This is a genomic window from Klebsiella sp. YJ (assembly GCF_002108615.1).
Taxonomy (GTDB): Bacteria; Pseudomonadota; Gammaproteobacteria; order Enterobacterales; family Enterobacteriaceae; genus Klebsiella; species Klebsiella planticola.
The window spans coordinates 229642-344984 of sequence record NZ_MTEG01000004.1; the positions used below are offsets into that span (position 1 = coordinate 229642).

The following is a 115343-nucleotide window of genomic DNA, read 5'->3' on the forward strand; positions in this document are numbered from 1 at the left end:
CATGGCCATAGCACTGGCCGAACAGGTAGGTGTTGTTCCCCAGGCGTTCAACCACTTCACACTGAAACTCCACTACCGTACCGCTGCGAACGTCGGTCGACAGGTGTTCCGGGCGAATCCCCAGCGTCACCGCGTCACCGGGTTGCAGCGGCGAGGTGGTGATATTCAGCGTCAGGCTATGCTGCTGCGCCATCTGTACGGTGAGCTGACCCGGCTGCCAGGCGCTGACCGTGGCGGGCAGGAAGTTCATTTTCGGAGAGCCGATAAAACCGGCGACGAACCGGTTGACCGGGTTGTAGTACAGTGACATCGGCGATCCCATCTGCTCGACTTTCCCGTAGTTCATCACCACGATTTTATCGGCCAGGGTCATCGCTTCCACCTGATCGTGGGTGACATACACCATGGTGGTTTTCAGCTCATGGTGCAGTTTGGCGATGTGCAGACGCATCTCGACGCGCAGCTCCGCATCCAGGTTCGAGAGCGGCTCATCAAACATAAACACCCGCGGGTTACGAACGATGGCGCGGCCGATTGCCACACGCTGACGCTGGCCGCCGGAGAGCTGTTTCGGTTTGCGGTCCAGCAGATGGGTCAGCTGTAGCGTTTTGGCGACCATTTCGACCTGACGACGAATTTCGTCCTTCGGCACTTTATTGACCTTCAGGCCATAGCCCATATTTTCCGCCACCGTCATGTGCGGATAGAGCGCATAGGACTGGAAAACCATGGCCACGCCGCGATGGGCGGGCACCACATCATTCATCACCTCATCGCCGATCAGCACCTCGCCATCGCTGACCTCCTCAAGTCCGGCAATCATCCGCAGCAGGGTCGATTTCCCGCAGCCGGATGGCCCGACAAAGACCGCAAATTCACCGTCTTCGATATCAAGATTGACCTGGTGCAGCGTCACGGTAGTACCAAACCGTTTGGTGACATTCCTCAGTCGTATATTGGACATCAACATTCCCCGGGGTTAGTAATCGTTATTTGCCGTTGGGATTAGGGTTGCAGCGGTTTTTTGTATTACGTGTAACAACCAGGCTCAACAATGCTCAACAGCGCTGAAATCATGGAATGACTATAACTTCCCGTATTTTTGAGCCCTACATCGATGTTTCATTTCTGCAATCACGATCACACAACTGGTAGTCTGGTGTAGTTTTATACGCCTTCAAAGCGTAGCGTATAACAAATCAGGAAAAACTGGATTTAGCGTTGTAAGTCGCCATTTATCAGTTGATTCATACACAGTGATAAATGAAGTTATCAAATAAAAACCAATAAATTGTTATACCTTCACATGAGGTTGATAATGAAAAAGAACATCCTTGCTGCACTTATCCTCACGACTCTGGCTGCCGGGCAGCTTGTCAGCCTGCAGGTCCACGCCGCCGGTCAGCTGAACGTCTGGGAAGACATCAAAAAATCCGACGGGATTAAAGCGGCGATCGGCGATTTTGAAAAACAGTACGACGTTAAGGTCAACGTGCAGGAGATGCCCTATGCACAACAGCTGGAAAAGCTGCGCCTTGATGGCCCTGCCGGCATTGGCCCGGATGTGCTGGTGATCCCCAATGACCAGCTCGGGGGAGCGGTAGTGCAGGGGCTGCTGTCGCCGCTGACGCTGGATCGGGCGAAGCAGGAGGTATTCACCCCGGCGTCAATTAATGCCTTCCGGATGGATAACGTGCTGTATGGCGTGCCGAAAGCGGTGGAAACCCTGGTGCTGATTTACAACAAAGCGCTGATCGACAAACCGCTGGATAGCCTGCAGGCGTGGTTCGACTATTCGAAAGCGCAGCGGGCGGAGAACAAATATGGCCTGCTGGCCAAGTTCGATCAGATCTATTACAGCTGGGGCGCGATTGGTCCGATGGGCGGCTATATCTTCGGCAAAAACGAGAAGGGCGGTTTTAATCCGCAGGACGTCGGTTTGAATAAACCCGGCGCGGTCGAAGCCGTTACCTTCCTGAAAAAATTCTATAGCGACAAGGTCTTCCCGGCGGGGATCCTCGGAGATAACGGGCTGAATGCCATCGATTCGTTATTCACGGAGAAGAAAGCGGCGGCGGTGATCAACGGTCCATGGGCGTTCCAGCCGTACGAAGCGGCGGGGATTAACTACGGCGTCGCGCCGCTGCCGATGCTGCCAGACGGCAAACCGATGAGCTCGTTCCTTGGCGTAAAAGGTTACGTGGTGTCGACCTGGAGCAAAGACAAAGCGCTGGCGCAGCAGTTTATTGAGTTTATCAACCAGCCTCAGTACGTGAAGGCGCGCTATGTGGCAACCGGCGAGATCCCGGCGCTGAAAGCCATGATTGACGATCCGCTTATCAAGAATGACGAGAAAGCCAGCGCGGTGGCGGTGCAATCCGCTCGCGCCACGGCGATGCCGGGGATCCCGGAAATGGGCGAAGTGTGGGGGCCGGCGAACGCGGCGCTGGAGCTCAGCCTGACCGGCAAACAGCCGCCGCAGGCGGCGCTCGATAATGCAGAGAAACAGATCAAGATGCAGATCGAGGCTATGCAGGCCAGCAACCAGTAATCGCGATGTCCGTCATTGTAAGGTAACAGGCGCGTTGGCCGCTGACCTGTTACCCGGATTATCAGGGCATAGATGTAAAAAAGCGGGAGGAGGACCTCCCGTTTTCAGAAGGAGTGGTGTGTGATTATCAATCCCAGCGAAAATATTGCCGAGTCGCGCGGCGCAGGTCGTCATGCGTGGTGCGGCCTGCTGCTGGCTGTCGTGCCGGGTTTTGGCCAGTTTTATCATCGCCAGTGGCTGAAGGGGCTTGTCTTCCTGGTTCTGCTGAGCAGTTTCATGGGCGTTTTTTATGACTTCCTGCAAGAAGGACTGTGGGGGCTCTACACCCTGGGTGAGGAAGTCCCGCGGGATAACTCCATTTTCCTGTTGGCGGAAGGGATCATCAGCGTGCTGATCGTCGCTTTTGGCCTGCTCATTTACTCTCTTTCGCTGCGCGATGCCTGGGTTAACGGCAAAAAGCGCGATGAAGGCGTGGCGCTGAACAGCGTGCGCAAACAGTATCAGATGCTGTTGAACCAGGGGTTTCCCTATCTGATGATCAGCCCCGGCTTTATTCTGCTGGTGTTCGTCGTCATCTTCCCGATTCTCTTTGGCTTTGCCATCGCGTTCACCAACTACAACCTCTACCACACGCCGCCGGCGAAGCTGGTGGATTGGGTGGGTTTTAAAAACTTTATCAATATTTTCACGCTCTCTATCTGGCGCTCGACCTTCTTTGACGTGCTGCAGTGGACGGTGGTGTGGACGCTGCTGGCGACGACCCTGCAATGCACCGTCGGTGTGCTGCTGGCAATCCTGGTGAACCAGAAAGATCTGCGCTTTAAACCGATGATTCGCACCATTTTTATCCTGCCGTGGGCGGTTCCGGGCTTTGTCACTATCCTGGTGTTTGCGGGGATGTTTAACGACTCGTTTGGGGTGATCAACAACGCGATTCTGTCGTTCTTCGGCATTGGCCCGAAGGCGTGGCTGACCGATCCGTTCTGGACGAAAACTGCGCTGATCATGATGCAAACCTGGCTGGGCTTCCCGTTTGTCTTCGCCATGACCACCGGCGTGCTGCAGGCGATTCCTGACGACCTTTATGAAGCCGCGACTATGGACGGAGCCAGCGCGTTTACCCGCCTGCGGACCATTACGCTGCCGCTGGTGCTGTACTCGATCGCGCCGATCATTATCACCCAGTACACCTTCAACTTTAACAACTTCAACATCATTTACCTGTTCAACAACGGCGGGCCAGCGGTCGCCGGTTCGAATGCCGGCGGGACGGATATTCTGGTGTCGTGGATCTACAAACTGACGATGTCGTCTTCGCAATATGCCATTGCGGCGACCATTACTATCCTGCTGTCGATTTTTGTCGTCGGCCTGGCACTGTGGCAGTTCCGCGCCACCAAATCCTTCAAAAACGACGACATGGCGTAAGGGAAGCAACATGGCTAAATCACCCAGTATTAAACGCGAAAAGTGGATTCGCCTGTCACTCACCTGGCTGATTGTTATCCTGGTCTCGGTGGTGATTATCTATCCGCTGGTCTGGACCGTCGGCGCGTCGCTGAATGCCGGAAACAGCCTGCTCAGCACCTCGATTATTCCGGAGAACCTGTCATTCCAGCACTATGCCGACTTGTTCAACGGCAATGTGAACTACCTGACCTGGTACTGGAACTCGATGAAAATCAGCTTCATGACCATGGTGCTGACCTTAATCAGCGTCAGTTTTTCCGCCTACGCCTTTTCCCGCTTTCGCTTTAAAGGGCGGCAGAACGGGCTGATGTTGTTCCTGCTGTTGCAGATGATCCCGCAGTTTTCTGCGCTGATTGCGATCTTCGTACTCTCGCAGCTGCTGGGGCTGATCAACAGCCATCTGGCGCTGGTGCTGATCTACGTTGGCGGCATGATCCCGATGAATACCTGGCTGATGAAGGGCTATCTCGACGCGATCCCGAAAGATCTGGATGAGTCGGCAAGAATGGACGGCGCCAGCAGCTTCCGTATCTTCTTCGAGATAATCATGCCGCTGTCAAAACCGATTCTCGCGGTGGTGGCGCTGTTTTCATTTACCGGTCCGCTGGGCGATTTTATTTTGTCGAGCACCATCCTGCGTACGCCGGACAAATACACGCTGCCGATCGGCCTGTACAACCTGGTCGCGCAAAAAATGGGCGCCAGCTACACCACCTACGCGGCAGGCGCGGTGCTGATTGCCGTTCCGGTCGCGATTCTCTACCTGGCATTACAAAAATACTTTGTTTCCGGCCTGACCTCTGGCAGTACAAAAGGATAACCCCATGAAAAGATTAACACCCGCGTTGCTTGCTGTTTGTCTGGCATGCAGTTTTTCCCCTTCTGCTCTGGCTGCCGAGGCGCTGCAAACGCGCGCATTTCGCGCGATGCCTGCGGATTTTATTAAAGGCGCAGATATCTCCACGCTGCTGGATGCGGAAAAGCACGGGGCAAAGTTTTATAACCACAACAACCAGCTGCAGGATCCGATCGCCATTTTGAAAGCCGATGGCGTGAACTATGTCCGCCTGCGCCTGTGGGTTGACCCGAAAGATGCGCAGGGTCAGGGCTACGGCGGCGGTGATAACGATCTGGCGGCAACGCTGGCGCTGGCGAAGCGGGCAAAAGCGCAGGGCATGAAGCTACTGCTGGATTTCCACTACAGCGATTTCTGGACTGATCCGGGTAAACAATTCAAGCCGAAGGCCTGGGAAAAAATGGATTATCCGCAGCTGAAAACGACTATCCACGACTACACCCGTGACACCATCGCCCGCTTTAAGCAGGAAGGCGTTCTGCCGGATATGGTGCAGATTGGCAATGAGATCAACGGGGGCATGCTGTGGCCGGAAGGCAAAAGCTGGGGGCAGGGCGGCGGCGAATTTGACCGTCTGGCGGGTCTGCTGAATGCGGCCATCGACGGCCTGAAAGAGAATCTGAAGAATGGCGAACAGGTGAAAATCATGCTTCATCTGGCTGAAGGTACGAAGAACGATACCTTCCGCTGGTGGTTTGATGAAATCAGCAAGCGCAACGTACCGTACGACATCATCGGCCTGTCGATGTACACCTACTGGAACGGCCCGATCGGTGCGTTGAAAGCGAATATGGATGATATCAGCCGGCGCTATAACAAAGATGTGATAGTCGTGGAGGCCGCCTATGCCTATACCCTGGAAAATTGCGATAGCGCAGAAAACAGTTTCCAGGCCAAAGAAGAAAAAGAGGGCGGTTATCCGGCCACGGTACAGGGACAATATAATTATATTCACGATTTAATGCAGGCCGTTGCCGATGTTCCCGACCAGCGCGGGAAAGGTATTTTTTATTGGGAGCCGACCTGGATTGCCGTGCCGGGAAATACCTGGGCCACGCCAGCGGGCATGAAATATATCCACGATGAATGGAAACAGGGTAATGCCCGGGAAAATCAGGCGTTGTTTGATTGCCAGGGGAAAGTATTACCTTCAGCGAAAGTCTTTAATTAATCGTTAAGTTTTACACTTCAGGATGTTTATTATGAATAAATTTGCGCCTTTGAGTCCGAAGGTCAATGCATTATTGCATGGCGCTGACTATAACCCGGAGCAGTGGGAGAATTATCCCGGTATTATCGATCAAGATATTGCCATGATGCAGCAGGCTAAATGCAATGTCATGTCGGTGGGGATTTTCAGCTGGGCCAAACTTGAACCTCAGGAAGGCGTATTTGAATTTGGCTGGCTGGACAGCATTCTGGATAAGCTGTTTGCCGCCGGTATTCACGTGTTTCTGGCTACGCCAAGCGGCGCGCGCCCGGCCTGGCTGTCGCAGGCCTATCCGCAGGTGCTGCGGGTGGGACGCGACCGGGTACCGGCGCTGCACGGCGGACGGCATAACCACTGTATGACGTCACCGGTTTATCGGGAGAAGGTTTTTAAAATCAACAGCCTGCTTGCGGAACGCTACGCACAGCATCCGGCGGTGCTCGGCTGGCATATTTCCAATGAATATGGCGGAGATTGCCATTGTGAACGCTGTCAGGCGCGGTTTCGCGACTGGCTGAGAGCGCGCTACCAGACGCTGGAAAACCTCAATCACGCCTGGTGGAGCACCTTCTGGAGCCACACCTACAGCGACTGGTCGCAGATTGAATCACCGGCACCGCAGGGGGAAGTGTCCATTCACGGGCTGAATCTCGACTGGCGTCGCTTCAACACGGCGCAGGTCACCGACTTCTGCCGCCATGAGATTGCCCCGCTGAAGGCGGCGAATGCTGACCTGCCGGTGACAACCAACTTCATGGAGTATTTCTACGATTACGACTACTGGCAGCTGGCGCAGGCGCTGGATTTCATCTCCTGGGATAGCTATCCGATGTGGCATCGCGACAAAGATGAAACCACGCTGGCCTGCTATACCGCGATGTACCATGACATGATGCGCAGCCTGAAAGGCGGCAAGCCGTTTGTGTTGATGGAATCAACGCCGAGCGCCACCAACTGGCAGCCGACCAGTAAATTGAAAAAGCCGGGGATGCATATTCTCTCCTCAATGCAGGCTGTCGCCCACGGCGCAGACTCAGTTCAGTATTTCCAGTGGCGTAAGAGCCGTGGCTCGGTGGAGAAATTCCACGGTGCGGTCATTGACCACGTCGGTCATCTGGATACCCGCGTCGGCCGCGAAGTGAGCCGGCTGGGTGAGATGCTCAGTCGCCTGCCTGGCGTGGTTGGCTGTCGTACCGATGCCAAAGTGGCAATTATCTTTGACCAGCAAAACCGCTGGGCGCTGGATGATGCGCAGGGCCCGCGTAATCTCGGTATGGAGTATGAAAATACCGTTAATGAACATTACCGGCCATTCTGGGAGCAGGGTATTGCGGTCGATATCATCGATGCCGATGGTGACCTGAGCGCCTACCAGCTGGTTATCGCCCCGATGCTGTATATGGTTCGCGACGGCTTTGCCGGGCGCGCCGAAGCGTTTGTCGCCGGCGGAGGCCATCTGGTGACTACCTACTGGACGGGAATCGTTAATGAGTCCGATCTTTGTCATCTTGGCGGTTTCCCGGGGCCTCTGCGCAACCTGCTGGGCATTTGGGCGGAGGAGATTGATTGTCTGAATGACGGCGAGCGCAATCTGGTTCAGGGGCTGGCAGGCAATGAAGGCGGGTTACAGGGGCCGTATCAGGTACGCCATCTGTGCGAGCTGATTCATGCCGAAAGCGCCCGACCGCTGGCAACCTATCGTGATGATTTCTACGCCGGCCGCCCGGCGGTTACGGTGAATCATTTTGGCAAGGGGAAGGCATGGCATGTCGCCTCACGCAACGACCTGGCTTTCCAGCGCGATCTCTTCGCGGTCATCAGCCGGGAGCTGGCCTTACCGCGGGCGATAGAGAGTGAGCTTCCGCCGGGCGTGGTCGCCACGGCACGCACCGACGGCGAAACGACCTATGTTTTCTTGCAGAACTACAGCGCGCAGCAGCACAGCGTAAACCTGCCGCAGGGTTATCAGGACAGTCTATCCGGCGCGGCCATTAGCGCGCCGTTGACCTTAACGGCGTGGGACTGCCGTATTCTCAGTCGTAAAGCCTAATCACTGCGTTATCTGAGCCTGCTCCTGCGAGCAGGCTTTTTTTTACCTTGATATTATCAGGAGTGCATGATGGTCAGTTTAAAATCCTTTCTGTATTATTTCGCCCAGCCTCGCCAACCGGTGCCGTTAAGTGATGTTGAAAAGCAACAGCTACAGGATCTCATTCAGGCGTTTGGTGGGGAGGGGAATATTGTTAATGTCGACGCCTGTATTACGCGTTTGCGGGTCACGGTTAATAATCTGGCGATTGTCGATTCTCAGGCGCTACAGCAGCAAGGGGCGCTGGGAGTAATTATTCTCGGGCAACAGGTTCACGCTATTTTCGGCAAGCAGTCTGACACCCTGCGTCAACTATTAGATGAGCATTTTACTAGCCGGAAATAAAAGTAATAAATAAAAAGGGATAACTCCATATAGAGTTATCCCGAAAACAAGACAAAGACAACAATGGCAATAATCATTACCGGAGGGTAATTACGACCTTACAGCTGGAGATAAAACACGTTCAGATAACAAAAATACTTTTACCACCAGGCTTCGACCTGAACACCGAAGTTCCATGTATTGCTGGCGGTTTGATCTTCAAACGGTTTGCCATTCTCGGAATCATTGAGATAGGAGGCAAAAATACGTAATTCCGGGCGTGACATAAAGTCCGGGCCATCGGCCAGACCCAGCGCAATGGTGTATTTCTCGCCGGCCTGTTTGTAGTCGGTATTGTTCTTATAGCTGTCTTTCTGGTAGAAACCGCCGACTTCGCCAATCAAACGGACATACTCGGTGAACTGATACTGTCCGCGTGCGACCAGAGAGAGTAAGCGCGTTTTGTTGGTATAGTCGGTGATGTCGTCGGCGGAGCCCCAGGTCAGCACATGGTTAATCGAGAATTTGTCGGTAATCGGAATCAGACCGGTGTTGATCACGCGATAGCCGGTGGCATCGTTGACATAGTTCCACATGTCGTACCAACCGCCGCCCTGGGAGACCATGTTCTGCGCCAGCCCTTTATTTGCATACTGCAGAACCAACTTGTTGTAGCCGCCCAGCATATCCTGGCTGATTTCACCGGTCAGCATCACGCCGTTATCGGCATCGTACAGCCCACCGTAGCTATCCTGTTTTTTGGTGGTGTTAGGCATTGCGTAGTCGATACCAAATTCGGTCCAGGCGCCGGACCACGGTTTCCAGCCCGCATAGCGCAGATCGACATAGTTGATATTGACGTTGCTGTCGCCATCGACGCGGTAATCGACGTCGTTTGCGTCACCGCGGATCCAGGCAAGTGAAACGGCGCCTGGGCCTAAGCTATAGTTTTCGATCCCGGCGCCGGAACCGGAGATGTTCCAGTATTTGGTATCAATGATGTGCAGATCGTGGCGCTGGTAGTAGCGCTTGCCGCCCCAAATTACCGCGTTAGGATCGCCGGGGATCAGGCCCTTAATTTGCAGGTTCAGCTGACGCAGGCCAAACTGCGCGTCGTCATTGAGGGTGGTTTCGTTATCGTTAGAACCGTCAGAGACCATGCTGACCATGCTATCGAGATAGAAGCTGACGTCATCCTTCTTATACACCTCAGAACCCAACTCCAGCTCGCCATAGGTATCGGATTCGTTACCCAGACGACCAATTTTGTTTTTTTGCCATTCGGCCAGACTGCCATCCCCGGAGACCCCAACCCCGGCACGCATATAACCATGAAAATCAATTCCAGGAACAGAGGCGGAAGCCGCGAGCACGGATGGTGAAATCAGCGCGGCGGCCAACGCAACAGAGACTGTGCGCAGCGTAGTGTTCATGTCTATCCTCTTATTGTTTTGTATTACGTTCACATTAACGATGTAATGAAATGCCTAAACGTAATTTCAGGCAATTTAATGATCGTGATAGTGTGATTAACTGCAAATAAAATGGCGCAATTTGTTACGGTTAGTGAGTCCATTCACAATTTGATGTATTGTGAGCGTAATACTTTTATTGTCATTTTTTAGCATGGTAACGTTGCAGGGCGCGTTTTTTTAAATGGCCCCTGTTACAATCCAGGGATAACAACATAAGGAACCGGACCATGAAGTCGAAAAGCGCAACCTTAGAAGATGTCGCGCGTCATGCAGGCGTCTCCTATCAGACCGTGTCCAGGGTGCTCAATAAATCTGCTAATGTATCCGAGGCCACGCGTCGTAAGGTGGAGAAATCCATTGAGCTGTTGCGGTATGTCCCTAACCGCCTGGCTCAACAGCTGGTGGGCAAGCAAAGTCGGACCGTCGGTCTGGTGACGATTTCACTGTCGTTGCACGCGCCTTCTCAGGTCGCCGCAGCGGTAAAACGCTATGCGAATGTGGAAGGTTATCAGGTGTTAATTTCTATGATTGATGAGAGCGTCAATCAAAGTATTCAGGAATCCATCAATGAGCTGAAGTCCCAGCTGGTTGATAAGGTGATCATCAACGTGCCTCTGGAGACCGAACAGGCCCAGAAAATCGCGGCTGACAACGATGATATCGTTTGTCTCTTTCTCGATGTCGATCCCTACAGCTCCGTGTTTAACGTTTCGTTTAATCCGGCTGACGGCACCCGCGCGAGCGTCAAATATCTGTATGAAATGGGCCATCGGGAGATTGCGCTGCTGGCCGGGCCGGAAAGCTCCGTCTCGGCAAAATTGCGCCTGAAGAGCTGGATAGAGACGCTGGCAGGGTACGGGCTACAGCCGGTGACGGTGATTCGCGGTAACTGGGACGCGCAGAGCGGCTATGCGGGCGCGCTGCAGATGCTGCGTGAGACGCCGAAATTTACGGCGGTGCTGGTGGGGAATGACCAGATGGCGCTGGGGGTACTGAGCGCGTTTCACCAGCATCAGGTGCCGATTCCCGGTGAGAAGTCGGTAATTGGCTACGATGATACGTATGAAAGCTCATTCTTCTACCCGGCGCTGACGACCGTGTCGCTGGATCTGGATTTACAGGGGAAAGAGGCCGTACGCCGTATTCTTGATAGCGGCGATAGCGAAACCTCGCATACCTCTTCAATCCTGCCAGCCCGGCTGGTAGTGCGTCATTCCACCGGGCCAAAAACGGAGCAGGGGAAAGACCTACAGGCCATTGCAGAACAGCTGCGTGCGCTTGCTCATCAACTGAATCCTTAATCTCTCACGGGCGGTTTGCGCCGCTCGATTTTTCATCCCCGAGCTTCTCATGGTTGATCTTTGTCTTTTTGCGGCGTAACCTTATTGTTATGTTATAACATATCTATTGAGGTTATCATGAAAGACAATATCCATCCGCATTATCGTACCGTTGTGTTCCATGACACCAGCGTGAATGAATATTTTAAAGTGGGCTCGACAATCAAGACCGAGCGCGTGATTGAACTGGATGGGGTGACCTATCCTTATGTCACCCTCGATGTGTCGTCCAAATCGCACCCGTATTACACCGGTAAGCAGAAAGCCCTCAACAGCGAAGGCAGCACTGCACGTTTCCGCCAGCGCTTCGGCGGCTTTATTGATGCTAAAAGGAACTAAGAATGCAGGTACTCAACTCGTTGCGCAGTGCGAAACAGCGCCACCCTGACTGTCAGATTGTGAAACGCAAAGGGCGGCTGTACGTTATCTGCAAAAGCAATCCTCGCTTTAAAGCCGTACAGGGACGCAAGAAGAGACGCTAAACTGCCGATGCGCGGAAGCTCTCCAGCGTGGCACGCTGCTGACCATCGGGGCTAAAGTTCCCGGTGGCCAGCCATCGCTGCATCGCCTTATCAATCAGCGGCCACTCGCTGTCGATTATCGAAAACCAGTCGGTATCGCGGTTGTGGCCCTTTATTACTAACGCCTGACGAAACCGCCCCTCAAAATGAAATCCCAATCGTTGCGCCGCCCGGCGCGAAGGTTCGTTCAGGCTATTACATTTCCACTCATAGCGGCGATAGCCGAGCGTGTCGAAGACATAGCGCATGAGAAGCCACTGGGCTTCCGTCGCCATTGCGGTCCGACTGAGCAGCGGCGAGAAGTGCACGTGTCCGACTTCGATCACGCCATTTTGGGCATCGATACGCATCAGCGCCAGGGAGCCGACGGGCTGTTGGGTCCGTTCATCCACTACGGCGAAATGGAGAGGATCGCTGAGCTTTTCCACGCTGGCTATCCAGGCGCTGAACGTCTCCACGCAGCTGTCCGGTTCGCGCAATAACCACGTCCAGCTCCGGGTATCCGGGGCCAGCTGATGTGCGGCAAAGAGCGCGCTGGCGTGAGCGGAAGTCAGTGGCTCCAGGCGGCAGTCACGTCCCTGTAGAATTTGACGTTGCGGAAACGGGCGCGGCTGCCAGTCGGGCAGCGCCTGGCCAACGGGTTGTCCGAACGAATTATGTTGATGCATGGAGGCTCCTTATCTGGGGGGAATGCAGTGAGACTAAAGTTTTACTGGTTCCATAAAAAGAGCCATCAGGGTATGTTTTGATGGTGCCACGAGGAGCCGCGATGAATATTCCTGATGATGCCTTCTTCACACTACTGGACCACACCTTGTCCCGGCGAGGTCATGAAACCCTTCAGCGCACGCTGTATCGCGCGCTGCGCGAGGCGATTTTGCAAGGGGCGCTGGCAGGCGGTAGCCGGCTGCCGGGTTCACGAGCTATCGCCACGCGGCTCAATCTGTCGCGTAATACGATCAACGGGGCGCTGGAGCAGCTGGCCATGGAAGGCTACCTGCAGCGCAGTCGTCAGGGAACGCATGTGGCGACGCTGATCGCCTCCGGTGAGCGAGAGGGGCTACCGCTGACCATTGCGCTGCCGGAGCGGCTGCTCGCACTACCTCCCGGCACCCGTCGCGATTCGCCGACGCTGGCATTCACTCCCGGCACGCCGGCGATTAACTATTTTCCTTTACCGCTCTGGCGGCGGCTGCTCGACAAGGTGCTGCGTGATGAGGGCAACGCGCTGCTGGGTTACGGAGAGGCGGCGGGAGAACTCGCGCTGCGGGAAGCGATTGTCCGCCATCTGGCGTTATCTCGCGGGATCCGCTGCGACGCCCGGCAAATCGTGATCACCGAAGGCGCGCTCGAAGGGGTCAACCTGTGTACCCATCTGCTGAGCGTGGCGGGTGACACCGCATGGGTTGAAGAGCCAGGATATCCCGGCGCGAAGAGCGTATTTATGAAAGCCGGGTTACAGATAAAAGGGATGCCGGTTGACGGTGAAGGGATGCGTCCGGACTTGGACAATAACTCGCCGCCACGGCTGATTTTTACCTCTCCTTCGCATCAGTATCCCTGTGGCGCGGTGATGAGCGCAGGCAGGCGTCTGGCGCTGCTGGAATATGCCCGCCAGCATGATGCATGGATCGTTGAAGATGATTACGACAGCGAGTTTCGCTACAGCGGTGAACCTGTTCCGGCCATGTCAGGGATGATGAAGCAGGCGCCGGTGGTCTATATCGGCACTTTCAGCAAGACGCTGTTTCCGGCGCTGCGCATTGGTTTCGTGGTGATGCCTCCCGCCCTGGCGCAAGCCGCTCAGGGATTCGTGGGATCGCTGCTGCGCGGGGGGCACCGGACTGAGCAGCGAGCGCTGGCGTTGTTTATCGAAGAGGGGCATTACGCGCGTCATCTGGCGGCGATGCGGCGTTTGTATTGCCGGCGGCAGCAGCAGCTCCACGAGGTGCTGGCGGCGGAGCTGACGCAACCTTTTGCTATTCTCGGTGGCGAGGGCGGACTGCACCTGACGGTGGCCATTGACGGGATAGACGATGGGGCGGTGGTGGAGCAGGCGCGACAGTATCAACAAGCACCGGCGGCATTAAGCCGCTTTTACCTTGATACACGACGCGCGCGAAGCGGGCTGGTGCTGGGATATGGCAATACGTCCGCTTCGCATTTTGGCCCTGCGGTGCGGACGTTGAATCGTCTTATTGAGCGGTATCGACGCGGGTGAGGCTGAAGATATCGTAGAACGAGAGTTCACCTTTGGTCGCCACCATTTTTTGTAGCTGGGTTTTCTGCTCGCCGGCCACGCGGGGGGACTGCATAATGCGCTCGATCAGCTGCGGAGGGACGTATCGCGTGTTGTACCACTCCCCGTTGTAGCAAACGCGAAAATCCAGGACATCGATATCTTCGTAGCGGTAGCGCGGGTAGACGTCAAAAAAGAAGAAGCCGTTTAACAGGGCGAACAGAACCACCAGTAGCCAAACCGAATCGGCCAGCGTTTCCGATGTCAGCATGACCACGAACGTCGCCAGGAACGCGGCGTACATTGCTACGAACAGCCACGGATGATTGCGAATAAAACTGATACTAAAGCGCGGACGGTTGTCGCGCTTCTCTTTCACATTGAGCTCATCAATCGTGTTGGTCAGCAGTTGCTGTATTTCTGTCATCTTGGTCCCCGAATTCTGCTAAGGCTCAGCCTGAAGGCTATTTTATGTTGCGGGAATCTCTCGGGAAAGTAACAGATCAGTTGCAGAAAAGCATAACAGTTACGCTTTTTCCGCTGTCAGCATCTTAATGATTTGTGCCGGGTTGCCACCGACCACAGCATTGGCCGGAACATCTTTCACGACTACGGCACCGGATGCAATGACGGCATTATCGCCGATCGTTAGCCCGGGATTAATGACCGCCCGACCGCCAATCCACACATTGTGGCCGATAGTAACGGGTTTACCGTATTCTTTGCCGCTGTTGCGTTCGGCGGCATCTAATGGATGTGTGGCGGTATAGATATGGACGCCGGGCGCCAGCATGCAATTATCACCGATGTGAATCGGACAGACATCAAGCATCACGCAATCAAAGTTTGCGTAGAAATTGGTGCCGAGGAAAATATTGTAACCATAATCACAGCGGAAAGTGGGTTCAATATAAGCATCGCTTGCCCGGCCAAACAGTTCCGTCAGACATATTTTCCGCCATTCGCGCTCGTCCGGAGCCGAATGGTTATAGCGATGCAGCAATTGCCTGGCGCGCAGGCGGTCTGCCCGTAGCGTGGCATCACCGGCCTGATACAGTTCACCGGCGATCATTTTACGTTTCTCTTCACTCATGATGCTTTCCTGATTAAGGTAGGTAGGCGTCACAGTATAAAAAAGAAACCGGTTTCACGAGCGCACTTTGGTGACTTATGCGAGTAATATCACAATTATACCCAAGGCAGGGGAGGACCCGGTTAACCGTCTGACTGACAGGTGAAATGAATTAGCGAATGAACTTCCACACCGATGTCGGGATTTTGTCGTAGAGTTTATTCATGGTCAATTCAGCAAGACGGTGATCGGCCGCTGAGTAAAATACAGCCAGTTCGTTATCTGAAAGTTCATATTTGTTTTTTTCAATTACGCGTTCCAGCGTATCAATTGTCTGACAGCGACGTAAGCGCATCAAATAGTCTGTTTTGGTTAATGGTTCACCAGACATAACTTCACCTTTTGATTGTAATAATACTAACAAGAAAGACTTGCCGGATTTTCCCGGCTGGCGTTGACAAAACATCGGAATAACCGATTTCCCGATTTGCGCCATTTCTGTAGATCGGCCGTGTTAATGCCATAACTGCTGAACAACATAAAAGTGTCATCCAGGTATTCGTCCAGCTGAGCGATCAGTTTATTATCCTCAGCATACTTAATTTTATAATTAAGCGCGAACGTGGCTATGTGTTCGATCAATTCATTAAGTTGAAGATTGATAGCCGACGTCGGGTCATTCACCCACCCGTGGTTACTCTCTTCCAGGTTTGCAAGGCAGTCATGATACAGGGTTTCGCAAAGAAATCGAAGCTGCGCGATATCATGTCTTTTTGGCGAGTATTCGTCCATAACGCATCCCCTTTTTAGTGGTTTAAACGACGACTAACAAGCACCGTTGTGGGATGAACACGACTAACAGACCTGACACATACATTGTAATCCTGTTGTTTTAACTATAATCCACTCTCAAAAAGATTTCACCGTGCTATTACGAAAAATTACAATTATCGCCGTTAATTTATCTTAAAAATATCTGAACTTATTATGCCAGGGCAATCAATGTGGTGACTCTACGAAAGCAAAGCTTATGGATCATTGATTTAGCATGCTCTTTTCTATGGCACCAGATCTCAAACCCGGATAACACCAGGGTTAAGAATATTCTTAGTTAAGATAAGGGTAAACCGGGAAAAGAATAATCTGATAAAAACAAAGTAAAAGCTTATCGCCAGAAATTGTATATCAGGATGCAAAGTAAACCGTAGCAATGCGTGCGTTTCAATATACGCTATCCGGAAAATTTCCTCAACGAATCCTGAAGCGGGCAGGGGCGCAGACGAAAAAAAGGGCCGCTAACGCGGCCCTCAGTGGAGAGATTAATGATGCTCAGTCGGATGGCTGTGCTCAATGTCTTCCGATTTCTTGCCGAAGCGGCGGCGAACCACCACAAAGAAGACCGGAACAAAGAAGATAGCCAGAACCGTTGCCGTCACCATCCCGCCCATGACGCCGGTACCTACGGCGTTCTGCGCGCCGGAACCTGCGCCGGAACTAATGACCAGCGGCATAACCCCGAGGATAAACGCCAGTGAGGTCATCAGGATTGGACGCAGACGCATACGTACTGCTTCCAGGGTCGCTTCAATCAGACCCTTGCCCTCTTTATCCATCAGGTCTTTGGCGAATTCTACGATAAGTATCGCGTTCTTCGCCGACAGGCCGATGGTGGTCAGCAGGCCGACCTGGAAGTAAACGTCGTTCGTCAGACCACGGAACGTTGCCGCCAGCAGTGCGCCGATAACCCCCAGTGGGACAACCAGCATAACGGAGAACGGTATCGACCAACTTTCATACAGCGCCGCCAGACACAGGAATACCACGATCAGCGAGATGGCATACAGCGCTGGCGCCTGGTTACCGGACAGACGTTCCTGATAGGACATACCGGTCCAGTCATAGCCAATCCCTGTGGGCAGTTTTTTGGCCAGCTCTTCCATCATCGTCATCGCTTCACCAGTACTTCTGCCCGGAGCCGCCTGACCGAGGATCTCCATCGACGGCAGACCGTTATAGCGTTCCAGACGCGGCGAACCATACTCCCAGTGTGAGGTGGAGAAGGCTGAGAACGGCACCATCTGTCCATCGCTACCGCGAACATACCAGTTGCCAATATCTTCCGGCAGCATACGGTATTTCGCTTCGGACATGACGTAGACTTTCTTCACGCGACCGCGGTCGATGAAGTCATTGACGTAGCTACCGCCCCAGGCTGCGCCCAGCGTGGTATTGATGTCGCTGATAGAAACGCCTAACGCCTGCGCTTTCTCCTGGTCGATATCCACCTTGAACTGCGGCGTATCTTCCAGGCCGTTCGGACGAACGCCGACCAGCAGGTCAGGGTGCTTCGCCACTTCACCAAACAGCTGGTTACGTGCCTGCGTCAGTTTTTCATGACCCAGACCGCCCTGGTCGATCAGCTGGAAGTCAAAGCCGGTTGCGGTACCCAGTTCGACGATAGCCGGCAGGTTAAAGGCGAAGACCATCGCATCTTTAATCTGCGAGAAACGGGCCATCGCACGACCGGTAATCGCTTCAACCTTGTTCTCGCTGCCCGGACGTTCGCTCCAGTCTTTCAGAGAAACGAATGCAATACCGGTGTTCTGACCACGACCCGCGAAGCCAAAGCCGTTAACGGCGAACACGGATTCGACGTTGGCTTTCTCTTTGGTGAGGTAGTAGTCCGTCATCTCATCCAGCACTTTCTGCGTACGTTCCTGGGTAGCACCGGCAGGAAGCTGCGCCATGCTCAGGAATACGCCCTGATCTTCATCGGGCAGGAACGAGCTCGGCAGACGGACAAACAGCCAGGCCATTCCGACGACGATGATCAGATACAACACCAGGTAACGACCAGTACTACGCAGAATGTTACCTACGCTATCGGTGTAATGGTGCGTGCTCTTATCGAACATGCGGTTAAACCAGCCAAAGAAGCCTTTGTGCTCGCCATGACCGCCTTTAGCGATAGGTTTCAGCATCGTGGCGCACAGCGCCGGGGTCAGGATTAATGCAACCAGCACCGACAGCGCCATCGCCGAAACGATGGTGATGGAGAACTGACGATAAATCGCACCCGTTGAACCCCCGAAGAAGGCCATCGGGATAAATACCGCAGAAAGCACCATCGCGATACCGACCAGTGCGCCCTGAATCTGACCCATGGATTTACGGGTCGCTTCCTTCGGCGGCAGACCTTCTTCCGCCATGACACGCTCGACGTTTTCCACCACCACGATGGCGTCATCGACGAGCAGGCCTATCGCCAGCACCATACCAAACATGGTCAAGGTGTTTATCGAGAAGCCAAAAATGGCAAGGATGGCGAATGTACCCAGCAAGACTACCGGTACCGCGATGGTTGGAATCAACGTGGCGCGGAAGTTCTGCAGGAACAAGTACATCACCAGGAAGACCAGGATGATCGCTTCGACCAGCGTTTTAACCACTTCATGAATCGAGATTTTCACGAACGGCGTGGTGTCATACGGGTAAACAATCTTCAGGCCTGACGGGAAGTATGGCTCCATTTTCGCCAGCTCGGCGCGAATGGCGTTAGCCGTATCCAGGGCGTTGGCGCCGGTTGCCAGTTTGATACCCAGACCGGAAGCCGGCTGGTTATTAAACTTCGCGACGATGTCATAGTTTTCACCGCCAAGCTCAACTTTCGCCACGTCACGCAGACGAACCTGCGAACCGTCCTGGTTCACTTTCAGCAGAATATTGCTGAATTCGTCAGCGGATTTCAGACGGGTCTGCGCGATGATAGAGGCGTTCAGCTGCTGGCCTTTCACCGGCGGCGTACCGCCTAACTGACCGGCTGCTACCTGGGCGTTCTGAGCTTTAATCGCGCTGATCACATCGACCGGCGTCAGCTGGTAGTTGTTCAGTTTGTTCGGATCCATCCAGATACGCATCGCGTACTGGGAACCAAACAGCTGAACGTCACCCACGCCGGACGTACGGCTGATCGCATCTTTCATGTTGGCGCCAACGTAGTCGGAGATATCCTCCTGCGTCATGGTGCCGTTGGTGTTGATAACGCCGACAACCATCAGGAAGCTGCTGGAGGATTTCTCCACGCTCACGCCCTGTTGCTGTACTTCCTGCGGCAGCAGCGGCATGGCGAGCTGCAGTTTGTTCTGCACCTGTACCTGCGCGATGTCCGCATCCGTACCAGACTGGAAGGTCAGGGTAATCTGTACCGTACCGGTTGAGTCACTGTTGGAGGACATGTACATCAGGTTATCGATACCGTTCATGTTCTGTTCGATAACCTGCGTCACGGTATCCTGCACCGTTTTTGCATCAGCGCCAGGGTAGGTTGCGGTGATCGAGACCGCCGGTGGCGCAATCGTTGGATATTGCGCGACAGGCAGCTTCAGGATCGACAATCCCCCGGCAAGCATGATGATTATGGCGATCACCCATGCGAATATGGGGCGATCGATAAAGAAATTAGGCATGTCTTAACGGCTCCTGTTTAAGTTAAGACTTGGTTTGTTCTGACTGAGCGTTGCTGGCAACTTGCTGTTGATCGTCAGAGGCTACTTCCTGCGCTTTAACCTGCACGCCTGGTTTGACTTTTTGTAGTCCGGAGACAATTACGCGATCGCCGGATTTCACTCCGCTGGTGACCAGCCACTTATCACCAATCGCCTGCGTTGCCGTGACCTGACGAACTTCGACCTTATCGCCTTCACCGACAACCATCACGCTGGCATCACCACGCGGCGTGCGGGTTACGCCCTGCTGTGGAACCAGCAGTGCATCCGGGTTAGTCCCTTCCTGCAGACGCGCGCGGACGAACATCCCAGGTAACAGGGTGTGATCCGGGTTCGGGAAGATGGCGCGTAAAGTGATAGAGCCGGTGGTCTGGTCAACGGTGACATCAGAGAATTCCAGCGTACCGCCCTGCGGATACTTCAGCCCATCGTTGGTAACCAGTTCGACTTTGGCTTTGCCGTTTTCTTGTTTCAGCGTTCCGTTTGCCAGCTCTTGTTTCAGACGCAGGAAATCGTTACTCGACTGGGTCACATCAACATAGATAGGGTCCAGCTGCTGAACGGTTGCCAGCGCAGTAGCCTGACCATTCTGCACCAGTGCACCTTCGGTCACGGCGGATTTACCAATTCGCCCGCTGATAGGTGAAGTCACTTTGGTATAAGCCAGGTTAATACGCGCCGTTTCCACAGCGGCTTTCGCGGCCACAACCGCAGCGTTGCTCTGCTGCGCGTCGGCGACGGCAGTATCATAATCCTGTTGACTGATGTATTTGGTGCCGAGCAGTTTCTGATAACGTTTAACCGTCAGCTGCGCGATATTAGCCGCTGCCTGTGCTTTGGCTAAGTCGCCTTTTGCGCTTTCATAGCTGGCCTGGTAAGTTGCCGGATCGATCTGATAAAGGGACACGCCAGCCTGGATGTCACTACCTTCCGTAAAGTTACGTTTCAGAATAATGCCACTTACCTGAGGACGGACTTCTGCAACACGGTAGGCGCTGGTGCGGCCCGGTAGCTCAGTGGTGATTTGCAGAGGTGCGGATTTGAGCGTCACAATACCGACTTCCGGCATATGCTGGGCTCCTTGCTGAGCCGGTTTGTCGTCACATCCTGTTAGCGCTAAGCTGCCTGAGAGCATCAGAACGACCGCCAGAGGCGTTAACCCTCTGTTTTTGTTCATATGTAAACCTCGAGTGTCCAATTTCAAATTGTTCAGTGGCTCAAACGACCACAAACCCACTACTGTGTTTCTATTATGGTCATGCTATGGTACATACATTCATAAATGTATGTAAACGCAACCTCTATAAACTCATCGACCTATGGCACGAAAAACCAAACAACAGGCACTTGAAACCCGGCAACACATTCTGGATGTTGCTCTGCGTTTGTTTTCGCAGCAAGGCGTATCATCTACCTCGTTGGCAGCAATTGCAAAAGCTGCCGGGGTAACGAGGGGGGCTATCTACTGGCATTTCAAGAATAAATCAGATTTATTTAATGAAATATGGGTGTTGTCGGACGCAAGTATTAGCGATCTTGAAGTTGAGTATCGGGCAAAATTCCCCAACGATCCACTGTCAGTTGTCAGGGAGATCTTAGTTCATATTCTTGAAGCCACGGTGACAGAAGAGCGGCGGCGGCTAATGATGGAAATTATCTTCCATAAATGTGAGTTTGTCGGTGAGATGGCGGTGGTTCAGAAAGCGCAGCGCAGCTTATGTCTTGAGAGCTACGAACGTATTGAACACACGCTAAAGGAGTGCATTGCGGCCAACATGCTGCCGGCCAATTTGTTAACCCGCCGGGCGGCGGTTTTAATGCGCAGCTATCTCTCCGGTCTGATGGAAAACTGGCTCTTTGCGCCGGATTCATTCGATCTTGAAAAAGAAGCGCGCGACTATGTTGCCATTCTTCTCGAAATGTATCAGTTTTGCCCTACGCTCCGGGCGCCCTCAGAGGTCAGGAATTAACGCTCCCGGTAAAATAAAAAAGGTGAGTGTTTGCTGATAGTCGCGGCTATTCGTGCGATGGCAGAAGTGCTATTCTGCGGTCTGCGACGACCCCCGGTATTCTCCGGCTATTGCAACCACTCATGTTAACACTATGCTGCATACTATCCGTTGGCGAAATGCCACTTCCGCTTTTGTAATTGTACTGTTGTTATTTATCGGCTGTCTCAGCGTGAATCAAGCTCTGGCTGCCGATGTCCCTGACCGATCTGATATTCAGAATCAACTTAATACGCTAAATAAGCAAAAGGAACTGACGCCACAGGACAAGCTGGTTCAGCAAGACCTGGTGCAGACCCTTGAAGCACTCGATAAAATCGAGCGGATTAAGTCGGAAACGACTCAGCTGCGGCAACAGGTTGAGCAGGCGCCAGCCAAGATGCGTCAGGCGGTCGATAGCCTGAACGCGTTAAGCGAGGTGTCTGATGATGAGGCGACGCGGAAAACGCTCAGCACGCTCTCTTTGCGGCAGCTGGAATCTCGTCTCTCCCAGACGCTGGACGATCTGCAAACCGCGCAAAACGATCTGGCGACCTACAACAGCCAACTGGTCTCCCTGCAAACCCAGCCGGAACGCGTGCAAAATGCGATGTATGCGGCTTCCCAGCAGCTACAGCAGATACGCAACCGCCTGAACGGCACCACCACCACGGGTGACGAAGCCCTGCGTCCGAGCCAGCAGAGCCTGCTGCTGGCGCAGCAGGCTCTGCTTAACGCGCAAATTGAGCAGCAGCGCAAGAGCCTCGAAGGCAACACCGTGTTGCAGGATACGCTGCAAAAGCAACGTGATTACGTCAGCGCCAACAGCAATCGTCTCGAACATCAGCTGCAGCTGCTGCAGGAAGCGGTTAACAGCAAGCGCCTGACGCTAACCGAAAAAACCGCTCAGGAAGCGGTCACGCCGGATGAGACGGCGCGTATCCAGTCCAACCCGTTGGTCAAACAAGAGCTGGATATTAACCATCAGCTGAGTCAGAAGCTGATTGCGGCGACCGAGAACGGCAATCAGCTGGTGCAGCGCAATATCAAAGTGAAAAACTGGCTCGATCGGGCGCTGCAATCTGAACGTGATATCAAAGAGCAGATTTCAGTCCTCAAAGGGAGCCTGTTACTGTCACGCATCCTTTACCAGCAGCAGCAGACGTTACCGTCGGCGGACGAGCTGGAGGATATGACCAACCGTATTGCCGATCTGCGTCTTGAACAGTTTGAGGTCAACCAGCAACGTGATGCGCTGTTCCAGAGCGATGCGTTCGTCGCCAAACTGGAAGAAGGTCACAGCAATGAAGTGACCCCTGACGTCCATAATGCCCTGCTGGACGTCGTGGATATGCGCCGCGAACTGCTCGACCAGTTTAACAAGCAGCTCGGCAATCAGCTGATGATGGCGATTAACCTGCAGATCAACCAGCAGCAGTTAATGAGCGTCTCAAGCAACCTGAAAGCCATCCTGACCCAGCAGATTTTCTGGGTGAATAGCAACAAACCGATGGACTGGGACTGGATTAAATCCTTCCCGGAAGCGTTGAAAGGGCAGTTTAAGGCGATGAAAATCACCGTAAACTGGGAGAAAGCGTGGCCGGCGGTGTTTGTTGCCTTCCTTGCCGGTCTGCCGCTGCTGCTGATTGCGGGCCTGATTCGCTGGCGCCTGCAGTGGTTACGTAATTACCAGACCCGGCTGGCTTCGCAGGTCGGCCAGTTGCGTAACGACACGCAGCTCCATACGCCCAAAGCGATTCTGATTGACCTGATCCGCGCACTGCCCGTCGTGCTGCTGATTCTGGCGGTAGGGCTGATTCTGCTGACGATGCAGCTGAACATCAGCGAACTGCTGTGGGCATACAGTAAAAAACTGGCGCTGTTCTGGCTGGTGTTTGGTCTGTGCTGGAAGGTGCTGGAAAAAGACGGTGTGGCGGTAAGCCACTTTAATATGCCACCGCAGCTGACCAGCCACTGGCGTCGGCAAATTGTGCGCGTCAGCCTGGCGCTGCTGCCGCTGAATTTCTGGTCGGTAGTCTCTGAACTGTCGCCGCTGAATCTGATGGATGACGTGCTGGGGCAGTTCGTTATCTTCCTCAATCTGCTGCTGATCGCGGTTCTGGTGTGGCCGATGTGTCGCGAGAGCTGGCGTGATAAAGAGTCGCACAGCCTGCGTCTTCTCACCGTCACCGTTCTCTCGATTGTGCCTGTCGCGCTGATGGTACTGACGGCCACCGGCTACTTCTATACCACCCTGCGTCTGGCCGGTCGCTGGATTGAAACCGTCTACCTGGTGATGCTGTGGAATCTGCTGTACCAGACCGTTTTGCGCGGCCTGAGCGTTGCCGCACGACGTATCGCCTGGCGGCGTGCGCTGGCCCGTCGCCAGCATATGGTCAAAGAGGGGGCTGAAGGGGCTGAACCGCAGGAAGAGCCGACAATTGCGCTGGAGCAGGTCAACCAACAAACGTTGCGTATTACCATGCTGGTGATGGTCGCCTTGTTTGGCGTTGTGTTCTGGGCGATTTGGTCCGATCTCATCACCGTATTCGCCTATCTCGACAGTATTACCTTGTGGCACTACAACGGCACCGAAGCAGGAGCCAGCGTGGTGAGAAGCGTGACGATGGGAAGCCTGCTGTTTGCGATCGTCGCGTCCATGGTCGCCTGGGCGTTGATCCGCAACCTACCGGGTCTGCTGGAAGTACTGATCCTCTCTCGGCTCAATATGCGCCAGGGGACCTCCTACGCCATTACCTCGATCCTCAACTACGCGATTATCGCCATCGGTGCGATGACGGTATTTGGCGCGCTGGGCGTCTCGTGGGACAAGCTGCAGTGGCTGGCGGCCGCGTTGTCGGTTGGTCTGGGCTTTGGTTTACAGGAGATTTTCGGTAACTTCGTTTCCGGCCTGATTATCCTCTTCGAACGCCCGGTGCGCATCGGCGATACGGTGACGATCGGCACCTTCTCCGGTACCGTCAGCAAGATCCGCATTCGCGCCACGACCATTACCGACTTTGACCGTAAAGAGGTGATCATCCCGAACAAAGCGTTTGTGACCGAGCGTTTGATCAACTGGTCGCTGTCCGATACCGTAACCCGTGTGGTGATCCGCATCGGCGTGGCGTACGGCTCCGATCTGGATAAGGTCAAGGAAGTTCTGCTGCAGGCGGCACATGAGCATCCGAAAGTGATGCAGGAGCCTGCGCCATCGGTCTTCTTTACCACCTTCGGCGCCAGCACGTTGGATCATGAGCTGCGTTTATATGTGCGCGAACTGCGCGATCGCAGCTATACCGTCGATGAACTGAACCGCGCGATCGACCGCCTGTGCCGTGAAAACGACATCAACATCGCCTTCAACCAGTTGGAAGTCCATCTGCGTAACGAAAAAGGGGATGAAGTGACGGAGCTCAAGCGTGAGGTCAAAGGAGACGATCCGTCTCCGGCTATCGGGTAAGACTCAGCGGGGGCGGCCAGTGCGCCGCCCCGTTTCTGACGCGCTGTCGGTTAGCGTTTATCCGCTTCACCTGACGTCTGCCCGGTGCGATTGAGTTTGTTTTCATAGTCACGTTTAATGATCTCCAGCGCCCCCAGCACGGTTTGCGCTGACACCTGGTTCTCTTCCAGCAGCATAATCAAATCAACGGCCAGCTTGACCTCATCCGGGGCGTTTTCCAGCGACATAGTGACTCCTTCTTAGCGTGTTAAGCGTGCCAGCACGCCTTCTATTTTTTCCAGCGCATCGCGACAGCGTGCTAAACGCGCGGCGCAGGCATCGACCTCTTTCGCCAACCGCTGCTGCTCCTCAAGCGTCGTCGCCTGCGCCAGCTGACGCTGGCGATCGTTACGCATCGCCAGCAGTCGTCGTTCGTACTCCTGATGTTGAAGCCGCCGCCGCTGCCAGCGGTTTATTCCGGACGAGGCGCTGTCCCAGCTACGCAGTGGCCAGGTTGCCGCCTCCCGGCTGAGGGCGGCAACTTGCGCCACCAGCCGCTCCGCCAGCCAGGCGACCTGCGGAAGCTGCTGCTGCTCAACGGCCTGCCGCAGTTCAGTAAAGTGCTGCTGCGCCTCCTCGAGACAGTCCTGCATCAGCGTGCTGCGAGTACGGAACAGCTGGCGATCGAAGCGGGCGCTGAGCGTAGCATGATGCGCCAGCGGCGCAACCTGCGCGGCCAGTTGGGCCAACTGATTTTCCAGCGTGTGTAAAAGCCGGGCTGTTTTCAAATAACTCCTCCCTACGCTGATAGACAACTGTGCTACAGTAGCCATATCTGCTTGATAACGATTCGCATTATGCCACGTATCATTTTAATCATCATAGGCTGGCTGGCGGTAGCGCTGGGGACGCTGGGCGTCTTTTTGCCTTTATTGCCGACCACCCCGTTTATTTTGCTGGCGGCCTGGTGTTTTGCCCGCTCTTCACCGCGTTTTCACCACTGGCTGCTGTATCGTTCCTGGTTCGGCGGTTATCTTCGTCACTGGCAGCAATATCGTGCGATGCCGCCTGGTGCCAAGCCGCGGGCGATTGTGATGATTGTGCTGACCTTCGCCGTGTCGCTGTGGCTGGTTAAGCTTACGTGGGTTCGCATCATGCTGCTGGTGATTCTGGCCTGCCTGTTGATATTTATGTGGCGTATTCCGGTTGTTGACGCGACGCAACAAAAGCACTGATGCACCATAATGAGTGTTGCAATTGTCGCTTACAGACAGTAAATTCGAGCGTTTTCGAGCGCGGGCACGCCTGGTCAAAGGTTAATCAAATGTTTCTTTGACCCGTTTGGCCTGCCCGTGAGTAACACCGTTTTTATCAGGCATAAACTTATGACCGCAACTGCACAGCAGCTTGAATATCTAAAGAACAGCATCCAAAGCATTCAGGACTATCCGAAACCGGGTATTCTTTTCCGCGATGTCACCAGCATGCTCGAAGACCCGAAAGCCTATGCGTTGTGCATTGAGCTGCTGGCCGAGCGTTATAAAAACGCCGGCATAACTAAAGTGGTGGGCACCGAGGCGCGTGGTTTCCTGTTTGGCGCTCCGGTGGCGCTGGCGCTGGGCGTGGGTTTTGTGCCGGTACGTAAACCGCGCAAGCTGCCGCGTGAAACCATTGCGGAGAGCTACGAGCTGGAATACGGTACCGATCAGCTGGAAATTCACGTCGATGCGATCACCGCAGGCGATAAAGTTCTCGTCGTTGACGATCTGCTGGCGACCGGCGGCACCATCGATGCAACCGTGAAGCTGATTCGCCGTCTGGGCGGCGAAGTGCACGACGCCGCCTTTGTGATCAATCTGTTTGATCTGGGCGGCGAGCAGCGCCTGGAAAAACTGGGAATCAACTGCTATAGCCTGGTCCCGTTCCCGGGTCACTAAGCAAATCCCGCCACATAGCCTCGCTGATTGAGCGGGGCTGTGATAGCATGACCCCCTCGTGATTTCACCTTCCAGCGTTTCAGAGCCAGCCCATGAGTTATCAGGTCTTAGCCCGTAAATGGCGCCCACAAACCTTTGCTGACGTCGTCGGCCAGGAACATGTGCTGACCGCACTGGCGAACGGCTTATCGTTAGGGCGCATTCATCACGCTTATCTCTTTTCCGGCACCCGCGGCGTGGGGAAAACCTCCATCGCGCGTTTGCTCGCAAAAGGGTTGAACTGTGAAACCGGTATTACCGCCACGCCGTGCGGCGTGTGTGATAACTGCCGCGAAATAGAGCAGGGGCGCTTTGTCGATCTGATTGAGATTGACGCCGCTTCCCGTACCAAAGTCGAAGACACCCGCGACCTGCTGGACAACGTCCAGTATGCGCCGGCCCGTGGCCGCTTTAAGGTCTATCTGATCGATGAAGTCCACATGCTGTCGCGCCACAGCTTCAACGCGTTGTTAAAAACGCTGGAGGAGCCGCCTGCGCACGTCAAATTCCTGCTGGCGACCACCGATCCGCAGAAGCTGCCGGTGACGATCCTATCGCGCTGTCTGCAGTTCCATCTTAAGGCGCTGGATGTCGAACAGATCCGCCATCAGCTTGAGCATATTCTCGGCGAAGAGCAGATTACCTTTGAGTCCCGCGCGCTGCAGCTGCTGTCGCGCGCGGCGGACGGCAGCCTGCGCGATGCCTTAAGCCTGACCGATCAGGCGATTGCCAGCGGCGATGGTCGTCTGACGGCGGAGTCGGTCAGTACCATGCTCGGCACGCTCGACGACGATCAGGCGCTGTCATTGATTGAGGCGCTGGTGGCGGCCGATGGCGAACGCGTCATGGCGGGCGTTAACGAAGCGGCCTCCCGCGGCGTTGAGTGGGAAGCGCTGCTGGTTGAAATGCAGAGTCTGCTGCACCGGATTGCGATGGTCCAGCTCTCTCCTTCGGCGCTGGGCGCCGATATGGCCGCGGTGGAGCTGCGTATGCGTGAACTCGCGCGCACCGTGCCGCCCACCGATATACAATTGTACTATCAGACGCTCCTGATTGGCCGCAAAGAGCTGCCGTATGCGCCGGATCGGCGCATGGGGGTGGAAATGACGCTGCTGCGTGCGCTGGCATTCCATCCGCAAGCGCCGCTGCCGGAACCGGAGGTGAAGCCGCTACCGGCAACGCTGGCCGCGCCTGTGCAGGCGGCGCCGGTATCTGCTCCGCCGGTACAGCCGCCGCCGCAGAATCTACCGCAAACCACCAGTCAGGTTCTGGCAGCACGCAGCCAGCTGCAGCGTAGCCAGGGAGCACCCACCCCAAAAAAGAGTGAACCGGCAGCCGCATCCCGCGCGCGGCCGGTGAATAACGCTGCGCTGGAGCGACTGAGTTCAATAACCGAGCGCGTGCAGGCTCGTCCGGCCGTTGCTGCGGTGCAGGAAAAGGCTCCGGCCAAAAAAGAAGCCTATCGCTGGAAAGCGACGACAATTGTCGAAACGGTGAAAGAAGAGGTCGCGACGCCGAAGGCGCTGAAGAAAGCGCTGGAGCATGAAAAAACGCCGGAGCTGGCGGCAAAACTGGCGCTGGAAGCGGTCGAACGCGACGGCTGGGCGGCAGAGGTTAATCAGCTGGCGGTGCCGAAGCTGGTCGAGCAGGTGGCGCTGAATGCGTGGAAAGAGCAGGACGGTAATCGTATCTGTCTGCATCTGCGTCCGAGCCAGCGGCATCTCAATTCCGCCGGCGCGCAGCAAAAGTTGGCCGAAGCGCTCGGCGTGTTGTACGGTTCACCGGTTGAATTGACCATCGTGGAAGACGATAATCCTGCGATGCGCACGCCGCTGGAGTGGCGGCAGGCAATTTATGAAGAGAAGCTCGCGCAAGCGCGCGAAGCGATTATTGCGGATAACAACATTCAGACGCTGCGCCGGTTCTTCGATGCGGATCTGGATGAAGAGAGTATTCGCCCCATTTGATTGCAAGTTTGACTTGCGGTCAGCATCCTTAACGATGACTTACTGAGAGAGAAGCCTATGTTTGGTGGAAAAGGCGGCCTGGGTAACCTGATGAAGCAGGCCCAGCAGATGCAAGACAAAATGCAGAAAATGCAGGAAGAGATCGCGCAGCTGGAAGTGACCGGTGAATCCGGCGCAGGTCTGGTGAAAGTGACCATCAACGGTGCGCATAACTGCCGTCGCGTGGAGATTGATCCGAGCCTTCTGGAAGACGACAAAGATATGCTGGAAGATCTCGTCGCTGCGGCGTTCAACGATGCGGCGCGCCGTATTGAAGAGACCCAGAAAGAGAAGATGGCTTCCGTCTCCTCCGGCATGCAGCTGCCGCCTGGCTTTAAGATGCCATTCTGATGCAAACCAGCCCGCTGTTAACTCAGCTTATGGAAGCATTGCGCTGTCTGCCGGGCGTTGGCCCGAAGTCAGCGCAGCGCATGGCGTTTACGCTACTTCAGCGCGATCGTAGCGGCGGGATGCGTCTGGCGCAGTCATTGACGCGCGCGATGTCGGAAATCGGCCACTGTGCCGACTGCCGCACCTTCACCGAGCAGGAGGTGTGCAATATTTGCAGCAATCCGCGCCGCCGTGAAAATGGCCAGATCTGCGTGGTGGAAAGCCCCGCAGACATCTACGCCATTGAGCAGACCGGGCAGTTTTCCGGGCGCTACTTTGTCCTGATGGGCCATCTGTCGCCGCTTGATGGCATCGGACCGGATGATATCGGGCTCGATCGTCTGGAGCAGCGTCTGCGCGACGAATCAATGCAGGAAGTGATCCTCGCCACCAACCCGACGGTGGAAGGAGAGGCGACCGCTAACTACATAGCCGAACTCTGCGCGCAGTATGGCGTAGAAGCCAGCCGTATCGCCCACGGCGTACCGGTAGGCGGCGAGCTGGAGATGGTTGATGGCACCACGCTGTCGCACTCCCTTGCCGGTCGGCACAAGATTCGTTTTTAACCAAACGGAGGCGCTTTTTGGGGCCTCCGCTTGAAAATTTCCCCTTCAGTCCCCATCTCCCCTTCAACGGTTTTTTTACCATTAACAATGGCATTGTTGAGGTTGATTTAGATGAAAGGACAAGAAACTCGTGGTTTTCAGTCAGAGGTTAAACAGCTTCTGCACCTGATGATCCATTCTCTTTATTCCAATAAAGAAATTTTCCTGCGTGAACTGATTTCCAACGCCTCCGATGCGGCCGACAAGCTGCGTTTCCGCGCGCTGTCCCAGCCGGACCTGTATGAAGGCGATGGTGAGCTGCGCGTGCGCGTCTCTTTTGACAAAGACAACCGCACGCTGACCATCGCCGATAATGGTATCGGGATGAACCGTGAGGAAGTGATCGACCATCTCGGAACGATTGCCAAATCCGGGACAAAATCTTTCCTCGAATCAATGGGTTCCGATCAGGCAAAAGACAGCCAGCTGATTGGTCAGTTTGGTGTCGGCTTCTACTCTGCGTTTATCGTGGCTGATAAAGTCACCGTGCGTACCCGCGCGGCGGGTGATAGCGCGGAAAACGGCGTGTTCTGGGAATCTGCCGGCGAAGGCGACTACACCGTTGCTGATATCACCAAAGCCGACCGCGGCACTGAAATTACCCTGCACCTGCGCGAAGGTGAAGATGATTTCCTCAACGACTGGCGCGTGCGTTCGATCATCAGCAAATATTCCGATCATATCGCGCTGCCGGTAGAGATTGAAAAGCGCGAAGAGGTTGACGGCGAAACGGTGATCTCCTGGGAGAAAATCAACAAGGCCCAGGCGCTGTGGACCCGTAATAAGTCGGAAATCAAAGACGACGAATATAACGAATTCTATAAACACATTGCCCACGACTACAGCGACCCGCTGACCTGGAGCCACAACCGCGTGGAAGGCAAGCAGGAGTACACCAGCCTGCTGTACATCCCGTCGCAGGCGCCGTGGGATATGTGGAACCGCGATCACAAGCATGGCCTGAAGCTGTACGTGCAGCGCGTCTTCATCATGGATGAAGCCGAGCAGTTCATGCCGAACTACCTGCGCTTTGTCCGCGGCCTCGTCGACTCCAACGATCTACCGCTGAACGTGTCGCGTGAAATTCTGCAGGACAGCAGCGTGACCCGCAACCTGCGCACCGCGCTGAGCAAACGCGCGCTGCAGATGCTGGAAAAACTGGCCAAAGACGACGCGGAAAAATATCAGACCTTCTGGCAACAGTTTGGCCTGGTGCTGAAAGAAGGCCCGGCGGAGGACAGCGCGAATCAGCAGACGATTGCTAAGCTGCTGCGTTTCGCTTCTACCCATACCGATTCCGCCGCGCAGACCGTGTCGCTGGAAGAGTATGTCTCCCGCATGAAAGAAGGGCAGGAGAAGATCTACTACATCACCGCGGACAGCTACGCCGCGGCGAAGAGCAGCCCGCACCTCGAGCTGCTGCGTAAGAAAGGCATCGAAGTTCTGCTGCTCTCTGACCGCATCGACGAGTGGATGATGAGCTACCTGACCGAGTTCGACGGCAAGGCGTTCCAGTCGGTGGCGAAAGCCGACGAATCGCTGGATAAGCTGGCGGATGACGTCGATGAAAGCACCAAAGAGGCCGAAAAGGCGCTGGAACCGTTCGTTGAGCGCGTGAAAACGCTGCTGGGCGAGCGGGTGAAAGAGGTTCGTCTGACGCACCGTCTGACCGATACGCCGGCTATCGTCACTACCGACGCGGACGAAATGAGCACCCAGATGGCGAAGCTGTTTGCCGCTGCGGGTCAGTCAGCACCGGAAGTGAAGTACATTTTCGAACTGAACCCGGCTCACCCGCTGGTGAAACGCACGGCGGATACGCAGGATGAGGCCCGGTTTGGCGAATGGGTTGAGCTGCTGCTCGATCAGGCCCTGCTGGCCGAACGCGGTACCCTGGAAGATCCTAACCAGTTTATTCGCCGCATGAACCAGCTGCTGGCTTCCTGATCGCTTCGTTGTTTGTTCACCCCGGCCTGCGCGTACGGTGCGCGGGCCGGGGTGGACGCCGCCTCTGATGGCGTAAAATCCGCCTTTCAAGCAAAATAAACCCTCCATTAACCGTTTCAGCCGCTCCGCCTTCCTTGAGCCATCTGCGTTCTGGTGGTATGGTTTAGCGTTTTTGAAAAATTGAATCGACTTTTGAGGGGATTTTCGTAATGCGTATTATTCTGCTTGGCGCTCCGGGCGCGGGTAAAGGAACTCAGGCTCAGTTCATCATGGAGAAATACGGAATTCCGCAAATCTCTACCGGTGACATGCTGCGCGCTGCGGTGAAATCTGGCTCCGAGCTGGGCAAACAGGCAAAAGACATTATGGACGCCGGCAAGCTGGTGACCGACGAACTGGTGATTGCGCTGGTTAAAGAGCGTATCACCCAGGAAGATTGCCGTAACGGTTTCCTGCTCGACGGCTTCCCGCGCACCATTCCGCAAGCTGACGCCATGAAAGAAGCGGGCATCGCCGTTGATTACGTTCTGGAATTTGCTGTACCGGACGAACTGATCGTTGACCGTATCATTGGCCGTCGCGTACACGCGGCTTCCGGTCGCGTTTACCACATCAAATTCAACCCGCCGAAGGTTGAAGGCAAAGACGACGTGACCGGTGAAGAGCTGACCACCCGTAAAGATGACCAGGAAGAGACCGTACGTAAGCGTCTGGTGGAATACCATCAGATGACGGCGCCGCTGATCGGTTACTATCAGAAAGAAGCTGAAGCGGGCAACACCCGGTACGCGAAGGTTGACGGTACGAAAGCCGTTTCCGACGTGCGCGTTGAGCTGGAAAAAATCCTCGGTTAATCCCGTTGGTTCTCATCCTGCCGCGGCGGGATGAGAACATCTCTCATTCTACCTTTTTCTCTGATTGGTTCCGTTTAGCGCCATTTCAGCTACAATTGTCAGCGATTCAAATGGTTAAGAGGCGGTAATGCATCAGACGAAAACAGGTATCTTGTTAGCCAACTTAGGCACTCCCGATGCGCCCACGCCCGATGCGGTGAAGCGCTATCTGCGACAATTTCTCAGCGACAAGCGGGTGGTTGATACGCCCCGTCTGCTGTGGTGGCCGCTTCTGCGCGGCGTGATACTGCCCCTGCGCGCGCCGCGGGTCGCGAAACTTTATCAGTCCGTGTGGATGGACGAGGGCTCGCCGCTGATGGTTTACAGCCGTCGACAGCAGCAGGCTCTGGCCGCGCGCCTCCCCGATACGCCGGTTGCCTTAGGCATGAGCTACGGCTCGCCTGCGCTGGAAAGCGCGGTGGATGAACTGCTGGCCCAGGATGTTGGCCACATCGTCGTATTGCCGCTGTATCCGCAATACTCCTGCTCCACCGTGGCGGCAGTATGGGATGAGCTGGCGAGAATTCTGGCGAAAAAGCGGGCCATCCCCGGTATCTCCTTTATTCGTGATTATGCCGATGATGCCAGCTATATCGATGCGCTGGCTGCCAGCGTTCGCGCATCGTTTGCCGTGCACGGCGAACCGGATGTGCTGCTGCTTTCTTATCACGGCATACCGCAGCGCTTTGCCCAGGAAGGCGATGATTACCCGCAGCGCTGCCGCGATACCACCCGCGAGCTGGTCTCCGCGCTGGGACTTTCGCCGGACCGTGCGATGATGACCTTCCAGTCGCGCTTTGGCCGTGAGCCGTGGCTGACTCCCTACACCGACGAGACATTGAAAATGTTGGGCGAGAAGGGGGTGAAGCATATTCAGGTGATCTGCCCGGGCTTTGCTGCGGATTGTCTGGAAACGCTGGAGGAGATTGCGGTGCAGAACCGGGAAGTCTTCCTCGAGGCCGGCGGGCAGAAATATGAATATATCCCGGCGCTAAATGCGGACAGTGCGCATATCGAAATGATGGTGAACCTGACGGCGCCGTATCGCTAATCGCGTGCGGCAGGGGGAATATGCTATTATTCCCCGCTTGTTCACTGCCATTAAATCGCCACTATGAAATTTCCCGGTAAACGCAAATCCAAACACTACTTTCCCGTTAATGCCCGCGATCCGCTGTTGCAACAAACGCAGCCGGAAAATGAATCCAACGTCGCGTGGGTGGTCGGCATCGATCAAACGTTGGTTGATATCGAAGCCAAAGTAGATGAAGCGTTTATCGTGCGCTACGGCCTCAGCGCCGGCCATTCGCTGGTCATCGAAGATGATGTCGCTGAAACGCTCTACCAGGAGCTGGTACGGAATAATTTAATTACCCACCAGTTTGCCGGCGGAACGATTGGCAATACCATGCACAATTATTCGGTGTTGGCCGATGACCGCTCGGTATTGCTGGGGGTCATGTGCAGCAATATCGAAATCGGCGGCTACGCCTATCGCTATCTGTGCAACACCTCCAGCCGTACTGACCTGAACTATCTGCAAGGGGTGGACGGGGCCATTGGCCGCTGTTTTACCCTGATTAGCGACGCGGGCGAACGAACCTTTGCCATCAGTCCGGGCCACATGAATAAGCTGCGTCCGGAAAGCATTCCGGAAGAGGTGATTGCCGGTGCGTCTGCGCTGGTGCTGACTTCGTATCTGGTGCGCTGCAAGCCTGGCGAGCCGATGCCGGATGCGACGATGAAAGCCATCGAGTATGCCAAAAAGCATGATGTACCGGTGGTGCTGACGCTGGGAACGAAGTACGTCATTGCCGATAACCCGGAATGGTGGCAGCAGTTCCTCAAGGAGAACGTCTCTATTCTGGCGATGAATGAAGAAGAAGCCGAAGCGCTGACCGGACTGTCCGATCCGCTGCTGGCTTCGGATAAGGCGCTGGAGTGGGTGGACCTGGTACTGTGTACCGCCGGGCCAGCGGGGCTGTATATGGCCAGCTTTACGGAAGAGGAAGCCAAACGTAAAACTCAGCATCCGCTGCTGCCGGGGGCGATTGCCGAATTCAACCAGTATGAGTTCAGCCGGGCGATGCGTCACCAGGATTGCGTTAACCCGCTACGGATTTACTCGCATATCGCGCCGTACATGGGTGGGCCTGAGAAAATCATGAATACCAACGGCGCCGGTGACGGGGCGCTGGCGGCGTTGCTGCACGATATCACCGCCAATAACTATCACCGGAATAACGTGCCGAACTCCAGTAAACACAAGTGCAAGTGGCTGACCTACTCGTCGCTGGCGCAGGTGTGCAAATATGCGAACCGCGTCAGCTATCAGGTGCTGAACCAGCATTCGCCGCGTTTAACCCGCGGCCTGCCGGAACGAGAAGATAGTCTGGAAGAGGCATACTGGGAGCGTTAAGCCCGTTTCCCCTCTTGCGCCGCGTGAGGGGGGAGAGCGCAACAGTTGCAAGGCCTGGCTGAGCGCCTCTCGCTATCCGAGAGGCGCCATGGTAGGGGATTATCCGGTAACCACTTCACCCGCCGGCGGCGTCTCCAGTAGCAGCAACATCGCGCGGGCGATTTCTCGCTCGCCCATCACCACCTGGTTTGCGCCGCGTTCGGTAATGTAATCCACTTCATCATCATAATGCGCCCGGGCGATAATCTCGATATTCGGGCATTTCTCGCGGGCGGCAGCGACGATTTCCCCGGCCTCATAGCCGTTAGGAATGGTCAGCAGCAGCCAGCGGGCGCAGTCCAGATGCGCCAGATTCATGATCTCTTCATTCGCCGCATTGCCCAGCACCGCACGAATACCGCGCGCGCGCAGCTCATCGACGCGGGTGCGCGACGTTTCGATAACCACCAGCGGAATACCCTGGGCCATCAGTTTTTCGCCCAGCAGGCTTCCGACGCGGCCAAAGCCTACCAGCAGCGCGTGGTTGCAAATATCGACCGGAATTTGCTTCTCTTCTTCGAGCACTTCTTCGAAGGTCTGCTCATCCAGCGTTTCGGTTTTATCGAGGTATTTTTCCAGCAGCGCGAAGAGCACCGGGTTAAGCATGATAGAGATAATCGCCCCGGCCAGTACCAGATTTTGTCCGGCCTGCGGCAGCAGGTTCAGCGCCATGCCAAGCCCGGCGAGAATAAAGGCGAACTCACCGATTTGCGCGAGGCTGGCGGCGATGGTCAGCGCGGTGCGCGGCGAGTGGCCGAACATCCGTACGAGGAAAAAGGCGACCACCGACTTGCCGAAGATAATGATCGCCAGCGTCGCCAGCACCGCCAGCGGTTGCTCCAGCAGGATCATCGGATCAAACAGCATTCCCACGGAGACAAAGAACAGCACGGCGAACGCATCGCGCAGCGGCAGCGTGTCGTGCGCGGCGCGGTGGCTGAGTTCGGATTCGTTCAGGACCATTCCGGCGAAAAATGCGCCAAGCGCAAAGGAGACGTCGAACAGCTCAACCGCACCGAAGGCGATCCCGAGAGCGAGGGCCAGAACCGACAGGGTAAACAGTTCGCGGGAGCCGGTGGCGGCGCTGCGGGACATAATCCACGGTACCAGACGACGACCTACCAGCATCATAATGGCGATAAAGGCAATCACTTTCCCGATGGTGATCCCCATATCGACGGCCAGCGACGCCAGGCCAACATCGCCTTTCTCCGCCATACCGGCGACGGCCGGCAGCAGAACCAGCGTCAGAACCATTACTAAATCTTCGACGATGAGCCAGCCGATGGCGATCTGCCCTCGTTGGCTATCAATAAGCTGCCGTTCTTCCAACGCGCGCAGCAGCACCACGGTACTGGCGGTAGAGAGACACAGGCCAAATACGATGCCGGTCATCAGCGACCAGCCCAACACGGCAGAAAGCGCCATACCCAGCAGCGTTGCCACGGCTATCTGGGCAATCGCGCCGGGAATGGCGATCGACTTTACCGCCATCAAATCCTTCAGGGAGAAGTGCAGCCCGACGCCAAACATCAGCAATATGACGCCGAGTTCAGCCAGCTCCGGCGCCAGTTTGGTATCGGCAACGAAGCCTGGTGTAAAGGGGCCGGATAACACGCCTGCTAACAGGTAGCCCACCAGTGGCGAAATGCGCAGCTTATTGGCAATCATGCCGAAGATAAAAGCGAGTACGAGCCCACCGACAATGGTGGTGATAAGCGGTGTTGCGTGGTGCATTCCGTCTCCTTGTATGTGGTGAGCCAATCCATTTTCAGTATTAAACACGCGATCCTTCAGGCTGCCTCTGCGTTAGCTTCGCGCATTCACCGAATCATCCCTGCGCCAGAGATTCACGCGCGCTACCTTGCGGCAACCCGGAGGTAGGTGTCTAAACCTAAAAAACCGAGTAATAGTTTATGACAGTTTTAGCCGTTTTGTTTATGAATAATTGTTGAATTATGCAGAAAAATGGAATTAACCCGCAAAAAGGCACAGATCGGAAAACTACGGCAGCTAATCAGCGGGAGTGCTGACAGGATAAGGGATTACGGCGGCCAAAGTTTCACTTTAGCCGCCATATAATCAGGATTTTTGGCGGTTGTCAGGAAGGAATATCGTCAATATGCCGAGAAGTGGCAGGAAAGCACAGATTTTATAAACCAGCTCGATACTGGTGTGGTCCGCTAACAGCCCCAGAACGGCGGCTCCGAGGCCACCCATACCAAATGCGAAACCGAAAAACAGACCAGAAACCATGCCGATACGTCCCGGTAACAGCTCCTGGGCGTAGACCAGGATTGCCGAAAATGCCGATGCGAGGATAAATCCAATGATCATGGTCAAAATCCCCGTCCACTCCAGCGTGGCGTAGGGTAAAACAAGGGTAAAGGGAGCTACGCCGAGGATCGAGCCCCAAATTACATATTTACGCCCAATTTTATCGCCTACTGGCCCGCCAATCACCGTTCCTGCGGCAACGGCAAACAGGAAAATAAACAGATGAACCTGCGCATTCTGGATCGATAATCCGAATTTATGCATCAAATAAAAGGTGTAATAGCTGCTGATGCTCGCCATATAGAAATATTTCGAGAAAATCAGCATCAGCAGGATGCCGACGGCAAGAATCACTTTGTTTTTCGGCAGCGGACTGGCGACGACGGTCTTCGGTTTACCTTTATTCATCCGATGCTGTGCGGCATACCAACGGCTGATTTGCGACAGCACGACGATGGCCAACAGCGCGGCCAGGACGAACCACGCGACGTTACCTTTGCCGTAAGGGGCGATAATCACCGCCGCCAGCAGCGGACCCAGAGAACTGCCAAAGTTACCGCCGACCTGGAATAGCGACTGAGCCAGTCCATGACGGCCGCCGGAGGCCATCCGCGCCACGCGCGACGATTCCGGATGGAATACCGAAGAACCGGTACCCACCAGCGCGGCGGCAAGCAGCACCATGCCAAAACTTCCGGCCAGCGCCAGCAGCACCAGACCGCTGAGGGTGAAGCACATGCCGATCGGCAGCGACCATGGCATCGGGTATTTGTCGGTCCAGTAGCCGACCACCGGCTGAAGCAGCGAAGAGGCCAGCTGGAAGGTCAGGGTAATCATCCCGATTTGCACGAAGGTCAGGGAGAACTCCGACTGAAGCAGCGGGTAAATCGCCAGAATCAGCGACTGGATCATATCGTTCAGTAAATGGGAAAGGCTGATGGCGCCCAGAATACCAAACGAGGTGCGTGCTTTTTGCGGCGCAGCAGCGGGGCCGGATAAGGGTTGAACGGTCTGATTCGTCGCCATAGGTTCACTTTGAGAGCGTTATTGTGGATGCAGGTAGAATTATTATCTGACTAACATACCTGCCCCTAAGGTTTGAAGGAAGTCTCAATTCGGAAAACATATTTGTCTGTCGACGTAACTCGCTATACTTTCGGCACTTGTTTATTAAGTCAGGGAGAGAAATATGCATTTTTTAAAACGGGCGCTAGCGCTGGGGCTATTTACCGCGCTGTCTTTGGGAAGCTTATCCGCACAGGCTTATGAGCAGGATAAAACCTATAAAATCACTATCCTGCATACCAACGATCACCACGGGCATTTCTGGCGTAATGATTACGGTGAATATGGTCTGGCGGCGCAAAAGACGCTGGTCGACGGGATCCGCAAAGAGGTCGCCGCTGAGGGCGGAAGCGTTCTGCTGTTGTCCGGCGGCGATATAAATACCGGTGTGCCGGAGTCGGATTTGCAGGACGCAGAGCCAGATTTTCGCGGCATGAACCTGATTGGTTATGATGCGATGGCAGTGGGCAACCATGAGTTTGATAATCCGCTCAGCGTACTGCGCCAACAGGAGAAGTGGTCTAAGTTTCCGTTCCTCTCCGCCAATATCTACCAAAAAAGCACCGGCGAGCGCCTGTTTAAACCCTGGGCGCTGTTTAAACGCGGGGGATTAAAAATTGCGGTTATTGGCCTGACCACCGATGACACGGCCAGGATAGGTAACCCGGAATATTTCACCGACATTGAATTTCGCAAACCGGCGGACGAGGCCAAACTGGTTATCCAGGAGCTGCAGCTGAATGAAAAACCGGATGTGATTCTGGCGACCACCCATATGGGCCATTACGACAACGGAAATCATGGTTCTAACGCCCCGGGTGATGTCGAAATGGCGCGCAGTCTGCCGGCAGGATCGCTGGCGATGATCGTCGGCGGTCATTCGCAGGATCCGGTCTGTATGGCCTCGGAGAATAAAAAACAGGTCGATTATGTACCGGGCACGCCGTGCGCGCCGGACAGACAGAATGGGATCTGGATCGTTCAGGCGCACGAGTGGGGGAAATATGTCGGTCGTGCGGATTTTGAGTTCCGCAACGGCGAGATGAAGCTGGTGCACTATCAGCTGATCCCGGTCAATCTGAAGAAGAAGGTGACCTATGATAACGGCCAGAGCGAACGCGTGCTCTATACGCCGCAAATCCCGGAAAACCCGCAGATGCTGTCGCTGCTGACGCCATTCCAGAATAAAGGCAAAGCGCAGCTTCAGGTCAAAATTGGCAGCGTGAATGGGCATCTTGAAGGCGATCGCAGCAAGGTACGTTTCGTGCAGACCAATATGGGACGCCTGCTGCTGGCGGCGCAAATGGCGCGTAGCAATGCCGATTTTGCCGTGATGAGCGGCGGCGGTATTCGTGACTCCATCGAAGCCGGGGATATTACCTATAAAGATGTCATGAAGGTGCAGCCGTTCGGTAACGTGCTGGTGTATGTCGATATGAGCGGCAAGGAAGTGACGGAATATCTGACCGCCGTGGCGCAGATGAAACCTGACTCCGGCGCCTATCCGCAGTTCGCCAACGTCAGCTTCGTGGCGAAAGACGGCAAGCTGAATGATCTGAAAATCAAAGGCGAACCGGTCGATCCGACGAAGACCTACCGGATGGCAACGTTGAGCTTTAACGGGACCGGCGGTGACGGCTATCCGCATATCGACACCAAACCGGGTTATGTGAATACCGGTTTTATCGATGCCGAAGTGCTGAAAGAGTATATCCAGAAAAACTCACCGCTGGATGCGGCCGCCTATGAGCCGAAAGGCGAGGTGAGCTGGCAGTAACGCGTGAGGATAACCCCGGTGGCGCTGCGCTGACCGGGCTACGGATTCGCCACGATCTGGGGGATGAGTAGCCTGGTCAGGCGCGACGCGCCGCCTTCGGGATAGCCCCGTTTTACAGGTCCCTGTACGCTGAGGCGCGATTAATCGCGGCGGGCGATATCGGCGAATTTGGCGTCGAGAATCTTCGCTAAATCGCTGGCCGCCAGTTCAATGTCCAGCCCGCGCTTGCCGCCAGAAATATAAATGGCGTTAAACGCCTGGGCCGGGGCATCAATCAGCGTCGGTAGCCGTTTCTTCTGTCCGAGCGGGCTGATGCCGCCGACCAGATAGCCGGTCGTACGCTGGGCGACCATGGGATCCGCCATGTCCACCTTCTTCGCGCCCAGCGCTTTGGCCACTTTTTTCAAATCCAGCTGCCCGGCCACCGGCGTCACCGCCACGGCCAGATGTTTCATATCCCCGTTGACCGCGACCAGCAGCGTCTTATAAACCTGGTCTGCGTTCAGCCCCAGCTTGCGTACCACTTCATCGCCGAAGTTGGTTTCATTGGGGTCGTGATCGTAGCTGTGGATCTTAAAAGCAATTTTGTTTTTTTCGAGTAACTTAACGGCGGGAGTCATACTTATCCTTCTTACCAACCGATCTCAGGTGCTGTCAGCATACGCCCGTTGAATGTGTAAAAAATAGTACCATCTTGCGCAATAGTATTGGCAGTGATGGTCACTTTGAGCGACAATCGAACGATCCGGAATGCAAATTCCGGGATAATAATAATGATGAAATTCCTCTTTGACGGGCCAATAGAAATATTGGCCATTTTTTTACGTCAGCATATCAGGCAGATTCCCTTCACCGTATAAATGCAGCGCCCCGACGGCGACAACATAGCGCCCCGGCGGCAGCGCCAGCAGCGTCTCGCGCCACGCCTGATTGCGCTGATGCATGAGCACATCGTACAGCGACTGGCTGAAGGTTGTCGGCAACGTGGTGACGCCTTTGGCGGGCGGCTGCTCCAGCCACCAGCCGATCATCACCTGCAAAAGACGGGCGTTGGTGCGCCAGTGGGTCAACGTATCCTCCAGCAGCGCCAGTCCGCCGTCCGGAAGGTCGCGCAGCAGCGCTATCTGGCTGTCGGTGCCTTCAAGCTCCATCACCCGCACCTTGCTCTCACGCGCGGCCATCAGCAGCTGGTAGTCAATGCCGTAATCCGCACGCAGCCCCAGCTTCTGAGCCTGCGTTGCCTGTAACACCATCGCCACCTGCCAGAGCGGCTGGCTGTCAAACGGCGCCGTCGACAGCCCGAGTTCCGCGGCCCGACTCTCCAGCTCGACGAACTGCTGCGGGGTTAAACGCTCGGCCAGCGGCGGGCAGGCGGGGAGGTCAGCAAAGGGCGTTTCGTTGCCGGTGATATCCGCCTCCACGATGAGGGCGTCGGCCTGACGAATTTTTTTCAGTAGCCTGGCGGGAGGAGGGGACATGTCGCGTGTGCCCATATGAATACTGCCGACCAGATGCAAATAGCGCTCTCCGGGAAGGGTAATATCCAGTGCGGGCCAGGAATAAGACGCGCCGACGGCGGCACGCCACAGCATTTTTATTCGGTTTAACAGGCCCATACGCGCTCCGTAGTGTGAAGTCTTCATGCTAGCGCGTATGGGTCATAACATCTAGTCTTTCGGTTTAAAGCGCAGCAGCCGGTTGGCGTTGCTGACCACGGTAATGGAAGAGAGCGCCATAGCGGCACCGGCTACCACCGGGTTAAGCAGAGTTCCGGTCAGCGGCCATAAGATTCCGGCGGCGATGGGGATCCCCAGCGAGTTGTACACAAAGGCGCCCAGCAGGTTCTGCTTCATGTTGCGCAGCGTGGCTTTGGAAATCGCCAGCGCATCCGCGACGCCGTTCAGACTATGGCGCATCAGGGTGATGGCCGCCGTCTCAATGGCAACATCGCTCCCGCCGCCCATCGCAATCCCGACGTCGGCCTGGGCCAGCGCCGGCGCGTCGTTGATGCCGTCACCGACCATCGCCACCTGATGCCCCTGGCTTTGCAGACGCTTGATAGCGTCAGCTTTGCCGTCCGGCAGCACGCCGGCGATCACTTCGTCGATGCCTGCCTCTTTGGCAATCGCGTTAGCGGTCGTGGGGTTATCCCCGGTCAGCATCACCAGACGATAACCCTGGCGGTGCAGGCGAGCCAGCGCAGCGACGCTATCGCTACGCAGCGGATCGCGAATAGCGAACAGTGCGCCGACCTGGCCATCGATCGCCAGCAGCACCGGCGTTGTCCCTTGTGATGCCTGGGCGGCAATCTCGCTTTCTACGGCGGCGGTGGCAATCTTTTGCTCATTAAGCAGCGCCTGGTTACCGAGCAGCAGGGTACGGCCTTCTGCCTCGCCGCTGACGCCGAGTCCGCGCAGAGTGCGGAAGTTGTTGACGACCGGCAGCTGACTATCGGCGGCTTTCTCGATGATCGCCCGCGCCAGCGGGTGGCTGGAGCCTTGCTCCAGTGCCGCCGCAAGACGTAGCGCGGTGGGCTCATCAACCTCGGCAAAGGTTTTTACCGCCACCACCTGCGGTTTACCTTCGGTCAGGGTGCCCGTTTTATCAAAAACGATGGTATCGAGCTGGCTGGCGCGCTGCAGCGCATCGGCATCGCGAACCAGCACGCCATATTCCGCCGCGCGACCCACGCCGGAGATAATCGACATCGGCGTCGCCAGGCCCAGCGCACAAGGGCAGGCGATAATCAGCACCGTAGTGGCGATCACCAGGGTATAGACAATTTGCGGTGCCGGCCCGAAGAAGTACCAGATTGCCGCACTGAACAGGGCGATAACCACCACGGCCGGCACGAATACGGCGGAGATTTTATCCGCCAGCTGGCCGATTTCTGGTTTGCTGCTTTGCGCCTGGCGCACCATGCGGATGATACGGGCAAGCGTCGTCTGGCTGCCGACGGCGCTGGCGGTAAACAGAACGCTGCCGTCCTGGACCACGGTACCGGCATGCAGCGTGTCGCCATCCGTTTTTTGTTGTGGAATCGGTTCGCCGGTCAGCATCGCCTCATCCAGCCAGGCTTCGCCCTGGCTTATCACTCCGTCAACCGGAACCCGGTCGCCGGTGGTCAGACGCAGGGTCATCCCCGGCTGAACGTCGGCCAGCGGCACGCTTTTTTCACCCTCTTCGCTGACAACCCGCGCCGACGGTGGCGTCAGGTCGAGCAGTTTTTCCAGCGCTTTTGAGGAGCGCTGACGGGCGCGGGCTTCCAGCATATGACCGAGATTAATTAAGCCGATAATCATTGCGCTGGCTTCATAGTAGAGATGGCGAGCCTCCATCGGGAACCACTGTGGCCACAGGTTGACGCTCATGGAATAGAGCCATGCTACGCCGGTTCCCAGCGCTACCAGCGTATCCATGGTGGCCGTCGCGTTTTTCAGGCTTTTCCATGCGCTGCGATAGAAATGGCCGCCGGCGAAGACCATCACCGCCAGGGTGACAAGCCCGATAACCAACCACAGGGAACGGTTATCATCGCTGACCATCATATTGTCACCGATCATTCCCCAGACCATGACCGGCACCCCCACCAGCAGGGCAACAATCGCCTGCCAACGGAAGCGTTTCATGGTGGCGATAGCGGTTTCCTGCTGGCGTTCGCGGCGTTGCTGGTCATCTTCGATCGCTTCGGCGCCGTAGCCTGCCTTCTCCACCGCCTGGACTAATTCTGCGGCGGACGCGCTGCCCATAACCAGCGCAGTGCGTTCCGCGAGGTTTACCCGTGCCTGCGTGACGCCCGGTACGCTTTGCAGCGCGTTTTGTACCCGGGAAACACAGCTGGCGCAGCTCATGCCGCTTAACAGCAGCTGTTGGCTTTCATCATCAGCCGTCGCTGCCGGAAGCTCAGAAGAGACCGCTGTCAGCGCTTCCGACGGGATTGATGACTCCGCCAGCGGTTTAGCCTTTGGGTGGCTTAACTCTGCGCCGTAACCGGCTTGCTTGATGGTTTCGATAAGCGATTCTGCACTGGCGCTACCGGTCACGTGCGCTTCGGTGACGGTGACTTCCGCCAGCTCAACGTCCGGGCGCTGTTCGAGACTTTCTTTTACGCGTTTGACGCAGTGACCGCAGGACAAACCGTCCAGGGCCAGGTCGATGGTTTGAGACATAACACACTCCTTTATGACAGGGATGACTGACTGTGATAAAGGTTAAACCTTCCAGCAAGGGGAAGGTCAAGGTGTTTATTTGCCGCGGCGTTTTTAGTGTTCCAGCGCAATCGCGCAGACATGTTCCAGAGAAGAAAGGCTGCTGTACAGTTCGGGTAAGGTCATTTTTTTCCTCACCACCAGCTTAAGGTTGACCTCTATTTTTCCCTTTTTTAAATCACGGATCGTGATGGTTTCGATAATATTTTTTTGCTGCGTAATACCCGTTATTAGCGTTTCTAAGCCGGATTTTTCATCAAGGATAATGCGGATTTTTACTTTGCCGGGTGACTGATTTTTAGTTTGTAAAAAAATGACGAAATAACTGAGCTTGATCGCCAGCAGGAATAATCCGGTGGCGAGAAGAGCATGCAGATAAAAACCGGCGCCGCTGGTAATGCCTACCCCTGCGGAAGCCCATACTATTGCCGCTGTCGTCAGCCCGGAAATCGCATCATCATGGCGGTGGAGGATCACCCCCGCGCCGAGAAATCCGACGCCGCTGATGATCTGCGCCGCCAGGCGCATCGGATCGCTGCGGATGTTGGCGGAGATCTCAGCGTAATACTCCGCCGACTGGATCGAGACAATCGTCAGGACGCAGCTGGCTACGGAAATAATCACGCAGGTTTTAAAGCCAACCGGCTTACCTTTTGATTCTCTCTCCAGGCCGATGATTCCGCCGAGAATAAAAGCCACGCCAATTTTGCATAGCGTAATGAAAGCAGATTCTCCCTCGCCAGATAAGATGAGCGCCAACGTATTCATTTTTCCTCCGCAAAACCCTGCCCGCGCAGCGCGTGCTGTTCCTCTTGCCTGTGCCGGAATGCTAGGCGCGGTAACGGTGAATATAGTGTTCGAGCAGCGCCAGAAGATGGTTATTATCGATACTTTCGAGGATGCGTACTGTCGCGCCTTGCGGCTCGGGAATCCCCACCTCCAGGCGCAGGCCGTCACGCCCGTAGCGGCAGGTCATACCGCGAGTGATGCCTTCCAGGGAGACGTCGAGGTAATCTTCTGTGGTCGTCGCCATTGTCGGATCAAGTAACCAGGCAACGGTTAACACATCATGGATCCAACATCCGGGCAGGTTGCGGGTCTGCATTGAGTAGGCGATCCACGGGCGAACAGTCTGGGCCAGATAACGACTAAGCCCGTTATTTACCGAAGTCAGACGATCCAGATCGCGATGAAGCATTTGCGTTTTCGTGGTGACATCCATCGGCACCAGCGTGACAGGGGCGCCGCTGGTGAGTACGGCGTGTGCCGCTTCAGGATCCAAACCAAAATTGGTGTCCTTTATATAGCCCGCAACGTTGAACACCCCGCCCATGATCACGATGTTTTTAACCGTACCAACGATGTCGGGATAGAGCTGTAGCGCTATCGCCACATTGGTGAGTGGTCCGGTGGCAATCAGCGTTATCTCGCCGGGATGGTTGCAGATCAGCTCGCCGATGGCCTGTGGTGCCAGAGGCTGCACGGCCTGGCAGGTTGGCGGGGCAGGGACGTCCGACCATAGCTGGCGTAAGCCAGCGCGATCGACGCCATGATCGAGTTTTTCGCGCCACGGCAGCGGGTCTTCTCTGAGGGCGCGGGCGGCGCCGCGATAGACCGAAACCGGGATATCTAGCTGTCGGACGAGCTCTTTGGCGACGGCATAGCCGGTTTCTACCGGCGTATTGCCTGCCACGGTGGTGATCATTTCCAGGGTGATTTGCGGTGCGGCAATCGCCAGCGCCAGCGCCAGGCCATCATCGATATTGGCACCCGGAACGCCGTTCCCCGGGTCGCAGTCGATAATCACGCGCATGGATTCATTTTCATCTTGTCTCAGGTTGTACTTCATGTCCCTGGCAGCCACACGACTCTCCCACTCGTAAATAAAACTCAAATTCAACGCGGCGAACCTTACCGTCCCAGTTTTTCAGCATGTCGATCGCCGCCCGGGCCATTTTGTCGACGGGCTGGCGGACGGCCGTTAAGGAAGGGACGTTGTAAGCCGATTCTTGTGTGGCGTTAAAGCAGACCAGCGCCACATCCTGGGGCACACGCAGCCCGTGCTCTGCCAGCGCGCGTAAGCAGCCGATCGCCTGCTGTTCATTGGTGGCGAACAGCGCGCGCGGAGGCTTTCCCTGCAGCATACGTTTTGTCGCCTCATAGCCTCCTGCCCGCGTATAGTTGGTCGAAAAAATCCAGCCAGGAGTGACCGCCAGCGACGCTTCTTCCAGCGCTAACTGCCATCCCCGAATACGATCCTGGGTGTTGAGCATTTCACGCGGGCCACAGATAATGCCGATATCGCGGTAGCCGTGATCGATAAGATGTTTCGTCACCTGCCAGGCCGCCAGCTGTTCATCCACCTGAATAACGCTGACGTTTAATCCGGCATCGACGCGATCCAACATCACGCAGGGCGTGCCGCTCTCTTCAATCAACTCAATATACGGGTGCCGGTCAACGCTGGTATAAATCAGGCCGTCAACCTGGCGATTGAGCATGTTGTTGATCAGTTCACGCTCCCGTCCGCTGTTATCACCCGCATCCCCCAGCAGGAGGACCTTGCCGTCAGCAAACGCTTCGCGCTGCAGGGCGTGCGCCATGGAGGCAATAAACGGGTTTGAGATATCCGGGGCCACAAGCCCGTAAGTTTGCGTACTCCCCGAGGCCAGAGCGCGGGCGATACCATTGGGCCGGTAACCGGTTTTCTTGATCGCCTGCAACACGCGCTGCCGGGTTGCCTCGGCAACGGGACGTGGACCGTTATTAATAACGTAACTCACGACAGCGACAGATGTTCCCGCCTCCTTTGCGACATCGGAACGTGTTACGCGTTGTGAATGTGATTGGGTCACGAGGCACCTACCTGGTTGAGTTCAGAGCATTCTCTTTTCCGCACAGCATAAGGTGTTGTCCCCCAAAAATCTTGGGTAAAGAACGCGCATCCAGCGTTCTCCGTGCTCAAATTGCGTCCTCAGGTAAATTGAGATCGCGTCCGCGCGTCTCCGGAGCGAAAAAGGTGGTCACCAGACCGATGGCAGCCATCAGCGAGAAATAGACTGCGATAGGCCACCAGTGCCCGTAAAACGAGAGCAGCGCCGAGGCCACCAGCGGCGCGGTACCGCCCGACATAATTGAGCCCAGCTCTTTGGCGAAGGCCATTTTGGTATAGCGATTAGTCACGCCAAAAAGCTCAACGCCCCAGGCCGCCTGGACACCGAAAATACCCAGCGAAGCGAGCCCCATACCGGTAATGATGGTGGGGATAACAATCCACGGCTCACGGGAGTCGAGCAGCATAAAGGCCGGGAAGGCGTAGAGGATCAGTAACAGACAGAACCAACGATAGATGATGCGCCGACCGAAGCGATCGGAAAGCCAGCCCGCCAGCGGAATAATGGCGAATCCCAGAATCGACGCGATAAACACGGCCACCGTCGGGACCGATTTATCGACCATCAGAACCCTGGCGACATAGCCAATGATAAAACCCTGGGCGAGGTAGGATGGGCCATTTTCGCCGATGCGTAAGCCGACCATTGTCCAGAACGCACGGGTGCGTCGCCAGAAGCCACGGGTGTCCTGCTGTTTCATGGCCTGGCCGCGGCGCAGCGATTTTTCACGTTCGGCCTTGAGCAGCGCTTTTTGTCGTTCAAAGACCGGAGTTTCACGGATATGGCGACGAATGAACAGCGCCGTCGCGGCGATGAGAATGCTGCTGAGGAAAGGGATGCGCCATCCCCAACTGAGCAACGCATCTTTGTCCATTTGTAAGACAACGAGCCAGACCAGAGAGGCGAGTAAAGTGCCGCTGTTGGAGCCGAGAGCGATAATGGAAGAGACCAGCCCGCGGCGCTTCACGGGGGCGTATTCACCGAGCATCACGGTGCCGCCTGAGAGTTCTGCTCCGGCCCCCAGCCCTTGAGTAAATCGCAGAATAACCAGGCACACCGGCGCCCATACGCCAATCTGGGCGTAGCCGGGAATTAAGCCGATTAGCATGGTTGAGAATCCCATCAGGCCGATGGTGATCACCATGACAATTTTGCGTCCGTGCCGGTCGCCTATCCAGCCAAACAGCAGCGCGCCGATGGGCCGGGCAATAAAACCAACGGAATAGGCGGCAAAGCTGGAGAGAAGCGCCATGACTGGGGTGGCCTGTGGAAAAAAGACATCGCCAAAGATAATACCGGCGGCGAGTCCGTAGAGCGCAAAATCGGCATATTCCATCGTGGTGCCTAACCAGCAGGAAAACGTCGCTCGCCAGAATTCGCGGCGCCCTTCGGGGGTTTCCATGCGCTCCTGGGCAGCCTGCTGGCCGTCAGTCAGGGGAACAGAGGATGAATGCGTGTTCATAAGAACTCCTTGAAGTGAGCTGTCGACAAAAGCCGCAGGTTTTAACTCTTCATGTTCTACTCGCGTAGATATTATATTTCTTCGGCAGATTAATAGATCTACCCGCGTAGAATTGAAAGATGAAAGAGTCAGGATTGCGAAAGCGATCACTTATAACAGGCAATTGTTACAGAAAATGATGCCCCGGACGCGCTACTCTGAAAGGAAGAAGGCTTCCTGAGGCGTCGCCCGGTAGGCGATGGCGGGAAGTGAGTTATAATGATGCTCTGTAGGCGCCAATCGACGGAGGACACGTGAATATCAGCGATGTGGCAAAAAAAACCGGCTTAACCAGTAAAGCGATTCGCTTTTATGAAGAGAAGGGACTGGTCACGCCGCCGCTGCGCAGTGAAAACGGCTATCGCAGCTACAGTCAACGGCACCTGGATGAACTGACCTTACTGCGCCAGGCGCGGCAGGTCGGGTTTAATCTTGAGGAGTGCCGCGAACTGATCTTTCTGTTTAACGATCCGTCGCGGCACAGTGCGGACGTTAAGCGCAGAACGCTGGATAAAGTTGCGGATATTGAGCGCCATATCAGCGAGTTGCAAAATATGCGCAGGCATCTGCTGGCGCTGGCGGAAGCCTGTCCCGGCGATGACGGCGCCGATTGTCCAATTATCGACAACCTTTCCGGCTGCTGCCACCGCAAGGCGCAGGCTTAGCGGCGTGGCGCGGTGGCCCGCACGCGCAGCGTAATACCTTCGACGGCCAGTACCTCTACGTGGCTGCCTGCGGCAAGGTCCTCATCGGCCACCACCGGCCACGAGCTGTCGCCAACCCGTACGTGACCATGGCCGTTGATCAGCGGGCTTTCCAGCATGAAGACGCGGCCGACCAGCTGCTTGCCGCGCTGGTTGAGCTGCGCGTCGGCCGGTTTCTGGCGCGCGACCTGCCTGCGCAGCCAGTGTGACCACAGCCAGGCGGCCAGCAAGGTCATCGCGGCGAACAGCGTGCCCTGCCACTCCCAGCCGAAGGGCAGCCCCCAGGAGAGGAGTCCGGTGACTACGCCGGCGATGCCGCTCCACAGCAGATAGCCGTTGCCGCCCAGCATTTCAGCGGCCAGCAGGAGTCCGCCGAGGCTCAGCCAGAAAATATGCGGATGGGCGAGAATGAGCGCGATCATGATTTTTTCCGTTCGCCAGAACCTTCTTTGATAAGCTCGCTGATACCGGCGATAGAGCCCATCAGGCTGCTGGCATCGAGCGGCATCATCACCACTTTGCTGTTATTGGCGGAACCAATTTTCTGCAGCGCATCGGTGTATTTCTGGGCCACAAAGTAGTTAATCGCCTGAATATCGCCGGAGGCGATAGCGGACGAGACCATCTGCGTCGCGCGGGCTTCCGCTTCCGCAGAACGTTCGCGGGCCTCGGCCTGCAAGAATGCCGACTGGCGTTCCCCTTCCGCTTTCAGGATCTGCGACTGCTTTTCCCCTTCGGCTTTGAGAATTTCGGCCTGGCGTATCCCTTCGGCTTCAAGAATATAGGCGCGTTTGGTTCGTTCGGCTTTCATCTGGGCGTTCATCGAGGCAATCAGTTCAGCCGGCGGGCGCACGTCGCGAATTTCGACGCGGGTAATTTTGACGCCCCACGGGTTCGTCGCTTCGTCGACAATATGCAGCAGGCGGGTGTTAATGCTGTCGCGCTGGGAGAGCATTTCGTCAAGTTCCATCGAGCCAAGAACGGTACGAATGTTGGTCATCGTCAGGTTGACGATCGCCTGCTGTAAATTGCTGACCTCATAAGCCGCTTTTGGCGCATCAATGACCTGAATAAAGCACACGGCATCAATAGTAACGTTGGCGTTATCGCGTGAAATAACCTCCTGGGAGGGAATATCAAGCACCTGTTCCATCATATTAATCTTACGGCCAATCCGATCCATAAATGGCACCACCAGGCTTAAACCCGGTTGCAGCGTCATGGTGTAGCGGCCGAAACGCTCAACGGTCCACTGGAAGCCCTGGGGGACAATTTTAACGCCCGCCATGACGATAACCAGCGCGACGAAAATGAGTACGGGGATAAAGATCAGCATCAAAAAACCTCCTGTTTTATTGCCTGATGAGGCGCCAGAAAAAATGACGCAGGTTTAAATTGAGTATATCTTTCTCCTCACCCAGGCGAAAGGAAACTGGAGTAAACTAGCAGGGTTGTGAGAAAAAAGTGGAACAATAATGAAGGAAAATAACGCTATTTTGCGTCTTGCGAATGTTGGCTTTCAGGTCGACGAGACGGTCATTCTTAATAATATAAATCTCCAGCTGCGGGCCGGAGAATTTAAGCTGATTACCGGGCCTTCCGGCTGTGGAAAAAGCACCTTGCTGAAAATTATCGCCTCGCTGCTGAGCCCTACCTCCGGGCAGATTTTTTTTGCCGATCGGGATATTACGGCGCTCTCGCCGGAAACCTACCGCCAGCAGGTCTCCTACTGCGCGCAGACCCCGGCGCTGTTTGGTGACTCGGTTTATGACAATCTGATTTTTCCCTGGCAGATTCGCCATCAGCAGCCGGATCCAGCGGCGCTGGTCGCTGATTTACAACGCTTTGGTCTTGCGGAAAATACGCTGGAAAAATCAATCAATGAGCTTTCTGGGGGAGAAAAGCAGCGGGTTTCGCTGATCCGTAATTTGCAATTTTTGCCCCAGGTATTGTTGCTTGATGAAATTACCAGCGCGCTGGACGAAAGTAATAAACACAACGTCAACGATATTATTCATCGTTATGTGACGGAAAAAAATATTGCGGTGCTGTGGGTCACCCACGATCGCAATGAAATTGCCCATGCTGATGAGGTGATCACGCTGCAGCCCGCCGGCGGCAGCGCTCAGGAGGTGTCTCATGAACGGGCATAATATTACCAACGAATCGCTGGCGCTTTCGATGGTGCTGGTGCTGGTGGCGATTATTGTGAGCTACCGGGAAAAACTGGCGCTGGAAAAAGATATCGTCTGGAGTATCTGTCGGGCGGTGGTGCAGCTGATTATTGTCGGCTACGTCCTGAAATATATCTTCAACGTCAATCACGCGCTGCTGACGCTGCTGATGGTGCTGTTTATTTGCTTTAACGCGGCATGGAACGCGCAAAAGCGCAGCAAATATATTGATAAGGCCTTCCTGTCGTCATTTATTGCCATTACGACCGGCGCCGGACTGACGCTGGCGGTGCTGGTCTTCTCCGGCTCCATTGCTTTTGTGCCGATGCAGGTGATTCCGATCGCCGGGATGGTGGCCGGGAACGCGATGGTGGCGGTCGGGCTGTGCTACAACAATATGGGACAGCGCTTCAACAGCGAACAGCAGCAAATTCAGGAGAAGCTCAGCCTGGGCGCTACGCCGAAAATGGCGGCTGCCGGGTTAATTCGCGACAGTATTCGCGCATCGCTGATCCCGACTATCGATTCGGCTAAAACGGTGGGGCTGGTGAGTTTGCCCGGCATGATGTCAGGGCTGATTTTTGCCGGCATTGATCCGGTGAAGGCCATTAAATACCAGATTATGGTGACGTTTATGCTGCTCTCTACCGCCAGTCTGTCGACGATCATCGCCGGCTATCTGACCTACCGCAAGTTCTTTAACGCCCGCCATCAGCTGGTGGTGACGCAGTTGAAAAAGCACTCATAAACGTAACGACTCCCCGGATGGCGGCACGACAGTGCCGCCCATAGCCCCGGTAAGCGTAGCGCGACCGGGGGGATTGACTTGGATAAGGGGATTAGTACAGCAGCGAATAGAGCTGACGGCGGTACTTCGCCGCCAGGGCATCGCCGGTACCCAGTGCGGCAAGGATCTCCTGCAACATCTTGCGTACCTGGCCGTCTCCGGCGCCTAAATCCTTCTGCAAATGACTGAACAGCAGCGCCAGCGCTTCTTCATTGCGGCCAACCTGATGCAGCTGCAGCGCGAGCTGAGCGGCCAGCGCGGCATCTTCAGGATGCTGTTCAACCTGCTGCTGCAGCTGTTGAATTTCCGGCGTATCGGCCGCCTGTTTCAGCAGCTCAATCTGCGCGACCAGCCCCTGATAGCGGGTATCCTGATCCTGCATAGGAACGGTTTTCAGCACCGCTTCGGCTTCGTCGGAACGCTGCAGCGCGATCAGCGTCTCCGCCAGCAGCAGGCCAATCTGGCTGTCCTGGTTCGACATCTGCCACGCGTCTTTCAGCAGCGGCAGAGCCTCAAGATATTTTTCTTCCTGCATCAGCGCCAGCGCCTGCTGAGCTTTGAGCTCCTCTTCGCGGGGCAGCACTTTATCCAGCAGCGCACGGATGGCTGATTCCGGCTGCGGGCCTTCGAAGCCGTCTACCGGCTGGCCGTTCTGGAACAGATAAACCGTCGGGATTGAGCGCAGGCCAAACTGTGAGGCAAGCATCTGCTCAGCATCGCAGTCCACTTTCGCCAGCGTAAACTGCCCGTTGTATTGCGCAGCCAGTCCTTCCAGAACCGGCGTCAGCTGCTCGCAGTGCTGGCTGCGCGCTGACCAGAAATAAAACAGCACCGGCGCAGTAACGGATTGCTCCAGCGTCTGGTGCAGGTTAGCTTCGGTAATATTGATAACATTCTGTACTGACATGAGCGCATCTCTTTAGTCGATTTTGGGTATACATGGGGGCGACAGCCGGAGCTTCAACTCAGCCCTGGATAATTTTGTCCATCAGTCGCGTCGGCAGCAGGCGTTTGAGCAGCGCCACGGCGTGGGTGACAAGCGTCACCGGATAGCGTAATTGCGGTTTGTCGCTGGTAAAAGCATGGCGCACTTTTTCCACCACCGCTTCCGGGCCGAGGGTAAAGCGTGCGGCGATACCCGGATTCTCCACCGGCTTATCGCGCTGGGTTTGGTTGACGTTGGTGGTAAAACGGGTGTTGATGGGACCGGGCTCAATCAGGCTGACCTTAATGCCGCTATAGCGCAGCTCCATACGCAGCGCATCGGACCAGGCTTCCAGCGCATATTTGCTGGCCGCGTAGGCGCCGCGACCGGGGCTGGAGATGATCCCCATGACCGAGGAGGTCATGACGATACGCCCTTCGCCGTGCGGCTCCATTGCCGGCAGAAGTAACATCGTCAGCTGGTGTGCGCCAAAAAAGTTGGCGGAAAACTGCGCCTCCATCTGTTGACGGCTAATGGTGGCGAGCGGGCCATAGACGCCGTATCCGGCGTTATTAAACAGCCCGTACAGGCGATTATTGGTCAGGGCGATGACCTCCGCAGCGGCGCGTTCAACGCTTTGCGGATCGTCGAGGTCCAGCAAAATACCGGTCAGCCCGAGCTCCTGCATCCGCGCCACGTCGTCCGCTTTACGGCAGGCGGCCAGGACGTTAAAGCCCTGGCGTTTTAAATCGAGGGCGCTTTCAAGACCAATACCGCTGGAACAGCCTGTAACTAAAACCGATTTTTGCATAACTTTACCTGCAAGCGACGCCTGAAGATCAGGAGTCATGATTAACTAAGGGAGCCAGCCGGGTTGCCATCCAGTCGGCAATAAAAGGCTGGGCATCGCGATTGGGGTGGATGCCATCATCCTGCATCCACTGGGGTTTCAGATAGACCTCTTCCATAAAAAAGGGCAGCAGAGGAATATCAAACTCTTTGGCCAGGGCCGGATACAGGGCGCTAAAGGCTTCATTATAACGACGGCCATAGTTGGCGGGCAGGCGAATTTGCATCAGCAACGGCTGAGCGTTGGCGGCTTTGATATCCTGAATCACCGTCCGCAGAGTTTGTTCGGTTTGCTGGGGCGGGAAGCCGCGTAGCCCGTCGTTGCCTCCCAGTTCGACCAGCACCCAGCGCGGCTGATGCTGCTTGAGCAGCGCCGGGAGTCTTGCCAGCCCTTGCTGCGAGGTGTCGCCGCTGATGCTGGCGTTGATGACCGGCGTGGTGGTCTGCCACTTATCGTTGAGTAGCGCAGGCCAGGCGGCGCTGGCGGCCATGCGATAACCGGCGCTCAGGCTATCGCCAAGAACTAATAGCTTGTCTGCGGCCATGGCGCGGCAGGCAAAAAAAATCAGAAACAGGAAAGGCAAATGCCAGCGGAAAACATACTTGAAGTTCATCATCTTAAGAAGTCCGTCGGTCAGGGAGAGCATCAGCTTTCCATCCTTACCGGAGTTGAGCTGGTTGTCAAACCGGCGCAGACCATCGCCCTGATTGGCGAGTCGGGGTCGGGGAAATCGACCCTGCTGGCGATACTTGCCGGGCTGGATGACGGCAGCAGCGGTGAGGTCTCCTTACTCGGCCAGCCGCTGCATACGATGGATGAAGAGGCAAGGGCGCGGCTGCGGGCCAAACATGTCGGCTTTGTCTTTCAGTCATTTATGCTGATTCCAACGCTTAATGCTCTGGAAAACGTCGAGCTTCCGGCGCTGCTTCGCGGTGAGACCGATAACCAAAGCCGTGGCAGCGCCCGAGCATTGCTGGAGCAACTGGGTCTGGGTAAACGTCTTCATCATCTGCCGGCGCAGCTTTCCGGCGGTGAGCAGCAGCGGGTGGCGCTCGCCCGCGCGTTTAACGGTCGGCCTGAGCTGCTGTTTGCCGATGAGCCTACCGGCAATCTTGACCGCCATACCGGCGACAAAATTGCCGATCTGCTGTTTTCCCTTAATCGAGAGCATGGTACCACCCTGATCCTGGTGACCCACGATCCGCTGCTGGCGGCGCGCTGCGATCGGCGGCTGCGCCTGGTGGACGGCCTGCTGCGGGAGGAAGCATGATTGCCCGCTGGTTCTGGCGCGAATGGCGCTCGCCCTCGCTGTTGATAGTCTGGCTGGCGCTGAGCCTGGCGGTGGCCTGCGTGCTGGCGCTGGGGTCGATCGGCGATCGGATGGAAAAGGGGCTCAGCCAACAGAGTCGCGAATTTATGGCCGGGGACCGGACGCTGCGCAGCTCGCGTGAGGTGCCTGCCGAGTGGATTGACGAGGCGCGCAGGCTCGGACTCACCGTCGGAGAGCAGCTGAGCTTCGCCACCATGACCTTTGCCGGCGATACGCCGCAGCTGGCGGATGTGAAGGCGGTGGATGATACCTATCCGCTTTACGGTAAGCTGGAGACGCAGCCGCCGGGCCTGAAACCGCAGGCCGGAAGTGTGCTGCTGGCCCCGCGCCTGATGGCGCTGCTGAACTTAAAAATCGGCGATACTCTTGATGTCGGCGATGCCACGCTGCGTATTGCTGGCGAGGTGCTACAAGAGCCGGATGCCGGCTTCAACCCTTTCCAGATGGCGCCGCGGCTGATGATGAACACCGCCGATGTGGCGAAAACCGGCGCGGTACAGCCCGGCAGCCGTGTCTCCTGGCGCTATAAGTACGCCGGAACCCCGCAGCAGCTGGCGGACTATGAAAAGTGGCTCCTGCCGAAGCTGGGGCCTGAACATCGCTGGATCGGCCTGGAGCAGGACGACAGCGCCTTAGGCAAATCACTGGAACGCTCGCAGCAGTTTTTACTGCTGTCTGCGCTGCTGACTCTGTTGCTGGCGGTGGCCGCGGTGGCGGTGGCGATGAGCCATTACTGCCGCAGCCGCTACGATCTGGTGGCGATCCTGAAAACTCTTGGCGCCGGACGCGCGCAGCTGCGTAAGCTTATTGTCGGCCAGTGGCTGATGCTGCTGGCGCTGGCGGCGGTGACCGGCGGCGCGATGGGGGCGGGGCTCGAGCAGATTCTGCTGCTGATGCTAAAACCGGTGCTACCGGTGGCTTTACCGCCGGCCAGCGGCTGGCCGTGGCTGTGGGCGATCGGCGCGATGGTGGTGATTTCGCTGCTGGTGGGGTTACGACCTTATCGCCTGCTGCTGGCAACGCTGCCGCTGCGGGTACTGCGTCAGGATGTCGTTGCCAACGTCTGGCCGCTGAAATTGTATATTCCGCTGGTGTGTGCGGTGGTGGTGATTCTGCTGGCCTGGCTGATGGGCGGAAGCCCGCTGCTATGGGCGGTACTGGCCGGTGCCGTGGTACTGGCGCTGCTGTGCGGCGTGTTGGGCTGGGGGCTGCTGTGGATGTTGAAACGGTTGACCTTGAAAGCGCTGCCGTTGCGTCTGGCGGTGAACCGTCTGCTGCGCCAGCCGTGGTCAACCCTGAGTCAGCTGGCGGCATTTTCGCTGTCGTTTATGTTGCTGGCGCTGCTGCTGGTGCTGCGCGGCGATCTGCTGGATCGCTGGCAGCAGCAGCTGCCGCCGGAAAGCCCCAATTACTTCTTAATCAACATTGCTCCGGAGCAGGTCGCTGCGGTGAAAACGTTCCTCGCCGGGCATCATGTTACGGCGACCGAGTTTTACCCGATTGTGCGCGCCCGCCTGACGCAGATTAACGGTCAGGCGGCGGAGAACAATAAAGACGAAGCGTTGAACCGTGAGCTGAATCTGACCTGGCGCAGCGAGCGGCCGGATCATAATCCGCTGGTGGCCGGAAGCTGGCCGCCGAAAGCCGGGGAGGTCTCGATTGAAGAGGGGCTGGCGCAGCGGTTGGGCGTCAAGCCTGGCGATAGCGTGACGTTTACCGGGGATACTCAGGACTTTAGCGCGAAAGTGTCCAGCGTGCGTAAAGTTGACTGGGAGAGCCTGCGGCCAAACTTCTTCTTTATCTTCCCGCCGGGGGCGCTCGACGGGCAGCCGCAAAGCTGGCTGACCAGCTTCCGCTGGGATAACGGCAATACGCTGTTGACGCAGCTTAATCGCGAATTCCCCACCGTCAGCCTGCTGGATATTGGTGCGATTCTGCGTCAGGTGGGCCAGGTATTGACACAGGTCAGTCGGGCGCTGGAGGTGATGGTGGTGCTGGTGACCGCGTGCGGCATTTTACTACTGCTGGCGCAGGTTCAGGTCGGTATGCGCCAGCGCTATCAGGAGCTGGTGGTCTGGCGCACGCTGGGGGCCGGAAAGTCGCTGTTGCGTACCACGCTGTGGGCGGAGTTTGCGTTGCTGGGCGTGGTCTCCGGCGTAGTGGCGGCCATCGGCGCGGAGGTGGCGCTGGCGATGCTGCAAACCAAAGTCTTTGATTTTCCGTGGACGCCGGACTGGCGACTGTGGGTGATGTTGCCGCTGTGTGGTGCGCTCCTGCTGTCGTTATGCGGTGGCTGGCTAGGGTTGCGTTTGTTAAAAGGCAAAGCCTTGTTTCGCCAGTTCAGTCAGTGACTGGATGGAGACGTCATCGGACAAGCGTCTGGTGACGCTGCGCTTGCCCGGACCTACGGGAAAACGCAGCCTGCTGATATACAGGAACACAGGCCGGGTAAGGCGTCAGGCCGCCACCCGGCAAAAATACGAGCTCCGTCGCGAAATGAACGCTACTGCAGATGACCGTGGTTCAGTGCGGTGAGCGGTTCATTGACGTCGAAAACTTTGCCGATAACTTCATCAACGCCGAGCGATTTCAGGCGCGCGGTATGCTTATTGAGGTAAGCGAGGGCGGTCTCTTCATCCTCGAAAAGATAGATCCCGCCCGCCTCGTGGTTCTTTTCGCTTTCCGTCCAGACCTTCCAGATAAACCCCGGCTCCTGATTGATCGACTCGGCCAGCTCCACGAGCTGGCGGGACATCTCGCTGCCGAAGGGGCCGTTAAAGGCAAAGTGCAGCTGCAGTAGTTTTTTCGACATAATTCCTCCATGGATAATGTTTGAGCGTCAGTACTTCATTTTAATGACAGAACGATGAAATGATAATCGCTGATTTTTTAAGCGCACAAAATGATAACTCACTGATTTTTAAGAGCACTAAACATTAAAAACCCAACAACACGTCATGCCAAATCACGGTTAATATTCAGCTGGAAACTATAAGGTTGCTTATTACTCAAGGAAAAAGCATGGCACATAAAATAAAAACGCTGGCGATAACGATCGGCGCAGCACTGGCGTTAACCTCTTTCGCATCCCAGGCTGAGATTACGTTACTGAAACAGGACCCGCAGGCCGGAGATCCGCTGAGCCGCCTGAACTTTACCGTCGGCGGGAGTATTCGTCCGCAGTTCAACATGATGTCCGGCGACGGCGATAAAGGGTCTTATAAACGTAATGGTTTTGATGGCGGGACCCGTTTCCGCTTCGCCGCTGATTATTATCTGTTTGATGATATCAGCTGGATCAGCTATTACGAGCTGGGGGTCAATATTCCGGCATTGTTTGACTGGGATAACCACTATGCGGAAGGCGCCAATAATACGACCCGCCGTATGTTGTACACCGGGCTGAAGAGCGACACCTGGGGGACATTAACCTACGGTCAGCAAAACAGTATTTACTACGATGTGGTTGGGGCGAAAACCGATATCTGGGATTACGACATGATCGCCCAGGCGCCGGGTAACGGCATCAACGGCGACTACGATGGTTCGTACCGTTCCCGTAATATGCTGAAATATAAGAAAACGGCGGGTGACGTTGACCTCTATGCCTCTTATTTGTTTGAAGATAATGAATATCTGCCGGGCAATGGCCTGCGCTATAAGCGTAAAGGCGGCGGTTCCGTGGGCGTGGATTATCACATCACCAGGGACCTGACCTGGGGGACCGCGTGGAACTACACCCGTGCCGAGATGCGCGACCCGTCAACAGCAGACAACAAAACCTATGATCAGAATATCCTCGGTACGGCGCTGAGCTGGAAGCCGGATAACTGGACCTTCTCCTTCGGTGGCGGTTGGTATCAGAACTTTATGACCACCAAAAAAACCGATGTTTACGACTATTTCGCCGGGGATGCCTGGGGGATTGAGTACTTCGCCGGTTATACCTTCCCGATTGGTCAGTACGCGGTGAAAACGATTCAGCCATACTTTATGGGCGACCGCCTGGAGTACGTCAACGGCCGTAACTATCAGCGAATTGATAACGGACTGGGGATCAGCTTCCAGCTGGATTACGGTTTCCGCGTTGATTATGAGCACGTCTTTACGTCCAGCACCGACAACCTGGGAGATATGAACCTGGTGCGTCTGCGCTACGACTTCTAAGCGGCTGCGGCTCCCCGGTGGCGCTGCGCTTACCGGGCCGCAGTCTTACTCCCCGGTGGCGCTGCGCTTACCGGGGCTACAGTCTTACTCCCCGATGGCGCTGCGCTTACCGGGGCTACAGTCTTACCGCCATCGGCGGACCTTTAGCCCGGCTAAGGCGTTTACGCCGCAAGCCGGGCAGTAGGGCGTTTGATTACTTCGCCAGCCAGGAGGCGACGTCATTCCAGCTGCCGCGAAAGATAATTTTTTCCGCTTTTTTACTCAGCTGATAGCGATACATCGGGTCGTAGTACTCTTTCAGCAGCGGCACCAGCCAGGCAAAATGGGCATCGGTCGTGGCGCCTCGCTGCTGCGAAGCCAGCGCCTCATCAAGCAGGGTCGTGAGCTGGGCAAAACGCTGTAGCCCCAGGCGACGGCGAATGGCAAACAGACCGTGATGCAGATACTCGCTATACTCCTGCCAGCCTTTCTCTTCACCGAAAGCATCAATAAAATCACGGTGCATACGGTCAAAATACTCTTCCCGCAGGCGCTCCAGGCGGATCTCAAACGGGTCTTCCACTACCGCCAGCGGCGACTGCGCCATGCGCTCACGCATGCATTCCGGCAGGTGGTTTGCGCCGATCATATGTCCTTCATCTTCCAGCACCCAGCGGCGATGCTGCCCGACTGTTTTCAACATCGCCACCGCCAGATGGTTTTCAAATGTTGCCTGGGCGTGCTGTTCACGCAGCGTGCGGCCGAACGATGAGCCGCGATGGTGGGCGAGTCCCTCCAGATCGATACCGTCGGGTCGGGAGCAGACCAGCTGGGTCTTGCCGTTGCCGGTACAGCCGCCGATCAGCACGATAGGGCGCTGCACCAGCTCTTCGGTGAGCCGGATGGCGGCCTGGCGCAGCGCCTTATAGCCGCCGACGATCAGGGGGTAATCCACGCCCGCTTCCTTCAGCCACTGCTGGACGATATGCGAACGCTGACCGCCGCGGGCGCAGCACAGATAGCCCTGTGGATAACGTAAGCAGGCGTCGCGCCATGCGGCGAGACGCTTTTCCCGCACCTCGCCGCTGACTAACTGATGGCCCAGCGCTAAGGCCGCGTCTGCGCCGTGGCGTTTATAGCAGGTGCCGACGGCGGCGCGCTCGGCGTCGTCCATCAGCGGCAGGTTCAGTGCCGCGGGAAGTGCGCTTTGGCGGAATTCGATCGGGGCGCGGACGTCAATGATTGGCGTGTCCGCTGTGAGAATAGTGCGGTAATCGGTCCCATTTTTCATGGGTCATCCTTCTGAAGTCAAACTGAAAGCGTCTTTAAATAAGAAAATCTTTAAAGCAAGGAGGGGATTCTACGCGCCTGAATGTCTGCCGGGGAAGGGCGAAGATCAATTCCCCGGCAAATAGCCGTTTTCATTCGGGCGAACGGGCGGCGGATGCGCTGCTCGCCCGAAGGGGTCAGGAGGATTACGCCAGCTGGGATTGCGCCCAGAAGATACCGCTGGCGTACTCCGGCGGCAGGATAGGTTTTAACGCTTCCAGCGTGGCGCTCAGGCGGTCGGTATCGCTGTCGGTCAGGTTAAGGTGACCCACTTTGCGCCCCGGACGCACCTCTTTGTCGTACCAGTGCAGATGCACCAGCGGCAGCTTCAGCCAGTCGTAGTTCAGATCGGTACCGATCAGGTTGATCATCACCGAAGGGCTGTTCACGACCGGCGGCGGCAGCGGCAGGCCGGTAATCGCCCGCAGATGCAGTTCGAACTGGCTGATCGAGGCCCCGTTCTGGGTCCAGTGACCGCTGTTGTGCACGCGTGGCGCCAGCTCGTTAATCAGCAGGCCGTCCGCGGTGACAAAACACTCCATCGCCATCACGCCCACGTAGTTCAGCGCGTTCATAATGGCGGTAAGCATGCTTTCCGCCTGGTCCTGCTGGCGGGCATTGGCCTGCGGGAAGGCGACGCTGGTACGCAGAATGCCCTCCTGATGCAGGTTGCGGGTCAGCGGGTAGAACACCGTGCTGCCATCCTGCGCGCGGGCGCCAACCAGCGACACTTCGGCGGAAAAGTTGATGCCTTGCTCAACAATGCATTGGCCATAGTTTTCATCCGGCAGCTGCGCAATGTCGTTTTCGCGCAGTCGCCATTGGCCGCGACCGTCGTAACCGCCCACGCGACGCTTAACGATAGCCAGTTCGCCCAGACGTGCGAATACCGCCGGCCACTCGCTTTTATCTGCCAGCAGCTGCCACGGCGCGGTGGCGAGCTCCAGCTTATCAAACAGCTGTTTTTGCGTCAGACGGTCAGCAATGATCGGGAACACATCGCGGTTAACAAACGCCGGGTGGCGCGCCAGTTCACGCGTGAGCGCCGTTTCCGGCCAACGTTCGATTTCGGCAGTGATCACGCTTTGCTGAAACGGCACCGCTTCAGGATCGGCTTCCAGACCGACTGGCCAGACGGCGATACCCAGCGGTTCACCGGCCTGGCGCAACATCCGGCCTAGCTGGCCGTTGCCAAGGATGCAAACCTGCTTCATGCCGCACCCCGCGGATCCGGATTCTCCAGCACCTCATCGGTCTGGGCCTGACGCCAGGCGCTCAGGCGCTGATGCAGTTCAGCGTCGTGCAGCGCCAGAATCTGCGCCGCCAGCAGAGCCGCGTTGGCGGCACCGGCTTTGCCGATGGCCAGTGTACCGACCGGAATTCCGCGCGGCATCTGAACAATAGAGTAGAGACTGTCTACGCCGCTTAACGCCGCGCTTTGGACCGGCACACCGAGCACCGGCACCAGGGTTTTCGCCGCAATCATGCCCGGCAGATGCGCCGCGCCGCCCGCACCGGCAATAATCACCTGATAACCGTTGCTTTCCGCGCCTTCGGCAAAGCTAAACAGCTTATCGGGCGTCCGGTGTGCGGAGACCACTTCAACATGGTACGGAACGTTCAGGGCATCAAGGATTTCTGCGGTAAACTGCATGGTAGCCCAGTCGCTTTTGGACCCCATCACGATGGCGATACGCGCCGTATTATTGCGGGAAGACATGCGTCTTAAAACTCCTGTGGGTGTGCTTCACACTGCTTTAGAGGCCACAGAGAATAACATGATCTTTCGGTAAGGAAAACGGTTGCGTCACCGGTGATGGGGTGAAAATGGGCTGGAAATTAAAACGGGAATGAGATCAGTTCGACGTCGTCTTTGCTGACTTTGACCATCGACCCTTCGCTGTGCCAGGCGCCGAGGACCACGCGAAACGCCGGTTTGCCGTTGGCCTCTAGCGGGTGGACGGCAGGACGATGCGTGTGACCGTGAATCAGCCACTGTACCTGATGCCTCTCCAGCGCTTCGACCACCGCCTGCGGATTGACATCCATTATTTCCAGCGACTTGCTGCTGTTGGCCGCTTTACTGTCGGCGCGCATTCTGGCGGCGATGCGGCGGCGAATAAACAGCGGCAGGGCAAGGAACAGACGCTGAATCCACGGCGTATGGACTTTGGCACGAAAAGCCAGATAGCCCGGATCGTCGGTGCAGAGCGTATCGCCGTGCATTATCAGGACCCGACGGCCGTACAGGTCGAGCACTTTTTCTTCCGCCAGCAGCGTCATCCCGCAGGCGCGTGCGAAGCGCTGGCCAACGAGAAAGTCGCGGTTGCCGTGAACAAAATAGCAGGGCACGCCTGATTGAGTTAATGCGTTGATTGCCGAGGCGATTTGCTGATGCAGCGGGTTCGGATCGTCATCGCCAATCCAGGCTTCAAACAGATCGCCAAGGATATACAGCGCGTCCGCCTCACGGGCTTCGCCGGCTAAAAAGCGTAGAAAACCGGCGGTGATCGCCGGTTCTTCTGTTTGCAGATGCAAATCCGCAATAAAAAGTGTCGCCACGAATTACTCGCTGACGGTGACGCTTTTGATCACAACATCTTCTTTCGGCACATCCTGATGCATGCCGCTGCGGCCGGTAGCGACCGCTTTGATTTTGTCGACCACGTCCATGCCTTCAACCACTTCGGCAAATACGCAGTAGCCCCAACCCTGCAGGTTTTCACCAGAGAAATTCAGGAAGTCGTTATCGACAACGTTAATGAAGAACTGCGCGGTGGCGGAGTGAGGTGCCTGAGTACGGGCCATGGCCAGAGTACCGCGGGTGTTTTTCAGACCGTTGTTGGCTTCGTTCTGGATCGGGGATTTGGTGGTTTTCTGCTCCATGCCTGGCTCAAAGCCGCCGCCCTGGATCATGAAACCGTTGATAACACGGTGGAAAATGGTGTTGTTGTAGAAACCTTCGCGGCAGTAATCCAGGAAGTTTTTAACTGTTTCCGGCGCTTTGTCGTCAAAGGTTTTGATGACGATATCGCCATGATTAGTGTGGAAAGTAACCATTTTTGCATCCTGTTCCGATGATTGTGGTGCTTAAACCCAAAGTTGGGCGTGACATAGGGGGCTGTTATAGCATAACCGCCGGGTTCGATCACCTTGCATTGTGTGCTGCTTCGGGGTTGAATTAAGGTTAGAATACGCGACTTATATCCACACACGTCTACACGGAATCTTCGATGTTAAAAATTTTTAATACACTGACGCGCCAAAAAGAAGAGTTTAAACCTATCCATGCCGGGGAAGTGGGCATGTACGTGTGTGGAATTACCGTTTACGATCTCTGTCATATCGGCCATGGCCGTACTTTCGTCTCTTTTGACGTGGTTGCCCGCTACCTGCGTTTTCTCGGTTATAAGCTGAAGTACGTGCGCAACATTACCGATATCGACGATAAAATCATTAAGCGTGCTAATGAGAATGGCGAAAGCTTTGTCGCGCTGGTCGATCGCATGATTGCCGAAATGCACAATGATTTCGATGCGCTGAATATTCTGCGTCCGGATATGGAGCCTCGCGCCACCCATCATATACCCGAGATCATTGAAATCACCGAACAACTGATCGCACGTGGCCATGCGTACGTAGCGGACAACGGTGATGTGATGTTCTCGGTACCGACCGATCCGAATTACGGGCAGCTGTCGCGCCAGGATCTGGATCAGCTGCAGGCTGGCGCGCGCGTTGATGTCGTTGACGTCAAGCGTAACCCGATGGACTTCGTGCTGTGGAAAATGTCGAAAGAGGGCGAGCCGAGCTGGCCGTCGCCGTGGGGCAACGGTCGTCCTGGCTGGCACATTGAATGTTCGGCGATGAACTGCAAACAGCTGGGCAACCATTTTGATATTCACGGCGGCGGTTCGGATCTGATGTTCCCGCATCATGAAAACGAAATTGCCCAGTCCACCTGTGCCCATGACGGGGAATACGTTAACTACTGGATGCACTCCGGGATGGTGATGGTTGACCGCGAGAAAATGTCAAAATCGCTGGGCAATTTCTTTACCGTGCGCGACGTGCTGAAGTACTACGATGCGGAGACCATTCGCTACTTCCTGATGTCCGGCCACTATCGTAGCCAGCTGAACTACAGCGAAGAAAACCTCAAGCAGGCGCGTTCTGCGCTGGAGCGTCTGTATACCGCGCTGCGCGGAACCGACAAATCGGCAGAGCCGGCCGGCGGCGACGCCTTCGAAGCGCGCTTTATTGAAGCGATGGATGACGATTTCAACACCCCGGAAGCCTATTCCGTGCTGTTCGATATGGCGCGTGAAGTGAACCGCCTGAAGACGGAAGATGTCGCCGCGGCTAACGCCATGGCCGCCCATATGCGCAAGCTCTCCGGAGTGCTGGGGCTGCTGGAGCAGGAGCCGGATGTCTTCCTGCAAAGCGGCGCGCAGGCTGACGACGGTGAAGTTGCGGAAATCGAGCAGCTGATTCAGCAGCGTCTGGATGCGCGTAAAGCGAAAGACTGGGCCGCTGCGGATGCGGCGCGTGATCGTCTCAATGAGATGGGGATCGTGCTGGAGGACGGCCCGCAGGGCACTACCTGGCGCCGGAAGTAAGCGATAAAAAACGCCCGGCTTGCCGGGCGTTTTATTATCAGTCTTAGCCCACCTCCTGTTGGAGGTGGCGATCATTCATTTAGCAGGATCAGGCAGTAACGGTGACGCTCTGGCCTTCAAAACTCACCGTCTGACCGGCGACGATTTTGCAGCGTTTGCGGGTTTCTACCGCGCCGTCAACCTTCACCAGGCCATCAGCAATCGCGATTTTTGCCTGCGCGCCGCTCTCACTCCAGCCTTCCAGCTTCAGTAGATCGCACAGTTCAACGTGTGGGTGTTTGCCCAGAGAAAAATTCGCCATCTCAGGCCTCCTGAATGTCGTGATATTCTTCGCACGCCTGTAGCGTGTTTTGAATCAGTGTAGCAACGGTCATCGGGCCAACGCCGCCCGGGACTGGCGTAATGTATGACGCGCGTTCCGCGGCATCTTCGAAGACCACGTCTCCGACCACTTTGCCGCTTTCCAGACGGTTAATACCGACATCCACAACGATGGCGCCTTCTTTGATCCACTCGCCCGGGATAAAGCCCGGTTTACCGACCGCAACAATCAGCAGGTCGGCATTTTCGACATGCTGACGCAGATTCCGCGTAAAGCGGTGGGTTACGGTAGTGGTGCAGCCCGCCAGCAGCAGCTCCATGCTCATCGGACGGCCCACGATGTTCGATGCACCGATAACCACGGCATTCAGGCCGTAGGTGTCGATATTGTAACGCTCGAGCAGAGTGACGATTCCGCGCGGCGTACACGGGCGCAGTCGCGGGGCGCGCTGGCACAGACGGCCGACGTTGTAAGGGTGGAAACCGTCAACATCTTTGTCCGGGGCGATACGCTCCAGCACTTTCACGTTATCAATTCCGGCAGGCAGCGGCAGCTGTACCAGAATACCGTCGATAGTGGTATCGGCATTCAGCGTATCAATAAGCTCCAGTAATTCCGCTTCGCTGGTGGTTTCCGGGAGATCGTATGAGCGGGAGACAAATCCCACCTCTTCACACGCTTTGCGCTTGCTGCCGACATAAATCTGCGACGCCGGGTTGCTGCCGACCAGTACGACGGCTAACCCTGGGGCGCGTTTTCCGGCCGCTGTGCGGGCCTTCACTTTTTCCGCAACCTCAGAGCGTACCTGCTGCGCAATCGTTTTACCGTCAATAATTTTTGCTGCCATCAGAGAGAGGATTCCATCTGTATCGTAACGAAAGGGGGATGCGGATATTTTGTCAGAAGCCAGCCTCGCTGTCAGTCCTCGTTTGAGTTTTTATCCCTCTTTGACAAAACTTGTGGCTAAAGACACTGCGGTTTAAAGGGATATTGGGGGCATTTATGGGGAATTGGGACGCGTTATTGTCGTCGATGATAGATAAGTGCTGAAAACAGGTGTCGGGCGATCTTTGCGCAACCTTTGTCGCATATGTAGGCAAGTTAGTTATGCCGCAGCAGTTTCATGGCAAAATGCATTGACTCACTGAGCGTTGACCGTATAATTCCAGGCGGTTTCATCCCATGAAGCATCCGCATTTCAGTGCGCCCTTAGCTCAGCTGGATAGAGCAACGGCCTTCTAAGCCGTAGGTCACAGGTTCGAACCCTGTAGGGCGTACCATTTTCACTTCTCTTAACGTCTCCTGAAGTCTACTAAATCCAGCATACACGCGGCTTTCGCCAATATCTCATTATCTCAACGTCTACTATGGTCTATTGAAATCTACATTCATGTGGGGGTACATTTGGGGGTAGATTCCTGTTCAATGAAATGAGATACCCCCAAAATGAAGCTCACAGCCCGCCAGGTCGACACATCCAGGCCCAAGGACAAACCCTATAAGCTGTCTGATGGCGGCGGTCTTTACCTGCTGGTGAACCCTAATGGCTCGCGATACTGGCGCCTGAAGTACCGCATCGCTGGTAAAGAGAAGTTACTGGCGCTGGGGGTATATCCAGATATCACTCTGGCGGTAGCCAGACAGAAGCGCGCAGATGCAAAAAAAATTCTCGCTGCTGGTGGTGATCCGGGGCAGGAGAAGCAGGAAGAGAAACAAGCGAAAGAGCAGGCTGTGGCAAACAGCTTTGAGCGCCTGGCGATGGAATGGCATTCCCATAAAAGCACATCGTGGTCAGAAGGCTATGCCGAGCATCTCCTGATGTACCTGAAGAAAGACATCTTCCCCTTCATCGGACAAAAGGCGATTACGGATATCAGCCAGGTTGAAATGCTTAACGTCCTGCGAAAGATGGAACAACGTGGCGTTCTGGATAAACTCAAGAAAACCCGTCAGGCCTGCCGGCAGATATTTACCTATGCCATTATTACCGGTAGAGCCGAGCACAACCCTGTATCAGACCTGGCAGGCGCGCTTAAGCCGCCCAAGCAACAGCACTACCCACACCTTTCAGCCGACCAGATCCCGGATTTTCTCCGTGCGCTAAGTGAATACAGCGGCAGCACAATCACTCGTAACGCCACACGATTGTTAATGCTGACCGGACTCAGGACAATTGAGTTGCGAGCGTCTGAGTGGGTTGATATCGACTTTGACAAAGGCGTCTGGAATATCCCCGCAGAGCGAATGAAGATGCGGCGCCCACATCTCGTGCCTCTCTCGATTCAGGTTCGCGACTTGCTGGAAGAAATCCACCAGCTTACCGGGCGAGGGAAGTATGTTTTCCCGGGTCGAAATGATGCCGGCAAGCCAATGAGTGAAGCCAGCATTAACCAGGTGATTAAGCGTATTGGCTATGACGGTAAAGCGACCGGGCACGGCTTCAGGCACACCATGAGTACCATACTCCACGAACAGGGCTATAACACCGCCTGGATTGAAACGCAGTTGGCCCACGTCGATAAGAACTCAATCCGCGGGACATATAACCATGCCCAGTATCTGGACGGCCGCCGGGAAATGCTCCAGTGGTATTCCGACTATATGGGGGCTCTTGAGAATGGTGAAAATGTGGTCCATGGCTCGTTCGGAAAACGTGCCTGACTGGATGCATAGACAGTATATACAGACGATAGTAGACTTAGGCAGACGAACAAAGAATAGGCTATGTCTAGGCTGATCCCCGAAAACCCGTACACCTCTGCGGGCTGACATAGCCGCCAAAATCAGAGGGCGTGAGGTGGCGTTATGGTCGTGTCTGTCGCGCAGTTATTGGCAGAGAAAAATAGTGTTATTTCTTTCTCGGATACAGTTTCCTTTATATTAGAAGACAATGATTTTCTAAATTTTCATGATGTTGTTCAGTTTATTTATAGGAATTTCAATCTTGTAAGTGATGATGTTTCTAATTGCTTGGCAAGTTGTTCTTACGATAGAGTTAAAGGAGTGTCTGAGTCTGATGAGATTGCAGCAGAAAGCCTCGAGACATTAGAATATTTGATATCATCAAACTGGATATCAGGTATAGATAATGAAGGGCAAGGTGGATATTTTTCTATTTATAATAACGAAGGGTATGAAAATGGTTCGCGTAAGGATTTCTTCTTTCGTAAGAATGAATTGATTCATGTGCTTACTACTGCCGGGATTACATTCAGGTTTAATGAACAACTTGATAATGAAAATTCAGCAGAAAGCAGTGTGCAGGAATATGAAAAGAGAATTAAAATATTATCGGATGAAAATAAAAAATTAAAAAGTGAAGTTGATGAACTAAGGCATGATAAGCCCAAGTATCTTGGTGTGTTTAGAGACGACGATCCATTATTAATTGCTATCAACATAAGGAATGTTGAGTGGGAATTGTTTGATGAGAATAATGCTCGAGTCACGACGCCATCTGCAGATTATGTAATCGAGAAGTTGAAAGAGCAATATGGAATGTCACATGCACTTGCTAGTGCCATTGAAAGAGTTGCCTGCCCAATTGTTAGAAAGGCGTCTTAGTTCGTTTGAGTACCACCATGAGTCATGATGTATCATAGATGTCAGTCCTTGATACATATCTCACATATCAATCTACCCTAACCCATAGGGTAGAATAACTCATTAAATCAGCCGCCTACCTTAACCCTAAGGGTGAAATCCATCCTGAGTCCCTTACCCTCAGGGTAAAATGTACCTAAATATCCTTAACCCTAAGGATATAAAAACATCGTCTTTTTTATGCAATGATATACCTCGTAAACCGCAATAGACGTTACGAGGTAAATATGGCTCAGTCATTGATAAGATTTTCTGAAGTACAACGAAGAACTGGATATAGTAAAGCGTGGTTATATCGCCTCATGGAGCAGAACCGATTTCCTTCTGCAATAAAAATTGGTTCGCGCTCAATTGCTTTCATCGAAAGTGAAATAGATGATTGGATTAATCAACGTATTGCTGAGTCACGCGGTGGCTTGTCCGAATAATTAAAGAGTAACATGGACTTTTTCTGTGGGGCTGGTGGTACTGCAGAAAGATAGTGTGAATATTTAATTCTCTACTGTGTAGCGGAACGAGGATAAATGAAAATCGAAAAATTCAGATTCAATTCTGAGGGCGCGTCTCAGCCTGTGGTTAGCCAGAAAAATATATTCAAGGCTGAAGTGAATGATATTTCAGTCATTAAATTCGAGAGGCATTCCGTGCGCATTGTGAATGTCGATGGTGAACCGTGGTTTGTTGTTTCTGACGTTTGCCAGGCCCTAGAAATTAGCAACCCAACCAGTGCTGTTACTTCTTTGGATTTCGATGAGGTAATGACCCTAACTTTAAATGAGGGGCATTCAGGTAAGCGTGGCGGAGCACGTAGTTGGAATATGGCCGCTGAGTCAGGTTTCTACAAACTGATAGCTCGCAGTCGCAAGGCCACCACTCCCGGCACGTTCGCCCACCGCTTCAGCAACTGGGTATTCCGCGAGGTTGTGCCTTCTATCCGTAAAACTGGCTCCTACGGTGTGCCGTTCGCGCTCCTTAATGACCATACCCGCCGCAAAGAGCTTTACACGAAGAGGGCCAGCCGGTGCGGTAAAGACCTTCAGTCATGCAAAGGTGAGAAAGCTCGCCTGGCCGCCGAAGAAATCGAACTGTGGCGTAAGTATCAACCTGACCTGCTGGAGGTTCATTAATGGCTAACCCCACCAGCACACCGCTGCCAAATCACGCATATCGCGACACGCAGGGCCAGACGGTGAGCGTCGTCTCTGTAGCGCACAACCGCGTGACGTTCTATCGCGAGGGCTACCAGTTCCCTTGCGTACAGCCCATTGAGCGATTCATGAAGGAGTACGCGGAGGTGAAACAATGATTACCAGTATCCAAGGTAATAGCCTCTCTATGGCTGGCCTGTTAGCAAATGTTAGCACTTTGCGAGTGCTGCGCAGCCACGGGAACCTGTCGAAACCTGTCACTTTGCGGGTCACTGAAGGTGGTGCGCAAAATGCCGGGTGGAATTTCGCGACCAGTACGAATGCGGGCAAGCGCTCAGGATCTGACTATCTGGAAGATACCGTGTCCAGTGACGGAGATGGATGTGGAGCCTATCACATCACTAACTATAAATTGTCGGACCTTATAAAAAAGGGCTTGCGACTTGAGAGCCTCCCGGTCTATGGTTATAGCGCACCAGCAAAATCTGGTGCTGGGATTGGCGTCCTGATAACCTGTATAGTGCCGACACGCACTAAGCGTGTTTTTTTGTCGGCAAAATTCCTGCACACCCAAATTATGGTGGGCTGGATGAGGCTTCCGAAAGGAAGGCCGGTGTCTATACAGGCCGGTTACGCCAACCTTGTTCAGCTCACCACCAGCCCGAGATTGGCGTCTCTTGGTGGTGAATTTACGATTCACTGTATAGAGGATGCCTCCATGGCTACTACCCCTACCCAAAGTACACAATTCATCTGGATCATCGCCGCTATACGCCGCGATAGCCAATCTGTCACTGTAAAAAACCACGTCACCGCAGCATCTGAACGCGAAGCCCGGCGCACTTTAGTGCGTGATCACGTTTGCTTTTTTGCTGGCCGCATCCGTCTGACGGAGGTGGATCATGCGTAATAACTCCTTTCCCACAGTCATCACTGAGAATCCTTATCCGCTCGATGAACTGACCTACGAGACAGAATGCGTGTTGGCAATTCTGCGAACAATTAACGATGTCAGTGATCCACACACCAAAAGTTACCTCGTAGATGCCGCAGAACTTATTGGTACTCAGTTGTTGAAAAAGCTAGAGCACAACGCACGTCTGGAAGATGGTGATTGCGAATGAAAAATATCGACCTCATCCGAAAAGTTACCCATGCTGCAACTGATCGCTGGCCTACAGTGCTGGCTGGGCTGCATATCGATGTGCCGGATTCACCGCGCCGGCACGGTCCGTGCCCGGCCTGCGGCGGCTCGGATCGTTTCCGTTTCGATGATGGCGGCCGCGGCAGCTTTATCTGCAACCAGTGCGGCGCCGGTGACGGCCTTGACCTAATCCGAAAGGTGAACAAATGCGACACCACGGAGGCCGCACGGCTGGCGGCTGATGTGCTGGGTATTGATTACCGGACAGTGAAACAGGACGAAGCGACAGCTAGCCAGAAACGGGAACAAATGAAAGCCGAAAGCCAGCAGCGCGAGCAGGAACGCCAACGGCGCAAGTTGGCTGAAATAGAACAGCGCCGCGGTTTATTTGTGAGCCACTGGAAGGGGCTTGCAGAAACAGCTTTCGAGGGTGAAAGCGAATACCTCATGAACAAGGGTTTGGTTGGGTTTACCTTCCCTGTTCTGCCGGATGGTTCGCTTTTGTTAGGGCTGGTTGATGAATCTGGCACAGTAACAGCTGCGCAGACCATTACACAGCAGGGTGAAAAACGTCTTCTGGCCGGCTCGGCGAAGCGAGGTGCATACCATGCTGTAAACGCAGCAGACGCACCGCAGAGTGTTTTAATTGCTGAAGGGTTGGCAACAGCCTTATCTGTCCATCTGACACGCCCGGAAGCACTGACGGTATGTGCCATAGATGCTGGCAACCTGCAGCCCGTCGCCCAGGCCATGCATCAGCGTTACCCGAATGCGCAGATCATCATTGCTGCCGACAACGATATTAAGCCCGGAGAGCCAAATACAGGCAAAGACGCTGCGGAGAAAGCTGCAAAGGCTGTCTCTGGCTGGGTGGCTTTACCACCAACGGTGAAAAAGGCCGACTGGAACGACTACCACCAGCAACACGGGCTTGAAGCCGCTACGGCAGCATTTAACGATTCTATGTATCAACCGCAGGAGCCTGAAGTGTCCGCGAAACTGAAAGTGATCAACGGTGGCAAGAAGGGCGCATCAAAACCTGAATCTCTGCGACCTCATGTCGAAAGCCGTGCTGCAGGTATTTATTGGGTTGAACCAAAAACAGATAACACTACCGGTGAAATCATTAACCGTGAAAGCTGGCTCTGTTCTGCTCTGAATGTTGTCGGCATCGGCATTGATGACAGTAAAACCCGTTACCTGATCCTGCGCTGGCAGGCATTTGGTGCGAAGAGTGAGACTGTCCAGGCTATACCGCTTGCCGATATCGGTGAACGCGAAGGCTGGCGTACGCTCAAGGCCGGCGGGGTGAACGTTACAACCAAGAGTGGTTTACGCGCAACGCTGGCCGACTGGCTGCAGAGCTGTGCCAATGGAGAGGTATGGCGCATTGCGCATGCTACAGGCTGGCAGTGTGGCGCCTACATCATGCCGGATGGCGAGATCATCGGTACGCCTGAGCAGCCGGTGCTGTTTAACGGGCGAAGTTCTGCCGCATCCGGTTACACCACCAGCGGTACCGTGCAGAGCTGGCGAGAGAGCGTTGGGCGTCTGGCCTTTGGCAACTACTCGATGATGACTGGCGTGGCCGCTGCGCTGGCAGCTCCTTTGATTGGCCTTGCCGGCGCTGATGGTTTCGGTATCCACCTCTATGAACAGTCGAGCGCGGGTAAGACCACCACTGCCAATGTGGCATCCAGTCTCTACGGAAACCCGGATGTACTGCGCCTTACCTGGTACGGCACCGCGCTTGGGCTGGCGAATGAGGCCGCCGCACATAATGACGCGCTGATGCCGCTTGACGAAATCGGGCAGGGGGCTGACCCGGTGGAGGTCTATAAATCGGCCTACGCGCTGTTTAACGGCACGGGCAAGCTGCAGGGGGCGAAGGAGGGAGGGAACCGCGACCTTAAGCGCTGGCGTACTGTGGCAATCAGCACTGGTGAGATGGATCTGGAGACTTTCATCGCCAGCGCCGGCCGTAAGGCTAAAGCCGGTCAACTGGTTCGCCTGCTGAATATCCCTATGCGCCGAGCAGTACGTTTCCATGAGCATGCCAATGGTAAACACCATGCCGATGCTCTCAAGGATGCATACCAGCATCACCACGGAGTGGCCGGGCGTGAGTGGGTGAAGTGGCTAGCTGACCACCAGCTCGAGGCGGTTAGCGCTGTTAGGACCGCGGAAGAGCGCTGGCGCAGCCTGATCCCGCCTGATTACGGGGAGCAGGTCCATCGTGTCGGTGCCCGGTTCGCCATTCTGGAAGCCGCACTGCTGTTGGGTAAGGTGATCACCGGCTGGGATGAGCAGACGAGTCGGGATGCTATTCAGTACAGCTATAACGCCTGGCTGCGTGAATTTGGGACCGGAAACAAAGAACATCAGCAAATTATCGAGCAGACAGAGGCATTCCTGAACGCCTACGGGATGAGCCGCTTTGCACCGTTCCCGTATGACCCGGCCAGCCTCCCTATCTCCAATATGGCGGGATACCGGCAGAAAGGTGGTCACGAGTCTGACCCAATGGTGTTCTACACCTTCCCCGCAGCCTTCGAAGGGGAGATTGCTCGCGGCTTTAACTCCCGTCAGTTTGCGGAGGTATTGAAGAAAGCCGGCATGCTGACACCGCCGACTTCAGGCCGGGGGTTCCAGAGAAAGTCGCCACGCATTGATGGGCGACAGATTCGGGTTTATGTCCTGCAGTATCTGCCGGACGATGACCAGCCAGACTAAAAGCATTCTTTCATGTGTGTAGTTTAGGTGTTGGTTCAGTTGGTTCAGTTGCCTCATTAGTTATATATATCTGTTTAATAAGGTTTCATGTTTGAAAAATGAACCAACATTGAGGCAACAAACTACCATTTTGAACCAACACTAAATCATGTACAGGGCATCAGAAGAGAGGATCACAGCGATGGCAGCTCAAATTTCAGCATATGGCCGGATGGTGTCCGACCCGCAAAAGGTACGAACATGGCTATGGCCCGCCTGGCGCTAGCGCTGCCCTGTAATGCGGCAGATAACAGAGAGGCTGCTTTCTGGCTGGGCGTTATTGCCTTTGGCAAGCAGGCTGACGCGCTGGCCAAACACCGTAAAGGCGACCTCATCAGCGTGGAAGGGAATATACAGCTTAATCAGTGGGCTGGATAAGGCCGCACAATTACCGGGAAGAGGCTAGCAACACCGCTTTAATGCCTTTCTCAGGTTGAGCAATACACTCTAATTTGTACTGTAAAAAAACACAGCTCCTACTGACTTGTTCAATTGTTATGGCTATAATAAGGAATCATGTGAAAACTAGTCATTGCTTAACTTTCTAGTTTTTTACTTTAAATCAACGTGTTGTGCTTTTTTGTGCCTAAGGTGTTGCAATGGAATTGGATTTAGTCAGTGTTGTCAAGTTCGCTCTTGAAGGGGAAGATAAAGACCTCAGGATATACTTGGCTAAACACATTCGTGGATTGAGAAAAAGCGATCCGTTGTTGGCTAAGACTCTTGAAGAACTGCTCAAGAATCATCCTGCCCGATCTCATCAGGTAATGAGAAGAGATACTTCGACATTTGATTATTCAGATGACGAAAGCAACGGATATGCCACTTTGCCTAAAAACTTAATTAAAGAACAACCAATAAGTAATGGCAGTAATGAGCCATTGTTACAATTGCAAGTTAAGAAGCAGTTGAAGCAAGTGATCCTGGAAAGGAAAAAGATTGATTTGCTTGCACGTCATGGACTTAGTCCTACAAAGTCTCTTATTTTTAGTGGCCCTCCAGGGGTCGGTAAAACAATGACTGCGCAATGGTTATCATCCGAGTTAGACATTCCATTATATACTCTTGATTTAACTACGGTTATGAGTAGCTTTTTAGGTAAAACGGGCAGTAATCTAAGAAGTGTTATTGATTATGCTAAATCCCATCCATCTATTCTTTTATTGGATGAAATAGACGCCATAGCAAAAAAACGTACTGATGAGTCAGATGTTGGTGAACTAAAAAGATTGGTAACGATCATGCTTCAGGAGCTGGAAGAGTGGCCAAGCACTGGTTTACTTGTTGCTGCCACAAATCACCCAGAGTTAGTTGATCCTGCATTATGGCGTCGCTTTGATTGTGAAATAGTTTTTGGATTACCAACAGATGAACAAGTCAGTGATGCTATTAAATTATTTTCTGGGGATGACTTCAAAATATTCGAGCCGTGGTTCGATTTACTTAAAGATAGCTTGCATGGACAGTCCTACAGCAATATCAAACGTGAAATCTACCAGCTGCGAAGGCTACATCTTCTTAAATCTGATGAGTTTGAGTCAGATCTCATTTCCCATCTCAACTTTGACTTAAATGGTAAGTCTAAAGCTGAACAAATTAGCTTTGCTGTAAAGTTAGTTAAAAAATATGGTTTTACTCAGCAGAAAGCTTCAAAAGTTGCGAATGTTAGCAGGGACACTATCCGGAAGAGATTAACAGAGCAGGAGTACACACAGTGAGTGATAAAAAAAATTACATTATTGGTAAGGCTGAAGAGTTAACATCATTAACGCCGCCACCTAAAATAAATCCTAATGTGGATCCTATCTATACCTTTACTGAGGTTATTAGAAGGCTCGAGCCACAATTTGAGATAACGACACAGCAACTTAATGCCTTAAGCAGTGACGTTTGTCCAAGGGATTTTGCTGTAAGTGCAATTACCTTGCATCCCTCTTATATTGCTAAAGGCCATTTCCCAAGAACATTGTTCAGAGAAATGGGCGTTCGCTCATTGGGGAGTAAAGGTATTGAAGTCTTGCCAGATAAATGGACTCGGGTAGGTCCTCCTAAAAAATCGCCAACCACAAAAATATTTATAGCAGGAAAACGTGAGAGACTTACTGAGTTTAGTGAAAATTTACGTAGTCTCTCAGAAGACAGCCCTGGTGCTTCGGATCTTTTTCGTGTTTGGAGCATAGAAAAAGTTGATGAACGTGACAAAATAAAAGAAAACCCCAATGCCTTTGAAGGGTATTGGGAAGTTGGTTTGCAGCTCATTCCAGGAGGGAATTCCGAATTTATTAAATCTTCATTTATTAGCTATGCATCAGAATTGGGGTTTGAGCTCAAAGAAAACATGGCTATTGAAGTTTCAAACCTCTGGTTTCTACCAATAGCTGGAGATGAAAGATTTTTAGAGCGATTGGCTGCTTTCTCTTTTGTTAGGGTTGTTCGCCCCCTCCCAGCAATGCGTTCTTTTCGACCGCTGACTAGAAATACCCCAATTGGGGCAGATGTCGATTTACCTAACGTACATCCATATGCTTCTGATGTGCGTGTAGCCATTTTGGACTGCGGATTACCTGATAAGCATGTATTAGAACCATGGGTATCAAATTATGGTCTTTCTGACCCAACAGCAAATGATCTCACCGATGGTCCCTCTCATGGCTTAGGAGTTACATCGGCCTTTCTTTTTGGACCGTTGTGGCCTGGTGAAAAAGCACCTCGCCCGTTTTCATATGTAGATCATTACAGAGTTTTAGATGAAAAGGTTGAAGGGGAAGATCCCTATGAGCTTTATAGAACACTTTCTCACCTAGAAGATATTCTTCTCTCTAGGCAATATGAGTTTATGAATTTAAGCTTGGGCCCAGATTTGCCAATTGATGATGATGAAATACATCCATGGACCTCTTTAATTGATACCTATCTTGCTGACGGTGAGACATTTCTTACGATTGCGGCAGGGAACAATGGCGAAAGGAACCGTGAGCATAAATTAAATCGTGTTCAAGTTCCCTCTGATTGTGTAAATGCCCTTTCAGTTGGGGCAATCAATAGAGTTGAATCAGACTGGAAAAGAGCTACTTATAGTGCGATTGGTCCAGGTCGTTCACCAGGCTTAGTTAAACCTGATCTTGTTGCTTTCGGAGGTGATCCTAAGCAGTATTTTCACGTTCCCAGCGATACTAGCATTGGGAAATTGGTCCCAACCTGTGGGACGAGTTTTTCAGCACCTTATCTTTTACGGTATGCAGTTGGTGTTCGTGCGATTTTAGGACATGATGTATCGCCTTTGGCAATTAAGGCCTTGTTAATAAATTCTGCTAATCAACATTCTCACGACAAGGAAGAGGTTGGTTGGGGAAAAGTACCAGATTCTATTAATCAGATTATTGAATCAGCGGATGGTACCGCTAAAATTTTATATCAAGGAGAGTTATACCCTGGTAAGTATTTAAAAGTACCAGTTCCGATGCCCGCAACAGGGATTATTGGTAAGGTTAAAATTAAAGCAACATGTTGTTTCTCAAGCCCTGTAGACCCTCAAGATACGTCTATGTATACAAAGGCAGGTGTTGAGATTACTTGGCGACCAAGTCCTGATAAAACGGACCCATTTTTTAAACAGAAAACGGTTGCTACAGAAGCTGAGTTGCGTGCTGATGCTGGCAAATGGGAGTCTGTTTTACATGGAGAGAAAGGTAAGTTGGGCACTAGTCTTGATCAACCTTGTTTTGAAATCCACTATATGGCTCGTGATGGTGGGGATCAGATAGCAGGAGCTAAAGCCTCTATTATTAGATATGCCTTTGTAGTCTCAATAGAGGCTCCCAAAACGCCAGATATCTTCAATGGCATCTTAAGGTCTGATGCGAAACTGGTTGAAATACAACCTAGAATTCCCGTACCGATTCCTGTTTCAATTTAACCAAAGAATGGCCCTTATCGAGGGCCATTTTTTTGATGCCCAGTTTATCTATAGCCTTGGAAAGTTCAATTACCGTGTGTGGACAGCCGGAAAAGCAGGTGAATGCTATTTTCGGCACGGCCCCATGAAAATGCCTATATCTTATTTATAGGCAGAAACGGTGTGTTCTGGCTATGCATGGCAGAAATGGTGTGTTCTGCCTATAGATAGGCAGGTTTGACATGTTCTGGCTATGTATAGGCATAAGTGACGTGTTTTGCCCATGAGTGTTGGTATCTCTTAGTGTTAACTTTTTGTGCTGGGAGGGATCGGGTATCTCAGGTTGATTTGTGGCGCATCGCTTAGAAGCCGGCCAGATTTTGCCATCAGGTATCCGGCGATTTCTTCAGGCGTCAAATCTACCTGGAGCATGTCTTCATCCTGGAACCATTCATTAGGCCAGTAGATGAGGTCGGACGGATTGGCATCAAAGTTTTTCTCCAGGAATCCCAGCGCGTAGCTTTGTTCCGATTCCTTGCCTTCAGCATTGCACACGAAACTAATTATCTGAACTAGTTCATCCCAGGCTAAATCCGCAACGTATTTTTCCTGATTAAATGCCATCCGGGTAAAGTTCTTTGCGTCGGTCCATGAGGAAAAGTCACGGAAATCAGAGAATTCATACGGATTAACGACCTGCCTGTTCCAGTCATCAATCAACGCTTTTAGCCCTACATCATCTTCGTCGGCGCCGTTATCAATTTGCGAAAGTATCTCTTTGGCCATATCCGCCAGTTCCTTAAGTTTCTGACGGCTGATTTTGGCTGGTTTCATGCGTTCAGGTAATGGCATCGGGGTCTTCCTTGTTAGGTTGAGGCATGGCTGCGGCAGGTCGTTAGACAATCTTCGCCAAAGGTTCATCCAAAGTCCATAAACAATCGATTCCATTTCTGATAATGGCCGGGAGTGGTTAAAGTGACGTTGTGATGAATGCCTGGAGAAGGTAAACGCCAACCAGCCCATGCTGAGGATTTCGGTCATCCGTAGTGATGTAATCATATAGGAAAAACTATTTTATCCTTGATATGTCATGCATTGGCTGTATTTTTCAGCACATTCATTTTCTTGCGACATATAATCCTCTTTAGCATTGCATCTGTTGTTATAAAATTCCTTTGAGTCCTCTGATATTTTATCATAGTTGCATAATTGTAATATGCATGCATCTCTATTAAAACCTCTATATCTACAATCTTCGTAGCATCCTTTCATTTCTTTTCGGATACATTGTTTGAAAATGGTATTGGCCACACTCATGCATGAATCTTTAATTAATGTGCAACCATCAGCTTTTGCCTGTCTTTCCTGCATTTTAAAAACACACTCAATATACTTATTATACATTGCGGCTTTATCTGAGCTAGCAATATCTTTATTACTGAATATCAATCCCTTAGCGTACTCGGTAAATGATGATGTTATTTTTCCACCATTTTTTTCTAGTGCCGCAACAAGATCTGCAGACAAGCCCTGCTCCATTCCTCCAGCGCAAAGAGAAAGCTGGTTGACCTTATCTTCGTCCATGGGGCGACCAACAGGATTACTTGTATTATTAGTGCAAGAGATTAATATGAGTGCAAATAATGACCATGCGAATGATTGGGTTGCATGTTTTAGTAGTGAATTATTCATTTTATTTATTCCCCTAAGGTGTTTTTCTTTAAAAATGGTCAATGGAATGACAACTGTCAAGTTAGTCTGTGTGGTGAGAGATGTTTTATTTTTTAAGCTTTATATTATGGCGATTCTTAAATGAAAAATGAACAGGCAGACTGATAAAAAGCAGATATGTATGCTGTTTTTTTAATTTCTTTTTATATAAAAAGCCTCAATTATCTATTAAATGTAGTGTTATATTTTTTGCGTTGTGAAGATTTGCATATAATTAAAATGAATGTTTTTAGATGCTTCCGTATCACTATGCTGACATTACTGGAACTATTCCCCCATTTTAACTACTTCACGGGGAGAGGCGAAGTACAAAGTTAAGCAGTTCTCTTTCTGGTAACGATCGAATTTATTCTTTCATTAATTGCAATGTAATTAATGATCGTTTCACTTCTTGCAATTATTATAACTGTATAAATATCAGGGGGTGGTCATGTCGAAACAGTCCGTCAAACCTGTCTTGCTCAGCGAGGCACAGATTCAGGCAATCCGCAATATTCAGGAACAGCAGCGCCAGCAATCAGGCATAGGTGTTGCACCTACTATCCATGAAATCGCCAGGGGACTGGTGGATAAAGCCTTACAGCAACATTTGGGGTAAAGGTCTAAATACTTTCAGTGTGAGGATGAATCAACCATCTATTTATTATTCATACAGATATTTAACGTTTTGAGGTTAATAAAGGTAAATATGAAAACGAATATCACTGACGAAGAGTTGCTTCAGGAAATCCAGAGAATCATCGACAAAGCATCGTTAACAGAACAGATTGCGCTAACCGATTTGCTTCAACGGTATGAATTGGCTGTCTCTGTAGCCAAGTTAGCGTTGCCACGTTACCCCTTAGGGGTTTTGGATTTTTTCGCCACTGTAACAAGATTAAAAGGGTGTTCCCTTGTTCCTGTAAAACAGGATCCTGAAGCACAGTCCACTTTCATCTGCGCAATTGATTGAGTGGCTGATATGCACAAGGTTGAGATAATTCCGGTCACTGATGAACTCGTCGCCGCCATGCTGCCCAGAGTCCGCCAGGCAGACCGCGACGAGTTCATTGCTGCAGGCGGCATGCAACCGGCTGACGTCATTGCCCGCGCCATGAAATCGGCTTCTGTATCCGCTGCCGGGCTGATTAACGGGCAGGTCGTAACCATCTTCGGAATCAGCCCGGCATCAATCATCACCGGCCGCGGTATTCCGTGGCTGATCAGCACTGACCTGATGGCGCTGCAGCCAGTTACTTTCCTTCGTCATTGCCGCCCGGTTCTTCGTGACATGTCACAGGGTTATCGCTTTCTTGAAAATTACGTTGATGCGCGCAACCACGCGGCTAAATCCTGGCTCCACTGGCTAGGTTTTCGCCTGGAAGATCCTGCTCCGTATGGCCTGATGGGCCTGTCTTTTCATCGATTTACAATGGAGAACAAACATGTGTGAACCGACAACTATTATGGCCGTTACAGTTGCAGCTGGCGCACTGAGTGCTTACAGCCAGGTCCAGACCGGCAAGGCAAACGCCGCCATCGCTAACGCAAACGCCGACGCGCAGGAACAGGCCGGGCGTGACGCAGTTAACACCGGGAACGATCAGGCGTATCAGCAGCGTATGCAGGCCAGGCAGGTAGCAGGGCAGCAAACCGTTGCTCTGGCTTCCGGCGGCGCCGACCTGACCAACGGCAACGCTCTGGACCTGACAACGGAGACGGCGAAATTCGGGCAGCTTGATGCGCTGACGACAATCAATAATGCCCATCGTCAAGCTGCAGGACTTCAGTTTCAGGCGGGTGTAAGTCGTGCTCAGGGGAAACTGGACAGGCAGAGTGCAAATCTCGGAGCAGCAACAACGATTCTGAATTCAGTAGCGCAGGGTTATGGGGCATATAAAACGACGGGCGGCACCGGATTGAGCGATTCTCTGTCCAAGAAAACCACCGGTGGTTACGGCACGGCATGGGATAAATACCGGACAGGATCATTATAAGGAGACTGAACATGCCAACCGTTCCGCAGTATCAGCGCCAGAGCCAGACGCAGGCAGCCCCGGTAATGACTGCCAATTTACGCGTGCCGGAGAATCCGCTTGCTCAGGGTTTACAGCAGGTGGCTGGCACCGCCGTCAACATAATGGCGGAGGAAAAACGTAAGACCGATCTGGCTAACATCCAAAACGGGCTACTGCAAATAAGCCAATATAATGATGATCGGATAAATAATCCTCAGAGTGGCCTTATCACAAAACAGGGTAAAGCTGCGCTGGGTCAGTCTGATCTGGTCATTTCCAATGCAACGAAAAATGCACAAGATATAGCAGCCACTCTACCAGAAGGTGAAGTTCGCGATATCTTTATGCGCCAGGCTCAGATGCAAATCCTATCTCTGAAGAACCAAGCTGCTCGATATGAGGTAGGGCAGCGTCAACAATTTGAAACGGGGCAACAGAATGGGTATTTGCGCCTTCAGGAACAACAAGCATTAGATCCTACTGAATTCGATTCAGCTGGGAAGAATGCATACGGCTCTATAATTGCTTATGGAGAAGCGCACGGTCAAAGCCCTGAGGAGATTGAGGCAACCTGGTCTCAGTGGCGTGAACGGGCTGCTAACCGGGCAGGAGATGCATGGTATAACCCAATGTATCAGCAGCTACTTGGGCCAAACGGGAAAGTTGAGGTCACTGATACGCCCAGTGAATCGCAGCTATTTTCCGCAATGATCTGGCAGGAGAGCGGTGGTAATCAGTATGGTAAAGACGGTGCGCCGTTGGTGTCACCGAAAGGCGCGGTGGGCGTAGCGCAGGTTATGGAAGGCACAGCGCCGGAAGCTGCACGACTGGCTGGTGTGGCGTGGGAGCGTGACAAGTGGCTTAACGACCCGCGCTATAACGCAAAGCTTGGCCAGGCCTACTTCGGTGCGCAGATGAAGAAGTACGATAATAACCCAGTGCTTGCGGTGGCGGCGTATAACGCCGGGCCAGGCACGGTCGATGGGTGGATTAAACAATTTGGTGACCCGCGCACTGGCGCTGTAAGCAATGAACAGTTTGCTGCGGCGATCCCTTACGAAGAAACCCGCAACTATGTGGCAAGAGTAACCGGAGGTGCGCTGGCGATCCCTGGACAGGCCACAATGGAAAACCTCATCAACCAGCCATTCTGGAATGCGATGAGTCCACAGAACAAATCCGCCATGATGAGTAAAGTTGCAGGCATGTACGATATGCAGGCAGCTGCCGGCCGTGTAGCGCTGCAGAGCCAGATGCTTGATGACATGGTAACGCTTGAAGCTGGAGGTTCTGTTAATCCAGTCACGCCACAGAAATGGGCTGCGGTGATGCCTTTGCAGGCTTCGCCCGCTGAGCGTATGCAACTGGAGAAAACCTATCAGCAATATCAACAGGCCATGAGTCTGCAGCCCGTCTACCAGACCGTCGTGAAAGGTAATTATCAGCAAGGTCTTGCGGCCGTTCAGTCTATACAACCCCAGCAGGGTGAGACGAATTCCAAATATAAGAGCGAGCTTTATGCTTCTGCTGTATCAAAACTCCAGCAGGTTCATGATGCCCGCGAGGCTGATCCCGGAACCTGGTTGCAACAACATTCCCCGGTAGTTCAATCAGCCTTCCAAGAGTACCAGAATAATCAGGCTACCGGTGAATATCTGGCCTCACGCATTCAGGCAGAAAAAGACCGGCTTGGGATCCGAAGCAAAAGTGTATTACCAGCGAGCATAGTTGACGGGATATCGGCAAAAGTTGATAGCGGCGATATGAACTTTTCTGACCTGAAAGGGATTATCTCTGGCTTTGGCCGTTACGGTGACTCTGTTGTCGCACAGCTGCAGCCAAAAACAAAAGCAGCAGTAAGGGTTGCTACAGCGATAAACGACCCTAACGCTGCTGACACGATGTTTGCCATCCGCAATGTGAAGACGGAAGAGCTGAAGAAAAACGCTGGCGAACAAGCCAAAGGTGTAGACGTGGCCTGGAACTCTCTAATCTCCGCAGCATCGCCGACATTTAGCCTGCAGCGACAAGGTGGGGCGGAAACGCTTGCTGATATCAATGAGCAAGGTAAGCGGCTGGCTTATTACTACATGGCATCAGGGGAAGATGCTCAAGCTGCAACAGAAAAAGCCTATAAAAAAATGATCGGCGATCATTATACGGTCACTGATACATGGCGAATGCCTAACAGCCTGGGACTGAAAGAGAATAATGTGACCGACGGTCTGAGTAATATCGTCAATAGCCTCAAGATAGATGATATTGGCAGTCGGAGTATGTTTTATATCCCATCAATGACGCCAGAGCAGAATGCCGCTAATAACCTTGCGCAGATACAGAATAGCGCTGAATGGGTGACGGACGAAAATGAACAAGGTGTTTATCTGACAGTTAACGGCACTCCTATTCTGGATCAGCACGGCGCTCCTATCCGTGTGAGCTTTGCTGATGCCAGTAAATCTGGAGTTGCAAAACCGAGCACACCCGGTGCTGTTCTTAACTGGATGGGCGAAAAACGCAAAGTTACTCCACCTTCTGAGTTCTATACACCAAATGTTAATGCCACTATGTCCGATGCCTTCAGGGTAATCCAGGGTCAGGATGCGTTGAAGCAGCAGCCCCAAAAAGAGCCGGACACCTCGAGCAATGTATTGCGCGATGCTCTTAATACGCGAGGAGGCCAGTAATGGCGTTCTATACCGGAGCTCCTCTCAGCAACAACCCCTTGCCAGTCGAGGGCGAGCAGCCGCTATTACGCTCGCTTGGCGCGTCTGTTTCTGAGGGATTCAACGAAGGCCCTTTCGTATCCTGGGGTGAGGAATCACGCCTTGCCCGGCTAAATATTGATCCCAGTGCAGAGCGATATAGCCAGGAAGATGCAAAACGGCTCTTCAGTGAGCATAAAATCGAGTCAATCAACATTCCCACGTCGGGGTTAACAAAACCCTATGTTGATGCGGTCATTCAGGACCATCAGGCTCACCTCAACAGGCAACAGATCTTACAAGGTGCTCCATCCGGTACCGTCTCTACTCCCCTGAAGTATATGGCTAATCTAATGGGCAGCATGGCGGATCCGGGTAATGCCTTTATAGGGCTTATCCCCTTCGCAGGTGAGGCCAGAGCCGCAACACTTCTTGGCCGTGCTGGCCAACGTTTTCTACAGGGAAGTGCATATGGTGCAGTACAGACAGCAGCGACAATGCCGCTGGTTTCAGAAGGACAAGCAGCCCAGGGTAATGATTTTACTATGGGTGATTACGCCTCCAATTTTCTATTTGGAACAATTGGCGGTGGTATTCTTCACGCTGGTGGTGGGATTGTGGCTGATGCGCTGCGAGCCCGTGATATGTCCACTTCCCGGGTAAATGAAGTTCCTGGCGTCGCAACCGAAAAGTCACCATCTCCGGAAAATGGCCTCCCCATCGAATCACCGGCGGCGGAACCATTAGTTATGCGACCTGGCATATTTCCTGATTCGCCAACATACCTCGCCAGAGCGCCGGCAGATGACCTGGCTAGAAGCATCGATCATTACCGCGAGAACTATACGCAGCAAACGGCCTATAACGATGTTGTCCCTTCTTATGCTGATAATCTTCAGGAGTTGGCATCACGGCAAATAACAGGCGTTGGTGAACTTCAGCGCCAGATTGAAAGCCTGACCAGAGATATTGGCTCTCTTGATGCATCGTTGCCCGAGCTTACTAAACAGTATCAGGGGCAGAGGATGAAGTTCAGGGAAGCACGTGCGGCGGCACAGGTTCAACGGAATGATCGACGCCAGCGGTTACAGGCAGAGATCGAACAACTGAATTCTCGTATTGGAGAACACCAGGAAGGTGCCAGAGCGGCGCAGGAACTGGCATCTTTCTCCCGTGGGGCAATTCCAGAACCGCTTGCACAGCAAGTCTCCCAGCGAGCAGATGAGATCCGCTTGTCACTCCGACAGTCTCCGATTGCGCAAGGTGTCAAAAGTGCTGCTCAGAAGTTTGGTGAGGCTGACTGGATGGTGCGTAATCAGGCTATGCGGTCAGCCGTAGCCCAGATGCGACGGGGGGAGGATGTAAATATCGAGCCGTTTCTCAACCTGGTAGACCCGGAGAAAAAAATTACGGCTATTGATGATCTGTCTTTACCTCGACGCATCCCAGCAGCGCAAGACGATGTGGCGGCCAGTGCTTCAGCTGATATCCAGATAAAGTCAATGGGTGAATCAGGCACTATTGATGACGCATTGAGACAAGCAGAAGAAAACCTGAATTATACGCGCCAAATTAACGACGCTATTTCTTCTGATGATCCGGAGTTCGCCGCGTTAATGAAACAGGTTGACCATGAGGCCGCGGATACCTCCATGGAAAAAGCAATCAAAGCTGCGGCTATGTGCCGTATAGGGAAACTGAATGGCTGATAATATTTTTCTCACCGCATGCGAAAAAACAGTAAATGCTGCCGCCGGTCGAACCCTGACCGATGAAGAGATGCAGAGCTTATTTAACAACATGGATGACACGATAGCGCGGATCAAAGCTGAGAATGCTGCTATTTCAAATGAGGGAGCCGCGCTGCAGGCTGCTGAGGAGTTAATGAAATCCGAGAGGCTGGCAAAAGCCATTGAAACTCAGCAGAAGCTGATCAACCTCCGTATTTACAAAAAACACTCGGCCTTTCTCAACAATACTCGTTTTGGCAAAGGCGCAGCAGATCGCCCTGATATCACTCTGTCTTCCATTCTGGTCGGGCGTAATGAATATGCGGCCGGAACCCGTGAATCAGTAGCCAGGGAGCAGGAGCAACTGAGCGGTAAATACAACGGTGGTTTCTTTCACGACATTGATAAAACAGGTTACGAAAAAGCCTTTTCATCTGGTGAGTACGATCTTGATATAGCCCGAGCTATTGACCGTATGGGGCGCCGAGAGTCTACCGATGGTCTCCCTAAAGAGGCGATAGCACTTGGCAAAGTTATAATGAAGTGGAATGAAGTCACGCGTCTTGATAAAAATCGAGCCGGCGCATGGGTAGGTAAGCTGGCGGGATATATCACTCGCCAGAGCCACGACATGTACAAAATCAGAGCCGCAGGATATGAGGGATGGCGTGATTTTATTTTGCCGCGGCTGGATGATGGCACTTTTGAAGGCATAGCTAATCGCGAAGAGTACCTACAAAACGTCTATAACAACCTGGCATCGGGAACACACCTGACTTACAAGCCCGCCTCAGAATGGCTGAAGGGCTTCAAAGGTGGCGGATCCAATATAGCCAAACGAGCCAGCCAGGAGCGTGAACTCATTTTTAAGCCCGGTGGTGATGCCTGGTTCGAATACAACAAACTGTACGGCGCCGGGAATATTCGCGAGTCTGTCATTGCCTCTCTGGATAGTTCAGCAAAAACAACCGGCCTGATGCGGGTACTCGGAACAAACCCTGAGCACATGTTTCAGCGTCTTTTTGATGATCGGTTGCAGCGTATTAAAAAGACAAATGACCCCGCGGCAGTGGCTGATCTTAACGGTCAGTTCCGTATGCTCAAACAGCAGCTTGATGAGGTTATGGGGCTTACCAATATCCCAGGGAATGCAACCCTGGCCAAAATGGGCGCCAGTATTCGAGCAGTTGAGGGGATGACTAAGCTGGGTAGCGCAACGCTTTCATCCCTTAATGATATAGGCAACATGTCCATGGAAATGCGATATCAGGGCATGAATATCTATGAGGCGATGAGTAAAAACCTTGTGGCCAAGTTGCAGGGCTACAGCAGCGAAGAGAAAAAAGAAATCCTCAGTTATATGGGGATCGGTTTTGATGCTGTGCGCAATGAAGTGATCTCCAAATTTTCGGGAGATACTTCTGTCCCCGGGAAAATCGCCCGTCTTCAGCAGAAGTTTTTCAAATACAACTTGCTTAACTGGTGGACCGAAAACGGGCGTTCGGGCGCCGGCCTTATCATGTCCAACTGGATGGCGCGTAATGCTGGCAGTGAGTTTTCAAAGCTGAACCCCGAGCTCCGCCGCGTACTTGAAATAAGTGGTATCGGTGAGCATGAGTGGTCGGTATTCCGTAATATGCAGATGGACGAACTGAACGGTAACAGCCATATGACCCCTAATGGTGTTCAATTTATCCCCGATCACGACATTGAAAAATATCTTGCGACGCAGAACATCAAGGCCAGTTCGGCTGCGATAGCCAATGCGCGGGAAACCCTTGCAGGTAAACTCCGAGGCTACTATCTCGATCGTATTCAGGTTGCCATGTCCGAACCCGGGGCGAGAACAAATGCGCTAATTAAATTTGGTACTGTACCAGGCACGCCGGTTGGTGAAGCCGTACGAATGATGATGCAGTTCAAATCTTTCACTGCGTCGTTTATGCAGAATACCCTGGGAAGAGAGTTGTACGGCCGTGGTTACACGCCGGCGGCCCTTGGGCAGAGTAAGCTTCCGGCGCTGGCCAAAGCGATGTTTGCAGGTAACGGAGAATGGCAGGGCTTTGCTCAGTTGTTCGTATGGATGACAGCTTTTGGATATCTGTCCATGCAGGCAAAACTCATGGCTAAGGGGCAAACACCGCGGCCGTTGGATCACAAGTCAGTCATGGCAGCGATGGCACAAGGTGGTGGCGCTGGTCTTATGGGGGATTTCCTTTTCGGCGAATATAACCGTTTCGGTGGGGGCATGACATCCAGCCTGGCCGGGCCATTTGTCGGAGATGTGGATCAGCTAAGGAATCTATACCTGCAGGCCAGAGATGGCGATGCCAAGGCCGGAGACTTTCTCCGTTTCGGTATCAACCATACACCGTTCCTCAATCTGCTTGGTGTACGTCAGGGGATGGACTATCTTATTCTGAACCGCATGCAGGAATGGTTATCACCCGGTTCTCTTGAGCACTATGAGCAGCGTGTACAGAAAGATCAGGGTAATACCTTTATGTTGCCACCGTCGCAATTCATGTTAGGGAAATAATAATGAATGCCAAATATATTGCTTGCGCTCTTTTTTGCTCATTTTTGTTACCAGCAGAAGCAAAGTTCTACGATGGTCAACAGCTATACCAATATGCCCAAGAGTATAAAAAAGCTGAGCAGGGTGGGCGCAGAACGCCTGATAATCAGCTTCAGTCTGGCGTATTCATGGGATATGTAGCATCAATGATTGATGCCTATGGTGCTGAGGGTGCTCAGGTTTTTTGTCAGCCTAATGGGCGGTTACAGACATATGCCGATGTCGTTTATAAATACTTAAACGATAACCCCGATCAGAGAGTTAACTCAGCTGAGAGCTTAGTCATAGCTGCTATGCAGGCATCGTTTCGTTGTAACGAGCCGCCAAAGCTGAATGGTAAAAAATAGCGTGACATGTCACAAAGTCCGACTAACGCGCACAAAAAAGCCCGCATAGCGGGCTTTATGCTAATGGAGTTTATCTTTGCTGATTACAAGTAGGCGATGGGTATGAATATCTTGATCATTACCCCAGCAGAAGTCAGCCCACACGCTGTAGAAATCATCCCATGATGTCATAAACGTTAACGGACGGTCTTCTTCAGTCCCATCAGAAACGTATACATGATAACCATTAGTAGTAATGGCCCATGAGATCATTCGTTCCCAGAATCTTCTGCCATCTAACGTTTGCTGCTCGTCAGATACCACAATCGCATAGTTTTCAAGGAAGAATGCGAAGAATATCTGAGGAAGACCATGTACAGCTCGGTCATGGATCACATTAGGTGTACGCCAGACTAAAATTTGAGTACAGCTTTTTCTGGTTTCAACAATGTCTTCGCGAAAAACGAGTTTAACTGCATAGACTGTCTCAGGATTTTCGCTGTCTGTGATCAGCCTGTAATGGTCATCTCTGAGCGACTTAACAAGGCGATAACCATAAGGCGTAGTAAACCCCGGCAGAGTAAAGTCCTGCACACCTTTGGCAATGTAGCCTTCAGTGTGAGTAACATTTTTCTCTGACATGTTCAGTTTTCTGTCGAAATCTGCTTCAGGGATTATGTATGGCATCGCTTTTCTTATCGAGTTCAGGTTCATTTCGTCCTCCATGTCATGGTGTCGGACGTATCAGGCATCTAAAAGATACTCAACAAAAGGTTGAATTACCTTTGAGGTAATCTTAATCAAATTTGAGCAAGGACGCAATGAAACAGAGTGAACCAGAGTGAAACTAAGTGATACAGATAGAACCTTAGTAATGCGCTTCCTTGCGCCCTATCTCTCCGTCAGAAGCTATGTACCTGATTCATTAAGTACTGTGCGTGCGTCTCGATTTCTCGCAGCACTTGCTGACGCCAGTTATGTAGGAAAGCATAGTCGTTAACTCCGCCGCGGCGCCGGAAACATTATGCCCGTCGGCATCCATCTTGTTCAGCATATCCATCAGCATAGAATGCTCCACCAGGCCGCGCACTCCCTCAGGACTGTGGATGTGCTCACGGTAGTTCGTCTTCAGAGGGTAGTGATAGGTCCGCTTCTCTTCCGACTTTATGGTCTCTAGGGTGGCCGGCATCAAACTGGCTACTACCTTCTGCGTTATATCCGCCGGCGAGAGCTCCTCGCGAACGTATCGCCCGGTGCAGAGGATCTGCGTAAGCAATGTGCCAACTGCATCACGTTGCCTTATTTACCGGGCGAGAAACTCTCTTGTCAACAGGTGGCTTTTTCCCACCAAAATTACCGGTGTTTGTGGCCTTTTTTTCGTCAAGCCATTGTTCGACCTCATCTCCATCCCAAGCACAGCGTCCGACGGTAATATAAAAGCGTTTTGGGAACTGACCGTTGTGTTCAAGACGGTCGATAGTACTCATCGATAACGGCACCACCAGCAACAACTCTTTCCTACTAAAAGCTTTTTTCATTAATTAATTCAACCATATGTATTAAAAATGGTGGGGTTTTTAGCAAGTGGCGTATCAGAAATGCAGAGGATTACTCCTGGTTATGTGCCGATGTAGATTCAATCGTCCAGATATCATCCACTTGTTGTCCAATGCTCAAGGAGTGGCGTAAGAGAATCAGTGATTAGCGGCAGAACGTATGATTTTGGCGTTTGAAACATCGCAAATGTTGGTTCACTCAGCTAAATGTTGGTTCAAAATAGGGTGGTGTTGGTTCAGTTTTTTGAGAAATATATAAACAAAACAATGGTCTTTACGTATTGAGGCAACTGAACCAACCGAACCAACACATTTTGCATGTATATAGAGAAATTTTTCCGCACACAATTTGGGCGCGATTTTGTACCGGTGGACATTACCGACATGTGAGAATGTACCCTGAGCCCCAAATTGCACGATAAATAGTCAATTCTCATCCGCAGAAAAATATATGGGGGTACATTTGGGGGTATGTTTGATTTTATAAACCTACATAGTTAAATAAAATCAGTTTATTATGTGTTTATATCGAATCCTGTAGGGGCCATTCAAAATCAGTTAGTTACACTAATTTTAATCCAGCCTGATTTTCTCCATGTGTCGTATTTGTGTCGTTATTGCCAAAAATCGAGCCAATTTATCGCGCATACTCAGTTAAATGGTTAGCTGCAAAATGGGCATATCTGCGTACCATCTTTATGCACTCCCATTTCCCGCACAACAGAAAGCGGAACGCCGGACTGAATTAACCAACAGGCGGCCACCCGCTCGACCCGACAATCTGGTTAGAGGAAAGTGAATTGATAAAGGACTACCTGATTGTGGCCTACCTGACGGCAATTGCTGGCTGGCCAGTCACGCTGACATTAACTGGCCTTTCTGCAGGAGTGGCACTCTATACGAGACGCAGGGTGCTGGGCGTTGTTCTCATCGTTTTGTGCATGCTGGTGGCCATCGCAGCGTGGCAGTTTGAACGTTACATGTAGAATCATCCCCCACTGATAAAATGCCCATATCTTATTTACAGGCAGAAACGGCGTGTTCTGGCTATGTATGTCAGGAGTGGCGTGTTATCGTTTTTAGTCCTGAGTGAAACTGGCAAAGAGACGACGATAGCCCGAGGTGAGGCATTAGGCCTGGCACAGGCTTTTAATGCGCGGGCAGGTCAATAACGCCTGTTGTGAGTGTTGAGGTAAAGCTCGTAGTTGACCTACCATTTTGAATGGAGCATCACAGGCAATTGCGAAAGATCAATATTGACTAACATTTCAGTGAATATCCTGGAGGTTCCTCTAACGCTCGAGAGAGCCAAATGAACATCAAATCAGTCACGACTGTCGTACTCGCTGCCGTCTTCGTTTTTGTATCAGAGATGGCCATCGCCAAATCTAACCAGCTAACTGATGACCAGGTTAAGCAAAGAATTATCGACGACTCTATCGCATCCTATCCCGGCACCTGCGCCTGTCCATTTAATACGGCACGCAACGGAAGCTCATGCGGCCGCCGCAGCGCCTGGAGCAAAGCCGGTGGGGCTTCACCCATCTGCTACAAGAAAGAGATCTCGAAGGCGATGATCAAAGAATGGCATCAGCAGAATCTGTAAGCCTCGACAGCTTAACGGTGAGATTTTGCTTTTGAAACATCGCGTATGTTGGTTCAACATCAGGCGGTGTTGGTTCGATTTTTTGCTAAATATTTAAATAAAATAACGGATTTTACGTTTTGAGGAAACTGAATCAACATATTTTGTCTGTATATAGAAAATTCTCCCGTACGTAAATTTGAGTGCAATTTGGGGCCAATGAAAGTTACCGGTATATGAGACCCCTCCAGAATAAAAATTGCATGATAAAGAGTCAGGGTCAGGCCATAGAAAAATATATGGGGAGGCATTGGGGGAGAGGTATAATTTTATTAACTTATGAGTCGATTTCAGTAAGCGAACGCAGAATGGTCGTTATTAAAAATGGCGACCGCGGTCGCCATAATGATTAATAACAGGTACCGCCAGCATGATGTGAACCTGTTCCACCATGCGGATGGGTACCTTTCGGACAGGCGATTGCAGAAACCGACATGACGCCAAACGCGGCAACCAGAATTATTACTATGATTTTTTTCATTTTTTAAACCTTGCCTGAAACGGTAATGCGATGGTTATTGCAGGTTCGCTCTGCGGCGATTAAATATTATATCCGGCCTGAATCCGTTCTGATGCGGGGATTAATATTAACTTTTTAATGCGTCTATTGCATTCATCAAATAGGTATAAAAACCGCTCACGTTATCCATTTTTGCTCACCATCAGGGGCTGCGTTTCGCCACGCAGATGACAAAATTGTCATTCGGCTGGCGCCTTTTTGTCGGGCGGCGGTGAGTAGACTGGTATGACTGTTTTTCTGACGGCATAGAGCCATGAACGTATTATGCATCAGACCCTTTCCGGTCATCCTTCTGCTGGCAGGCCCCCTTGCGCTGTATCTGTTTTTTTTCCGCCAGAATGCCGTATCAGCCTCCCCGAAAAACGCGCCGCCGCCGTTAGTGAGTTTGTCTTCGGCGCAGCTCACCTCGCTGCCGCTGAGTCTGACGACGCAAGGGGATGTGATCTCGCTTAATCAGGCTGATATCCAATCGCAAATTACCGGAACGGTTAAGCGTGTGGCGTTTCAGGAAGGGGCATTTGTCCGGCAGGGACAGCTGCTGTTTACTCTCGAGGATTCCACGCAACAGGCAACTCTGCATCGGGACCAGGCGTCCCGGGCGCAGGCGCAATCGCAGCGGGATCTGGCGCGTGGCCGTGCGTTGAAGGCGCAGAACGACATTTCAGCCTCCGACTGGGACACTTTGCTCAGTACCCGGCAACAATATGTGGCCCAGGCGCAGGCGGCGCAGGAAGATATTCTTAGTGCCGAAGCGCAGCTGGGCTATACGCGGATTTATGCTCCGGTGAGCGGCAAAACAGGCGCGCTCAATGTACATCCCGGTAGTCTGGTGCAGCCGGGCAGCAGTCTACCGCTGGTTACCGTTCATCAATTTGACCCGGTGGGGATCTCGTTTACGCTTGCGGAAAACGATCTCAATGCCGTGGTGGGCGGGCTGGTGTTTTCGCAATTTATTACCCTGTTTATTACCCCGGTGCTGTATCTTCTCTTTGAGAAAACTGGGCGGAAAAGTGCGGCCCTGGCGCCGCAGACGGAGGCACAATGAGACTACTGCTGGTCGAAGATCAAACGATGGCGGCGGACTATATCGCCAGGGGGCTGCGGGAGAACGACTTTGTGGTCGATGTCGCGCACGATGGCGTGGACGGTTTACACTTTTTGCTGACTAACGACTACGATCTGGCGATTCTCGACGTGATGCTGCCGGGGATGAATGGCTGGAAAATCCTGGAGCTGGCCCGACAGGCAGGAAAGCTGACGCCGGTGATGTTTCTCACCGCCCGTGATGACGTTGAAGACCGGGTATGCGGCCTGGAGCTGGGGGCGGAAGATTACCTGATTAAGCCTTTCTCTTTCAGCGAACTGCTGGCGAGAGTACGGGTAATTATGCGCCGTGGCGCACCTCATGCCGCCAGCAGCGAGGAGGCTGTGCTGCAGATAAGCGATCTGCAACTCGATTTTCTCAAGCACCGGGCGTCGCGTAATGGTAAACGTATTGAGTTGACGCAAAAGGAGTTTCTGCTGCTGAGTCTGCTGATGCGCCGCCGTGGCGAAGTGCTGTCGCGTACCGTGCTGGCCGAACAGGTCTGGGATATGAATTTTGACCCGGAGACCAACGTGATTGATGTTGCAGTCCGCCGCCTGCGTAGCAAAATCGACGACGGGTATGAGGTGAAGCTGCTGCATACCATCCGTGGCGCGGGATACGTACTGGAAGAGAGGAATGATGCTGATTCCGCGTAATTTTCCGATAACGCTGCGACTGACGCTCTACTTCTCCCTTGCCATGGGGCTGGTATTGTACAGCGTGACCGGCCTGCTGTACTCGACGATGCGTAACCAGCTCGGGCAGAAGGATATCGACGAGCTACGCAGTACGCTGCGTTTTCAACAGGAGATAGCAACCACCATCAGCGAGCGCCAGGGGCCGAAGGATCTCTGGCAGCAGGAGCTATTCGAGTTCATCGCTCGTCAGGAACGGCTGTCGCTACGTATTATCAGCCCGGACGGTAAGGTCTGGGCGCAGTCGAAAAATATGCACGTACCGCAGCGGGATTTTCCGGCCCCGTCCAGTGAGTTCCACTACAGCGAGTGGAAATATTCCCGCCACGACGTCAGTGAAAAATATCTGATCGTCTCAACGGAATTTATCCTCAAAGATAATCAACCGTGGCGAGTCCAGGCGGCGCTGAATGTATCAAAAAACAATGAGATCATTGAAGACTACTGGCAACGAATGCAGATTGTCGCGGCGCTGGCGGTGGTTCTCTTTTCTGCTCTTGGCTACTGGCTGGCGCGAAGGGGGTTACTGCCGCTGCGCACCATGAGCCGGGAGATTGAGCATATCCACGCCGGGGAGTTACACACTCGCCTGTCGACCCAGCGCTGGCCGTCGGAACTGAATGTGCTGTCGGCATCCTTCGACGGCATGATGACCCGTCTTGAAGCCTCTTTTACGCAGTTGACCCGTTTTTCATCGGATATAGCCCATGAGCTGCGTGGTCCCATCAACAATCTGATTTCCGCCGCCAGCGTAACGCAAAGCAAAGCTCGCAGCGCGGAAGAGTACCGGGACACGCTGGCGGCCATTGTGGAAGAGGGCGAGCGCCTGTCGCGAATGATTTCATCGATGCTGTTCCTCGCCCGGGCCGATAACAGCCGTGAGCCGCTGCATCTTGAACGCCTCACCAGTGCGACGGAGTTTGCGCGTCAGATAAACCTCTATGATGTGCTGGCGGAGGAGAAGAACATCACCCTGATCAGCGAAGGGGAAGTGGATTTTTACGCTGACCCGATTCATCTGCAGCGTGCGCTGTCGAACCTGTTGTCCAATGCGCTACGCCACACGCCCTCCGGCGGTAAAATTGTGCTGCGCGCCGGGCGGGAAAATGGTCAGATTGTGCTCAGCGTCGAAGATAATGGCGAAGGCATCAGCCCCGAACATTTGCCGCATATTTTCGACCGTTTTTACCGACTGGATGACGCCCGTAGCAACGCTGAGAACACCGGTCTGGGGTTGGCGCTGGTCAAAACCATTGCGGAGCTGCACGGCGGCAGGATAGTCGTGACGAGCACACCGCACAGGGGCAGCTGTTTTTCATTGCTCCTGCCTGAGCGCAACGAAAGCCCCCTCAAGCGAACAAAATTGTAATCCGGGCGTTGAGCCAGAGTCATCCACGGTAGCGGATAATCCATTATCCGCTACCGTCAGGTGATAATCATGCATAACAATCCATTTTCTCATTCTGCCGGAGCCGCGTTGACGCGCGGTTCTTCTTACCTGCGCCAGTTTATTGCCGACCCGAGGACGACCGGGGCGCTGCTGCCTTCATCGGCCGCGCTCTGTCGCGCGATGATGAACCAGGTTGACTGGGGCGTCAGCCTGTCGATTGCCGAGCTGGGCGCGGCTAACGGTGTGTTAACAAAAGGGATCCTGTCGCGGATGCGCCGCGATGCGATGCTCGATGCCTACGAAATTAATCCGGGATTCGTCGGCCAGCTACAGGCCATTGACGATCGCCGTCTTAACGTGGTGGCCGCATCGGCGGAAAGGCTGATCAATCCCTACGATATCGTCTTTTCCTGCCTGCCGCTGCTCTCGCTTCCGCTGCGTATCAGCATGCGCATTCTGAATCAGATCCGCCAACAGATGTCGGCGCACGGACTGTTTATCCAGTTTCAGTACAGCCCATTGTCTGAAACGTTGCTTTCCCGCTATTTCCGCTGGCAGCGCATTGTGGTGATGCGCAATCTGCCGCCCGCATTGGTGTATGTCTGCACGCTACGTTAACGCTGGTCTGTGCCAGTAGAAGATAGGTAATAAGAGGGGATATATGAATACGTCGACAATATCGCCGCCGTGGCTGAATAAAGTGCCTGAGGTCACGCTGGTCTTCTGGTTAATTAAAATGATGTCGACCACGGTCGGGGAAACCGCTGCCGATTATCTCAATATGGATTTGGGATTTGGTCTGCTGAATACTTCGTGGGTGGTCGGCGGGCTGTTGCTCGTCACTCTGGTTTTTCAACTGCGGGAAACTCGCTATCAGCCGGTGATCTATTGGCTGACGGTGGTGTTTATCAGCATTTTCGGGACCCTGGTGACCGACAATTTAAGCGATGCTTTACATGTACCGCTAGCCTATAGCTCGCTCTTTTTCGCCCTGGCGCTGCTGGTGACTTTTGTTCTGTGGTACGCGCGGGAAAAGACCCTGTCCATTCACCATATCGATAACCGGGTCAGAGAGCGGTTCTACTGGTTGGCTATTTTGTTTACTTTTGCGCTGGGGACAGCCGTAGGGGATGGTCTGGCTGAAGGGCTGAACATGGGCTATTACAGCGCAGCGGCCTTCTTTGGCGGCTGGATTTTAATCATTGCGACGGCACGCTTTGTTTTCCGTGCCAATGCGGTGTTCTGCTTCTGGGCGGCATATATCCTGACCCGTCCCTTCGGTGCCGCCTGCGGTGATCTGTTGTCACAGCCGGTAGAAAACGGCGGTTTTGGCTTTGGCGCCAACGTCGTCAGCCTGATCTTCGGGGCCGTTATTGTTGTACTGGTAGGCTGCCTGTCGATTATTGAACGACACAAGCCGGCGCCAGATTCCGTGCGCAGCGATGAGGAGTCGCCGAGATGAAGAGAAAAGGAGTCTATCTGTTGTGGCTTATGGCTTCGCTGCTGAGTATCGGGCCCGCGATGTCCGATGCGCGGGTCCATAAAGTGGCCAGCATATGGGTGCTTTCGCCAATGGCCTGGGAGGCATCCCGGCACTTACCGCCCGGAGAGTGACTCACGTCCCGCCGTCAAAGTCGACGGCGGTCTTCTCCGACGCCTGCATTAGCTGACGTACAGCGCTATCAGCGCCACCGTTGCCGGAAGTGCCTGCACATACAGTATTTTTCGGCTGGCGGTTGCGGCGCCGAACAGCCCGGCGATCACCACGCAGATCAGAAAGAACGCTTTAAACTCAAATCCGCTCTCTGGACTCCAGAGTCCCCACAACAAACCCGCGGCCAAAAAACCGTTATACAGGCCCTGATTGGCTGCCATCACCCGGGTCTCGCGGGCAAAACTGGCGCTAAGGCCGAATGCCTTGCGCCCGGTCGGGCTCTCCCACAAAAACATCTCCAGGATCAGAATGTAGATATGGATGGCGGCGACGACAAAAATAAGCGTATTGGCTAACACGGTAGTCCTTATTCAGGTTAGAGCACAGGAAGCCCGGGTAAAACCCGCTTTTATCGCGTGTTTAACCGTTTATATCAAAGAATAGCCGCATCACCCTGGCTATGTTGGAAATTCGGCCTGAAGAATGTCTTCAGGGTGATCATGCGTTGGCTGTTGAGGGGAATTTACAGGATGGGAACGAAACCGTTAATACTTTCTTTGGATGGACAAGAGGCCATCCCTCTGAATACGGTGTCCGGGACGCTGGGTCACCTCGGTATTGATCTCCGCGCGCTCGCGAATTCAGGAATATGCAGTTTTGACCCTGGCTTCAGCAATACCGCCGGCTGTGAGTCGGCCATTTCCTATATCGATACTGAAAATAGCGTCCTGCTGCACCGTGGCTATCCGGTAGACCAGCTGGCCAGGCAGTGTGAATTCCTGGAGGTGGCGTACATTATGCTGCACGGCGAGGCGCCCGATGAGGAGAGTTATCAGGTCTTCCGGGAAAAAATTACCCGTCACACCCTGGTGCACGAACAGATGGCGAAAATGTGCAGCGGATTTCGTCGCGACTCCCATCCGATGGCGCTGATGTGTGCCATGGTGGGCGCACTGGCCGCGTTCTATCACGATGTACTGGATGTCGAAAACCCCGAGCATCGTGCGCTGGCCGCCACTCGCTTGCTTTCCAAAATGCCCACCCTCGCGGCGATGAGCTATAAGTTTTCTATCGAGCAACCTGCGGTCTACCCAAGAAACGATCTCTCTTATGCCGGGAATTTCCTGCATATGCTGTTTGCGATTCCAGCGGAAAAGTACCAGGTGAATCCGGTTATTGAGCAAGCCTTGAACCAGATTATGGTGCTCCATGCCGATCACGGGCAGTGTGCGTCAACCACGACGGTTCGTGCGGCCGGCTCCTCCGGGGCTAATCTCTTCGCCTGCGTGGCGGCCGGTCTGGCGTCGATGTGGGGGCCGATGCACGGCGGTGCCAACGAGGCCAGCATGCAAATGCTGGGGGATATTGAGAGCGTCGAACAGGTCCCGGCGTTTATCAGTAAGGTGAAAAGGGATCCTCTGGCTTTCCGCCGACTGGGCTTTGGCAACTCGCGCTACAAATATCTCGATCCCCGGGCGGCCATTCTGCGCGAAACCTGCCATAAGGTGCTGGCGGAGCTGGGAATGTCGGACCGACTGCTTCAGGTGGCAATGGCTCTGGAAGAGGTGGCGCTCAACGATTCCTACTTTGTTGAGAATGGACTTTCGCCGAGCGTCGATTTCTATACCGCCGTGATCCTGAAAGCGATGGGGCTACCTTCGTCGATGTTTGTCGTCATGACCGCGGTGGGGCGTACGCTGGGTTGGGTCGCACACTGGAACGAAATGCATGAGTCGCCGCTGAATATTTACCGTCCACGCCAGATTTACACCGGAGAAGCCGCGCGGGATTACGTTTCACGTCGCGGGATAAAATAAACGCATGCCCGGTCCGGTGATGAAAGGCATTGCCGGACTTTCCACATGCGGGGCAGGACAGGGAGCGGTTGGCCAGAGATGCGTCGTTATGCTATCTGCAATGCAGCCGGTAGCGATGCAACAGGATGTCTGAGGAAGAGATAGCGTCGAGGTGCTGGCCTTTAGCGGAAGATTAAATTGCGATGAAGTTTATATATCCGTGTTATCCGGGTTATTTGAAACGGCAATCCATAACAGCGACAGGGAAAATAAAGCCAGCGCGGCGACGGAACCGATAATTCCGAGATAAATAAATAGTGTCATAAACATAGTGTGACCTTCGGTGTAGTTAATCAGTGTTGGTTATATTTTTTTAAAATCAATCGATAAGCTCTCTTCCAGAGCATCAATCGCAATCTGCAAGAGGGGGCCTTCATCGGACCAGTTCTTCCTGGCTCCCGGGCTTTTCAGCAGCGCCAGCAGTCCGGCTGCACCCACAGGCGCACCGCGGCTGATAATTTCAAGCACAGCGTCCCCGATAATCGCTCTGACCGTCGGTAGCTGGGATGGATGGCAAAAAAAAGTGTTTGCCGCTTTCATGTTGAAACCTCGAAGGACGCGTTCGGCGCGAGTTGCTAACTCTGTTGTTGGCTCAGGCAAATGACTCTGCATATCATTGTGGGCCAACTACGACGATGCACCTTTTTACAGGTGAAAGATACAAATTAATTCTCTTCAGAGAATATTTAAAAAAAACTTAAGTTATTGAAAGGGATAACGAGCCCGATAGCGGTGCAGCCGCCGCCGTGGCCATTATAATTTTCCGTTTACGCGTTGATTATCCGACAAAACGTCGATTGCGGTTTGCAGGGCAATTTTATCATCGCGGCTCTTTTGCGTGCGCTGAAGCACCTGCAGATACTCACGTAGCGTTCTGGCGTTGATCGGGCGGCCAAGCTTTCCGACTTCAAGCACGGCATTGCCCAGAATGATTTTAACGGGCGGGAGCTGGGCTGGGTACCAGTCAAGGGTGTCTTCCGATCTCATAGCAAAAATCTCCGGGAGAGACAGAATACCACAAAATAAGTGTAACATGGGGCGCCAGCAGGAATAAGCTACTGATAAAGTTGTCAGTTATAGTCAGTATTTGCATAGTTTTACGGGCAAAAAAATACTGTTAAAAAGCTGTAAAAAATAATGCTTGCCAATTGCTGATTTACATGCGTTAATGGTTTCAACGGTTTGAGTCTTAAAAATTATCTGCAACAGTTCCTGGAATTTTCTCATCGCATTTATCATCTGATATCTCCTTTTGGGTATTTTTCTCTTCGATAAGTTTTTTTGCAGACCAGATATGCCCAAGGGCAAATTAAAAAAACGAACAACATATCTTAGACAATCACTAAAATAAGTCATGATTAAGCTGGTGAAAAACCTCAGATTAATCATACAGAGAACGGTCGCAAAGAAAGCGTATTCTTGGCCTGCTGTTCAGCACGGTGATTTCTGCACTATCCTTGAAAACCACAGATGAGTTTTCACCAGAGTATAACCTCTAGTCCCTGCGGTAGTGAATGTTGTCACACATCAAGGTTAACATTATGATTGAATACATTCATTTCAGATGCCCATGTTGTCATGGGTCACAATACAGAACATCGAATTACGATGTGACGGAAAAAAATCCCTTTGGCGCAAAATGTATCTTTTGTAAAACATCAATGATTACATTTGATAATATTGCTCCTTACATTTCCAGCGGCACGGCGACAATGGCGTGTCGGAAATAACGAAAGGGCCCCGGACGGGGCCTTTTCTTTTTCATCACACAATGCATGGCATAGTCATCATTATGCTTTCAGCCAGGTGGTAGACTCATGAAGAAAGTTATTGTTTTTTTCAATGCATTACCGGCAGTTGTCGCGAAAATAGTGCCGGGGGTAACAACAATATTACGTGAGTATCCTAACGGTGAACAAAAACAGCTGCAGATCATGTCTGCTGAATTTCCTTCCTTGACCGGCGATCATCGCATTGTGCATGTTGCCTCCGATCGCGATTTAACATCGGCCGAGATTCAAAACGCGGCGGTAAAACTGTTGTCATAGCGCAGCGATGAGCGGTCGGCTGCGGCAGGATGAGTCAACCTCTATGCCGCGCCGACAGGGGCGACAGCATCATTTAATGGGTGAATGTCCGGTGAGCACCTATAATTTAAAGGCGTGTGTTGCTATTTGAGGTAAAGATGTATGATTACGCACCCGGAAGTTCGGCGCTGGGCATCGGTGATGCTGACCTCCGCTTTACGCGGAGAGATGTCCCAGGAAGAAATATTGAAACAGGTTCATATGATTTGTGAGAATCATGGTTCAGCGTGCCTGGAAGATGTTATTGATGAAATTTTAATTGAAGCGGGCCGTATTGGCTCAGGGCATAGCGACGGCACGTTTTATCGACATTGAACCTGAACACTAAAAGGCTATCGTGAAAGATCCTTTTTCATCGGAGATGGTCAGCTCTTTTCTTTCCGCCGCCCATACCATCTCCTGATTCTTAGAGCTAAAATAAGACCCGCGCATAATTTTTTCTTCGCCAAAATCAAATGTGATCTCAACAGGATGAACGGTGATGTCAATCATATAAAGATGGCCATCGACATAACCTTTTACGCTGGCCGTGACCTGTTTCCCAATCCCGATATCGGTACGACAATTTTGAGCGTGAATTGTTGAGTTTTCAGTCATTTCTTATCTCTTGTTTATCTGTAATCATTCGATATGAATGAACATTACCATATCTCATTCATCATATAAGAGGTAATTTAAGACTTATACTATTTATCTTATTTTTATCGGGATTTCTGCATTTAATAGGGCGATCGTGCTGTTTTTAGTGAAAACACCTGAAGCTGCGCATCATGATACCTCATACCGAGTCTGCCGCAAGCGGGACGCCTTCCGGAAAATAAGTAAAACCTCCTTTATATTGATGCAGTTAATAATATCTGACGATCGAGTAACACCATCGCGAGGGATGAACAGAAAATCGGCAATGAGGCATCCTGATTTAAGCATGACGCGATGTCATCACGTAAATAGCGGATTAAACCGCGATAAATTCCTCACCCTGGTCATTTCCCCGCGCGCCCTGATGTTGTGTGTTTTTTAATCAGTTAGTGGTATGATAGACCACATTCATTCAGCGGGTAAAGGTCTATGTCATTCTTCGACAACGCAGTGAAGCGCTTGAGTTCCACCTCTGATACCACGGTAACCTGCCCGCAATGCGGGCATAAATCACGGCAGCCGGTGAACAAAATTAAAAAAGGGGTGACATTATTGTGTCCGCGCTGCAAGTCTCTGTTTATCGTCACTAAATAATGTTTTCACCTCTTCCGCCACGCCCCGGTGGGGTCATCGCGGGAGAGGTGGTTGCCGACTGGGCTTCAGCCTCGGTACGGGCTTGCGCCAGTCACAATATGGCCGGGGGACTCAGGCATGCGAGAGCGTCGGGAACATCAGCTTACGCTCCTTAAAGATATTTTCTTTTGCCGTATAGATGAAAAGAAAATCATCAATTTCAATTTTTTCATATTCACCTGCCCGGTCTTCCCTGGGAGTAAAGCCTAAAATAACCTGCCGGGTATGTTGCGCCGCAAGTTCATTCACGATGCTGGTCATCGAACTCGCGCTGTCACAGAAAATATCAAAACAGAGCAATGCATGATCGTTTTGCATGGCGATCGCCACGGCATTATTTTTCTCCGAGTAATAGACGAAGTGCTTCATAAACGCCGAGCAGTAGAACATCAACAGGCCGAAGTTATTGTGTGCCGAAAGGCGGGAGAACGGGTTGGCTTTCTGATAATAGTATTTGAGGATATTCACATCGCTCTCTTTATCCATATCCAGCTTGCGAAAATCCCCGGCAACGGGCGTAACCGGCAGGGCGTACTGGTATTCGTCGGTTTGTTCAAAGCCGAATTTAGGATAGAAATCAACGGTTGTGGAGTTAGCGAAGAGAAAAATACCGTCGGCCTGCTCCTGCCAGTCAGTCAGAATATGGTTAATCAGCTGGCTGGCCAGGCCCTTTTCACGATGATCGGTGGCGGTCATCACGGTCCCAATCTGGATATAGCGCCTGGGTTCTCCCTGCCACATGAGATCGATAATGTTAGCCGACGCATTGGCAATCACTTTATTATGATCAACAAACGCATAAGGAATATAGGACTCGGTCCAGTAGCCTTTCTTGTACCACTCTTTAAAAGAGAGATCGAAGGTCTTAATTGCCAAATTAATGAAGCTGTTTCTTAACACATCATCATGGACAACCTGCTTGACTAATTTGTATTTCATTGGTCTGTATTCCTTTTTATAAGTTCTGAGACCTGACACGGCGACGACCAGTTTAATATCAAAAATATTGGCTCACTTATAGCGTTGAGTATGAACTTTTCCCGATGTTTGTACAGTTTGTCCCTTCAGTGGTTTCTCAGGACGTTGGCTCGGTCACAGTACGCTGGGCAGGAAGGGGGAAGAAGCCGACGAATGCGTGGACAGGTGAGCGCCAATCCTTGACCGTCATCATTTTCGCACGCGCATTTCCCGATAAAAGTTTCACTGGTAAAACTTATTAGCTCTGAGATTTAATTTCTATTAACTCTCACGCATTCCACTTTGTGCAAGCTTGACAACATATTTTCTCATTGCTAATAGTTAAGCCACATCTTAAATAATAAACACAGTTTAATATATGAAACTCAGCGTCGGGAGTTATGATAACAGCACAACCGTAGATAATGAGGCGGAAATACTGGCTGACTTTCAGCGACGAAGTCAGCAAGCGTACCAGTGCGGCGAAAATATGATGACTTTTTCTTATGGTGAACATCCACGGGAAGGTATTGACTGGTTTATTTCTGCCGCCAGAAAAATGGGCACGATAATATTTATTCATGGCGGGTACTGGCAATCCTGTAATAAAGAGGATTTTGCCTTTATTACTGCCGGGCCGCTGGCCCGTGGGTTTGATGTGATGTTGCTGGAATATACGTTAGCGCCGCAGGCGACGTTAACGACGATCCACCGCCAGATTGGGGCGGCGCTGGACGCCATTGGTCGCCAGCCGGGTCTGTGTAGCCCGGTTTATCTGTGTGGGCACTCTGCAGGCGGCCATCTGGCGGCCTGCTGGCAGGCGCATCCGCGTGTCGATGCGGTACTGGCAATCAGCGGGATTTATGAGCTTGAGCCTTTGCTGAATACAGCGGTCAACCGGTCACTGCAGCTGACGCCCCAGGAGGTGAATGACCTCAGTCCGCTGCGTCATTTACCGACGAAGCTCCCCCCTCTGACGCTGTTTTACGGCACCGCCGAGCGAGCCGAGCTCATCGCGCAAAGTGAAAACTACGCTCAGCGGTTGCGCCAGCGGGGGAGGCCGGTTGACGCAATAGCCCTGCCGGGGGCTAACCACTACACCATTCTTGACGCGCTGTTTGCCACCGATGGCGCACTTTTCAGCCAGCTTTATCACTACGAGAATCCTTTATGCGAGACGTAATTCATACCGGCCTTCCGGATATCGGTCAGCCGTTCTCCTGGGCGACACGCGGCGGCGGGATGCTCTTTACCGCACATGGACCGGTTCGGGCTGATGGCACTATTGAAACCGGCCCGGCGGAACAGCAGATCGCCCTGACTTTCGATAATCTCACCCAGGCGCTACAGGCGGCCGGGAGCCACAGCGATAATGTTCTCCAGGTTATTATTTATCTGACTGACGTCAACGATGTTGCACGCCTTGATGATATTTACCGGCGCTACTTCAATGCCCCTTATCCAAATCGTTCGACGGTGATCGTTGATAAATTAGTTGTGCCGGGAATGAAAATAGAAATTACCGTCAGCGCTACGGCCTGAAAATAAAAAAATAAATGTTCACCTGCCAGTCATATTTATTATGGCTAAGGATACCTATGTTCGCAGAAATTAAACCGTCGACTCCCGACCCTATTATGTCATTAATGGAAGCCTATTTGCAGGACCGCAATCCGCGGAAGGTGAATTTAGGCATCGGCTTATATTATGACGAGCGAGGAAAAGTTCCGCTGATGCGGGCCGTCGAGCAGGCAGAGCGGCGCCTGCTGGCGCAGCAGCAGCCGCACGGCTATCCGCCGATTGAAGGCAGCGCAAGCTTTGCCAGCCAGATACAGACCTTGCTGCTGGGGCCCGCCGCCCCGGAATCTGTGCTGGCGACGGTACAAACCGTTGGCGGTTCAGGGGCGTTGAAGCTGGCGGCAGATTTTCTCGTTCACTTTTTACAGCGTAAAGAGATTTGGGTCTCTGATCCAACCTGGGCCAACCATCAGGCGATTTTTTCCGGCGCAGGACTGCAGGTGAACAGCTATCCCTATTTTGACAATCTCCGCGGCGAATTGCGCTTTGCCGACATGCTGACGGTCCTGCAGACGCTACCCGCCGGCACGGCGGTGCTGCTGCATCCATGCTGCCATAACCCGACCGGCACCGATCTGAGCCAGAGCCAGTGGCAGACGCTTCTGGGCGTGGTTCAGGCGCAGGGTCTGCTGCCATTTTTCGATATCGCCTATCAGGGGTTTGGCGCCGGGCTGGAGGAGGACTGCTATGCGCTGAGGCTGGCGCTGGCAAGCGATCTGGATTTTATCGTCGCCAACTCTTTTTCGAAAAATATCGCCTTGTACGGCCAGCGGGTAGGGGGATTAACCGTGCGCTGCGCCAACGCGCAGACCGCCGCTAACGTTCAGGGGGCCTTAAAGACATTAATACGCCGTAGCTATTCCTGTCCGCCGACCCACGGCAGCCGGATAGTCGACATGGTGCTAGCCGATGCGCAGCTCCGTCAGCTCTGGCAGGAAGAGCTGGCGGCCATGCGCCAGAGGATCCAGCAGATGCGCCAGCGTCTGTCCGCCGGCCTGGAGCAGGGCGGCTCTCAGCTGGATTACCGGCGCATCCGCGATCAGCGCGGGATGTTCAGCTATACCGGCCTGGACGAACGGCAGGTGAGCGAGCTGCGCCAGCGCTATGCCATTTATCTGGTGGCGCCGGGACGGATGTGTCTGCCCGGTCTCAATGGTGACAACATTGATTATGTCACCGCCGCTATTCTCGATGTGACTACCGCCCGTCGCTAAGGCAGGAACTAATGAAAGATCGCAAGCGTTTTGATGAGATTGCACAGCGCCAGGGCGGGTTGAAGAAACAGCTTACCGCCGGGCAAATGTCGATGTTGGCGATCGGCGGCGCGATTGGTACCGGACTGTTTCTGGGGAGCGCCTACGCCATTCAGATGGCGGGACCGTCGGTGCTGCTGAGCTATCTGACCGGAGGCGTGATTGCGCTGCTGCTAATGGGCTGCCTTGCGGAGATGACCTCAGAGCATCCGACTCCCGGCTCATTCGGCGACTATGCCGAGTTTTATCTCAGTCCGCTGTGCGGCTTCCTGGTGCGCTACTCCTACTGGTCCTGCGTGGTGCTGGCGGTGGGTACCGAGGTGACCGCCATTGGAATGTATATGCAGTTCTGGTTCCCGCAAACGCCGGTGTGGCCCTGGGTGCTGCTGTTCTCCGCCGTGGTGATGGTGATTAACGTTATTGGCGTGAAATGGTTCGGGCAGGTGGAGTATGCGCTATCGACGATCAAGGTTCTGGCAATCGTGGCTTTTATCGTCATCGGTCTGGGGATCCTGGCCTTCTCCGCCAACCCAACCTACGGCCTGCATAATTTTATCGATGGCGGTGGGTTTATGCCGTTTGGGGTCCGCGGCATGTGGTTTGCGACAATTGTTTCTATCTTCAGCTATCTGAGCATTGAAATGATCGCCGTGGCGGCAGGAGAGGCAAAAAACCCGGTGGTGGCGGTGAAGTCGGCGTTTAAAGGGACCATCCTGCGCCTGTTTATTTTCTATATGCTGTCGATTGCGCTGATGCTGGCGATTGTGCCGTGGCGTCAGTCCGGCACCAGCGAAAGCCCCTTCCTGGTGGCGATGAACGTGATTCACTTGCCGTATGCCGGCGGTATTTTTAACTTTATTGTCCTGATTGCGGCACTCTCGGCCATGAACAGTCAGCTGTATATTACCACGCGGATGATGTTCTCGCTGTCGCGTGCCGGGCAGGCGCCGGCCGCGTTCGGTCGGATCAGCGCTCGCGGGATCCCGGTGAATGCGTTGGCAATCTCCTGCGTCGGCATTATGGTCTCTATTGTCCTGAGCGTGCTCTACCCGCAGCAGGCGTTTGCCGCGATGATGTCTATTTCGGTCTACGGAGCCTGTTTTACCTGGCTGATGATCTTTATCACGCACCTGTTTTTCCGCCGCCAGCATAGGCAAACGGTGCTGAAATTTCGCTTGTGGGGTTATCCCTGGAGTACGCTGCTGGGGGCTGCTCTGATGCTGGCGCTGCTGATTTCCACCGCGTTTACCGATTTCTTCCGCATGACGCTATGGTTTGGCATTCCGTTTACGCTGCTGCTGATCGGACTCTATTTTTATAGCCGCCGTTCCCGGCCGATCTTATCGACGATTCCTACGCCGGAAGCCGATCGGGCGCCATAAGCTAACCGCTCGCCTCTGCCCACAGGCGAGCGGTTATGCGTTACGCTTTCCCCCAGTCGCAGATAATAACGTGGTGACGACTACGACAGTCAGGGAGCGAACTCGACTGGCCGGCGTCGTCACCTTTCGTCTCTTTTGGCGGCGGCGAAAAATATCCCGCGCAGGAGGTCAGCAGTAACACGGCAGTAAGAATAAGAAGTCTGGACACAGAAAAACCTGGCAGAGTGGGGAAAGTGCCCGTTTTTATCATTAAGAATATGATCGGGGTGGAGCTATTTTGTTTAATTATGGATAATGGCGTAGCGAGAAAATAAACATAATTCCTGTCAGTTTATTCTCAACAAAATATTCCCTGAGTCAGCCATAATGATGCCAGCAACGCTTGCAGTGGTTGTTCCGGTATTGAGTTTTTCCGGTTTATGATAACGGGTCAGCAAGCGGATATATTAACGCAAGAAGGAATGCCTCGATGGCCGATAAACACTGGTCAATCACTGAACGCCTGCACCAGACGGTAACCAACCCGAATGTGATCATTCGCGGCAGCCACAGCTACTATAGCGACTGTTGGGATCGCGGGTTTGAACGTTGCGTGGTGCGCTACCTGCACGGCGATCCCGTCAGCGAAGGGTGGGAGCCCTTAGGTCATGTCGATAAGCTCTTTATTGGCAATTTTGTCTGTATCGCGCCAGAAGCGGTGATCCTGATGGGCGGCAACAGTACCCACCGGATGGACTGGATCAGCCTCTATCCGTTTGTGTCATGCGTGAACGAGGCCTACCAGCATCGTGGCGATACCGTGCTCGGAGATGGCTGCTGGATTGGTATGCGGGCGATGATCATGCCGGGCGTCACAATTGGCGAAGGCGCCGTGGTGGCGGCGGGGGCGGTGGTCACCAAAGACGTTCCGCCGTATAGCGTCGTCGGTGGAAATCCGGCTACCTTTATTAAGTATCGTTTTCCCGAACCCGATGTGGAGCGACTGCTGAAGCTGAATCTCTATGAATTAGAGGAAGAGACGCTGTTGAGCCTGCAGCCGCTGCTCTCCAGCCCGGACATTAGCGCACTGGAGCAGGCGGTGGCGCAGCATCGACAGGGGCGCGCTTAATCCACCAGAACGCAGGCGCTCGTCCCAGCCGGGGCCGCGGAGCTACTGCGCGGCGGCGGCGGGATAGCGCGGATAACCGGCTTTACCGCCGCCGAAGAATGCCTCTGACTGCGCCCGCGCAAGCGGATGTTTCCCGGAATAGTTCGGCGTCCTGCGGAAAATCAGTCGCTGCGCGGGCCGGAATACTGCTCTGTCGGTGCGGCGATGTGGCTTGTGCCGGCGCATGAGCGGGTCATTGGGGCGTCATCATCCGCTTGTTCCTGGGCCATGTCGGTAGAGAACAGGGGGAATAGCATCCTGAATCGCCTGGCCGTGCGGGCGCTTATCGAGGCGATAGAGCAGAACAGGCCTTCACTTTTTCTGCAGAAATGATTCAGATGTTAATAAACTATGACCGGTTTTGTTTAGAAATAAAAACTGGCTAAGTGAAATAAGTGCAGAATGATATAACGCGATCAAGGTAATGACCCCTATCATAAATAGGGAGGGGAAATGTGTTATCATCGCGCCTTTCCCTTTTCGTTTTGGGCTCTTTTTTATGCAACAACCTGTTGTTCGCGTGGGAGAATGGCTGGTTACACCTTCTGTTAACCAAATCAGCCGGAAGGGGCGTCAGCTTACTCTGGAACCGCGCTTAATCGATCTATTGGTCTTCTTTGCCCGTCACCCTGGTGAAGTGCTCAGCAGGGACGAGCTTATTGATAATGTCTGGACACGTAACGTGGTCACCAGCCACGTCGTCACGCAGAGTATTTCCGAGCTACGTAAGTCGTTGAAAGATGGCAACGATAATAGCCTCGAATATATTGCGACGGTACCCAAGCGCGGTTATAAGCTTACGGTGCCGGTCATCTGGTGTACGGAAGAGGGGGAAGAGCCCGCGATGGCGATCCCCCCCGCGGTCTCCGCTGCGACGCCTGAACTGACGCCCGACCTGACGCACTCTGCCGGCGAGGTTGAGCCAGACCAGACGCCGGCCGTAAAACCGGAGAAGCGCCGACGCATTACTACTTTCTGGGTATGGATCCTGTTCCTGCTGGCGCTGGGTTCCTGCGTGGCGCTGGTTGCGCTGTCGTCGATCGAGTCGCGGCCACCGGTGAATAAAGCGCGCTTGCTGCTGAACCCGCGCGATATCGATATCCATCTGCTGAAAGGTAATTCCTGCACCAACTGGGCATCGCAGCACTCGTATGCGGTGGGCCTGGGCAGCCTGGTGACGACGTCGCTCAACACCTTCTCGACCTTTATGGTGCATGACAAAACCAACTACAACATTAATGAGCCAAGCAGTTCAGGTAAAACGCTGACGATTGAGTTCGTCAACCAGCGCCACTATCGCGCGCAGCAGTGCTTTATGTCCGTGCAGATGGTGGATAACGCCGACGGTTCAACGATGATGGACAAACGTTATTTCATCACCAGCGACAACCAGCTGGCGATTCAAAACGATCTGCTGAGCAGCTTATCGGAGGCCTTAAAGCAGCCGTGGTCGGAACGCATGCAGACGATGCTGAAACAGTATCAACCGTCGCACAGCACGGCGCTGACGCATTTCTACGAGTCGCATCAGTTATTAATGAACGGTGATGTCGACTCCTTAGGTAAGGCTAGCGCGCTGCTCGATGAAGTGATTAAAGACTCGCCTGAGTTTTCTTACGCCTATGCGGAAAAAACGCTGGTGGATGTATTACGTCATTCGCAGCAGCCGTTAAATAAAGAGCAGCTCAACGCGCTGTACGCTGAAATCACCCGGGTCGGTGATATGCCGGGAATCAAAGATACGGCGGTATTTTACCAAATTAAAACAGTGGATTTGTTGGGCCAGGGTAAAGTCGATGAGGCGTATAACGCGATTAATACCGGGATCGACCTCGAGATGTCGTGGATGAATTACGTGCTGCTGGGTAAAGTCTACGAGATGAAAGGGCAGAACCGGGAAGCTGCGGATGCTTATCTGACGGCATTTAATTTGCGCCCGGGCGAGAACACCTTTTACTGGATTGAAAATGCAGTATTCCAGACCTCGGTCACCCGGGTGGTCCCTTACCTCGATAATTTCCTCTCTTCAGAATAAGTAAACCCTCACCATACTCAGGATGTTGAGTATGGTGAGGTTAAATTTATGTTTCTCATGAGCGCCCTGATTGTTATATATATTTAACGCCGGAATAGCGAACTACAACACAAAGTCAACATATCATCCTTCCTGTAAGTGACTGTAACTAAACGATGTTTATCTTTTTATGATATCAACATGTCATCCTGATATGTTAATTGAAAAAGGTCAAAATATCATTTGTCTGATGTTTGTTGTTATTTCACTTTATCTTTAGGACTTATCTTCTTTGAATCAGTAATCTTGTTGGCAGTTGGTCGGGTCAATTAAAGGTTCTATATCATGATCTGTACCTCCCAAATAAACTTAGGAGAAAAGCAAACATGAGTTCTGCCAAGAAGATAGGGCTATTTGCCTGTACCGGCGTCGTCGCTGGTAATATGATGGGGAGCGGTATTGCATTATTACCTGCGAACCTCGCCAGCATCGGTGGTATTGCTATCTGGGGATGGGTTATTTCTATTATTGGTGCGATGTCTCTGGCTTATGTTTATGCCCGACTGGCAACCAAGAACCCACAGCAGGGTGGCCCAATTGCGTATGCCGGGGAAATATCTCCCGCATTCGGTTTCCAGACCGGCGTCCTTTATTATCATGCCAACTGGATTGGTAACCTGGCCATCGGTATTACCGCCGTTTCTTATTTGTCTACTTTCTTCCCGATTCTGAATAACCCGATTCCAGCCGGTATCGCGTGTATTGCGATCGTCTGGATATTCACCTTCGTGAATATGCTCGGCGGTACCTGGGTAAGCCGTCTGACCACCATTGGCCTGGTGCTGGTATTAATTCCGGTGGTGATGACCGCGGTTATCGGCTGGCACTGGTTTGATGCAGCGACCTATCAGGCAAACTGGAACACGTCCAGCACGCCAGACAGCCATGCGGTAATCAAAAGTATTCTGCTCTGCCTGTGGGCATTCGTCGGCGTTGAGTCTGCCGCCGTCAGTACCGGGATGGTGAAAAACCCGAAACGTACCGTTCCGCTGGCAACCATGCTGGGAACCGCGATGGCCGGCGTGGTCTATATCGCCGCGACTCAGGTTATCGCCGGTATGTATCCTGCGGCTCAGATGGCTGCCTCCGGCGCGCCGTTCGCTATCAGCGCCTCAACCATTCTTGGCGGCTGGGCTGCGCCGGTAGTCTCTGCTTTCACCGCATTTGCCTGCCTGACTTCTCTGGGTTCCTGGATGATGCTGGTTGGTCAGGCCGGGGTTCGCGCCGCCAACGATGGCAACTTCCCGAAAGTGTATGGTGAAGTGGATAACAACGGTATTCCGAAAAAAGGCCTGCTGCTGGCGGCGGTGAAAATGACCGCGCTGATGGTGCTGATTACCCTGATGAACTCCAGCGGCGGTAAAGCGTCTGACCTGTTCGGTGAACTGACCGGTATCGCCGTCCTGCTGACCATGCTGCCTTACTTCTACTCCTGCGTTGACCTGATTCGCTTCGAAGGCATTAACATTCGCAACCTTGTCAGCCTGATTTGTTCCGTCCTGGGCTGTGCGTTCTGCTTCATCGCCCTGATGGGGGCAAGCTCCTTCGAACTGGCCGGTACCTTTATCGTCAGCCTGATTATCCTGATGTTCTACGGTCGCAAAATGCATCAGCGTCAGCACGAAAACGACACCACTGACAGCTCTGCCGCCAGCGCGCATTAATCCGTAACCCCTTTTCCTGGAGCTCCTTCCTGCACCTGTCACCACGTGACGGGAGGGGCTCTCCATATCTGGAGATTCGACTATGAACGTTATCGCAATCATGAATCACATGGGCGTCTACTTTAAAGAAGAGCCTATCCGCGAACTGCATCGCGCCCTTGAACGCCTGGACTTCCGTATTGTCTATCCGAACGACCGCGAAGATTTACTGAAACTGATCGAAAACAATGCCCGTCTGTGCGGCGTGATCTTCGACTGGGATAAATACAATCTTGAACTGTGCGAAGAGATCAGCAAGCTGAACGAATATATGCCGCTGTACGCTTTCGCTAACACCTACTCCACGCTGGACGTCAGCCTGAACGATCTGCGCATGCAGGTGCGTTTCTTCGAATATGCGCTGGGTGCGGCCGACGACATCGCCGATAAAATCAAACAGAACACCGATGAATACATCGATACCATTCTGCCGCCGCTGACCAAAGCGCTGTTCAAATATGTGCGTGAAGGTAAATACACCTTCTGTACTCCAGGCCATATGGGCGGTACCGCCTTCCAGAAAAGCCCGGTCGGCAGCATCTTCTATGATTTCTTTGGTTCAAACACCATGAAATCCGATATCTCGATTTCGGTTTCTGAACTGGGTTCCCTGCTGGACCACAGCGGCCCGCATAAAGAAGCGGAAGAGTATATTGCGCGCGTCTTTAACGCCGAACGCAGCTACATGGTGACCAACGGCACCTCAACGGCGAACAAAATCGTCGGTATGTACTCTGCGCCTGCCGGCAGCACCGTGCTGATTGACCGTAACTGCCACAAATCGCTGACTCACCTGATGATGATGAGCGACATTACGCCGATTTACTTCCGTCCGACCCGTAACGCCTACGGCATCCTCGGCGGTATTCCACAGAGCGAATTCCAGCACGCCACTATCGCCAAACGCGTCAAAGAGACGCCGAACGCAACCTGGCCGGTGCACGCGGTTATCACCAACTCCACCTACGATGGTCTGCTGTATAACACCGACTTCATCAAGAAAACGCTGGATGTGAAATCTATCCATTTTGACTCCGCGTGGGTGCCTTACACCAACTTCTCACCAATCTATGCCGGTAAATGCGGGATGAGCGGTGGCCGTGTGGAAGGGAAAGTGATTTATGAAACCCAGTCCACGCACAAACTGCTGGCGGCGTTCTCTCAGGCTTCGATGATTCACGTTAAAGGCGATGTTAACGAAGAGACCTTTAACGAAGCCTACATGATGCACACCACTACCTCTCCGCACTACGGCGTGGTTGCTTCGACGGAAACTGCCGCGGCGATGATGAAAGGTAATGCCGGTAAGCGTCTGATCGATGGCTCTATCGAACGTTCTATTAAGTTCCGTAAAGAGATCAAACGTCTGAAAGGCGAATCCGAAGGCTGGTTCTTCGACGTCTGGCAGCCGGAACATATCGATGGCCCGGAATGCTGGCCGCTGCGTTCCGATAGCGCATGGCACGGTTTCAAAAACATCGATAACGAACACATGTACCTCGACCCGATCAAAGTCACCCTGCTGACTCCGGGGATGAAGAAAGACGGTACCATGGATGAGTTCGGTATTCCGGCCAGCATCGTGGCGAAATA

General features: G+C 53.4%; 114 protein-coding genes, 1 tRNA gene, 2 pseudogenes and 1 other annotated feature (2 of these 118 only partly in view). Of the genes and pseudogenes, 71 read left to right on the forward strand and 46 right to left on the reverse strand.

Annotated elements, in window-relative coordinates:
- Positions 1-964, reverse strand: the 5' portion of a protein-coding gene (locus BV390_RS05245; protein ID WP_032689215.1) for an ABC transporter ATP-binding protein. It extends 146 nt beyond the left edge of the window; the window shows 964 of its 1110 coding nt (coding positions 1-964); the start codon lies at positions 962-964; the stop codon falls past the left edge of the window.
- 354 nt (positions 965-1318) lie between these two features.
- On the opposite strand from BV390_RS05245, the gene BV390_RS05250 reads away from it, so the two are divergent.
- The 6 genes from BV390_RS05250 (at position 1319) to BV390_RS05275 (ending at position 8521) form a co-directional block, all read left to right on the forward strand.
- The gene (locus tag BV390_RS05250; RefSeq protein WP_085396665.1) at positions 1319-2551 is read left to right on the forward strand and encodes a maltodextrin ABC transporter substrate-binding protein; all 1233 of its coding nucleotides are present in this window, start codon (positions 1319-1321) and stop codon (positions 2549-2551) included.
- A 120-nt stretch (positions 2552-2671) separates the two neighbouring features.
- A complete protein-coding gene (locus BV390_RS05255; RefSeq protein WP_032689213.1) occupies positions 2672-3979 on the forward strand; it encodes a carbohydrate ABC transporter permease in 1308 nt (435 codons plus the stop codon).
- Between the two features lie 10 nt (positions 3980-3989).
- Positions 3990-4841, forward strand: a complete 852-nt coding sequence (locus tag BV390_RS05260; RefSeq protein ID WP_085396666.1) for a sugar ABC transporter permease — start codon at positions 3990-3992, stop codon at positions 4839-4841.
- Positions 4842-4845: 4 nt separating this feature from the next.
- On the forward strand, positions 4846-6048 hold the full coding sequence (locus BV390_RS05265; protein WP_032696525.1) for a glycoside hydrolase family 53 protein: 1203 nt from the start codon (positions 4846-4848) through the stop codon (positions 6046-6048).
- Between the two features lie 31 nt (positions 6049-6079).
- Positions 6080-8137, forward strand: a complete 2058-nt coding sequence (locus BV390_RS05270) for a beta-galactosidase (protein ID WP_032700682.1) — start codon at positions 6080-6082, stop codon at positions 8135-8137.
- Between the two features lie 69 nt (positions 8138-8206).
- Positions 8207-8521 (forward strand): glucose PTS transporter subunit EIIB, encoded by a 315-nt coding sequence (locus BV390_RS05275; RefSeq protein WP_085396667.1) that lies wholly within the window; start codon positions 8207-8209, stop codon positions 8519-8521.
- A 140-nt stretch (positions 8522-8661) separates the two neighbouring features.
- On the opposite strand, the gene BV390_RS05280 is transcribed toward BV390_RS05275, so the two are convergent.
- Positions 8662-9933: a maltoporin gene (locus BV390_RS05280; protein ID WP_032689210.1), complete on the reverse strand. Its 1272-nt coding sequence runs from the start codon at positions 9931-9933 to the stop codon at positions 8662-8664.
- A gap of 269 nt (positions 9934-10202) precedes the next feature.
- Here BV390_RS05280 and BV390_RS05285 point away from each other — a divergent pair, with 269 nt between their 5' ends.
- From BV390_RS05285 to ykgO, 3 genes are all read left to right on the forward strand, one after another.
- Positions 10203-11276: a LacI family DNA-binding transcriptional regulator gene (locus BV390_RS05285; RefSeq protein WP_032689209.1), complete on the forward strand. Its 1074-nt coding sequence runs from the start codon at positions 10203-10205 to the stop codon at positions 11274-11276.
- A gap of 117 nt (positions 11277-11393) precedes the next feature.
- Positions 11394-11654, forward strand: coding sequence for a type B 50S ribosomal protein L31 (locus BV390_RS05290; protein ID WP_032689208.1), 261 nt, complete (start codon positions 11394-11396; stop codon positions 11652-11654).
- Positions 11655-11656: 2 nt separating this feature from the next.
- Positions 11657-11797 carry a type B 50S ribosomal protein L36 gene (gene ykgO / locus BV390_RS05295; protein ID WP_003859006.1) on the forward strand — a complete coding sequence of 47 codons (141 nt, stop codon included), beginning with the start codon at positions 11657-11659 and terminating at the stop codon, positions 11795-11797.
- Here the strand turns inward: ykgO and BV390_RS05300 are convergent.
- On the reverse strand, positions 11794-12504 hold the full coding sequence (locus tag BV390_RS05300; protein ID WP_032689207.1) for a GNAT family N-acetyltransferase: 711 nt from the start codon (positions 12502-12504) through the stop codon (positions 11794-11796). The two genes, ykgO and BV390_RS05300, sit on opposite strands and share 4 nt — an antisense overlap.
- Positions 12505-12605: 101 nt before the next feature.
- Between BV390_RS05300 and pdxR the strand changes: the two genes are divergently transcribed.
- Positions 12606-14057, forward strand: coding sequence for a MocR-like pyridoxine biosynthesis transcription factor PdxR (gene pdxR / locus BV390_RS05305; protein WP_064384224.1), 1452 nt, complete (start codon positions 12606-12608; stop codon positions 14055-14057).
- Here pdxR and BV390_RS05310 read toward each other — a convergent pair.
- On the reverse strand, positions 14032-14502 hold the full coding sequence (locus BV390_RS05310; protein ID WP_085396668.1) for a YlaC family protein: 471 nt from the start codon (positions 14500-14502) through the stop codon (positions 14032-14034). The genes pdxR and BV390_RS05310 overlap by 26 nt on opposite strands.
- Here BV390_RS05310 and BV390_RS31420 point away from each other — a divergent pair.
- A complete protein-coding gene (locus BV390_RS31420; RefSeq protein WP_223306663.1) occupies positions 14496-14630 on the forward strand; it encodes a hypothetical protein in 135 nt (44 codons plus the stop codon). The genes BV390_RS05310 and BV390_RS31420 overlap by 7 nt on opposite strands.
- Here BV390_RS31420 and maa read toward each other — a convergent pair.
- The 5 genes from maa to acrA all read right to left on the reverse strand — a co-directional run bounded on the left by maa (position 14602) and on the right by acrA (position 20829).
- The gene (gene maa / locus BV390_RS05315; RefSeq protein WP_032689205.1) at positions 14602-15168 is read right to left on the reverse strand and encodes a maltose O-acetyltransferase; all 567 of its coding nucleotides are present in this window, start codon (positions 15166-15168) and stop codon (positions 14602-14604) included. The two genes, BV390_RS31420 and maa, sit on opposite strands and share 29 nt — an antisense overlap.
- A 151-nt stretch (positions 15169-15319) precedes the next feature.
- The gene (locus BV390_RS05320; RefSeq protein WP_004858783.1) at positions 15320-15538 is read right to left on the reverse strand and encodes an HHA domain-containing protein; all 219 of its coding nucleotides are present in this window, start codon (positions 15536-15538) and stop codon (positions 15320-15322) included.
- A 26-nt stretch (positions 15539-15564) separates the two neighbouring features.
- A complete protein-coding gene (tomB, locus tag BV390_RS05325) occupies positions 15565-15939 on the reverse strand; it encodes an Hha toxicity modulator TomB (RefSeq protein WP_004858785.1) in 375 nt (124 codons plus the stop codon).
- A 527-nt stretch (positions 15940-16466) separates the two neighbouring features.
- Entirely contained in the window at positions 16467-19613 is a 3147-nt protein-coding gene (acrB, locus tag BV390_RS05330) for a multidrug efflux RND transporter permease subunit AcrB (protein WP_032689204.1), read from the reverse strand.
- Positions 19614-19635: 22 nt separating this feature from the next.
- Complete coding sequence (acrA, locus tag BV390_RS05335; protein ID WP_032689203.1) at positions 19636-20829, reverse strand: multidrug efflux RND transporter periplasmic adaptor subunit AcrA; 1194 nt, start codon at positions 20827-20829, stop codon at positions 19636-19638.
- Positions 20830-20971: 142 nt separating this feature from the next.
- Between acrA and acrR the strand changes: the two genes are divergently transcribed.
- Positions 20972-21622, forward strand: a complete 651-nt coding sequence (gene acrR, locus BV390_RS05340) for a multidrug efflux transporter transcriptional repressor AcrR (protein ID WP_032689202.1) — start codon at positions 20972-20974, stop codon at positions 21620-21622.
- Between the two features lie 133 nt (positions 21623-21755).
- Positions 21756-25103 carry a mechanosensitive channel MscK gene (gene mscK, locus BV390_RS05345; protein ID WP_049264626.1) on the forward strand — a complete coding sequence of 1116 codons (3348 nt, stop codon included), beginning with the start codon at positions 21756-21758 and terminating at the stop codon, positions 25101-25103.
- 50 nt (positions 25104-25153) lie between these two features.
- Here the strand turns inward: mscK and rsmS are convergent, their stop codons facing one another.
- Positions 25154-25330 (reverse strand): pleiotropic regulatory protein RsmS, encoded by a 177-nt coding sequence (gene rsmS, locus BV390_RS05350; protein WP_049264627.1) that lies wholly within the window; start codon positions 25328-25330, stop codon positions 25154-25156.
- Between the two features lie 12 nt (positions 25331-25342).
- The gene (gene priC, locus BV390_RS05355) at positions 25343-25870 is read right to left on the reverse strand and encodes a primosomal replication protein N'' (protein WP_046853011.1); all 528 of its coding nucleotides are present in this window, start codon (positions 25868-25870) and stop codon (positions 25343-25345) included.
- A gap of 69 nt (positions 25871-25939) precedes the next feature.
- Between priC and BV390_RS05360 the strand changes: the two genes are divergently transcribed.
- The 9 genes from BV390_RS05360 (at position 25940) to BV390_RS05400 (ending at position 35318) form a co-directional block, all read left to right on the forward strand.
- Positions 25940-26317 (forward strand): DUF454 family protein, encoded by a 378-nt coding sequence (locus BV390_RS05360; protein WP_032689199.1) that lies wholly within the window; start codon positions 25940-25942, stop codon positions 26315-26317.
- A gap of 150 nt (positions 26318-26467) precedes the next feature.
- Entirely contained in the window at positions 26468-27019 is a 552-nt protein-coding gene (apt, locus tag BV390_RS05365) for an adenine phosphoribosyltransferase (RefSeq protein WP_032689198.1), read from the forward strand.
- 92 nt (positions 27020-27111) lie between these two features.
- On the forward strand, positions 27112-29025 hold the full coding sequence (gene dnaX / locus BV390_RS05370) for a DNA polymerase III subunit gamma/tau (protein WP_032689197.1): 1914 nt from the start codon (positions 27112-27114) through the stop codon (positions 29023-29025).
- Positions 28355-28419, forward strand: a sequence feature (DnaX frameshifting element). It overlaps the preceding gene by 65 nt.
- Positions 29026-29082: 57 nt before the next feature.
- Positions 29083-29415: a YbaB/EbfC family nucleoid-associated protein gene (locus BV390_RS05375; protein WP_004858807.1), complete on the forward strand. Its 333-nt coding sequence runs from the start codon at positions 29083-29085 to the stop codon at positions 29413-29415.
- The gene (gene recR / locus BV390_RS05380; RefSeq protein ID WP_004858810.1) at positions 29415-30020 is read left to right on the forward strand and encodes a recombination mediator RecR; all 606 of its coding nucleotides are present in this window, start codon (positions 29415-29417) and stop codon (positions 30018-30020) included. The genes BV390_RS05375 and recR overlap by 1 nt, the downstream gene beginning before the upstream one ends.
- Before the next feature lie 111 nt (positions 30021-30131).
- Positions 30132-32006, forward strand: coding sequence for a molecular chaperone HtpG (gene htpG, locus BV390_RS05385; protein WP_032700678.1), 1875 nt, complete (start codon positions 30132-30134; stop codon positions 32004-32006).
- 209 nt (positions 32007-32215) lie between these two features.
- Positions 32216-32860 (forward strand): adenylate kinase, encoded by a 645-nt coding sequence (adk, locus tag BV390_RS05390; RefSeq protein WP_032689196.1) that lies wholly within the window; start codon positions 32216-32218, stop codon positions 32858-32860.
- 127 nt (positions 32861-32987) lie between these two features.
- Positions 32988-33950, forward strand: coding sequence for a ferrochelatase (gene hemH / locus BV390_RS05395; protein WP_032696517.1), 963 nt, complete (start codon positions 32988-32990; stop codon positions 33948-33950).
- A 63-nt stretch (positions 33951-34013) separates the two neighbouring features.
- Positions 34014-35318, forward strand: coding sequence for an inosine/guanosine kinase (locus tag BV390_RS05400; protein ID WP_032689194.1), 1305 nt, complete (start codon positions 34014-34016; stop codon positions 35316-35318).
- Between the two features lie 99 nt (positions 35319-35417).
- Here BV390_RS05400 and ybaL read toward each other — a convergent pair whose 3' ends face one another.
- Entirely contained in the window at positions 35418-37094 is a 1677-nt protein-coding gene (gene ybaL, locus BV390_RS05405) for a YbaL family putative K(+) efflux transporter (RefSeq protein ID WP_032696516.1), read from the reverse strand.
- A 345-nt stretch (positions 37095-37439) separates the two neighbouring features.
- A complete protein-coding gene (locus tag BV390_RS05410) occupies positions 37440-38660 on the reverse strand; it encodes an MFS transporter (protein ID WP_032689192.1) in 1221 nt (406 codons plus the stop codon).
- A gap of 163 nt (positions 38661-38823) precedes the next feature.
- Here BV390_RS05410 and ushA point away from each other — a divergent pair, with 163 nt between their 5' ends.
- The gene (gene ushA, locus BV390_RS05415) at positions 38824-40476 is read left to right on the forward strand and encodes a bifunctional UDP-sugar hydrolase/5'-nucleotidase UshA (RefSeq protein WP_032689191.1); all 1653 of its coding nucleotides are present in this window, start codon (positions 38824-38826) and stop codon (positions 40474-40476) included.
- Between the two features lie 140 nt (positions 40477-40616).
- Here ushA and ybaK read toward each other — a convergent pair whose 3' ends face one another.
- The 7 genes from ybaK to BV390_RS05455 all read right to left on the reverse strand — a co-directional run bounded on the left by ybaK (position 40617) and on the right by BV390_RS05455 (position 49040).
- Positions 40617-41096, reverse strand: coding sequence for a Cys-tRNA(Pro)/Cys-tRNA(Cys) deacylase YbaK (ybaK, locus tag BV390_RS05420; RefSeq protein ID WP_004858826.1), 480 nt, complete (start codon positions 41094-41096; stop codon positions 40617-40619).
- Between the two features lie 201 nt (positions 41097-41297).
- Positions 41298-42092: a TraB/GumN family protein gene (locus tag BV390_RS05430; RefSeq protein WP_085396669.1), complete on the reverse strand. Its 795-nt coding sequence runs from the start codon at positions 42090-42092 to the stop codon at positions 41298-41300.
- A gap of 51 nt (positions 42093-42143) precedes the next feature.
- Positions 42144-44645: a copper-exporting P-type ATPase CopA gene (gene copA, locus BV390_RS05435; RefSeq protein ID WP_085396670.1), complete on the reverse strand. Its 2502-nt coding sequence runs from the start codon at positions 44643-44645 to the stop codon at positions 42144-42146.
- Positions 44646-44738: 93 nt separating this feature from the next.
- Positions 44739-45452, reverse strand: a complete 714-nt coding sequence (locus BV390_RS05440) for an MgtC/SapB family protein (protein ID WP_032689187.1) — start codon at positions 45450-45452, stop codon at positions 44739-44741.
- Positions 45453-45513: 61 nt separating this feature from the next.
- Positions 45514-46533 (reverse strand): nucleoside hydrolase, encoded by a 1020-nt coding sequence (locus tag BV390_RS05445; protein ID WP_047664245.1) that lies wholly within the window; start codon positions 46531-46533, stop codon positions 45514-45516.
- A complete protein-coding gene (locus BV390_RS05450) occupies positions 46508-47539 on the reverse strand; it encodes a LacI family DNA-binding transcriptional regulator (protein WP_032696511.1) in 1032 nt (343 codons plus the stop codon). The genes BV390_RS05445 and BV390_RS05450 overlap by 26 nt, the downstream gene beginning before the upstream one ends.
- Before the next feature lie 106 nt (positions 47540-47645).
- Positions 47646-49040, reverse strand: a complete 1395-nt coding sequence (locus BV390_RS05455) for an MFS transporter (RefSeq protein WP_032700673.1) — start codon at positions 49038-49040, stop codon at positions 47646-47648.
- Positions 49041-49333: 293 nt separating this feature from the next.
- On the opposite strand from BV390_RS05455, the gene cueR reads away from it, so the two are divergent.
- A complete protein-coding gene (gene cueR / locus BV390_RS05460; RefSeq protein WP_032689183.1) occupies positions 49334-49744 on the forward strand; it encodes a Cu(I)-responsive transcriptional regulator in 411 nt (136 codons plus the stop codon).
- On the opposite strand, the gene BV390_RS05465 is transcribed toward cueR, so the two are convergent.
- Together BV390_RS05465 and BV390_RS05470 are read right to left on the reverse strand one after the other, a co-directional pair.
- Positions 49741-50205, reverse strand: a complete 465-nt coding sequence (locus BV390_RS05465; RefSeq protein WP_032689182.1) for an NfeD family protein — start codon at positions 50203-50205, stop codon at positions 49741-49743. The genes cueR and BV390_RS05465 overlap by 4 nt on opposite strands.
- Entirely contained in the window at positions 50202-51119 is a 918-nt protein-coding gene (locus tag BV390_RS05470) for an SPFH domain-containing protein (RefSeq protein ID WP_032689181.1), read from the reverse strand. Before BV390_RS05470 ends, BV390_RS05465 begins: the two co-directional genes overlap by 4 nt.
- Positions 51120-51258: 139 nt before the next feature.
- Here BV390_RS05470 and fetA point away from each other — a divergent pair, with 139 nt between their 5' ends.
- Together fetA and fetB are read left to right on the forward strand one after the other, a co-directional pair.
- Entirely contained in the window at positions 51259-51936 is a 678-nt protein-coding gene (gene fetA / locus BV390_RS05475) for an iron efflux ABC transporter ATP-binding subunit FetA (RefSeq protein ID WP_032689180.1), read from the forward strand.
- A complete protein-coding gene (fetB, locus tag BV390_RS05480) occupies positions 51923-52705 on the forward strand; it encodes an iron efflux ABC transporter permease subunit FetB (protein ID WP_032689179.1) in 783 nt (260 codons plus the stop codon). The genes fetA and fetB overlap by 14 nt, the downstream gene beginning before the upstream one ends.
- Positions 52706-52796: 91 nt before the next feature.
- On the opposite strand, the gene BV390_RS05485 is transcribed toward fetB, so the two are convergent.
- Genes BV390_RS05485 through tesA form a run of 3 tightly spaced genes read right to left on the reverse strand, consistent with a single transcriptional unit; the run spans position 52797 to position 55132 of the window.
- Positions 52797-53651 carry a co-chaperone YbbN gene (locus tag BV390_RS05485; RefSeq protein WP_032689178.1) on the reverse strand — a complete coding sequence of 285 codons (855 nt, stop codon included), beginning with the start codon at positions 53649-53651 and terminating at the stop codon, positions 52797-52799.
- A gap of 58 nt (positions 53652-53709) precedes the next feature.
- Complete coding sequence (locus BV390_RS05490) at positions 53710-54519, reverse strand: SDR family oxidoreductase (RefSeq protein ID WP_162180125.1); 810 nt, start codon at positions 54517-54519, stop codon at positions 53710-53712.
- The gene (gene tesA, locus BV390_RS05495) at positions 54509-55132 is read right to left on the reverse strand and encodes a multifunctional acyl-CoA thioesterase I/protease I/lysophospholipase L1 (RefSeq protein ID WP_032689237.1); all 624 of its coding nucleotides are present in this window, start codon (positions 55130-55132) and stop codon (positions 54509-54511) included. The genes BV390_RS05490 and tesA overlap by 11 nt, the downstream gene beginning before the upstream one ends.
- Here tesA and ybbA point away from each other — a divergent pair.
- Together ybbA and ybbP are read left to right on the forward strand one after the other, a co-directional pair.
- Positions 55103-55789: a putative ABC transporter ATP-binding protein YbbA gene (gene ybbA / locus BV390_RS05500; protein WP_032689236.1), complete on the forward strand. Its 687-nt coding sequence runs from the start codon at positions 55103-55105 to the stop codon at positions 55787-55789. The two genes, tesA and ybbA, sit on opposite strands and share 30 nt — an antisense overlap.
- Positions 55786-58200, forward strand: a complete 2415-nt coding sequence (ybbP, locus tag BV390_RS05505; protein ID WP_032689176.1) for a putative ABC transporter permease subunit YbbP — start codon at positions 55786-55788, stop codon at positions 58198-58200. The genes ybbA and ybbP overlap by 4 nt, the downstream gene beginning before the upstream one ends.
- A 152-nt stretch (positions 58201-58352) precedes the next feature.
- On the opposite strand, the gene BV390_RS05510 is transcribed toward ybbP, so the two are convergent.
- Positions 58353-58661, reverse strand: coding sequence for a monooxygenase (locus tag BV390_RS05510; protein ID WP_004858861.1), 309 nt, complete (start codon positions 58659-58661; stop codon positions 58353-58355).
- Positions 58662-58870: 209 nt separating this feature from the next.
- On the opposite strand from BV390_RS05510, the gene BV390_RS05515 reads away from it, so the two are divergent.
- A complete protein-coding gene (locus BV390_RS05515; protein WP_085396671.1) occupies positions 58871-60016 on the forward strand; it encodes a porin in 1146 nt (381 codons plus the stop codon).
- A gap of 193 nt (positions 60017-60209) precedes the next feature.
- Here the strand turns inward: BV390_RS05515 and mnmH are convergent, their stop codons facing one another.
- The 5 genes from mnmH to ppiB form a co-directional block, all read right to left on the reverse strand.
- A complete protein-coding gene (gene mnmH, locus BV390_RS05520; protein ID WP_085396672.1) occupies positions 60210-61286 on the reverse strand; it encodes a tRNA 2-selenouridine(34) synthase MnmH in 1077 nt (358 codons plus the stop codon).
- Between the two features lie 184 nt (positions 61287-61470).
- On the reverse strand, positions 61471-62538 hold the full coding sequence (gene purK, locus BV390_RS05525) for a 5-(carboxyamino)imidazole ribonucleotide synthase (RefSeq protein WP_032689161.1): 1068 nt from the start codon (positions 62536-62538) through the stop codon (positions 61471-61473).
- Complete coding sequence (gene purE, locus BV390_RS05530; protein ID WP_085396673.1) at positions 62535-63044, reverse strand: 5-(carboxyamino)imidazole ribonucleotide mutase; 510 nt, start codon at positions 63042-63044, stop codon at positions 62535-62537. Before purE ends, purK begins: the two co-directional genes overlap by 4 nt.
- Positions 63045-63163: 119 nt before the next feature.
- Entirely contained in the window at positions 63164-63886 is a 723-nt protein-coding gene (gene lpxH, locus BV390_RS05540; RefSeq protein WP_032700649.1) for a UDP-2,3-diacylglucosamine diphosphatase, read from the reverse strand.
- A 3-nt stretch (positions 63887-63889) separates the two neighbouring features.
- Positions 63890-64384 carry a peptidylprolyl isomerase B gene (gene ppiB / locus BV390_RS05545; protein ID WP_004858873.1) on the reverse strand — a complete coding sequence of 165 codons (495 nt, stop codon included), beginning with the start codon at positions 64382-64384 and terminating at the stop codon, positions 63890-63892.
- Positions 64385-64557: 173 nt separating this feature from the next.
- Here ppiB and cysS point away from each other — a divergent pair, with 173 nt between their 5' ends.
- Positions 64558-65943, forward strand: a complete 1386-nt coding sequence (cysS, locus tag BV390_RS05550; protein WP_032689155.1) for a cysteine--tRNA ligase — start codon at positions 64558-64560, stop codon at positions 65941-65943.
- 88 nt (positions 65944-66031) lie between these two features.
- Here the strand turns inward: cysS and ybcJ are convergent, their stop codons facing one another.
- Together ybcJ and folD are read right to left on the reverse strand one after the other, a co-directional pair.
- Positions 66032-66244: a ribosome-associated protein YbcJ gene (gene ybcJ / locus BV390_RS05555; protein WP_004858878.1), complete on the reverse strand. Its 213-nt coding sequence runs from the start codon at positions 66242-66244 to the stop codon at positions 66032-66034.
- 1 nt (position 66245) lies between these two features.
- Positions 66246-67112 carry a bifunctional methylenetetrahydrofolate dehydrogenase/methenyltetrahydrofolate cyclohydrolase FolD gene (gene folD / locus BV390_RS05560; protein ID WP_004858880.1) on the reverse strand — a complete coding sequence of 289 codons (867 nt, stop codon included), beginning with the start codon at positions 67110-67112 and terminating at the stop codon, positions 66246-66248.
- 356 nt (positions 67113-67468) lie between these two features.
- Here folD and BV390_RS05565 point away from each other — a divergent pair.
- From BV390_RS05565 to BV390_RS05620, 12 genes and pseudogenes are all read left to right on the forward strand, one after another.
- Positions 67469-67545: transfer RNA gene (locus BV390_RS05565), tRNA-Arg, on the forward strand.
- Between the two features lie 166 nt (positions 67546-67711).
- Positions 67712-68926: a tyrosine-type recombinase/integrase gene (locus tag BV390_RS05570; protein WP_085396674.1), complete on the forward strand. Its 1215-nt coding sequence runs from the start codon at positions 67712-67714 to the stop codon at positions 68924-68926.
- 144 nt (positions 68927-69070) lie between these two features.
- A complete protein-coding gene (locus tag BV390_RS05575; protein WP_085396675.1) occupies positions 69071-69829 on the forward strand; it encodes a hypothetical protein in 759 nt (252 codons plus the stop codon).
- A 266-nt stretch (positions 69830-70095) separates the two neighbouring features.
- Complete coding sequence (locus tag BV390_RS05580; protein WP_085396697.1) at positions 70096-70296, forward strand: helix-turn-helix transcriptional regulator; 201 nt, start codon at positions 70096-70098, stop codon at positions 70294-70296.
- Positions 70297-70392: 96 nt separating this feature from the next.
- Positions 70393-70995 (forward strand): BRO-N domain-containing protein, encoded by a 603-nt coding sequence (locus BV390_RS05585; protein ID WP_085396676.1) that lies wholly within the window; start codon positions 70393-70395, stop codon positions 70993-70995.
- On the forward strand, positions 70995-71174 hold the full coding sequence (locus tag BV390_RS05590) for a DUF4222 domain-containing protein (RefSeq protein WP_085396677.1): 180 nt from the start codon (positions 70995-70997) through the stop codon (positions 71172-71174). The genes BV390_RS05585 and BV390_RS05590 overlap by 1 nt, the downstream gene beginning before the upstream one ends.
- Positions 71171-71926, forward strand: coding sequence for a host cell division inhibitor Icd-like protein (locus BV390_RS05595; RefSeq protein WP_139155978.1), 756 nt, complete (start codon positions 71171-71173; stop codon positions 71924-71926). Before BV390_RS05590 ends, BV390_RS05595 begins: the two co-directional genes overlap by 4 nt.
- Positions 71919-72140, forward strand: coding sequence for a hypothetical protein (locus BV390_RS05600; protein ID WP_085396678.1), 222 nt, complete (start codon positions 71919-71921; stop codon positions 72138-72140). The genes BV390_RS05595 and BV390_RS05600 overlap by 8 nt, the downstream gene beginning before the upstream one ends.
- Complete coding sequence (locus tag BV390_RS05605; protein ID WP_085396679.1) at positions 72137-74893, forward strand: TOPRIM and DUF927 domain-containing protein; 2757 nt, start codon at positions 72137-72139, stop codon at positions 74891-74893. The genes BV390_RS05600 and BV390_RS05605 overlap by 4 nt, the downstream gene beginning before the upstream one ends.
- A gap of 181 nt (positions 74894-75074) precedes the next feature.
- Positions 75075-75307 (forward strand): annotated as a pseudogene (locus BV390_RS05610) (single-stranded DNA-binding protein); the annotation flags it as partial.
- 224 nt (positions 75308-75531) lie between these two features.
- Positions 75532-76650: an AAA family ATPase gene (locus BV390_RS05615; RefSeq protein ID WP_085396680.1), complete on the forward strand. Its 1119-nt coding sequence runs from the start codon at positions 75532-75534 to the stop codon at positions 76648-76650.
- Positions 76647-78848 (forward strand): S8 family peptidase, encoded by a 2202-nt coding sequence (locus BV390_RS05620; protein WP_085396681.1) that lies wholly within the window; start codon positions 76647-76649, stop codon positions 78846-78848. The genes BV390_RS05615 and BV390_RS05620 overlap by 4 nt, the downstream gene beginning before the upstream one ends.
- A gap of 285 nt (positions 78849-79133) precedes the next feature.
- Here the strand turns inward: BV390_RS05620 and BV390_RS05625 are convergent, their stop codons facing one another.
- The gene (locus BV390_RS05625) at positions 79134-79679 is read right to left on the reverse strand and encodes a hypothetical protein (protein ID WP_085396682.1); all 546 of its coding nucleotides are present in this window, start codon (positions 79677-79679) and stop codon (positions 79134-79136) included.
- Between the two features lie 222 nt (positions 79680-79901).
- Positions 79902-80519: a hypothetical protein gene (locus BV390_RS05630; RefSeq protein WP_139155979.1), complete on the reverse strand. Its 618-nt coding sequence runs from the start codon at positions 80517-80519 to the stop codon at positions 79902-79904.
- A gap of 469 nt (positions 80520-80988) precedes the next feature.
- Here BV390_RS05630 and BV390_RS31090 point away from each other — a divergent pair, with 469 nt between their 5' ends.
- The 8 genes from BV390_RS31090 to BV390_RS05665 all read left to right on the forward strand — a co-directional run bounded on the left by BV390_RS31090 (position 80989) and on the right by BV390_RS05665 (position 89915).
- Complete coding sequence (locus BV390_RS31090; RefSeq protein WP_168185410.1) at positions 80989-81156, forward strand: hypothetical protein; 168 nt, start codon at positions 80989-80991, stop codon at positions 81154-81156.
- 90 nt (positions 81157-81246) lie between these two features.
- The gene (locus BV390_RS05635; protein WP_085396684.1) at positions 81247-81510 is read left to right on the forward strand and encodes a hypothetical protein; all 264 of its coding nucleotides are present in this window, start codon (positions 81247-81249) and stop codon (positions 81508-81510) included.
- A 9-nt stretch (positions 81511-81519) separates the two neighbouring features.
- The gene (locus tag BV390_RS05640) at positions 81520-81990 is read left to right on the forward strand and encodes a hypothetical protein (protein ID WP_085396685.1); all 471 of its coding nucleotides are present in this window, start codon (positions 81520-81522) and stop codon (positions 81988-81990) included.
- A 13-nt stretch (positions 81991-82003) separates the two neighbouring features.
- A complete protein-coding gene (locus BV390_RS05645; protein WP_227517225.1) occupies positions 82004-82534 on the forward strand; it encodes a hypothetical protein in 531 nt (176 codons plus the stop codon).
- 11 nt (positions 82535-82545) lie between these two features.
- Positions 82546-85242, forward strand: a complete 2697-nt coding sequence (locus BV390_RS05650) for a transglycosylase SLT domain-containing protein (protein WP_085396686.1) — start codon at positions 82546-82548, stop codon at positions 85240-85242.
- Entirely contained in the window at positions 85242-86969 is a 1728-nt protein-coding gene (locus BV390_RS05655; protein ID WP_085396687.1) for a hypothetical protein, read from the forward strand. Before BV390_RS05650 ends, BV390_RS05655 begins: the two co-directional genes overlap by 1 nt.
- Positions 86962-89529 (forward strand): hypothetical protein, encoded by a 2568-nt coding sequence (locus BV390_RS05660; protein ID WP_085396688.1) that lies wholly within the window; start codon positions 86962-86964, stop codon positions 89527-89529. The genes BV390_RS05655 and BV390_RS05660 overlap by 8 nt, the downstream gene beginning before the upstream one ends.
- A 2-nt stretch (positions 89530-89531) precedes the next feature.
- Positions 89532-89915 (forward strand): Rap1a/Tai family immunity protein, encoded by a 384-nt coding sequence (locus tag BV390_RS05665; RefSeq protein WP_085396689.1) that lies wholly within the window; start codon positions 89532-89534, stop codon positions 89913-89915.
- Positions 89916-89975: 60 nt separating this feature from the next.
- Here the strand turns inward: BV390_RS05665 and BV390_RS05670 are convergent, their stop codons facing one another.
- The 3 genes and pseudogenes from BV390_RS05670 to BV390_RS31095 form a co-directional block, all read right to left on the reverse strand.
- Positions 89976-90608: a hypothetical protein gene (locus BV390_RS05670; protein ID WP_032457414.1), complete on the reverse strand. Its 633-nt coding sequence runs from the start codon at positions 90606-90608 to the stop codon at positions 89976-89978.
- Between the two features lie 575 nt (positions 90609-91183).
- Positions 91184-91432 carry a helix-turn-helix transcriptional regulator gene (locus tag BV390_RS05680; RefSeq protein ID WP_085396690.1) on the reverse strand — a complete coding sequence of 83 codons (249 nt, stop codon included), beginning with the start codon at positions 91430-91432 and terminating at the stop codon, positions 91184-91186.
- A 580-nt stretch (positions 91433-92012) separates the two neighbouring features.
- A pseudogene (locus BV390_RS31095) lies at positions 92013-92208 on the reverse strand (integrase); the annotation flags it as partial.
- Positions 92209-92250: 42 nt separating this feature from the next.
- Between BV390_RS31095 and BV390_RS05690 the strand changes: the two are divergent.
- The 8 genes from BV390_RS05690 (at position 92251) to BV390_RS31100 (ending at position 98401) form a co-directional block, all read left to right on the forward strand.
- Complete coding sequence (locus BV390_RS05690) at positions 92251-92436, forward strand: hypothetical protein (protein ID WP_032689153.1); 186 nt, start codon at positions 92251-92253, stop codon at positions 92434-92436.
- A 326-nt stretch (positions 92437-92762) separates the two neighbouring features.
- Positions 92763-93056, forward strand: coding sequence for a hypothetical protein (locus tag BV390_RS05695; RefSeq protein WP_032689152.1), 294 nt, complete (start codon positions 92763-92765; stop codon positions 93054-93056).
- Positions 93057-93868: 812 nt separating this feature from the next.
- Positions 93869-94660 carry an efflux RND transporter periplasmic adaptor subunit gene (locus tag BV390_RS05700; protein ID WP_227517226.1) on the forward strand — a complete coding sequence of 264 codons (792 nt, stop codon included), beginning with the start codon at positions 93869-93871 and terminating at the stop codon, positions 94658-94660.
- A complete protein-coding gene (locus BV390_RS05705) occupies positions 94657-95358 on the forward strand; it encodes a heavy metal response regulator transcription factor (RefSeq protein WP_032689151.1) in 702 nt (233 codons plus the stop codon). The genes BV390_RS05700 and BV390_RS05705 overlap by 4 nt, the downstream gene beginning before the upstream one ends.
- Complete coding sequence (locus BV390_RS05710) at positions 95339-96766, forward strand: heavy metal sensor histidine kinase (protein ID WP_227517227.1); 1428 nt, start codon at positions 95339-95341, stop codon at positions 96764-96766. Before BV390_RS05705 ends, BV390_RS05710 begins: the two co-directional genes overlap by 20 nt.
- 69 nt (positions 96767-96835) lie before the next feature.
- Positions 96836-97405, forward strand: a complete 570-nt coding sequence (locus tag BV390_RS05715; RefSeq protein WP_046853005.1) for a class I SAM-dependent methyltransferase — start codon at positions 96836-96838, stop codon at positions 97403-97405.
- Between the two features lie 43 nt (positions 97406-97448).
- Entirely contained in the window at positions 97449-98249 is an 801-nt protein-coding gene (locus tag BV390_RS05720; protein ID WP_032689149.1) for a COG4705 family protein, read from the forward strand.
- Positions 98246-98401, forward strand: coding sequence for a hypothetical protein (locus BV390_RS31100; protein ID WP_155274647.1), 156 nt, complete (start codon positions 98246-98248; stop codon positions 98399-98401). The genes BV390_RS05720 and BV390_RS31100 overlap by 4 nt, the downstream gene beginning before the upstream one ends.
- Before the next feature lie 48 nt (positions 98402-98449).
- Here BV390_RS31100 and BV390_RS05725 read toward each other — a convergent pair whose 3' ends face one another.
- Complete coding sequence (locus BV390_RS05725; RefSeq protein ID WP_032689148.1) at positions 98450-98800, reverse strand: DUF1304 domain-containing protein; 351 nt, start codon at positions 98798-98800, stop codon at positions 98450-98452.
- A gap of 171 nt (positions 98801-98971) precedes the next feature.
- Between BV390_RS05725 and BV390_RS05730 the strand changes: the two genes are divergently transcribed.
- Positions 98972-100258, forward strand: a complete 1287-nt coding sequence (locus BV390_RS05730) for a citrate synthase (RefSeq protein WP_032689146.1) — start codon at positions 98972-98974, stop codon at positions 100256-100258.
- Between the two features lie 189 nt (positions 100259-100447).
- Here BV390_RS05730 and BV390_RS31855 read toward each other — a convergent pair whose 3' ends face one another.
- The 3 genes from BV390_RS31855 to BV390_RS05740 all read right to left on the reverse strand — a co-directional run bounded on the left by BV390_RS31855 (position 100448) and on the right by BV390_RS05740 (position 101284).
- A complete protein-coding gene (locus tag BV390_RS31855) occupies positions 100448-100567 on the reverse strand; it encodes a YnaM/YnfT family protein (RefSeq protein WP_004858893.1) in 120 nt (39 codons plus the stop codon).
- Positions 100568-100600: 33 nt separating this feature from the next.
- Positions 100601-100837: a hypothetical protein gene (locus BV390_RS05735; RefSeq protein WP_064384219.1), complete on the reverse strand. Its 237-nt coding sequence runs from the start codon at positions 100835-100837 to the stop codon at positions 100601-100603.
- 213 nt (positions 100838-101050) lie between these two features.
- On the reverse strand, positions 101051-101284 hold the full coding sequence (locus BV390_RS05740; RefSeq protein ID WP_032689144.1) for a hypothetical protein: 234 nt from the start codon (positions 101282-101284) through the stop codon (positions 101051-101053).
- Between the two features lie 554 nt (positions 101285-101838).
- Between BV390_RS05740 and ymcF the strand changes: the two genes are divergently transcribed.
- The 3 genes from ymcF (at position 101839) to BV390_RS05755 (ending at position 102699) form a co-directional block, all read left to right on the forward strand.
- Entirely contained in the window at positions 101839-102027 is a 189-nt protein-coding gene (gene ymcF / locus BV390_RS31425) for a cold shock small protein YmcF (RefSeq protein WP_072000024.1), read from the forward strand.
- A gap of 87 nt (positions 102028-102114) precedes the next feature.
- A complete protein-coding gene (locus BV390_RS05750; protein ID WP_032689141.1) occupies positions 102115-102345 on the forward strand; it encodes a hypothetical protein in 231 nt (76 codons plus the stop codon).
- Positions 102346-102486: 141 nt separating this feature from the next.
- On the forward strand, positions 102487-102699 hold the full coding sequence (locus BV390_RS05755; RefSeq protein ID WP_004858906.1) for a hypothetical protein: 213 nt from the start codon (positions 102487-102489) through the stop codon (positions 102697-102699).
- Between the two features lie 9 nt (positions 102700-102708).
- On the opposite strand, the gene BV390_RS05760 is transcribed toward BV390_RS05755, so the two are convergent.
- Positions 102709-102981 (reverse strand): hypothetical protein, encoded by a 273-nt coding sequence (locus BV390_RS05760; protein WP_004858909.1) that lies wholly within the window; start codon positions 102979-102981, stop codon positions 102709-102711.
- Between the two features lie 471 nt (positions 102982-103452).
- Between BV390_RS05760 and BV390_RS31430 the strand changes: the two genes are divergently transcribed.
- The gene (locus BV390_RS31430; RefSeq protein WP_213084089.1) at positions 103453-103617 is read left to right on the forward strand and encodes a YnfU family zinc-binding protein; all 165 of its coding nucleotides are present in this window, start codon (positions 103453-103455) and stop codon (positions 103615-103617) included.
- 111 nt (positions 103618-103728) lie between these two features.
- Here BV390_RS31430 and BV390_RS05765 read toward each other — a convergent pair whose 3' ends face one another.
- Positions 103729-104595, reverse strand: a complete 867-nt coding sequence (locus BV390_RS05765) for a GNAT family N-acetyltransferase (protein ID WP_032689137.1) — start codon at positions 104593-104595, stop codon at positions 103729-103731.
- A 397-nt stretch (positions 104596-104992) separates the two neighbouring features.
- Here BV390_RS05765 and BV390_RS05770 point away from each other — a divergent pair, with 397 nt between their 5' ends.
- From BV390_RS05770 to BV390_RS05785, 4 genes are read left to right on the forward strand one after another with little or no spacing between them, the layout of a single operon-like run.
- On the forward strand, positions 104993-105796 hold the full coding sequence (locus BV390_RS05770) for an alpha/beta hydrolase (protein WP_085396691.1): 804 nt from the start codon (positions 104993-104995) through the stop codon (positions 105794-105796).
- On the forward strand, positions 105784-106155 hold the full coding sequence (locus BV390_RS05775; protein WP_032689134.1) for a RidA family protein: 372 nt from the start codon (positions 105784-105786) through the stop codon (positions 106153-106155). The genes BV390_RS05770 and BV390_RS05775 overlap by 13 nt, the downstream gene beginning before the upstream one ends.
- A gap of 56 nt (positions 106156-106211) precedes the next feature.
- On the forward strand, positions 106212-107405 hold the full coding sequence (locus tag BV390_RS05780; protein WP_085396692.1) for an amino acid aminotransferase: 1194 nt from the start codon (positions 106212-106214) through the stop codon (positions 107403-107405).
- A gap of 11 nt (positions 107406-107416) precedes the next feature.
- Positions 107417-108826, forward strand: coding sequence for an amino acid permease (locus BV390_RS05785; protein ID WP_085396693.1), 1410 nt, complete (start codon positions 107417-107419; stop codon positions 108824-108826).
- A 40-nt stretch (positions 108827-108866) separates the two neighbouring features.
- Here BV390_RS05785 and BV390_RS31105 read toward each other — a convergent pair whose 3' ends face one another.
- Positions 108867-109034 (reverse strand): hypothetical protein, encoded by a 168-nt coding sequence (locus BV390_RS31105; protein ID WP_155417135.1) that lies wholly within the window; start codon positions 109032-109034, stop codon positions 108867-108869.
- A gap of 261 nt (positions 109035-109295) precedes the next feature.
- Here BV390_RS31105 and BV390_RS05790 point away from each other — a divergent pair, with 261 nt between their 5' ends.
- Complete coding sequence (locus BV390_RS05790; RefSeq protein ID WP_032689128.1) at positions 109296-109934, forward strand: CatB-related O-acetyltransferase; 639 nt, start codon at positions 109296-109298, stop codon at positions 109932-109934.
- Between the two features lie 42 nt (positions 109935-109976).
- On the opposite strand, the gene BV390_RS05795 is transcribed toward BV390_RS05790, so the two are convergent.
- Positions 109977-110159, reverse strand: a complete 183-nt coding sequence (locus BV390_RS05795) for a hypothetical protein (RefSeq protein WP_046853003.1) — start codon at positions 110157-110159, stop codon at positions 109977-109979.
- A gap of 313 nt (positions 110160-110472) precedes the next feature.
- Here BV390_RS05795 and cadC point away from each other — a divergent pair, with 313 nt between their 5' ends.
- From cadC to cadA, 3 genes are all read left to right on the forward strand, one after another.
- The gene (gene cadC, locus BV390_RS05800; protein ID WP_085396700.1) at positions 110473-112008 is read left to right on the forward strand and encodes a lysine decarboxylation/transport transcriptional activator CadC; all 1536 of its coding nucleotides are present in this window, start codon (positions 110473-110475) and stop codon (positions 112006-112008) included.
- Positions 112009-112373: 365 nt separating this feature from the next.
- On the forward strand, positions 112374-113711 hold the full coding sequence (gene cadB / locus BV390_RS05810) for a cadaverine/lysine antiporter (protein WP_004858934.1): 1338 nt from the start codon (positions 112374-112376) through the stop codon (positions 113709-113711).
- A gap of 82 nt (positions 113712-113793) precedes the next feature.
- Positions 113794-115343 carry the 5' portion of a lysine decarboxylase CadA gene (gene cadA, locus BV390_RS05815; protein WP_004858936.1) on the forward strand. It continues 598 nt past the right edge of the window, so only the first 1550 of its 2148 coding nucleotides appear in the window; its start codon is at positions 113794-113796; the stop codon falls past the right edge of the window.

Coding starts and splice junctions, on each gene's coding strand:
- BV390_RS05260 (WP_085396666.1), top strand. CDS start 3,990: ATGGCTAAATCACCCAGTATTAAACGCGAAAAGTGGATTCGCCTGTCA.
- BV390_RS05670 (WP_032457414.1), bottom strand. CDS start 90,608: ATGAACCTGAACTCGATAAGAAAAGCGATGCCATACATAATCCCTGAA.
- ybcJ (WP_004858878.1), bottom strand. CDS start 66,244: ATGGCGAATTTTTCTCTGGGCAAACACCCACACGTTGAACTGTGCGAT.
- BV390_RS05720 (WP_032689149.1), top strand. CDS start 97,449: ATGAATACGTCGACAATATCGCCGCCGTGGCTGAATAAAGTGCCTGAG.
- cadC (WP_085396700.1), top strand. CDS start 110,473: ATGCAACAACCTGTTGTTCGCGTGGGAGAATGGCTGGTTACACCTTCT.
- adk (WP_032689196.1), top strand. CDS start 32,216: ATGCGTATTATTCTGCTTGGCGCTCCGGGCGCGGGTAAAGGAACTCAG.
- BV390_RS05775 (WP_032689134.1), top strand. CDS start 105,784: ATGCGAGACGTAATTCATACCGGCCTTCCGGATATCGGTCAGCCGTTC.
- dnaX (WP_032689197.1), top strand. CDS start 27,112: ATGAGTTATCAGGTCTTAGCCCGTAAATGGCGCCCACAAACCTTTGCT.
- BV390_RS05645 (WP_227517225.1), top strand. CDS start 82,004: ATGGCCGTTACAGTTGCAGCTGGCGCACTGAGTGCTTACAGCCAGGTC.
- BV390_RS05790 (WP_032689128.1), top strand. CDS start 109,296: ATGGCCGATAAACACTGGTCAATCACTGAACGCCTGCACCAGACGGTA.
- BV390_RS05290 (WP_032689208.1), top strand. CDS start 11,394: ATGAAAGACAATATCCATCCGCATTATCGTACCGTTGTGTTCCATGAC.
- BV390_RS05655 (WP_085396687.1), top strand. CDS start 85,242: ATGGCGTTCTATACCGGAGCTCCTCTCAGCAACAACCCCTTGCCAGTC.
- BV390_RS05320 (WP_004858783.1), bottom strand. CDS start 15,538: ATGTCTGGTGAACCATTAACCAAAACAGACTATTTGATGCGCTTACGT.
- BV390_RS05595 (WP_139155978.1), top strand. CDS start 71,171: ATGATTACCAGTATCCAAGGTAATAGCCTCTCTATGGCTGGCCTGTTA.
- BV390_RS05710 (WP_227517227.1), top strand. CDS start 95,339: ATGATGCTGATTCCGCGTAATTTTCCGATAACGCTGCGACTGACGCTC.
- BV390_RS05470 (WP_032689181.1), bottom strand. CDS start 51,119: ATGCTGATCTTTATCCCCGTACTCATTTTCGTCGCGCTGGTTATCGTC.
- copA (WP_085396670.1), bottom strand. CDS start 44,645: ATGTCTCAAACCATCGACCTGGCCCTGGACGGTTTGTCCTGCGGTCAC.
- BV390_RS05510 (WP_004858861.1), bottom strand. CDS start 58,661: ATGTCGAAAAAACTACTGCAGCTGCACTTTGCCTTTAACGGCCCCTTC.
- ykgO (WP_003859006.1), top strand. CDS start 11,657: ATGCAGGTACTCAACTCGTTGCGCAGTGCGAAACAGCGCCACCCTGAC.
- ymcF (WP_072000024.1), top strand. CDS start 101,839: ATGATTGAATACATTCATTTCAGATGCCCATGTTGTCATGGGTCACAA.
- BV390_RS05515 (WP_085396671.1), top strand. CDS start 58,871: ATGGCACATAAAATAAAAACGCTGGCGATAACGATCGGCGCAGCACTG.
- BV390_RS05795 (WP_046853003.1), bottom strand. CDS start 110,159: ATGCGCCGGCACAAGCCACATCGCCGCACCGACAGAGCAGTATTCCGG.
- BV390_RS05705 (WP_032689151.1), top strand. CDS start 94,657: ATGAGACTACTGCTGGTCGAAGATCAAACGATGGCGGCGGACTATATC.
- mnmH (WP_085396672.1), bottom strand. CDS start 61,286: ATGAAAAATGGGACCGATTACCGCACTATTCTCACAGCGGACACGCCA.
- BV390_RS05400 (WP_032689194.1), top strand. CDS start 34,014: ATGAAATTTCCCGGTAAACGCAAATCCAAACACTACTTTCCCGTTAAT.
- BV390_RS05755 (WP_004858906.1), top strand. CDS start 102,487: ATGATTACGCACCCGGAAGTTCGGCGCTGGGCATCGGTGATGCTGACC.
- ybaK (WP_004858826.1), bottom strand. CDS start 41,096: ATGACTCCCGCCGTTAAGTTACTCGAAAAAAACAAAATTGCTTTTAAG.
- BV390_RS05625 (WP_085396682.1), bottom strand. CDS start 79,679: ATGCCATTACCTGAACGCATGAAACCAGCCAAAATCAGCCGTCAGAAA.
- BV390_RS05735 (WP_064384219.1), bottom strand. CDS start 100,837: ATGAAAGCGGCAAACACTTTTTTTTGCCATCCATCCCAGCTACCGACG.
- BV390_RS05750 (WP_032689141.1), top strand. CDS start 102,115: ATGAAGAAAGTTATTGTTTTTTTCAATGCATTACCGGCAGTTGTCGCG.
- BV390_RS05285 (WP_032689209.1), top strand. CDS start 10,203: ATGAAGTCGAAAAGCGCAACCTTAGAAGATGTCGCGCGTCATGCAGGC.
- BV390_RS05640 (WP_085396685.1), top strand. CDS start 81,520: ATGCACAAGGTTGAGATAATTCCGGTCACTGATGAACTCGTCGCCGCC.
- acrR (WP_032689202.1), top strand. CDS start 20,972: ATGGCACGAAAAACCAAACAACAGGCACTTGAAACCCGGCAACACATT.
- tomB (WP_004858785.1), bottom strand. CDS start 15,939: ATGGACGAATACTCGCCAAAAAGACATGATATCGCGCAGCTTCGATTT.
- ybaL (WP_032696516.1), bottom strand. CDS start 37,094: ATGCACCACGCAACACCGCTTATCACCACCATTGTCGGTGGGCTCGTA.
- BV390_RS05695 (WP_032689152.1), top strand. CDS start 92,763: ATGAACATCAAATCAGTCACGACTGTCGTACTCGCTGCCGTCTTCGTT.
- BV390_RS05275 (WP_085396667.1), top strand. CDS start 8,207: ATGGTCAGTTTAAAATCCTTTCTGTATTATTTCGCCCAGCCTCGCCAA.
- BV390_RS05665 (WP_085396689.1), top strand. CDS start 89,532: ATGAATGCCAAATATATTGCTTGCGCTCTTTTTTGCTCATTTTTGTTA.
- BV390_RS05615 (WP_085396680.1), top strand. CDS start 75,532: ATGGAATTGGATTTAGTCAGTGTTGTCAAGTTCGCTCTTGAAGGGGAA.
- BV390_RS05310 (WP_085396668.1), bottom strand. CDS start 14,502: ATGACAGAAATACAGCAACTGCTGACCAACACGATTGATGAGCTCAAT.
- BV390_RS05360 (WP_032689199.1), top strand. CDS start 25,940: ATGCCACGTATCATTTTAATCATCATAGGCTGGCTGGCGGTAGCGCTG.
- purK (WP_032689161.1), bottom strand. CDS start 62,538: ATGAAGCAGGTTTGCATCCTTGGCAACGGCCAGCTAGGCCGGATGTTG.
- BV390_RS05250 (WP_085396665.1), top strand. CDS start 1,319: ATGAAAAAGAACATCCTTGCTGCACTTATCCTCACGACTCTGGCTGCC.
- BV390_RS05680 (WP_085396690.1), bottom strand. CDS start 91,432: ATGAAAAAAGCTTTTAGTAGGAAAGAGTTGTTGCTGGTGGTGCCGTTA.
- BV390_RS05590 (WP_085396677.1), top strand. CDS start 70,995: ATGGCTAACCCCACCAGCACACCGCTGCCAAATCACGCATATCGCGAC.
- BV390_RS05445 (WP_047664245.1), bottom strand. CDS start 46,533: ATGAAGTACAACCTGAGACAAGATGAAAATGAATCCATGCGCGTGATT.
- acrA (WP_032689203.1), bottom strand. CDS start 20,829: ATGAACAAAAACAGAGGGTTAACGCCTCTGGCGGTCGTTCTGATGCTC.
- folD (WP_004858880.1), bottom strand. CDS start 67,112: ATGGCAGCAAAAATTATTGACGGTAAAACGATTGCGCAGCAGGTACGC.
- BV390_RS05455 (WP_032700673.1), bottom strand. CDS start 49,040: ATGAACACGCATTCATCCTCTGTTCCCCTGACTGACGGCCAGCAGGCT.
- BV390_RS05585 (WP_085396676.1), top strand. CDS start 70,393: ATGAAAATCGAAAAATTCAGATTCAATTCTGAGGGCGCGTCTCAGCCT.
- BV390_RS05490 (WP_162180125.1), bottom strand. CDS start 54,519: ATGACTCCTGATCTTCAGGCGTCGCTTGCAGGTAAAGTTATGCAAAAA.
- BV390_RS05270 (WP_032700682.1), top strand. CDS start 6,080: ATGAATAAATTTGCGCCTTTGAGTCCGAAGGTCAATGCATTATTGCAT.
- cadB (WP_004858934.1), top strand. CDS start 112,374: ATGAGTTCTGCCAAGAAGATAGGGCTATTTGCCTGTACCGGCGTCGTC.
- mscK (WP_049264626.1), top strand. CDS start 21,756: ATGCTGCATACTATCCGTTGGCGAAATGCCACTTCCGCTTTTGTAATT.
- ushA (WP_032689191.1), top strand. CDS start 38,824: ATGCATTTTTTAAAACGGGCGCTAGCGCTGGGGCTATTTACCGCGCTG.
- BV390_RS05375 (WP_004858807.1), top strand. CDS start 29,083: ATGTTTGGTGGAAAAGGCGGCCTGGGTAACCTGATGAAGCAGGCCCAG.
- BV390_RS05465 (WP_032689182.1), bottom strand. CDS start 50,205: ATGATCGCGCTCATTCTCGCCCATCCGCATATTTTCTGGCTGAGCCTC.
- fetB (WP_032689179.1), top strand. CDS start 51,923: ATGAACGGGCATAATATTACCAACGAATCGCTGGCGCTTTCGATGGTG.
- BV390_RS05280 (WP_032689210.1), bottom strand. CDS start 9,933: ATGAACACTACGCTGCGCACAGTCTCTGTTGCGTTGGCCGCCGCGCTG.
- BV390_RS05715 (WP_046853005.1), top strand. CDS start 96,836: ATGCATAACAATCCATTTTCTCATTCTGCCGGAGCCGCGTTGACGCGC.
- BV390_RS31100 (WP_155274647.1), top strand. CDS start 98,246: ATGAAGAGAAAAGGAGTCTATCTGTTGTGGCTTATGGCTTCGCTGCTG.
- BV390_RS05485 (WP_032689178.1), bottom strand. CDS start 53,651: ATGTCAGTACAGAATGTTATCAATATTACCGAAGCTAACCTGCACCAG.
- rsmS (WP_049264627.1), bottom strand. CDS start 25,330: ATGTCGCTGGAAAACGCCCCGGATGAGGTCAAGCTGGCCGTTGATTTG.
- acrB (WP_032689204.1), bottom strand. CDS start 19,613: ATGCCTAATTTCTTTATCGATCGCCCCATATTCGCATGGGTGATCGCC.
- BV390_RS05760 (WP_004858909.1), bottom strand. CDS start 102,981: ATGACTGAAAACTCAACAATTCACGCTCAAAATTGTCGTACCGATATC.
- cysS (WP_032689155.1), top strand. CDS start 64,558: ATGTTAAAAATTTTTAATACACTGACGCGCCAAAAAGAAGAGTTTAAA.
- BV390_RS05430 (WP_085396669.1), bottom strand. CDS start 42,092: ATGGGCCTGTTAAACCGAATAAAAATGCTGTGGCGTGCCGCCGTCGGC.
- BV390_RS05410 (WP_032689192.1), bottom strand. CDS start 38,660: ATGGCGACGAATCAGACCGTTCAACCCTTATCCGGCCCCGCTGCTGCG.
- BV390_RS05575 (WP_085396675.1), top strand. CDS start 69,071: ATGGTCGTGTCTGTCGCGCAGTTATTGGCAGAGAAAAATAGTGTTATT.
- recR (WP_004858810.1), top strand. CDS start 29,415: ATGCAAACCAGCCCGCTGTTAACTCAGCTTATGGAAGCATTGCGCTGT.
- htpG (WP_032700678.1), top strand. CDS start 30,132: ATGAAAGGACAAGAAACTCGTGGTTTTCAGTCAGAGGTTAAACAGCTT.
- BV390_RS05650 (WP_085396686.1), top strand. CDS start 82,546: ATGCCAACCGTTCCGCAGTATCAGCGCCAGAGCCAGACGCAGGCAGCC.
- ybbA (WP_032689236.1), top strand. CDS start 55,103: ATGCCAGCGGAAAACATACTTGAAGTTCATCATCTTAAGAAGTCCGTC.
- pdxR (WP_064384224.1), top strand. CDS start 12,606: ATGAATATTCCTGATGATGCCTTCTTCACACTACTGGACCACACCTTG.
- BV390_RS05660 (WP_085396688.1), top strand. CDS start 86,962: ATGGCTGATAATATTTTTCTCACCGCATGCGAAAAAACAGTAAATGCT.
- BV390_RS31430 (WP_213084089.1), top strand. CDS start 103,453: ATGTCATTCTTCGACAACGCAGTGAAGCGCTTGAGTTCCACCTCTGAT.
- BV390_RS05600 (WP_085396678.1), top strand. CDS start 71,919: ATGCGTAATAACTCCTTTCCCACAGTCATCACTGAGAATCCTTATCCG.
- BV390_RS05785 (WP_085396693.1), top strand. CDS start 107,417: ATGAAAGATCGCAAGCGTTTTGATGAGATTGCACAGCGCCAGGGCGGG.
- BV390_RS05580 (WP_085396697.1), top strand. CDS start 70,096: ATGGCTCAGTCATTGATAAGATTTTCTGAAGTACAACGAAGAACTGGA.
- BV390_RS05700 (WP_227517226.1), top strand. CDS start 93,869: ATGAACGTATTATGCATCAGACCCTTTCCGGTCATCCTTCTGCTGGCA.
- BV390_RS05765 (WP_032689137.1), bottom strand. CDS start 104,595: ATGAAATACAAATTAGTCAAGCAGGTTGTCCATGATGATGTGTTAAGA.
- hemH (WP_032696517.1), top strand. CDS start 32,988: ATGCATCAGACGAAAACAGGTATCTTGTTAGCCAACTTAGGCACTCCC.
- BV390_RS05770 (WP_085396691.1), top strand. CDS start 104,993: ATGAAACTCAGCGTCGGGAGTTATGATAACAGCACAACCGTAGATAAT.
- ppiB (WP_004858873.1), bottom strand. CDS start 64,384: ATGGTTACTTTCCACACTAATCATGGCGATATCGTCATCAAAACCTTT.
- purE (WP_085396673.1), bottom strand. CDS start 63,044: ATGTCTTCCCGCAATAATACGGCGCGTATCGCCATCGTGATGGGGTCC.
- BV390_RS05300 (WP_032689207.1), bottom strand. CDS start 12,504: ATGCATCAACATAATTCGTTCGGACAACCCGTTGGCCAGGCGCTGCCC.
- BV390_RS05440 (WP_032689187.1), bottom strand. CDS start 45,452: ATGAATACGTTGGCGCTCATCTTATCTGGCGAGGGAGAATCTGCTTTC.
- BV390_RS05635 (WP_085396684.1), top strand. CDS start 81,247: ATGAAAACGAATATCACTGACGAAGAGTTGCTTCAGGAAATCCAGAGA.
- apt (WP_032689198.1), top strand. CDS start 26,468: ATGACCGCAACTGCACAGCAGCTTGAATATCTAAAGAACAGCATCCAA.
- maa (WP_032689205.1), bottom strand. CDS start 15,168: ATGAGTGAAGAGAAACGTAAAATGATCGCCGGTGAACTGTATCAGGCC.
- BV390_RS05630 (WP_139155979.1), bottom strand. CDS start 80,519: ATGAATAATTCACTACTAAAACATGCAACCCAATCATTCGCATGGTCA.
- fetA (WP_032689180.1), top strand. CDS start 51,259: ATGAAGGAAAATAACGCTATTTTGCGTCTTGCGAATGTTGGCTTTCAG.
- BV390_RS05730 (WP_032689146.1), top strand. CDS start 98,972: ATGGGAACGAAACCGTTAATACTTTCTTTGGATGGACAAGAGGCCATC.
- BV390_RS31090 (WP_168185410.1), top strand. CDS start 80,989: ATGTCGAAACAGTCCGTCAAACCTGTCTTGCTCAGCGAGGCACAGATT.
- BV390_RS05570 (WP_085396674.1), top strand. CDS start 67,712: ATGAAGCTCACAGCCCGCCAGGTCGACACATCCAGGCCCAAGGACAAA.
- tesA (WP_032689237.1), bottom strand. CDS start 55,132: ATGAACTTCAAGTATGTTTTCCGCTGGCATTTGCCTTTCCTGTTTCTG.
- ybbP (WP_032689176.1), top strand. CDS start 55,786: ATGATTGCCCGCTGGTTCTGGCGCGAATGGCGCTCGCCCTCGCTGTTG.
- BV390_RS31855 (WP_004858893.1), bottom strand. CDS start 100,567: ATGTTTATGACACTATTTATTTATCTCGGAATTATCGGTTCCGTCGCC.
- BV390_RS05780 (WP_085396692.1), top strand. CDS start 106,212: ATGTTCGCAGAAATTAAACCGTCGACTCCCGACCCTATTATGTCATTA.
- BV390_RS05740 (WP_032689144.1), bottom strand. CDS start 101,284: ATGAGATCGGAAGACACCCTTGACTGGTACCCAGCCCAGCTCCCGCCC.
- BV390_RS05265 (WP_032696525.1), top strand. CDS start 4,846: ATGAAAAGATTAACACCCGCGTTGCTTGCTGTTTGTCTGGCATGCAGT.
- BV390_RS05605 (WP_085396679.1), top strand. CDS start 72,137: ATGAAAAATATCGACCTCATCCGAAAAGTTACCCATGCTGCAACTGAT.